The 112878-nt window shown below is 50.7% G+C and carries 116 protein-coding genes, 3 tRNA genes and 6 pseudogenes; 53 read left to right on the forward strand and 72 right to left on the reverse strand.

The window, feature by feature from the left end; translation table 11 throughout:
• The 15 genes from AAYN39_RS18805 to AAYN39_RS18875 all read right to left on the reverse strand — a co-directional run.
• A partial coding sequence (locus AAYN39_RS18805) for a baseplate J/gp47 family protein (RefSeq protein ID WP_346254055.1) occupies positions 1-588 on the reverse strand: 588 nt, incomplete at its 3' end.
• Complete coding sequence (locus AAYN39_RS18810) at positions 575-934, reverse strand: GPW/gp25 family protein (RefSeq protein ID WP_000177408.1); 360 nt, start codon at positions 932-934, stop codon at positions 575-577. The genes AAYN39_RS18805 and AAYN39_RS18810, both read right to left, overlap by 14 nt.
• Positions 931-1509: a phage baseplate assembly protein V gene (locus tag AAYN39_RS18815; RefSeq protein WP_000993749.1), complete on the reverse strand. Its 579-nt coding sequence runs from the start codon at positions 1507-1509 to the stop codon at positions 931-933. Before AAYN39_RS18815 ends, AAYN39_RS18810 begins: the two co-directional genes overlap by 4 nt.
• A 68-nt stretch (positions 1510-1577) precedes the next feature.
• Positions 1578-2024: a phage virion morphogenesis protein gene (locus AAYN39_RS18820; protein ID WP_000343944.1), complete on the reverse strand. Its 447-nt coding sequence runs from the start codon at positions 2022-2024 to the stop codon at positions 1578-1580.
• On the reverse strand, positions 2017-2448 hold the full coding sequence (locus AAYN39_RS18825) for a phage tail protein (protein WP_001039966.1): 432 nt from the start codon (positions 2446-2448) through the stop codon (positions 2017-2019). Before AAYN39_RS18825 ends, AAYN39_RS18820 begins: the two co-directional genes overlap by 8 nt.
• A complete protein-coding gene (gene lysC, locus AAYN39_RS18830; protein WP_223229656.1) occupies positions 2411-2659 on the reverse strand; it encodes an Rz1-like lysis system protein LysC in 249 nt (82 codons plus the stop codon). The genes AAYN39_RS18825 and lysC overlap by 38 nt, the downstream gene beginning before the upstream one ends.
• On the reverse strand, positions 2544-2972 hold the full coding sequence (gene lysB / locus AAYN39_RS18835) for an Rz-like lysis system protein LysB (protein ID WP_024131238.1): 429 nt from the start codon (positions 2970-2972) through the stop codon (positions 2544-2546). The genes lysC and lysB overlap by 116 nt, the downstream gene beginning before the upstream one ends.
• Positions 2969-3346 (reverse strand): DNZ54_00345 family protein, encoded by a 378-nt coding sequence (locus AAYN39_RS18840; protein WP_000731034.1) that lies wholly within the window; start codon positions 3344-3346, stop codon positions 2969-2971. Before AAYN39_RS18840 ends, lysB begins: the two co-directional genes overlap by 4 nt.
• Before the next feature lie 4 nt (positions 3347-3350).
• Positions 3351-3860 (reverse strand): lysozyme, encoded by a 510-nt coding sequence (locus tag AAYN39_RS18845; protein ID WP_001097942.1) that lies wholly within the window; start codon positions 3858-3860, stop codon positions 3351-3353.
• Positions 3841-4056 (reverse strand): HP1 family phage holin, encoded by a 216-nt coding sequence (locus AAYN39_RS18850; RefSeq protein ID WP_000171566.1) that lies wholly within the window; start codon positions 4054-4056, stop codon positions 3841-3843. Before AAYN39_RS18850 ends, AAYN39_RS18845 begins: the two co-directional genes overlap by 20 nt.
• 3 nt (positions 4057-4059) lie before the next feature.
• Positions 4060-4263 (reverse strand): tail protein X, encoded by a 204-nt coding sequence (locus AAYN39_RS18855; RefSeq protein ID WP_000868184.1) that lies wholly within the window; start codon positions 4261-4263, stop codon positions 4060-4062.
• Entirely contained in the window at positions 4263-4727 is a 465-nt protein-coding gene (locus AAYN39_RS18860; RefSeq protein WP_000673540.1) for a head completion/stabilization protein, read from the reverse strand. Before AAYN39_RS18860 ends, AAYN39_RS18855 begins: the two co-directional genes overlap by 1 nt.
• 93 nt (positions 4728-4820) lie before the next feature.
• Complete coding sequence (locus AAYN39_RS18865; RefSeq protein ID WP_000059175.1) at positions 4821-5471, reverse strand: terminase endonuclease subunit; 651 nt, start codon at positions 5469-5471, stop codon at positions 4821-4823.
• Positions 5472-5474: 3 nt separating this feature from the next.
• A complete protein-coding gene (locus tag AAYN39_RS18870) occupies positions 5475-6539 on the reverse strand; it encodes a phage major capsid protein, P2 family (RefSeq protein WP_000730751.1) in 1065 nt (354 codons plus the stop codon).
• Between the two features lie 16 nt (positions 6540-6555).
• Complete coding sequence (locus tag AAYN39_RS18875) at positions 6556-7389, reverse strand: GPO family capsid scaffolding protein (RefSeq protein ID WP_000216272.1); 834 nt, start codon at positions 7387-7389, stop codon at positions 6556-6558.
• A gap of 142 nt (positions 7390-7531) precedes the next feature.
• On the opposite strand from AAYN39_RS18875, the gene AAYN39_RS18880 reads away from it, so the two are divergent.
• Together AAYN39_RS18880 and AAYN39_RS18885 are read left to right on the forward strand one after the other, a co-directional pair.
• A complete protein-coding gene (locus AAYN39_RS18880; protein WP_001098453.1) occupies positions 7532-9298 on the forward strand; it encodes a terminase ATPase subunit family protein in 1767 nt (588 codons plus the stop codon).
• Entirely contained in the window at positions 9298-10341 is a 1044-nt protein-coding gene (locus AAYN39_RS18885; protein WP_001681813.1) for a phage portal protein, read from the forward strand. Before AAYN39_RS18880 ends, AAYN39_RS18885 begins: the two co-directional genes overlap by 1 nt.
• Positions 10342-10389: 48 nt before the next feature.
• Here AAYN39_RS18885 and AAYN39_RS18890 read toward each other — a convergent pair whose 3' ends face one another.
• From AAYN39_RS18890 to AAYN39_RS18960, 15 genes and pseudogenes are all read right to left on the reverse strand, one after another.
• Entirely contained in the window at positions 10390-11085 is a 696-nt protein-coding gene (locus AAYN39_RS18890) for a hypothetical protein (protein ID WP_000080839.1), read from the reverse strand.
• 19 nt (positions 11086-11104) lie between these two features.
• Positions 11105-12169 (reverse strand): hypothetical protein, encoded by a 1065-nt coding sequence (locus AAYN39_RS18895; RefSeq protein ID WP_000789323.1) that lies wholly within the window; start codon positions 12167-12169, stop codon positions 11105-11107.
• On the reverse strand, positions 12166-13230 hold the full coding sequence (locus AAYN39_RS18900; protein ID WP_000829584.1) for a hypothetical protein: 1065 nt from the start codon (positions 13228-13230) through the stop codon (positions 12166-12168). Before AAYN39_RS18900 ends, AAYN39_RS18895 begins: the two co-directional genes overlap by 4 nt.
• 9 nt (positions 13231-13239) lie before the next feature.
• Positions 13240-13458, reverse strand: a complete 219-nt coding sequence (locus AAYN39_RS18905; protein WP_000835188.1) for a hypothetical protein — start codon at positions 13456-13458, stop codon at positions 13240-13242.
• 95 nt (positions 13459-13553) lie between these two features.
• Positions 13554-13787, reverse strand: coding sequence for a DinI family protein (locus AAYN39_RS18910; RefSeq protein ID WP_001217561.1), 234 nt, complete (start codon positions 13785-13787; stop codon positions 13554-13556).
• An 11-nt stretch (positions 13788-13798) separates the two neighbouring features.
• Positions 13799-13987 (reverse strand): hypothetical protein, encoded by a 189-nt coding sequence (locus AAYN39_RS18915; protein ID WP_001154438.1) that lies wholly within the window; start codon positions 13985-13987, stop codon positions 13799-13801.
• A gap of 167 nt (positions 13988-14154) precedes the next feature.
• Positions 14155-16550: pseudogene (locus AAYN39_RS18920) on the reverse strand (replication endonuclease).
• Positions 16541-17401: a DNA adenine methylase gene (locus tag AAYN39_RS18925; protein ID WP_000104130.1), complete on the reverse strand. Its 861-nt coding sequence runs from the start codon at positions 17399-17401 to the stop codon at positions 16541-16543. Before AAYN39_RS18925 ends, AAYN39_RS18920 begins: the two are co-directional and overlap by 10 nt.
• Positions 17398-17982, reverse strand: coding sequence for an exonuclease domain-containing protein (locus AAYN39_RS18930; RefSeq protein WP_001090717.1), 585 nt, complete (start codon positions 17980-17982; stop codon positions 17398-17400). Before AAYN39_RS18930 ends, AAYN39_RS18925 begins: the two co-directional genes overlap by 4 nt.
• Entirely contained in the window at positions 17979-18206 is a 228-nt protein-coding gene (locus AAYN39_RS18935) for a TraR/DksA family transcriptional regulator (RefSeq protein WP_000785510.1), read from the reverse strand. The genes AAYN39_RS18930 and AAYN39_RS18935 overlap by 4 nt, the downstream gene beginning before the upstream one ends.
• The gene (locus tag AAYN39_RS18940; protein WP_001244240.1) at positions 18206-18439 is read right to left on the reverse strand and encodes a DUF2732 family protein; all 234 of its coding nucleotides are present in this window, start codon (positions 18437-18439) and stop codon (positions 18206-18208) included. Before AAYN39_RS18940 ends, AAYN39_RS18935 begins: the two co-directional genes overlap by 1 nt.
• Positions 18440-18506: 67 nt before the next feature.
• On the reverse strand, positions 18507-18848 hold the full coding sequence (locus AAYN39_RS18945) for a DUF5347 family protein (protein ID WP_000963479.1): 342 nt from the start codon (positions 18846-18848) through the stop codon (positions 18507-18509).
• On the reverse strand, positions 18812-19012 hold the full coding sequence (locus tag AAYN39_RS18950; protein ID WP_000956167.1) for a phage filamentation protein Fil family protein: 201 nt from the start codon (positions 19010-19012) through the stop codon (positions 18812-18814). Before AAYN39_RS18950 ends, AAYN39_RS18945 begins: the two co-directional genes overlap by 37 nt.
• A gap of 7 nt (positions 19013-19019) precedes the next feature.
• Positions 19020-19529: a phage regulatory CII family protein gene (locus tag AAYN39_RS18955; RefSeq protein ID WP_000460852.1), complete on the reverse strand. Its 510-nt coding sequence runs from the start codon at positions 19527-19529 to the stop codon at positions 19020-19022.
• A gap of 32 nt (positions 19530-19561) precedes the next feature.
• Entirely contained in the window at positions 19562-19804 is a 243-nt protein-coding gene (locus tag AAYN39_RS18960) for a Rha family transcriptional regulator (RefSeq protein ID WP_000102106.1), read from the reverse strand.
• A gap of 116 nt (positions 19805-19920) precedes the next feature.
• Here AAYN39_RS18960 and AAYN39_RS18965 point away from each other — a divergent pair, with 116 nt between their 5' ends.
• Together AAYN39_RS18965 and AAYN39_RS18970 are read left to right on the forward strand one after the other, a co-directional pair.
• Positions 19921-20553, forward strand: a complete 633-nt coding sequence (locus AAYN39_RS18965) for a helix-turn-helix domain-containing protein (protein WP_000052560.1) — start codon at positions 19921-19923, stop codon at positions 20551-20553.
• A gap of 3 nt (positions 20554-20556) precedes the next feature.
• Complete coding sequence (locus tag AAYN39_RS18970; RefSeq protein ID WP_000027757.1) at positions 20557-21582, forward strand: site-specific integrase; 1026 nt, start codon at positions 20557-20559, stop codon at positions 21580-21582.
• 115 nt (positions 21583-21697) lie between these two features.
• Here AAYN39_RS18970 and umuD read toward each other — a convergent pair.
• Positions 21698-22042 (reverse strand): annotated as a pseudogene (gene umuD / locus AAYN39_RS18975) (translesion error-prone DNA polymerase V autoproteolytic subunit); the annotation flags it as partial.
• Positions 22043-22276: 234 nt separating this feature from the next.
• Between umuD and AAYN39_RS18980 the strand changes: the two are divergent.
• The 4 genes and pseudogenes from AAYN39_RS18980 to AAYN39_RS18995 form a co-directional block, all read left to right on the forward strand.
• Positions 22277-22387 (forward strand): annotated as a pseudogene (locus tag AAYN39_RS18980) (autoinducer 2 ABC transporter substrate-binding protein); the annotation flags it as partial.
• A gap of 301 nt (positions 22388-22688) precedes the next feature.
• Positions 22689-22946 (forward strand): YjhX family toxin, encoded by a 258-nt coding sequence (locus tag AAYN39_RS18985; protein ID WP_001681810.1) that lies wholly within the window; start codon positions 22689-22691, stop codon positions 22944-22946.
• A 10-nt stretch (positions 22947-22956) separates the two neighbouring features.
• Positions 22957-23847, forward strand: coding sequence for a class I SAM-dependent methyltransferase (locus AAYN39_RS18990; protein ID WP_001681808.1), 891 nt, complete (start codon positions 22957-22959; stop codon positions 23845-23847).
• Positions 23847-24593 carry a class I SAM-dependent methyltransferase gene (locus tag AAYN39_RS18995; protein ID WP_000354257.1) on the forward strand — a complete coding sequence of 249 codons (747 nt, stop codon included), beginning with the start codon at positions 23847-23849 and terminating at the stop codon, positions 24591-24593. Before AAYN39_RS18990 ends, AAYN39_RS18995 begins: the two co-directional genes overlap by 1 nt.
• Positions 24594-24894: 301 nt before the next feature.
• On the opposite strand, the gene vexE is transcribed toward AAYN39_RS18995, so the two are convergent.
• From vexE to tviA, 10 genes are all read right to left on the reverse strand, one after another.
• On the reverse strand, positions 24895-26865 hold the full coding sequence (gene vexE / locus AAYN39_RS19000) for a Vi polysaccharide transport protein VexE (protein WP_000052242.1): 1971 nt from the start codon (positions 26863-26865) through the stop codon (positions 24895-24897).
• A gap of 19 nt (positions 26866-26884) precedes the next feature.
• Positions 26885-28189 carry a Vi polysaccharide ABC transporter inner membrane protein VexD gene (gene vexD, locus AAYN39_RS19005; protein ID WP_000431675.1) on the reverse strand — a complete coding sequence of 435 codons (1305 nt, stop codon included), beginning with the start codon at positions 28187-28189 and terminating at the stop codon, positions 26885-26887.
• Positions 28190-28211: 22 nt separating this feature from the next.
• The gene (gene vexC / locus AAYN39_RS19010) at positions 28212-28907 is read right to left on the reverse strand and encodes a Vi polysaccharide ABC transporter ATP-binding protein VexC (protein WP_000467404.1); all 696 of its coding nucleotides are present in this window, start codon (positions 28905-28907) and stop codon (positions 28212-28214) included.
• Positions 28908-28932: 25 nt separating this feature from the next.
• Entirely contained in the window at positions 28933-29727 is a 795-nt protein-coding gene (vexB, locus tag AAYN39_RS19015) for a Vi polysaccharide ABC transporter inner membrane protein VexB (RefSeq protein ID WP_001023498.1), read from the reverse strand.
• 9 nt (positions 29728-29736) lie between these two features.
• Entirely contained in the window at positions 29737-30804 is a 1068-nt protein-coding gene (gene vexA / locus AAYN39_RS19020; RefSeq protein ID WP_000720235.1) for a Vi polysaccharide ABC transporter protein VexA, read from the reverse strand.
• A gap of 44 nt (positions 30805-30848) precedes the next feature.
• The gene (tviE, locus tag AAYN39_RS19025; protein WP_000632616.1) at positions 30849-32585 is read right to left on the reverse strand and encodes a Vi polysaccharide biosynthesis glycosyltransferase TviE; all 1737 of its coding nucleotides are present in this window, start codon (positions 32583-32585) and stop codon (positions 30849-30851) included.
• Positions 32585-35080 (reverse strand): Vi polysaccharide biosynthesis protein TviD, encoded by a 2496-nt coding sequence (gene tviD / locus AAYN39_RS19030; protein WP_010989299.1) that lies wholly within the window; start codon positions 35078-35080, stop codon positions 32585-32587. Before tviD ends, tviE begins: the two co-directional genes overlap by 1 nt.
• A gap of 23 nt (positions 35081-35103) precedes the next feature.
• The gene (tviC, locus tag AAYN39_RS19035) at positions 35104-36150 is read right to left on the reverse strand and encodes a Vi polysaccharide biosynthesis UDP-N-acetylglucosaminuronic acid C-4 epimerase TviC (RefSeq protein ID WP_000127915.1); all 1047 of its coding nucleotides are present in this window, start codon (positions 36148-36150) and stop codon (positions 35104-35106) included.
• 2 nt (positions 36151-36152) lie between these two features.
• Entirely contained in the window at positions 36153-37430 is a 1278-nt protein-coding gene (gene tviB, locus AAYN39_RS19040) for a Vi polysaccharide biosynthesis UDP-N-acetylglucosamine C-6 dehydrogenase TviB (protein ID WP_000466893.1), read from the reverse strand.
• 244 nt (positions 37431-37674) lie between these two features.
• Complete coding sequence (tviA, locus tag AAYN39_RS19045) at positions 37675-38214, reverse strand: Vi polysaccharide biosynthesis regulator TviA (protein WP_001210944.1); 540 nt, start codon at positions 38212-38214, stop codon at positions 37675-37677.
• A gap of 853 nt (positions 38215-39067) precedes the next feature.
• Between tviA and AAYN39_RS19050 the strand changes: the two genes are divergently transcribed.
• The 5 genes from AAYN39_RS19050 (at position 39068) to AAYN39_RS19070 (ending at position 44534) form a co-directional block, all read left to right on the forward strand.
• Positions 39068-40579 (forward strand): UvrD-helicase domain-containing protein, encoded by a 1512-nt coding sequence (locus tag AAYN39_RS19050; RefSeq protein WP_001120833.1) that lies wholly within the window; start codon positions 39068-39070, stop codon positions 40577-40579.
• Complete coding sequence (locus tag AAYN39_RS19055) at positions 40563-42152, forward strand: TraI domain-containing protein (protein WP_000488995.1); 1590 nt, start codon at positions 40563-40565, stop codon at positions 42150-42152. Before AAYN39_RS19050 ends, AAYN39_RS19055 begins: the two co-directional genes overlap by 17 nt.
• A 163-nt stretch (positions 42153-42315) precedes the next feature.
• On the forward strand, positions 42316-43329 hold the full coding sequence (locus tag AAYN39_RS19060; protein WP_000449622.1) for a site-specific integrase: 1014 nt from the start codon (positions 42316-42318) through the stop codon (positions 43327-43329).
• A gap of 426 nt (positions 43330-43755) precedes the next feature.
• Positions 43756-44049, forward strand: coding sequence for a DUF1778 domain-containing protein (locus AAYN39_RS19065; RefSeq protein ID WP_001143724.1), 294 nt, complete (start codon positions 43756-43758; stop codon positions 44047-44049).
• The gene (locus AAYN39_RS19070; protein WP_000622308.1) at positions 44046-44534 is read left to right on the forward strand and encodes a GNAT family N-acetyltransferase; all 489 of its coding nucleotides are present in this window, start codon (positions 44046-44048) and stop codon (positions 44532-44534) included. The genes AAYN39_RS19065 and AAYN39_RS19070 overlap by 4 nt, the downstream gene beginning before the upstream one ends.
• 179 nt (positions 44535-44713) lie before the next feature.
• On the opposite strand, the gene AAYN39_RS19075 is transcribed toward AAYN39_RS19070, so the two are convergent.
• The 4 genes from AAYN39_RS19075 to AAYN39_RS19090 form a co-directional block, all read right to left on the reverse strand.
• On the reverse strand, positions 44714-45166 hold the full coding sequence (locus tag AAYN39_RS19075) for a hypothetical protein (protein ID WP_000434168.1): 453 nt from the start codon (positions 45164-45166) through the stop codon (positions 44714-44716).
• Positions 45167-45247: 81 nt separating this feature from the next.
• Positions 45248-45499 carry a hypothetical protein gene (locus tag AAYN39_RS19080; protein ID WP_024131240.1) on the reverse strand — a complete coding sequence of 84 codons (252 nt, stop codon included), beginning with the start codon at positions 45497-45499 and terminating at the stop codon, positions 45248-45250.
• A gap of 303 nt (positions 45500-45802) precedes the next feature.
• On the reverse strand, positions 45803-48088 hold the full coding sequence (locus AAYN39_RS19085; RefSeq protein ID WP_010989300.1) for a hypothetical protein: 2286 nt from the start codon (positions 48086-48088) through the stop codon (positions 45803-45805).
• Positions 48089-48168: 80 nt separating this feature from the next.
• Entirely contained in the window at positions 48169-49842 is a 1674-nt protein-coding gene (locus AAYN39_RS19090; RefSeq protein ID WP_010989301.1) for a hypothetical protein, read from the reverse strand.
• 546 nt (positions 49843-50388) lie between these two features.
• Between AAYN39_RS19090 and AAYN39_RS19095 the strand changes: the two genes are divergently transcribed.
• On the forward strand, positions 50389-50850 hold the full coding sequence (locus AAYN39_RS19095; RefSeq protein ID WP_000246267.1) for a hypothetical protein: 462 nt from the start codon (positions 50389-50391) through the stop codon (positions 50848-50850).
• Positions 50847-51068, forward strand: coding sequence for a helix-turn-helix transcriptional regulator (locus AAYN39_RS19100; protein WP_000193665.1), 222 nt, complete (start codon positions 50847-50849; stop codon positions 51066-51068). The genes AAYN39_RS19095 and AAYN39_RS19100 overlap by 4 nt, the downstream gene beginning before the upstream one ends.
• 392 nt (positions 51069-51460) lie before the next feature.
• Here AAYN39_RS19100 and AAYN39_RS19105 read toward each other — a convergent pair whose 3' ends face one another.
• Positions 51461-51655, reverse strand: a complete 195-nt coding sequence (locus AAYN39_RS19105) for a hypothetical protein (protein ID WP_162009227.1) — start codon at positions 51653-51655, stop codon at positions 51461-51463.
• 269 nt (positions 51656-51924) lie between these two features.
• Between AAYN39_RS19105 and AAYN39_RS19110 the strand changes: the two genes are divergently transcribed.
• On the forward strand, positions 51925-52707 hold the full coding sequence (locus tag AAYN39_RS19110; RefSeq protein ID WP_000511749.1) for an integrase domain-containing protein: 783 nt from the start codon (positions 51925-51927) through the stop codon (positions 52705-52707).
• 626 nt (positions 52708-53333) lie between these two features.
• Here AAYN39_RS19110 and AAYN39_RS19115 read toward each other — a convergent pair.
• The 9 genes and pseudogenes from AAYN39_RS19115 to aspA all read right to left on the reverse strand — a co-directional run.
• Positions 53334-53603: pseudogene (locus AAYN39_RS19115) on the reverse strand (integrase); the annotation flags it as partial.
• Positions 53604-53687: 84 nt separating this feature from the next.
• Positions 53688-54878 carry an SH3 domain-containing protein gene (locus tag AAYN39_RS19120; RefSeq protein WP_000975155.1) on the reverse strand — a complete coding sequence of 397 codons (1191 nt, stop codon included), beginning with the start codon at positions 54876-54878 and terminating at the stop codon, positions 53688-53690.
• 310 nt (positions 54879-55188) lie between these two features.
• Positions 55189-56448 (reverse strand): integrase arm-type DNA-binding domain-containing protein, encoded by a 1260-nt coding sequence (locus AAYN39_RS19125; protein WP_000954536.1) that lies wholly within the window; start codon positions 56446-56448, stop codon positions 55189-55191.
• 159 nt (positions 56449-56607) lie between these two features.
• Positions 56608-56683: transfer RNA gene (locus tag AAYN39_RS19130), tRNA-Phe, on the reverse strand.
• A gap of 115 nt (positions 56684-56798) precedes the next feature.
• On the reverse strand, positions 56799-57374 hold the full coding sequence (locus AAYN39_RS19135) for a transcriptional regulator (protein ID WP_001188506.1): 576 nt from the start codon (positions 57372-57374) through the stop codon (positions 56799-56801).
• Between the two features lie 36 nt (positions 57375-57410).
• Positions 57411-59114 (reverse strand): protein-disulfide reductase DsbD, encoded by a 1704-nt coding sequence (locus AAYN39_RS19140; protein WP_000068881.1) that lies wholly within the window; start codon positions 59112-59114, stop codon positions 57411-57413.
• Entirely contained in the window at positions 59090-59437 is a 348-nt protein-coding gene (gene cutA, locus AAYN39_RS19145) for a divalent cation tolerance protein CutA (RefSeq protein ID WP_000887832.1), read from the reverse strand. The genes AAYN39_RS19140 and cutA overlap by 25 nt, the downstream gene beginning before the upstream one ends.
• A 120-nt stretch (positions 59438-59557) precedes the next feature.
• Complete coding sequence (gene dcuA / locus AAYN39_RS19150; protein WP_000637594.1) at positions 59558-60859, reverse strand: anaerobic C4-dicarboxylate transporter DcuA; 1302 nt, start codon at positions 60857-60859, stop codon at positions 59558-59560.
• A 114-nt stretch (positions 60860-60973) separates the two neighbouring features.
• On the reverse strand, positions 60974-62410 hold the full coding sequence (gene aspA / locus AAYN39_RS19155) for an aspartate ammonia-lyase (protein ID WP_000069440.1): 1437 nt from the start codon (positions 62408-62410) through the stop codon (positions 60974-60976).
• A 340-nt stretch (positions 62411-62750) separates the two neighbouring features.
• Between aspA and AAYN39_RS19160 the strand changes: the two genes are divergently transcribed.
• The gene (locus AAYN39_RS19160; RefSeq protein WP_001267291.1) at positions 62751-63227 is read left to right on the forward strand and encodes an FxsA family protein; all 477 of its coding nucleotides are present in this window, start codon (positions 62751-62753) and stop codon (positions 63225-63227) included.
• Positions 63228-63285: 58 nt separating this feature from the next.
• Here the strand turns inward: AAYN39_RS19160 and AAYN39_RS19165 are convergent, their stop codons facing one another.
• A complete protein-coding gene (locus tag AAYN39_RS19165) occupies positions 63286-64527 on the reverse strand; it encodes an amino acid permease (RefSeq protein ID WP_010989305.1) in 1242 nt (413 codons plus the stop codon).
• A gap of 275 nt (positions 64528-64802) precedes the next feature.
• On the opposite strand from AAYN39_RS19165, the gene AAYN39_RS19170 reads away from it, so the two are divergent.
• The 3 genes from AAYN39_RS19170 to AAYN39_RS19180 all read left to right on the forward strand — a co-directional run bounded on the left by AAYN39_RS19170 (position 64803) and on the right by AAYN39_RS19180 (position 67383).
• A complete protein-coding gene (locus AAYN39_RS19170; RefSeq protein ID WP_000027827.1) occupies positions 64803-65096 on the forward strand; it encodes a co-chaperone GroES in 294 nt (97 codons plus the stop codon).
• 43 nt (positions 65097-65139) lie between these two features.
• Complete coding sequence (gene groL / locus AAYN39_RS19175; protein WP_000729126.1) at positions 65140-66786, forward strand: chaperonin GroEL; 1647 nt, start codon at positions 65140-65142, stop codon at positions 66784-66786.
• 243 nt (positions 66787-67029) lie between these two features.
• Entirely contained in the window at positions 67030-67383 is a 354-nt protein-coding gene (locus AAYN39_RS19180; protein ID WP_000558210.1) for a DUF4156 domain-containing protein, read from the forward strand.
• A gap of 47 nt (positions 67384-67430) precedes the next feature.
• On the opposite strand, the gene AAYN39_RS19185 is transcribed toward AAYN39_RS19180, so the two are convergent.
• Together AAYN39_RS19185 and epmB are read right to left on the reverse strand one after the other, a co-directional pair.
• On the reverse strand, positions 67431-68288 hold the full coding sequence (locus AAYN39_RS19185; RefSeq protein ID WP_001229237.1) for a YjeJ family protein: 858 nt from the start codon (positions 68286-68288) through the stop codon (positions 67431-67433).
• Positions 68289-68569: 281 nt separating this feature from the next.
• A complete protein-coding gene (gene epmB / locus AAYN39_RS19190) occupies positions 68570-69598 on the reverse strand; it encodes an EF-P beta-lysylation protein EpmB (protein WP_000940490.1) in 1029 nt (342 codons plus the stop codon).
• A gap of 40 nt (positions 69599-69638) precedes the next feature.
• Between epmB and efp the strand changes: the two genes are divergently transcribed.
• From efp to ecnB, 3 genes are all read left to right on the forward strand, one after another.
• Positions 69639-70205: an elongation factor P gene (efp, locus tag AAYN39_RS19195; RefSeq protein ID WP_000257282.1), complete on the forward strand. Its 567-nt coding sequence runs from the start codon at positions 69639-69641 to the stop codon at positions 70203-70205.
• Positions 70206-70265: 60 nt separating this feature from the next.
• Complete coding sequence (locus tag AAYN39_RS19200; protein ID WP_000977686.1) at positions 70266-70400, forward strand: entericidin A/B family lipoprotein; 135 nt, start codon at positions 70266-70268, stop codon at positions 70398-70400.
• Positions 70401-70507: 107 nt separating this feature from the next.
• Entirely contained in the window at positions 70508-70654 is a 147-nt protein-coding gene (gene ecnB / locus AAYN39_RS19205; protein ID WP_000239598.1) for a lipoprotein toxin entericidin B, read from the forward strand.
• Between the two features lie 30 nt (positions 70655-70684).
• Here the strand turns inward: ecnB and AAYN39_RS19210 are convergent, their stop codons facing one another.
• Positions 70685-71272 carry a LuxR C-terminal-related transcriptional regulator gene (locus AAYN39_RS19210; RefSeq protein ID WP_001763937.1) on the reverse strand — a complete coding sequence of 196 codons (588 nt, stop codon included), beginning with the start codon at positions 71270-71272 and terminating at the stop codon, positions 70685-70687.
• A 255-nt stretch (positions 71273-71527) separates the two neighbouring features.
• On the opposite strand from AAYN39_RS19210, the gene sugE reads away from it, so the two are divergent.
• Positions 71528-71845, forward strand: a complete 318-nt coding sequence (sugE, locus tag AAYN39_RS19215; protein ID WP_000118469.1) for a quaternary ammonium compound efflux SMR transporter SugE — start codon at positions 71528-71530, stop codon at positions 71843-71845.
• 16 nt (positions 71846-71861) lie between these two features.
• Here sugE and AAYN39_RS19220 read toward each other — a convergent pair whose 3' ends face one another.
• The 5 genes from AAYN39_RS19220 to frdA form a co-directional block, all read right to left on the reverse strand.
• A complete protein-coding gene (locus tag AAYN39_RS19220; protein ID WP_001238395.1) occupies positions 71862-72395 on the reverse strand; it encodes a lipocalin family protein in 534 nt (177 codons plus the stop codon).
• Between the two features lie 111 nt (positions 72396-72506).
• Entirely contained in the window at positions 72507-72866 is a 360-nt protein-coding gene (gene frdD / locus AAYN39_RS19225; RefSeq protein WP_000609650.1) for a fumarate reductase subunit FrdD, read from the reverse strand.
• 10 nt (positions 72867-72876) lie between these two features.
• Positions 72877-73272 carry a fumarate reductase subunit FrdC gene (gene frdC, locus AAYN39_RS19230; protein ID WP_000208749.1) on the reverse strand — a complete coding sequence of 132 codons (396 nt, stop codon included), beginning with the start codon at positions 73270-73272 and terminating at the stop codon, positions 72877-72879.
• Between the two features lie 10 nt (positions 73273-73282).
• A complete protein-coding gene (frdB, locus tag AAYN39_RS19235) occupies positions 73283-74017 on the reverse strand; it encodes a fumarate reductase iron-sulfur protein (protein WP_000829507.1) in 735 nt (244 codons plus the stop codon).
• The gene (gene frdA, locus AAYN39_RS19240; RefSeq protein ID WP_001192954.1) at positions 74010-75800 is read right to left on the reverse strand and encodes a fumarate reductase (quinol) flavoprotein subunit; all 1791 of its coding nucleotides are present in this window, start codon (positions 75798-75800) and stop codon (positions 74010-74012) included. Before frdA ends, frdB begins: the two co-directional genes overlap by 8 nt.
• A 322-nt stretch (positions 75801-76122) precedes the next feature.
• Between frdA and epmA the strand changes: the two genes are divergently transcribed.
• The 3 genes from epmA to AAYN39_RS19255 all read left to right on the forward strand — a co-directional run bounded on the left by epmA (position 76123) and on the right by AAYN39_RS19255 (position 79213).
• A complete protein-coding gene (epmA, locus tag AAYN39_RS19245; RefSeq protein WP_000004789.1) occupies positions 76123-77100 on the forward strand; it encodes an elongation factor P--(R)-beta-lysine ligase in 978 nt (325 codons plus the stop codon).
• A 225-nt stretch (positions 77101-77325) separates the two neighbouring features.
• Positions 77326-78828, forward strand: coding sequence for a glutamate/gamma-aminobutyrate family transporter YjeM (gene yjeM / locus AAYN39_RS19250; RefSeq protein ID WP_000149876.1), 1503 nt, complete (start codon positions 77326-77328; stop codon positions 78826-78828).
• A gap of 64 nt (positions 78829-78892) precedes the next feature.
• Positions 78893-79213, forward strand: coding sequence for a hypothetical protein (locus AAYN39_RS19255; protein ID WP_001682126.1), 321 nt, complete (start codon positions 78893-78895; stop codon positions 79211-79213).
• Between the two features lie 136 nt (positions 79214-79349).
• Here the strand turns inward: AAYN39_RS19255 and mscM are convergent, their stop codons facing one another.
• The 3 genes from mscM to rsgA form a co-directional block, all read right to left on the reverse strand.
• The gene (mscM, locus tag AAYN39_RS19260) at positions 79350-82676 is read right to left on the reverse strand and encodes a miniconductance mechanosensitive channel MscM (protein WP_001236760.1); all 3327 of its coding nucleotides are present in this window, start codon (positions 82674-82676) and stop codon (positions 79350-79352) included.
• Between the two features lie 18 nt (positions 82677-82694).
• Positions 82695-83663, reverse strand: coding sequence for an archaetidylserine decarboxylase (gene asd / locus AAYN39_RS19265; protein WP_000934955.1), 969 nt, complete (start codon positions 83661-83663; stop codon positions 82695-82697).
• Between the two features lie 91 nt (positions 83664-83754).
• Positions 83755-84807, reverse strand: a complete 1053-nt coding sequence (gene rsgA, locus AAYN39_RS19270) for a small ribosomal subunit biogenesis GTPase RsgA (RefSeq protein WP_000041948.1) — start codon at positions 84805-84807, stop codon at positions 83755-83757.
• 106 nt (positions 84808-84913) lie between these two features.
• On the opposite strand from rsgA, the gene orn reads away from it, so the two are divergent.
• Positions 84914-85459: an oligoribonuclease gene (gene orn / locus AAYN39_RS19275; RefSeq protein ID WP_001271546.1), complete on the forward strand. Its 546-nt coding sequence runs from the start codon at positions 84914-84916 to the stop codon at positions 85457-85459.
• A gap of 61 nt (positions 85460-85520) precedes the next feature.
• Here the strand turns inward: orn and AAYN39_RS19280 are convergent, their stop codons facing one another.
• Entirely contained in the window at positions 85521-86240 is a 720-nt protein-coding gene (locus tag AAYN39_RS19280) for an arginine ABC transporter substrate-binding protein (RefSeq protein ID WP_000922806.1), read from the reverse strand.
• A 295-nt stretch (positions 86241-86535) separates the two neighbouring features.
• On the opposite strand from AAYN39_RS19280, the gene AAYN39_RS19285 reads away from it, so the two are divergent.
• Positions 86536-86611, forward strand: a tRNA-Gly gene (locus AAYN39_RS19285).
• Between the two features lie 156 nt (positions 86612-86767).
• Positions 86768-86843: transfer RNA gene (locus AAYN39_RS19290), tRNA-Gly, on the forward strand.
• Between the two features lie 269 nt (positions 86844-87112).
• On the opposite strand, the gene queG is transcribed toward AAYN39_RS19290, so the two are convergent.
• Positions 87113-88252 (reverse strand): tRNA epoxyqueuosine(34) reductase QueG, encoded by a 1140-nt coding sequence (queG, locus tag AAYN39_RS19295; RefSeq protein ID WP_001682125.1) that lies wholly within the window; start codon positions 88250-88252, stop codon positions 87113-87115.
• On the opposite strand from queG, the gene nnr reads away from it, so the two are divergent.
• The 22 genes and pseudogenes from nnr to AAYN39_RS19405 all read left to right on the forward strand — a co-directional run bounded on the left by nnr (position 88251) and on the right by AAYN39_RS19405 (position 110313).
• Positions 88251-89798 (forward strand): bifunctional ADP-dependent NAD(P)H-hydrate dehydratase/NAD(P)H-hydrate epimerase, encoded by a 1548-nt coding sequence (gene nnr, locus AAYN39_RS19300; RefSeq protein ID WP_000968671.1) that lies wholly within the window; start codon positions 88251-88253, stop codon positions 89796-89798. The genes queG and nnr overlap by 2 nt on opposite strands.
• Positions 89770-90231 (forward strand): tRNA (adenosine(37)-N6)-threonylcarbamoyltransferase complex ATPase subunit type 1 TsaE, encoded by a 462-nt coding sequence (gene tsaE, locus AAYN39_RS19305; protein ID WP_000981984.1) that lies wholly within the window; start codon positions 89770-89772, stop codon positions 90229-90231. Before nnr ends, tsaE begins: the two co-directional genes overlap by 29 nt.
• A gap of 16 nt (positions 90232-90247) precedes the next feature.
• Positions 90248-91567, forward strand: coding sequence for an N-acetylmuramoyl-L-alanine amidase AmiB (gene amiB, locus AAYN39_RS19310; RefSeq protein ID WP_000640365.1), 1320 nt, complete (start codon positions 90248-90250; stop codon positions 91565-91567).
• Between the two features lie 9 nt (positions 91568-91576).
• On the forward strand, positions 91577-93433 hold the full coding sequence (gene mutL / locus AAYN39_RS19315; protein WP_001122547.1) for a DNA mismatch repair endonuclease MutL: 1857 nt from the start codon (positions 91577-91579) through the stop codon (positions 93431-93433).
• Positions 93426-94376: a tRNA (adenosine(37)-N6)-dimethylallyltransferase MiaA gene (gene miaA / locus AAYN39_RS19320; RefSeq protein WP_001000739.1), complete on the forward strand. Its 951-nt coding sequence runs from the start codon at positions 93426-93428 to the stop codon at positions 94374-94376. Before mutL ends, miaA begins: the two co-directional genes overlap by 8 nt.
• An 82-nt stretch (positions 94377-94458) precedes the next feature.
• Positions 94459-94767 (forward strand): RNA chaperone Hfq, encoded by a 309-nt coding sequence (gene hfq / locus AAYN39_RS19325; RefSeq protein WP_001051875.1) that lies wholly within the window; start codon positions 94459-94461, stop codon positions 94765-94767.
• A gap of 71 nt (positions 94768-94838) precedes the next feature.
• Entirely contained in the window at positions 94839-96119 is a 1281-nt protein-coding gene (gene hflX, locus AAYN39_RS19330) for a ribosome rescue GTPase HflX (protein WP_000460344.1), read from the forward strand.
• Positions 96120-96333: 214 nt separating this feature from the next.
• Positions 96334-97593 carry an FtsH protease activity modulator HflK gene (gene hflK, locus AAYN39_RS19335; protein ID WP_000312504.1) on the forward strand — a complete coding sequence of 420 codons (1260 nt, stop codon included), beginning with the start codon at positions 96334-96336 and terminating at the stop codon, positions 97591-97593.
• A gap of 2 nt (positions 97594-97595) precedes the next feature.
• Positions 97596-98600 (forward strand): protease modulator HflC, encoded by a 1005-nt coding sequence (gene hflC, locus AAYN39_RS19340; RefSeq protein WP_001232417.1) that lies wholly within the window; start codon positions 97596-97598, stop codon positions 98598-98600.
• A gap of 78 nt (positions 98601-98678) precedes the next feature.
• Positions 98679-98876: a DUF2065 family protein gene (locus tag AAYN39_RS19345; RefSeq protein ID WP_001089290.1), complete on the forward strand. Its 198-nt coding sequence runs from the start codon at positions 98679-98681 to the stop codon at positions 98874-98876.
• A 102-nt stretch (positions 98877-98978) separates the two neighbouring features.
• Entirely contained in the window at positions 98979-100277 is a 1299-nt protein-coding gene (gene purA / locus AAYN39_RS19350) for an adenylosuccinate synthase (RefSeq protein WP_000527972.1), read from the forward strand.
• Between the two features lie 219 nt (positions 100278-100496).
• A complete protein-coding gene (gene nsrR / locus AAYN39_RS19355) occupies positions 100497-100922 on the forward strand; it encodes a nitric oxide-sensing transcriptional repressor NsrR (RefSeq protein WP_001177630.1) in 426 nt (141 codons plus the stop codon).
• Positions 100923-100959: 37 nt separating this feature from the next.
• Positions 100960-103398, forward strand: coding sequence for a ribonuclease R (rnr, locus tag AAYN39_RS19360; RefSeq protein ID WP_000076357.1), 2439 nt, complete (start codon positions 100960-100962; stop codon positions 103396-103398).
• Positions 103399-103488: 90 nt separating this feature from the next.
• On the forward strand, positions 103489-104220 hold the full coding sequence (gene rlmB / locus AAYN39_RS19365) for a 23S rRNA (guanosine(2251)-2'-O)-methyltransferase RlmB (RefSeq protein ID WP_001293265.1): 732 nt from the start codon (positions 103489-103491) through the stop codon (positions 104218-104220).
• A 131-nt stretch (positions 104221-104351) separates the two neighbouring features.
• The gene (locus AAYN39_RS19370) at positions 104352-104756 is read left to right on the forward strand and encodes a DUF2170 family protein (protein ID WP_000312608.1); all 405 of its coding nucleotides are present in this window, start codon (positions 104352-104354) and stop codon (positions 104754-104756) included.
• 14 nt (positions 104757-104770) lie between these two features.
• Positions 104771-105469 (forward strand): annotated as a pseudogene (locus AAYN39_RS19375) (PspA/IM30 family protein).
• A pseudogene (locus AAYN39_RS19380) lies at positions 105469-105573 on the forward strand (hypothetical protein); the annotation flags it as partial. The pseudogenes AAYN39_RS19375 and AAYN39_RS19380, both read left to right, overlap by 1 nt.
• Before the next feature lie 119 nt (positions 105574-105692).
• A complete protein-coding gene (locus AAYN39_RS19385; protein ID WP_000090298.1) occupies positions 105693-106376 on the forward strand; it encodes a YjfK family protein in 684 nt (227 codons plus the stop codon).
• Positions 106377-106393: 17 nt separating this feature from the next.
• Positions 106394-106792 (forward strand): DUF350 domain-containing protein, encoded by a 399-nt coding sequence (locus AAYN39_RS19390; RefSeq protein ID WP_000547734.1) that lies wholly within the window; start codon positions 106394-106396, stop codon positions 106790-106792.
• A gap of 9 nt (positions 106793-106801) precedes the next feature.
• The gene (locus AAYN39_RS19395) at positions 106802-107440 is read left to right on the forward strand and encodes a DUF1190 domain-containing protein (protein WP_001085609.1); all 639 of its coding nucleotides are present in this window, start codon (positions 106802-106804) and stop codon (positions 107438-107440) included.
• Positions 107441-107442: 2 nt separating this feature from the next.
• Entirely contained in the window at positions 107443-108606 is a 1164-nt protein-coding gene (locus AAYN39_RS19400) for a glutathionylspermidine synthase family protein (protein ID WP_000943948.1), read from the forward strand.
• 84 nt (positions 108607-108690) lie between these two features.
• Entirely contained in the window at positions 108691-110313 is a 1623-nt protein-coding gene (locus AAYN39_RS19405) for an isovaleryl-CoA dehydrogenase (protein ID WP_000118984.1), read from the forward strand.
• A gap of 44 nt (positions 110314-110357) precedes the next feature.
• Here AAYN39_RS19405 and yjfN read toward each other — a convergent pair whose 3' ends face one another.
• Both yjfN and bsmA read right to left on the reverse strand, forming a co-directional pair.
• Complete coding sequence (gene yjfN / locus AAYN39_RS19410; RefSeq protein ID WP_001681845.1) at positions 110358-110633, reverse strand: DUF1471 family protease activator YjfN; 276 nt, start codon at positions 110631-110633, stop codon at positions 110358-110360.
• 130 nt (positions 110634-110763) lie between these two features.
• A complete protein-coding gene (gene bsmA, locus AAYN39_RS19415; RefSeq protein ID WP_000586831.1) occupies positions 110764-111093 on the reverse strand; it encodes a biofilm peroxide resistance protein BsmA in 330 nt (109 codons plus the stop codon).
• Between the two features lie 183 nt (positions 111094-111276).
• On the opposite strand from bsmA, the gene yjfP reads away from it, so the two are divergent.
• Complete coding sequence (gene yjfP / locus AAYN39_RS19420; protein ID WP_000560304.1) at positions 111277-112026, forward strand: esterase; 750 nt, start codon at positions 111277-111279, stop codon at positions 112024-112026.
• Here the strand turns inward: yjfP and ulaR are convergent.
• Complete coding sequence (gene ulaR, locus AAYN39_RS19425; protein WP_000133618.1) at positions 112023-112778, reverse strand: HTH-type transcriptional regulator UlaR; 756 nt, start codon at positions 112776-112778, stop codon at positions 112023-112025. The two genes, yjfP and ulaR, sit on opposite strands and share 4 nt — an antisense overlap.
• Positions 112779-112878: the final 100 nt, after the last annotated feature.

Below are 112878 nucleotides of genomic sequence, written 5' to 3' on the forward strand. Positions count from 1 at the left end.
CTCACTGTTCAGAGCTTTTTCCACCACGTCCAGCAGGTCTTTTTCTGCTGTTCCATCGCCTTCGCGGCTCAGGACAGTCAGCACCACCTCTGCAGGTGCCGGACTGGTTGCACTGGCATCTGCCACACGTCCGTCCGCACTTCTGGCGTGAAATTCATAGGCTCCCGTCGGGCCAGCAACCGACAACCCCTCAAACGCAGCAGGGATGCGCTGGCGTAGCGCCTCATCATCTTCCATCACTGCGGCGACCGGCGGTACTGCATCATTATCAGCAGGCACTACAGTCAGGCGTTTCACGTTGCAGTTGGCTGCCAGCTGCTCAAGATCATTTCCCATCGAATAGGCCACCATCACCGCCTGCGCAGCCTCGTTAATACGCTGGCGCAGCAGGATTTCGCGGTATGTGCTTTCCTGCAGCAGCTTGGTGACGGGTTCAGATTCCAGCGCCAGCGTGCGCCGCACCGCGTCCTGTTCATCCACAGGATAAAGAGCCACAAAAGCGGCCTTGCGCTCAGCCAGCAGCGTCTCAAAATCCGGCACGTCCACTATCTGCGGCGCGGGCAGCCGGGAAAGGTCAATCACTGCCATTGTCTGCTCCTGTAGTTACCGAAAGTGAAACCGGCGCGCCGTTGTTGCGCTGCCCGGTAAGCTCAACCACCATAGAGCCGTCAAAATTGCCGTTGATGGTGATGGAGTCCAGCGTAAGGCGCGGCTCCCAGCGGTTCAGCGCCACATAGACTGCAGACATAATCTGCAGGCGCAGTGCCGGGTTCTGCGGCTGGTCAATCAGGGCTGACAGTAGGGAGCCATATTCCCGGCGAGCAAGACGACTGCCCTGCGGCGTCAGCAGAATATCCCGCACCGACTGGCGCAGATGGTCGGTATCTGCAATGACCTGCCCGTCATTCCTGCTCATACCGATATACAACGTCATACCGGACCTCCCGATGTATCCCCGCCTGACTTAACGCCAGTGTGACCGTGTTTATCCATCACGACCCCGTTAGAACTCATTGCGCCGCCGCCCTGGGTGACGCCGCCGTTGATCACCACCTCGCTATTAATGCGTGTTGTGTCAGCCTCCACCACAAACTCACCGGTTTTTAGGGTGATATTGTCCGCCGCCTCGATCACCATGGATTTGATACCCCGGACATGCCACCTCCCGGTGGCGGGTTCGTACTCAAACCAGCCCCCGTCCGGGTACTCCGTCACGCAGCCGTCCACAGAATCCGACGGCGGCGCAAACTGATTGGAGTAGATGGCGGGCAGCACAAAAGCGGTTTCCAGATTGCCGCCCATGCTCAGCACCACCACCTGCTCATCCGGCGACGGGCACCACCATGTACGGGCACCACCGGCACGCAGCGTCAGCCAGTTAATCCAGTTAGTTTCAAGCTCGCCCACTTTCACCCGGCACAGCCAGTTTTCCCGGTCCACTTCGGTCACGGTGCCGGTGCGGATCAGGTTGGTGATAAGGCGCATGATTTCGGTCAGTTGTGCATTCATAACGAAAGGTTGCCATCAGAGGGAAAAGGGAGGCAGCGCGGGCGCTTGTGCCAGCAGTGGCACAAAGATCACCCCGCCAGCCAGCGCAGCAGAGTGTCACGGGTGATGGTTTCCACCTCATCATTCACGCCCAAAAGGCGGCGCTCTGCGTAGCGGACCTCCGGGCCTTTTCGGCTGACGCGATCACGCAGGCCGTAATGGTGAACACGGGCAATGCGCTGCACCTTGCCATCAAACTGCACGCTGGCGGAGTCCGCACTGGCGGCGGTTTTCAGGTATTTTGTGGTGCGAAGCTTTGCAAACATCTGGCGTTTGATACGTCCCTTCTTGCTGCGGGCTGTCACCCTGCGCGGCTCATAGCCGATGCCGTCAGGATTACGCTGCAGCCTGATGTTCTGCTGCTGCGTCCGGCGCAACTGTTGCGCCAGTTGCCGCATCATACGGTTGCGTGCGGCAGGCTCCAGATTCGCCAGCAGCGCCGTCAGCCAGTCATCAACCTTCTGCAGCTCATCCACGTTTCACCGTCCACATTTCTTCGGGTTCGTCCGGCTCCGGCACCGCTTCAACGCTTGACACGCTGCCGTCAGTGCTGACCAGCACACGCTCAGTCAGTTGCAGGTTCATGCTGATATCGCACACATCGTTTCGCAGAATATCCACTTCAAAGGTGAACAGTTTTTCGCGCAGATCCGGGTTGTTGATGGCGTCCGGCTGGCTGGTACTGAGCCACAGCAGGACTGGGGCCATCAGCAGATTCTGGTCGCCGCTGAAATCCTCGATCACCACGTTCAGGGTGTAGCGGTATTCCCATGACATGGAACTGGCTCCTGTTGCCACCAGTGATCCGTTATCAACGAAAAGGTGCAGCTTGTCCGGGTTGTCCCGGACATAGGCAACCACTTTATTCAGGGCGCTGCGTAAGGACTGCGGTTTGTTCACTGTCTCGCTCCTGACACGCAATAATTGTGTCCACTTTGTCAGCACAGACCGCCCAGGCGGCCTCGGTTTCATCCAGCACCGCATTCAGATCGCCGTTACTGCGCGGCGCTGACCTTTCCAGGCGGCACTGCGTCACTCTGGGACAGCCACTCACGGTAAGCTGCACCTCCGGCGAGGGCCGGGCGGTCCCGCAACCTGATAATGTCAGCAGGCAAAGGAGTGTCAGCCCAGCGGCGTAAATCCTCGTTTTCACTTTTTAGCTCCTCGATCCGGCGCTGGCGACTTCGCAACAGTGCGGTGGTCTGCTCCGCAGCCGCATAAAGCCGCGTCTGCTCCCGGCTGTTGGTTTCGGTCAGAATGGACAGGCCGATCAGCTGGCTGTTTTTCTTCGTCAGCTCCTGCGTTTTGCTTTTCAGCGCCGCGCCCTGCGTTTCGATGGTGTGGCTGGCATTGTTTAACCGCCACGACTGCCAGCCCAGCGCCGCAAGTGCCAGCGCCAGCACTACCGCCAGCGCACGCATCAGGCCGCCATCGGCTCATGAAGCTGCGAGCGGGCAATCTGATACAAAACCAGCGTCAGCAGGTAAAACACCAGGGTGATCACCCATCCCGAAAACGCCAGGCACAGAACAATAAGCAGCCTGATAGCCCATGTACGCACGGGTTTTACGGGGTGCGCCCTGAATTTGATTAATGCCGCCCTGACCTCATCGCGCGCCCGATCTCCGGCGAACCACCCGACAGCGCACAGCGCAGCAAGCAGCCAGGCGAGGAAGCATGACACCTGGACAGACGCACCAACCAGAACCGGCGCACCGCTGCGCGGATACAGCAGGCTGATTACCAACAGCGCAGCCCATGCCAGCTGGAAAAAAACGCTCATGACTTTCTTTTTCATTCCGTTAGGCTCCTTTTAAGCACCAGGCCATTTCCCGCGCGCGGCGGTTGTCCAGCCCCTGATTAAACACACCTTTGACATATACCCAGCGCGGCAGCTGATGGCAGGCATCCGCCCAGCGCCGCTGGTTCAGCAACTTAACCAGCGTGGAGCTGCAGGCGTTGCCGGTGCCCACGTTGAAAGCAAACGACACCACCGCGTCATAGACCTTTTGCGGCATCGGCTGCACCACACATTTTTCCAGCGCCCGCTCCACGCGCAGCACATTGGTGATAAGTCCCTGCGCCGCCTGCCGTTCCGTGATGGTTTTTCCAGGCACCACACCGGACGTATTGCCGATCCCGTCAGTCCAGACGCCCGCGCTACACTGATAAGGCTGCAGGCGGCATCCCTCGTAATCGGCGATCAGTTTCAGCCCCTCAACGGAGGTATGAAGCGACTGAAATCCGGGCAGCGTGGCTGCGATAGCCAGCACTGCCCCGACAAGGCAGCACTTAACGATTGAAGTATTCATATTCCCCCCGCGAAATCTTGCCGCCACGTAACAATTTGAAAGACTGGTGTTTGTAGTACCAGTTGATAGCCAGCATCAGCACACCAATCAGTACGCCGCCAACCGTTGACGCATCCTTGAGCGACAGATCGCCCAGCCATGCCAGCAGCACGGCAATGCAGTAAGTGATAAAGGCGCTGATTCGTTCAAGCGTCATAATTCAGTCCCATAGCTGGACGGTCTGCGCCGTGGTTGACGCCGTAATGTCCGGCAGCTCCACCTGCAGCCCGTGCGGTAAAAATGGGCCGTACTCAGCCAGCCCCGGATTTGCCTGCAGAACCTGCTCAGTGACACCCTGCGTGCGCCCGTAATGACGCCAGCAAAGCGCGTCCACCGTGTCATACTGATGCGCACGCACTTTCATCAGATAAGCTCCACCGTACAGTGCGGTGCATCCTGCACCCGGCTGATGGCCCAGCGGGCATCACGCCACAGATCGCCGCTGGCCTCCGCCAGCTCCTCCCCTCGCTTCACGCCTGACGCCGTGGCGTCATAGTCCTGATAACGCTCATTAAGCACAGCGCGCGCCCAGCAAAAAACAGCGTTGTGGTAGTGCCGGATACGCTCGCTTTTACCGTCCAGCATTTCTGCGGGAACCTCAGCAAGTGTCCGCCAGCCCAGCATCTGCTGACGGTTGCGGAAGTCGTACAGCTCAGCGTTAACCTCAGAGATCGCCGTCAGCACGACCTGCTTTAAACGCGGCTGCGTCACCGTGCCGTCAGTGCGCATCACACTGCGAAATTCCGACAGGTTCACATCAGGCCAGAACGGCGTATTTTTGATGACCTCCGCCTGTTCCGGTGCCTGTTCTGGCGCAACAAACTTCATGCGGCGTTCTCCTGAATAAGTGGGCGGTGGACGGAATTTTGATGTGGCAGTGCCTTTCGCCATCCCGTGCCGCCCGTGCGCGGGGCACGTTCGTTAGCGGCTGTCATTGCGCAGTCTGCGCTCCAGCTGCTGCTTTTCTTTTTTCACACCGCAGCGGGGATCAAGCTGCAGCGCATGGTTAAGGTGATTCAGGGCAGACGCCGGGTTGCTTTCGCTCAGTACAGCACCGATGGCTTTATGCAGGCGCGCCCGCGACTGGTCCGGCATATCCAGATCGGTGGTCAGGTCCAGCGTCTGCAGAAGCGGATCGGCATCAAAACCGGCAGCGGCAAGCAGAGCGCTTTGCGCCGCGTCTGCCATTTCTTCTGCCAGCACGGTCTGCACGTTACGGTTGCCCAGAGGCATCACCCAGCCATGGCGCAGCGCATGGCGCCCGATTTCGAGCGCACCGGCATAATCACCGGCGTCGATACGCCACAGCATCACGTACATCAGCACGTCATCCTGCTGCGCACCTCCGGCAGCCAGCACGCCCTCCGCCCAGGCGGAATATTTCGGCAGCAGTTCCACCTTGATTTCCGCCTTTTTCACCGTGGACTGGACGCCCTTGAGGCGGCGGCGGTCTTCTGCCAGCTGCAGCAGCATCAGGTCATAGCCCGACGCATGGCGAACACTGCCGCCCTCACGGGCGGCCTGTTCAGCCTGAATGCGCAGGCGGTGCTGCCGTGCGGGACTCAGGCTCATGCGTTATTCCCCACTTTCCGGTGCGGCAGGCGCGCTGAAATCACCGATTTCGATGTTTTCTACCAGCGCCGCGCAGCGGTAGTCCTCGACCACATACGCCTCGTTGACGGATTCAAAGTTTTCAATCCGGTCGCGTTTCGGGTTGTCGATAACTGAACGGCGGCGGGTGTCTTCCTGCCAGTAGATGGACAGGTTATCCAGACGGGTGATCAGCAGGGCATTTGCCGGGAAGAAAGGCGCGCGCACAGCCTGCAGGCCGCCCATGCGTTTCTGGCTGATGATCAGATCGGCGGCGATTTTCTCGCTGTTGTCCTGCTCTTTGTTGACCAGCGGGAAATACTTGTCAGACAGCAGTTCACGTCCGCAGACAACAACCAGCTCGTCATCATCCTGATACTCCACATCGATCAGCTCGTTGACGGTATCCATCACCACCGCGTCAAGATTTACATACTTACCACCCGGACCTACTTTTACTGGTTCTGCAGTAGTGGTGCCGTCTTCTGCGGTTTTGCTGCCCATGACGTGATCCGGCGCGTCTTCGCGGATTTTCTGCAGCCAGCCTTTATTGACGTCCTGCAGCAGCGGGTTTTCAGCACGGTTGGAGGTTTTGGCGCGCTTCACGCCGTTAAAGCCGATCATGATGCGGTCCAGCGCCTGACGCTTGACGATGGCGTTGCGGATACGCACCTGGAAGTCCTGGAATTTCGCCCACAGGTCCAGTTTTGCGTAGGTCAGCACCGTATCAAAGTTGGTCTGCTCGCATTTGTATTCCACGTCTTCCATCAGCGTCGGATCGGTAGGCTCGCGCTCTTTGGTGGTGGTATCGGTGGTTCCGGCAATGGTGCTGCCAACGCCCAGCCCCAGCAACTGACCGGACTGCTCAGTGACCGGCGTGATGTTAATCAGCGTCAGGAAAGCAGCAGACTGCTGGATGTGGTCTTCCAGAGTCTGCTGCACGGACGGCTCCACGGTGAACTTGCTGGAGAGTTCTTCAACATCCACACCATTCAGGCGCGCCAGCTGCTGCAGGTAAGCGTTAAAGGCAAAGCGGGTTTTCTTTTTCATCGGGTTTTATGCTCCATCAGCAATTGGTCAGGGTGCCTGCCGGTGCGTCACCGCCCGGCGCGCGCTGGCGGTAATCCTTGCGGCTGTCTTCGCGGCTCAGTTGCTGCTGTAGCTCGGCAAAGGCGGTCTGCTGTTCCTGCAGGGAGGACTCCAGCGCGGAAAGGCGCTCACCGTTTTCAGCCAGGGATTTATCAGTGCGCTCGCTCAGGTTCTGCTGCTCGGTGGCGACAAGTTCCACGGCTTTATGCACATCGGAGAAACGCGCATCGTCGGTCTGCTCTTTTTTGGTGAACAGCGCGGTGACGCTGGCAAAGAGGGACGGCTTTTCGTCCTGGGCTTCTTCCAGTTCGATCAGCGTTTCAACCGCTTCCGAAAACAGGTTTTCAGGGTTCTGCTTACGGTTTGCCAGCGGGTTATGTGCGGCGCTGGCGCTGAAAGCCAGCATTTCGGTGCCAAGGCTCGCAGGATCGTCCGTCGCACCCAGCCCCACAAGGTAGGCTTTGCCGGTGTCGGCAAACTTCGTGCTGACCTCCATGGAGGTGAAAAGCTTCTGGCCTTTTTTCACCAGTTCCACCAGGGCGTCAGTGGGTTCGATATCGGCATAAAGTGCCATCTTGCCCGCCAGCGGGCCGTCCTGGATTTCTTCTGCAACCAGCCCCGTCACCCTGCCATAGCGGTTAAAAGTGCTCTCCGGCAGATAAGACTTGATGTGCTCAAGGTTAATCAGCGCGGTATAGACCGTCGGGTTGTAGCTGGCAGCCATCTGTACCAGCCATTCACGCTGGATCTCGCGCCCGTCAGTGGTGGCACCTTCCACCCCGATGCGGAAACGCTTTGCTTTCACTGTCATGAGCCGTGCTCCGTTAGAAATAACTTACTGGAGTCTTATGTTTGCGGTGATGGGGGGAGTGAGACAACGCGCTGTATTTGTACGGTAAACCACACAAACCGCAGCCGGGGAAAGCCGCCATCCAAGGCCGTATGTTTGGGCCATGAACACGACACTGACCCCCGCAGACCTCGATCCCCGTCGGCAGGCCATGCTGCTGTACTTTCAGGGATACCGCGTAGCCCGCATTGCTGAAATGCTGGGCGAAAAAGTTGCAACCGTTCACAGCTGGAAAAAACGCGACAAGTGGGGCGACTATGGGCCGCTGGATCAGATGCAGCTCACCACCGCCGCACGTTACTGCCAGCTCATCATGAAGGAGCAGAAAGAAGGGAAAGACTTCAAGGAAATTGACCTGCTGGCGCGCCAGTCAGAGCGTCACGCCCGGATCGGAAAATTTAACGACGGCGGGAACGAAGCAGATTTAAACCCGAAAGTAGCCAACCGTAACAAAGGTCCGCGCAGGCAGCCGGAAAAGAACGTTTTCTCCGACGAACAGATCGAAAAGCTGGAAGAAGTCTTCCACGCCTCAATGTTCGACTATCAGCGTCACTGGTTTGAAGCAGGAAAAATAAACCGCATCCGTAATCTGCTCAAGTCGCGCCAGATTGGCGCCACGTTTTATTTTGCCCGTGAAGCATTGATTGACGCCCTGCTGACCGGACGCAACCAGATTTTCCTTTCTGCCAGTAAGGCACAGGCGCACGTCTTTAAGCAGTACATCATCGACTTTGCAAAAGAAGTTGAGGTGGAGCTGAAAGGCGATCCTATGGTGCTACCCAATGGCGCAGCATTGTACTTTCTCGGCACCAACGCCCGTACGGCGCAGAGCTACCACGGCAACCTGTACCTTGATGAATATTTCTGGATACCGAAATTCCAGGAGCTGCGCAAGGTTGCCTCCGGTATGGCCATTCACAAGAAATGGCGACAAACCTACTTTTCCACGCCGTCCAGCCTGACCCACAGTGCCTATCCGTTCTGGTCCGGCGCGCTGTTTAACCGGGGCCGAGCCAAAGCGGACAAGGTAGATATTGACCTGACCCACAGCAACCTTGCACGCGGCCTGCTCTGCCCTGACGGACAGTACCGCCAGATCGTCACCGTGGAGGATGCGGTGCGCGGCGGCTGTAACCTGTTCGACCTCGACCAGCTGCGCATGGAGTACAGCCCGGACGAATACCAGAACCTGCTGATGTGCGAATTTATTGACGATCTGGCGTCAGTATTCCCGCTCAGCGAACTGCAGGCGTGCATGGTGGACAGCTGGGAAGTCTGGACCGATTTTCAGGCGCTGGCGCTGCGCCCGTTTGGCTGGCGCGAAGTCTGGATCGGTTATGACCCGGCGAAAGGTACGCAGAACGGTGACAGCGCAGGTTGTGTGGTTATTGCTCCGCCCACTGTACCGGGCGGAAAGTTCCGCATTCTGGAGCGTCATCAGTGGCGTGGGATGGACTTCCGCGCCCAGGCTGACGCCATTAAAAAGCTGACACAGCAGTACAACGTGACCTATATCGGCATCGACTCGACCGGCGTCGGTCACGGTGTTTACCTGAACGTAAAAGACTTTTTTCCAGCAGTACGAGAGTTTGTCTACAACCCCAACGTCAAAAACGCCCTGGTGCTCAAGGCGTACGACATTATCAGCCACCGCCGTCTGGAGTTTGACGCCGGGCATACCGACATTGCGCAGTCCTTTATGGCTATCCGCCGGGCCACCACCGCCAGCGGCAACCGCCCAACCTATGAAGCCAGCCGCAGCGAAGAAGCCAGCCACGCAGATTTGGCCTGGGCAACGATGCACGCACTGTTTAACGAACCGCTGCAGGGCGAAGCCGCCAATACCAGCAATATTGTGGAGATTTTTTGATGAGTGAACACGACGCCCTGACCAGCACCGCGCCAGTGCAGGAGGCCGAACAGCAGAAGAATACAACTCACGCCGAAGCGTTCAGCTTTGGCGATCCGATCCCGGTACTGGACCGCCGCGAACTGCTGGACTATGTGGAATGCGTACAGATGGACAGATGGTATGAGCCGCCAGTAAGCTTTGACGGGCTGGCGCGAACCTACCGCGCCGCTGTGCATCACAGCTCACCGATAGCGGTTAAGCGTGACATTCTCAGCAGTACGTACATCCCGCACCGCCTGCTCAGCCAGCAGGCTTTTGCCCGTTTCGTCCAAGATTATCTGGTGTTCGGTAACGCCTATCTGGAAAAGCGCACCAACCGGCTCGGCGGCGTTCTCTCACTGGAGCCAGCACTGGCGAAGTACACACGCCGTGGCTTGGACCTCGACACCTACTGGTTTGTGCAGTACGACCTGACCACGCAGCCCTATGAATTTACACAGGGCAACATCTTTCACCTTATGGAGCCGGATATTAACCAAGAGATTTACGGGCTGCCCGGCTATCTCTCCGCCATTCCGTCAACCCTGCTCAACGAGTCCGCAACGCTGTTCCGCCGGAAGTATTACATCAACGGCAGCCATGCGGGGTTCATCATGTATATGACCGATGCAGCACAGAATCAGGAGGACGTGAACAATATCCGCCAGGCAATGAAAAGCGCCAAAGGGCCGGGCAACTTCCGCAACCTGTTTATGTACTCGCCCAATGGTAAAAAGGACGGCATCCAGATCATCCCGTTGTCGGAAGTTGCGGCAAAGGATGAGTTTCTTAACATCAAGAACGTTAGCCGCGATGACATGATGGCAGCGCACCGCGTGCCACCGCAGATGATGGGCATCATCCCCAACAATACCGGCGGCTTTGGTGATGTGGAAAAGGCCAGCCGCGTGTTTGTACGAAATGAATTAATACCCCTTCAAGAAAGGATTAAAGAACTCAATGAATGGTTAGGGGATGAAGTCATTAGATTTGCGAAATATACACTCGACGACATAAGCTAATTTTATTATAAAAGATGGTGCCATCATATAACGATGACACCATCGCCCCTAAAATTTATCAATTTCCATACATGAAATAGCATCATTGAAAATCGAAAAATGCTCATCAGGAACCACTGCAGAAGCCCCACTGGTTAATTCAAAACTAATCTTTGAATCAAGGTAAAACCCTCCTGCTTTTATTTTATCGAGCTTGAATTCACTATCCCCAACAAAAATCTTCAAATCATGCAAAGCATCGCCGCTAGAATTCAATTCCAAACATGCTCTTGTTTTTTCAGTAACAGGAAGATTTGACACCTTCACTTTGGAAATGCCAAACACCTTTACGCCGAAATTTTCTCGAATGACCCTCATGAAAGCTTTAAGATCTACGGTTAAATTCCCATAAGCAACATTTAACCCTTCGGCCTGAGACAAAAAATCGATAAAAGGTTTAACTGTTTTTGGAGGATTGTAAAAAGTTAACAAACATATCTTATTGCTGAGGGTTTGGATAGAAAAACTAATCTGATCAAATACAACCCTTTCGAATTCCAGCACCTCACCAAATGGATCGGCAATCGGCTCTAAAACAACAGATTTTTTATTGAAAGTTGCAGTCATACCATTATGAATGGTTTCATACTTAGTAAAACCAGCACCAATAGCATCAGAATAAGGCGTGTTTTTGATAAAATCAAAGACAGCTTCAGGGCTGGTCCTGATTTTCAATCTCATCCACTTCAATCTTAATTGTGACATAGCCACTCCTTATGATGTATTAGCTGATTTCCATTATAATAGAATAAGCTCTATTTTCAATTAATTTATTGAATCGCTCAGTTTCTCTACCAGAGAGTTTTTGCGGCTTACTGAAATATTGTCCGTTTGCCTTATATTTTCTGACTCCCTTAACTAAATATGAGAAATTAGTACAATTGAGAGGATCACCAAATTGGGCCTCAAGCTCAAATATATCTGGATCTGCCAAGTTCTCCTTGACCTTCCATTTTATTTTCCAGATATAGAATCCTCTATCATAAAGATCACTTAATTCATCAGATTTAAGTACCCCCTCACCCCTAAGTGATGCCCTAGACACATGCACTCCAGTTTCGGTGTTTCCATCTTCAGCCTCTATAGTTTCAGGCTTAGGGTGATATACATAAGCATCAGTAACATCCAGTAACTCATAGCCATCAAGTGTACGGATTAATTTATCGAAGAATAAAGTTCTAACATCAGCAGATGTATTGTGAGAGAGTGAAATTTCGTTTAATTTTAAATCAAGGTTACTATCATCCGCTTGCTCGTTCTGAATAGCGCTGATGTGCCCCAGTAAAAGCCCCTCGTAATCGTCAAGGTTTTCATTATCTGGACGACGGATACTGTAACCATCATCAAGAGGCTCAATTTCAATTAACGCCTCTTTATTAATAGCCTGTTTGAAATCACTTTTTCCATAATTAGTTGAAAGATATCTAATATTAATCAGAACTCGCGGCCCATCCACGATTATTTTACAATAATCATCCTGCCCGGTAATTTCTTTCTTAAGTTTTTCTGCCGCGTCTATAATACCTTTCTTATCTATACCAGTCTCAATTCTTACACATGTAATTTTTTCGGTCCTTGTCTGGCCACCTAGCAGGGTTGCAATTTTTTGATGCTCGTAATAATCATGAGTCATTCGAGAATAGTTTCTTGCCAATTCCTTTCGAGGAGTTTTTTTACATATAATCGTTCCTCTCTCTAAGAAAAGGTCTTGAATTTCATTTAGGGTAATTTGCTTTTGGTTTAAAGCATCATACAAAGCTTTATCAGTTACGCTGTGAATATTTTTCATTTCGGCTCCCAAGAAATAACTTCTGCAGAGAAGAATTCTTTTACTGTAGACACAACTTTAACGTCTAAATCTTCAAGCCTCTTTTTAGCTTCTTCATCTAACCCATACTCATGCGCATATTTTTCAACTCCCCGTTGAAAATGGGAGAGAATCCTCTCATCTTTTTCTCGATATGCCAGCCTTATCCTAATTTTATTTATACCATCAAGAATTTGATAATTTGACAAAATATCTAACAAATAAAAGAATTCATTGTCGCTGTTACCTTTTTTGTTGTAATACACAACAAACCCTTCTGGATAAACTTCCTCCTCAATACCTTTAGCTCTGTTAAATTTATAAACAGCACCATGTTTGATAACCATGAAAGGTGATGACAAGACTTCTATAGTAGCTGGAAGATATTTTTCAGTCACAGCAACCTTATGAAAAGTCAATTGAGGGTAATAGAATCCATATTCTTCATCAGGAAACTCTTTCTTGGCAATCAAATCATTCATATCATTCGTTATTGCCAACATATAATTAATCAGAAACGGATCGATTATATGAATTTGCTGACCTGCGGATAAAGGAATCTTTTCTAAGTTGACAGCCTTATCTCTTCTTCCTTTAGCGGGTTTGGGAGGATTAAAAAACTCATAAAAATCATGCTGCAACTGATTATCATGATTAAAAACAAACAGTAAACCGCGAACTTCACAGTCAATTTGAGAAAAATTATATTTTTCTGACCACTCAGGACTATAGCGAGCACATTCAATAGTTTTTGCTAATGACGCCAATGCAGATTCTATTTTTGACGCATTTATTGAACCTGCTTTATAACTTTTTAAATCAGTATTTAAATAAATAACTTTGTTTAAATATGGGTCTTTATAACTAAATACAACATCTACAGGATGCGTGTGCTTCTGCTTCTTACCTTCAGGCTTATGTTTAGCCTCATCATCACAAAGGAAATCTCGGTCGCAGGGGCCATGCTGCTGCCACTTAAATCGACTCAGTAGATCCTCCGATATGCGTTTCGCCAAATCTTCAATAGGGCCGTTCTCTGCCATTTGATTTCCTTACTTTTTTGCAGACAATTCTAATTGAAAGATAAAGGTAAGCTTTTTTGCTTGCAAGGACTTTGGACCTAACGTGAGACGCTGAGCGCGCGCTCGTATCCCCGCCACGCCTGCCCGCTTTGTGTAGTGGTTTTCATGCACCTGCATGACATAAGCAAAAGCCCGCCAGTTCTGGCGGGCCTGAGCAAAAACGATCCTCAAACGATCATGCGATTTCATGCGGCATAGACATGCACAACAGCGCTAACGCCTCACGTGGCTCGTTGTTCAACCTTGCGGACGGTAAAAACCAGTTTTATCGTCCGCAACGTTCGCTAATGTAACCAGCTGTCGTCCTCCCAGACCTGCTGCATTATTTCCATCACTCGCTTTTTGTCTTCATCCAGTTTTAACCCGCTCAGTTCAACACCATTGGCGCTGCCCTTGCGGATACGAATTGCTGTTTTGGGATACAGAGGGCGCAAATTACGGTAAAGCTCGGATTCAAGGGCGTCCAGTGTAGCCTGGCTAATCTTCTGCTCTTTATCGATCATTATTTCAATGCGCATACAGATTTCCCTTAACTGGTTACGTCCATTGACCGGCAGTATTCATGGCTGCGGATTTTCGCCATCAGCTCGTCGGTCAGTTCTGACACCCACTGGATAGCCAGCCGCTTTTCTTCGTCGCTGCACTCACTAGCCGCTACAAGCTTAATAAAAAAATCAATGCGCTGGAGCTTCAACGACTCCAAAATATAGTCCTGCATCTTCCCTCCTATCACGACCTCGGATACGCATTAACTGTATGTATATCCACTGTTTATATATACAGTGTACCCCTGATATCCAAAAGTAAAATATTTTTTATCCGTCAATGAGAACGTTCTTACGAAGGTCGTTAAGAGCATGAATTGTTAAAGCCTTGCCGTCAGTATCACTGACGCCATTTGTCATCTTCCTGCAGTCGATGGTTGCGGTAAAAAATCCGTAGCCCGGCACCTGACGGAATGCTGCCACCACGCAGAAGCAAATCAATCTCAGATGCACTACCTTCAAACCCTCTGGCTGTCAGTTCTGCCTCAAGCTGCAGGCGTTGCTGCTCCGAAATATTCTGTTTGTATACTGTTTTCCGCTTCGGTTTTACCAGTCTCAACCTGGCTGTAAGTTCCCGCCGTTCCTTCTGGCCCATATTGTGGAGATAATCCTGCAGTTCCTTCTCATTCATGGTTTTAATATCGGGTAAATCACCCCCTGATTTGTTCAGATTTTCAACAGGGGGACAGTTAGAGTCCAAGGGGCGCAAGCGCCCTGGTCGGCTGCCGCCTCCTGAACGTCAACGGCTTTACGAACCTTTTTCCACTTCACCGCGTGCGTGCAAATCTTGCCCTCCGCAATCGGGGACCAGATGCCATATATACGGATACCGTGATCGCCGTAGGCGCTCGGCTCATCGTTAAGCTCATATGCCGTGCGGACAAGGTGATGTTTGCGGGGAACCAGCACACCGCCCTGCTTCATGATATAGGTGGCAAAGCAGCCCGCATCAGCCGCCGCCAGTACCGCATCCAGACGCGGATTATCCAGTACCGGCGCACCCGCTTTGCGTTCGCCCTGCACTCTCGCCGCCTGACCAGCCAGCAAGCGCAGCTCGCGGTATGCCTGACGCCCCGGAATACCAAAGAAACGGAACTGCTGGACACGATGCAGTGACGCCCAGGCGCTGACATGCTCGGCGCTGTCACGCAGTGATCTGCCGGTTTCTTTGCTGATTTCTTTAGCCAGCCCGCGCCCGTCGATGTTCTTGCTGATGTATTTGGCGATGTAGCTTGTCGGCGTACCCTTGCGCGGGTTGATTAGCTCGGGCTTGAAGCGCGGCCCGGTATTGGCGCCCAGCTCCTCGCGGTCTTCACGGATGGCAAACTTACGCAACAGCGCGGTGATGGAACGGCGGTCTTTTTTGCGCATGAAGCACAGAAGATGCCAGTGCACGGTGCCGTCATGGTGCGGCTCTGCAACGCGGACGCCATACCAGCGCAGCCCGGCCTTGTGCATTGCCTTGCGGAAAGCGGCGAACGTATCAACCAGATAGTCACTGCTCTGCCGGACAGTGGCACTGGTCCACTTCGGATTAGGCCTGCCGTTGTTGAGGGTTGCGTGGAAGCGTGACGGGCAGGTGATGGTATAAAACACCGCGCAGTCTCCGCGCATTTCCGCGATCAGCTCCAGCCCCTTAACACAGGCCATCATTTCATTACGGCGGTGCGCCGGGTTGCTGTTGCTGGCGTTCACCACGTCTTCCATGTCCAGCGTGTCGCCGTCTTCGTTGATCAGCTCATGCGAGCGGAAGAACTCCAGCGATTTGCGGCGCTGCTCGCGTTTGTGGATCACGGCTTCGTAGCTGACATACGGTGAGGCTTTCTTGTTGACCAGGCAGACGGCGCGCAACTGCTCCTCCCGCCACTCGCAGCGCATCTGCCACAATTTGCGATACCACCAGTCCGCGCACAGCATACGGGCCAGCGACGGTGGGATCAGTTCATAAGGCACCGGCTTACGGCGGCGCTTTTTGCGGCGCAACTGCTCAAACGCAGGCGGGATGACCTCAAGGCGCATGGCCTCTGCAGCAACCCTTTCCCATGCCTGACGAATTTCTTCTGGTTTAACATCATCACTGACAAACAGATCACCGCAGGCTGCATCAAGACACATGCTCATATGTGCCGCAACCAGCGTGGATAGGCGTTTAACCTGATCCTGATTCATTTCAGGGAGTACCAGCAGCCCCTCCAGCCCGTCATGACTCGCCATGAACCGGAAAGAGGCAGATACCTGACTGTCGCGCACGCGCTCCAGCCGCTCAAGACACGGCCTGATTGTTTTTTGCAGGTAGCGGGAATAAGCTTTTGCTCTGCCCAGACTATGGAAATATTTAATCCGCTCCAGCAGAGGCTTGCTGATATGCGCCGGTTGGGCGCCCACGTTGGCAATAATGACCAGATCGGGATTAAAACGCTGCTGCTCGCGCGCCGTTTTGGCATGGTTAATCAGCCGATCCTGCTCCATTTCACGCTGGACAGGATCACGGGATTCATTGAAGAAATAGCGCTCCCAGACCTCATCGCTCAGCGTCTCACGGCGCAACTGCTCCTGCTCGTTATCCACAGCGTAAAGAGCGATCAGGTTTGAAAGCGCAGACTCCGGCGCAAATTCCGCCGGGTCCAGATACGGGTTAACCGCTTTTTTTGGGGTATTCCATGGAAAGGCTGCGGCGGCCTCATTCGAGCCGCCGGTGGTTTGTGCATAATGTAATGTGATTTTACTCACTGCCACGCCCGCACCTCAGTTTCCACCGAGACATCAGGACCAGACGCCAAATCAACACCGAACCAGCGCACTAACTTCGTAGCGATGATTTCTGTTGCAGATTTACCATCACCTGCAGCCACACCCATGCTGCGCTTTGCGATGATGCGGTGGCGGGTGAAATTACGATATAAGGAACGTGTCAGAGAGGTGTCGCTGTTGGACACAATAATCGGATGACCTTCTGATGACCGGCGTTCAAGAATAGACGCCAGATGGTACTGATCGTCCCCGGTAAAACTGGCAGTGTGATAACCGCTAAATGTGCCGTCATATGGCGGATCACAATAAACCACATCCCCCGCCCGCAGCATTGCCAGCGTCTCATCATAGCTGGCGCAGATAAACGTTGCGCGTTGTGCCTTTTTTGCAAAAGCACGTATTTCGTTTTCAGGGAAGTACGGATTTTTATAATTACCGTAAGGGACATTAAAATGACCGCTCAGGTTATAGCGGCACAGTCCACGATAACCATGACGATTGAGATAAAGGAAATATACTGCTTTCATGAAATCAGTAATTTCAGAGGAATGATTAAATTCATGCCTAATGTTGTAATAAGCAACTTCTCTATTCGCAATCGCAAAAATATTCTTTGCGCGTGATATGAAAGCTTCACAATCAAGGGCAATTTTTTTATAGAGATTGATAAGATCTGGATTAATATCCGCGACAAGATAATGAGGATAGTCTGTTGCCATCATCACAGCACAGGAACCGGCGAACGGCTCCACCAGTCGCTGACCTGCAGGCAGATGCTTAATCAGTTCCGGCATGATGGCGGTTTTATTTCCCGCCCATTTCAGGATGGTGCTCATTTAGCACCACCTTTAGCCAGAGCACGGACAAGCCCTAACGTCATTTTGCAATCAGCTAAAGCACGGTGCGCCTTACCTTCAACTACAACACCTTCATGCGCAGCAGCATCAACCAGCTTATGCCATTTATAGCCATTAAATCGTCCCGGCTCGCCTCGATACTCTGCATAAAGCTTCATCGCGCAAACAGAATGAGCAGCAAGCATCCATGGCGCACCTTCAGAAGGTCTTTCATTCAATGCGTAGGTCTGACGAATTAACCGGAGATCAAAATCGGCGTTATAGATAACAAACCCAAAGCGCCGAAATAGTTCCTCCACTGCCCCGCATATATCAGTCCAGGCAGGGGCAAAAGCAACCATTTCATTAGTAATTCCATGAATTGCTATTGCTTCATCAGGGATAGGCTTAGTGGGCTTAATAAGCGTATTAAGCATAATAAACCCATGACTATCAATAATGCATATTTCAACTATTTCCGCATCATCACCCAACCCGGTCGTTTCGGTATCAATAAATAAGTAGTCATTATCAAGCCATTGATTTGCACGTTGGCTAATTGTCATCTTATCGGTATTCATACAGCACCTCCATTGTAGTGTTTGCCTTTCAGCTCTGCGATTTCCTGACAGGTGACGCAGCACTGCACGCCCGGAATGGCGCGGCGGCGTGCTGGCGGGATCGGTGCATCGCAATCAATGCAGAGAACACGGGAAACGCCCGGCGTTTTATTGCGGGCGGTGTGAATGTGGCGCTGGCGTTCTTCTTCAACGCGCTGCTGTACGAGGTCCATTGAATCAGCCATCAGTGGATCTCCTGCGCTTCGTTCTGAATCTTCACCGCTTCCTGACGCAGCAGCTCAGCCGCTTCCGTGTGGTTAAGCTGACGTGACACGATACGGGCAGCCAAAGAGTCCAGACGTGCTGCCATCACATCAGCGCGTCCACGGCGTTCTTCCATGCGTGCATCAGTCAGCATCTGGTTAAGGCCAGCATCATCTGGTCCTGTTTTGGTGATTCGGGTTTCAATATTTCGCATTGTTGTTTCTCCTGAATTTGGGCAATAAGAAGCCCGGCGGGTTTACGCCTTTAATTTCGGTTGTTGGTTAATTCGGCATGGCTAGCCGATTTGGAAATAAACTCACCACTGTACGGAAATGGTTCATTGCTTTAATCAGCTCCCGCTTTTCGTCAGTCGTCAGTTCACTAACATTGACGCTATGACGTTCCGCCGGAATCTTTGCCATAAAGAATATTGCGGCTAGTGCGCGTTTATTCTGCTCATGGTTAATATCCCGTTGGTCCCGCATATCGCTAATAAAGCGATCCAGTTCTGAATCAATATTTAAGCCAAACACTTTCGCCCTTAATTCCGCGATGTGGTTTAACCCATTAAGACGGAGGCCAGCGCTTAGCGGAACAGTCGCAGCATCACCTTCAATAGCCATGGTTTCCCCTGCTTTTTAGCGGACAGCTCAGCCAGCAACGCATCCTGAGAGCGGCACGGATGCCAGCGCTTGCCATCCTTCCCCATAATCCAGCCATGACCGCAGTGCATTGCAGGACTTTGCTTAACGAGAAGTGATGCAAAAGATGGTTCTTTAGTCAGCATAGCCACCTCAGATCAGACCGAATGAAGCGCCGAGGCCCGTCACGGTATCCACCGCGCTTGCCATCGCCGGGTTAGCCTGCAAACGTGCCTGCATGGAAACGGCAGCCAGTGCCATTAGACGAGTAACTGAGTTGATGCTACTGATAACATCGCGGCGGCCTGCAGTAGTTTTCACATCACCCGATACAGCACCGGCAGCAACACGTCCGATTTCAGCAGTAGCGCTCATGACGTAATGCGGCAGCTTCTCTTTTGCCACTTCGTTCATCGGTATGCATGGCAGGCAGTGAATCTGTGCCAGGAAACCATCTACCAGCGTGGAGTCCTCAGTAATATCGGTAAGCAGCCAGATCTCCGACGGCGTGAGCTGATGCGGTTGTTCCGGGTTCAGCTTGTTACGCAGCGTCTGGACTTTCATTCCCGCGCGTTCTGCCAGCTTCGCCATGTTGTGACGCAGCGCGAAAGCCCGGCAGGCTTCGTCAAAGTGTGGATGTTTGGAAATCTTATAATCAAACATGCAAGCCCCTTAGAAAGTTCTCATAATCGAACTTACTGACCAACAATGACGCGGAAGTTGGAATGACCCAGAGACTCACGAACCTGGTCGGTTTTGTACATCAGGTACCGCAGGCTTACACGTCCTTTATTTTTTTCTTTCTTCACCATGTACTTAGCAAGCTGACCATGGTGAATTTTTTGATACACCGAGCCACGGGAGATACCTTCCCACTCCGCGAACTCAGCAGGCGTTGCCATCTCTTTTGGTACACGAATTGAAATATCAGTACTCATAGTGCAGTATCTCTTAGTTTGGGTTCGTTTTATCTTGTTTTATGTGGTTTGATTTTACTTTTCAAACCATGAGCGGATATTAAGATCACTTTTTATATACGTCAAGAGGTTTGATTATGAGTTTAATCAAGGCAGGGAATGATAGTGGTGGGCGCGATGCGATTAACAGGCTTATTAAGGCTTACAATTTCAGCTCACGACAGCAGCTCTGCGAACATCTGGAAGTATCAAAAAGCACTATGGCTAACAGATACTTAAGGGATAGTTTCCCTGCTGAATGGGTAATTCAATGCGCTCTTGAAACAGGAATTTCCCTTCTATGGCTGGCTACGGGCCAAGGAGATATGTATGCGTGTGAGAACGAAGAAAGAAATCTCAAAAACGAAACCTCCGTCACGGTAAGACCACTTTCTAAAATTGTTGCTCCTAGCATCAAACATGTTGAACTGAAGAACGGTGAACTGCAGCCAAGTGATGAAATTCTTCTTGATAGCAGACTGCTCGATGGTGACTCATCCAACTCTTTGTTTGTAAAAACAGCTACTGATAGCTTTGTTGTGGATACGTCTGTTAAACAAGTCAGTAATGGCTTCTGGTTAGTCGATATGGACGGAGTTAAAAGCATCGTCAAAATCGCTCGCGTTCCAGGCAACAAAATTGTAGTTCACCAAGATGAAACATCATTTGAATGCTCGGTCGACGACATTGAAGCTATCGGGCGTGCAGTCAAAGTAATCAAGAGCCTCTAACTTATGAGCATCAGAAAACAGCCTAACGGAAAATGGTTGTGTGAATGCTACCCGAACGGACGGGATGGCAAGCGTGTACGCAAGCAATTTGCGACTAAAGGCGAGGCCATAGCATTCGAAAACCACACCATGGATGAGGTGAACAAAAAACCGTGGCTGGGGGAGAAAGAAGATCGGCGGCATTTGTCAGAAGTGATTGAGCAGTGGCATTCACTTTATGGGCAGACGCTGGCAGACCCCAAACGCCTGTTGGCAAAACTCAGCATTATTTGTAATGGTTTGGGCGATCCCATTGCCTCAGAGTTAACCGCAGGCGATTTTACGAAATACCGGGAAGCACGGTTAAAAGGTGAAGTAAAAAATGAAGATGGCGTGCTTATGTCGCCAGTTAAGCCCCGTACGGTAAACCTTGAACAACGTAACCTATCATCTGTTTTTGGCACACTGAAAAAGCTGGGCCACTGGCCAGCACCCAACCCGCTCGCTGGGCTGCCAACATTCAAAATCGCAGAGGGCGAACTGGCGTTCCTGGCACCGGAAGAAATTAAACGTCTACTGGATGCCTGTGCTGATTCGCAGAGTCCCAGTTTGCTGATGATTGCAAAAATATGCCTGGCAACTGGCGCCCGATGGAGTGAAGCCGAAAACCTGCAGGGCCATCAGCTATCAAAATACCGCATCACTTATACCAAGACCAAAGGCAAGAAAAACCGAACCGTGCCAATATCTCAGGAACTGTATGATGAACTCCCTAAAAACAGGGGGAAGTTATTCACGCCATGCAGAAAATCCTTTGAGCGTGCAGTAAAGCGAGCTGGTATCGAACTGCCAGAAGGCCAGTGCACTCACGTACTGCGCCATACATTCGCCAGCCATTTTATGATGAACGGCGGAAACATACTGGTACTGCGCGATATTCTGGGCCATGCCGATATAAAAATGACGATGGTTTACGCTCACTTTGCCCCTGACCACCTCGAAGATGCCGTGACAAAAAACCCGCTTCACAACCTCAATTGGAAGCGCTAATTTATGGCGGCATTTTGGCGGCAGGGCATTAAAAACGCGTAAAACGGACAAATACTTAATAATACTAACTCGCTGTTTTTAAACATAAAACACTGTTTTAACTATACTAAAAATGGTATGCAGGATTCATGGGAAGCAGGGCGATGCGGGGCTTAAGTTGCAGACGTTTGACTGTAAACTCACCTTCTGTTTCTGCAATGACGATGTCACCCTGTAGCGGCTTTTCGGCTTTATCGACCACCATTAGATCACCGGAATGCAGCCCCATATCCCGCATCGAATCACCAATGGCCCGAACAAAGAAAGTTGAACTGGGGCGACGTATACAATACGCATTCAGATCCAGCTCTTCTTCTGTATAGTCAGTTGCTGGAGAAGGAAAACCGGCAGCACATCTCTCTGTAAACAAAGGGATTGTCAGTGCTTCAGGAATGGATGCTATGGGAATAAAGTGCAGCATGTTATACCTCAAAATAACTGTATGTATATACAGTATGCAGGTATAAGTTTCCACGTTCAAATCGATGACAGGATTTTTCTGATAAGTGGCTGAAGCAACGGGAATTAAAGTTTACTCCAAAGTAGTCTTTAATACTGAACAATGCAGAGCCCACAGTACTGATATAAGCGTACGCAGATAAGTTTTAGCGGGGGATAACCGGTCTGAGCTACCAGAACACCGACGTCTCCCACAAGCCCTGCACAGTTAGGCGGCATACTGGTCGATATGGCCGCAAATGAGGTCAAAAAAGAGAAAGCCAAAGTGGCCTTCTTCTTTTCCAGTCCGACCGCGACCGATCAGAACCTAATGCGGGCTGACAAGTTCACTTACTGGCAATAAAAGTCGCCAGCATTACCTTCTGAAATTTCCTCCCGCATCACATTTTTTCTCTCCTGTGTTTTCATTACAAAAAACAGTTGTTATTATTCATGCCGTAAATACCTTTCAACTCTCACCGAGGCTTTGATGCTGGAGAATGTAATCATCAGATAATCAGTTTTCTGTTCTGCTCAGAACGGACTGATTATCGCTGCGCTTAAACTTTACGCGAACATCTGCGGATGTTGGCTCGTTTTTGCTCATGTTGATTAACAGGTTTTCCAGTATGAATTTATCCCGTCAGGAACAGCGTACCTTACATGTGCTCGCAAAAGGTGGACGTATTGTGCACGTTCGCGATGCTTCTGGTCGCGTTACCTCTGTTGAATGCTACAGCCGCGAAGGGCTGTTGCTCGCCGACTGTACTCTCGCCGTTTTCAAAAAGCTCAAAACCAAAAAACTGATCAAGTCCGTCAACGGTCAGCCTTACCGCATCAACACCACCGGGCTGAACAACGTTCGCTCACAGCCCGATAACCGTTAAGGAGAGCATTATGGATATCAGTACTCTCATTTCTTCCTCCGGTCGGCTGCAGCTGTCTGCAGCTGAAAGTAAAATACCCTGGGAAGAGCTGGCGTTTAGCCAGCGCATGCTGGAAAACCATCTGTCGCAGGATCATGACTGGGCCAGCCGCAGACAGATCGTAATTGAACAGCAGGTTGGGTGGATTGCCCGTCAGCTACTGGTTGGTGCACGCATTCTGGATATCGGCTGCGGCCCGGGTTTATACACCCACTTGCTGGCGGAGCGTGGATATTGCTGTACGGGCGTTGATTTTTCACCGGCATCCATCGAGTGGGCTCGTCAGCAGGCGCAAACCGCCGGTCTGAGCATTGACTACATCCGGCAGGATATTCGCACCTACTGGCCGGAGACACAGTTCGAGTTCATCATGATGACGTTTGGAGAGCTAAATGTTTTCAGTGCCACTGACGCTCAGACCCTTATCAGCCGCTGTGCCCGGTGGCTGGTACCAGGCGGCAGGCTGTTTGTTGAAGTTCATACTTTTGATGAAGTTAAACGTCAGGGTATGGCGCCGGCGAGCTGGCAGCGTTGTCCGCACGGACTGTTCCTTGCGGCATCTCATCTGCTGCTGACGGAAAACGCCTGGGATGAAGAAACGCAGACCAGCTCAACGCAGTTCTGGGCGATAGATGAAAACGGTCGCATTAGCCGTTTTGGCAGTCAGATGACGGCCTGGCGCGATGACGAATATGCCAGTTTGCTCGGTAACGCGGGCTTCAAAATACTATCACACCCGGACAGTAGCGAGTGGCCGGTCAGCGAGACTTTTGAGGGCAAGCTCTTTGCTCTGCTGGCAGAAAAATCAAAATCCCCGGAAGGGCGTTCCCTGAATACACAGCTAAAAAAAGGAGTAAATTAATGGATATTCCACGTATTTTTACTATCAGCGAAAGCGAACACCGCATTCATAACCCGTTCACGCCGGAAAAATACGCCACGCTGGGCCGCGTGTTGCGCATGAAACCAGGCATGAGCGTTCTCGATTTGGGCAGCGGCTCGGGTGAGATGCTTTGCACCTGGGCACGCGATTACGGTATTACCGGTACAGGCATCGATATGAGCCCACTTTTTACTGCGCAGGCCAAGTTACGAGCAGAAGAGCTCGGTGTCAGTGAACGCGTTCATTTTGTGCATAATGACGCGGCGGGTTACGTCGCGGATGAACAATGTGATATCGCGGCCTGCGTTGGCGCAACTTGGATTGCAGGCGGCGTCGCAGGGACGATGAACCTTCTGGCCATGAGTCTGAAGCCAGGAGGAATTATGCTTATCGGTGAACCATACTGGCGTCAGGTACCTCCGACGGAAGAGATTGCTCAGGCTTGTGGCGTCTCATCCGTGGCAGACTTCCTCACCCTGCAGGGCCTTGTAGCCTCTTTTGACGAGCGGGGCTATGATCTGGTGGAAATGGTTCTGGCAGACCAGGAAGGCTGGGACAGATACGAGGCGGCGAAATGGCTAACCATGCGTCGCTGGCTGGAGGATAACCCTGATGATGATTTTGTACAGGAAGTCCGAAAGGAGCTGACTGTTGCGCCCAAACGCCATGTCAATTACACACGTGAATACTTAGGCTGGGGTGTCTTTGCGTTAATGGCACGCTAGCGAATAAGGATCCCCCTGGTAGATTAAAGCTGCCGGGGGGAATATGATTCAGGGAGGGGCAATGTTCAAAAACACGAATTGGGATAGGGCCCTAATATAAATGTCAGGAATGTTTTATGAGATGCAAGGCTGACAGAAGCTGAAAAATATATAACAGAGTCAAAGGCATGGCAGACAGCCTGTTTGAGGGGACTCGTTGTGCTACTGATGGTGACTTGCAACTTGCAGACTGATATCTGGGTTAATACCACATTTTCAGCTCTGAAGTACAAATTTTCATCTACCGCAATTAAATCGCTTATTAACTATCCCTACGTATAATGTTTCGCCAAATCCCACCGGAAAGACGCAGATTTTCCGGATCGCTTTGCAGGATCCGGGTAACACACTGCAGATAATTCTCCTTCCAACGTTCGGTAAATGAAAGCTGGCTTTCAAATTTCAGCGGATCGACCATCCTCTCAAGCACAAAATGGATATGCCTGTTTTTCCATATCGGAACACTGAAAACGGTAGGCAAATGCATTTTCCAGGCAAGACGAGAGCAAAATGTGGAGTAGGTGATTTGCTGACCGAAAAAGTCGATAGTCGGCGCACTCAAATTCAGCGCGCCGTCTATTGCCACCACAAGCGACTGTCCACTATGTAAGGTCTGCATACAGGCCCTGACCACGTCCGCTTCGCTTTTATCGCTAACCGAAATCAATCGCTCGCCGTAGCCCCCTTTGAGCACGCCAGGAGTGGAAGCCACCCATTTGCTGTTCATCTCCAGTAAGGACAGGATCATCGGCCCGGCATACATTGCGCCCAGATGAGCCGATACAATAATGCAGCCTCTCTGATCGAGTTGTAGCCGTTGGAAAAACTGTTCGACATGCGATATGTCGGCCAATCGGTACATAGGTTCATCAGCCTGCTCTCCCCGACATTCAAGCCAGTCGAGGAGAAAATTATCAGCAAGATAGCCCCACTTCGCCCGGCGTTCCCATTCGTCGCGCTCGATACCGGACTGTCTGCCGGCAACTTCCCATGCCCAGTCAAGGCGCTCAGGCGGTAGATTAACGGCAGATATTTGCCCATCAAGCGCCAGCAGCCCCTCTTCGAATGATTGAGGCAGATGACTTGCTCTGGCCTGAATATAGTGCTCAAAGACGCTTTCCGCTTCGCTTGTTTTCCCCGCCTGTAACAATGCCGCCGCGGCATAACGGTTCCATTTACTCGTCACCCCTTTTTCCCTTGCCAGTTGTACAAACTCATCGCTGGCAGCAGTGTATTGCCCAACCTGGCGCAGTGCTCGGGCATACATTGCTCTGACATAAGGAAGATCAGGATGAGTCGCGAGCGACTGCTGCAGTAACGGAATGGCTTTCTCATTCTGACCCGTTCTGATTAAGGCATCGGCATACAGGGTCACGATACGTACATTATCAGAGTTAAATTGCAGGGCATGACGCCAATGCTCAGCGGCCTGAAGCTTCGCTTCCCGACTGCGACCGGATTGATAGTAAGCAAGCCCCAGGCTACGACGCAGTGCTGCACCATCCAACCCACGGGCTAATGCGGATTCCCCTGTCTGAATGGCTTCCTGATATTTACCGACAGCGCACAGCGTATCAACCGCCAGCCCCGCCGACTCCTGCCTTTCTAACGCGAAGAAAGGGAGCAATGCGCGGGCCAGGTCATGATCTTCTGGTAGGCGGCTTTTATTTAAGAAACTGAGGCAGGTCGCAATCATATCTCCCCGTGGGGGAACTTCCTGCGCCTGTGTTCTGGCCAACGAGATTGCCTGTAACTCTTTATCCATCAGTACCAGTGTGCGCAAATGGAGGGCAAAAATTTGGCTATTTCCCGAAAAAGCGAGCCATGCCTGCTCGGCTAAGTCAGCAACAGTCGCATATTGTTTACTCTTAAGCAGCACGCTCGCGACCAGCAGGACATCCTCCGGCTGGCACACATTCACCGCCAGCAGTTTATTAACTACCTGTAGTACAGCGTCCGGTTGAGATGATGCCAGTGGCGAAATAACCCAGCGTCGTAATAAATCACGGCCATTCTTTGCCGTCAGCACACGGTCAGACAACAAAGTCAGCCCGACATCTGTTTCATCTTTACGCAAACACGCGATAGCGAAGAGAATAATGTTTTGCTCATTTCCAGCACTATCTCGCACTTTTTCGGGATGCTGACTGAAATAGAGGCATAGCCCCTCCCAATCCTCTTGTTTGAGTAGGGTGGTTGGCGATATTTTTTTAAATGTAGAGTGCAAGCTCATTATATTTCCTTACTCAGCCTTATTCACGCATCCGCCTGATGGTTATCAGGAGAGAAGTCACCAGGTACGTGATGCCCAGCAACACGAAGAACAGTAACCACTTTGTTCCATCGGCATAGCGAGTGGTGTCAGACTCAGCCATCGGTTGAGAAATGATCAGCAAATACTGTCTCTCACGTAGAGCTTGAAGCTTCCCTTGCTGTAAGGTCTGTAAGGCAGATTCCCAGCGTGCTTTGGCGATCTCGCTCTGCAGGCGAAGATCTTCAAATAAGGACAGGCTTTCTGAAGAGCCTTGCGACCCTAACTTATTTGACAAGCGGTTACGTTGTTCGCCGATCTGCTTTTCCAGTACCTTGATTTTGGCCGACAGGCGAGGAATAAGGGGGTTCTGATCCAAACCATTCACCATTAATTGCGCGTATTCCGCTTTCGCCTCCGCCAACTGCGTTTCAAAGCCAGCAATTAATTGATAAATAGCGGTTATGGTTTCCTTCGGGTCAATATCTTTTTGTATATGCTGTATTTTTAGCAATTCAAGTCGAGCTGCCCCCAGATTCTCTTGGGCCGATTTAACATCATTTTCCAGCCACAAAATCCGTTCCTTCTGCATCCGCGCTGAAACGGTATTAACGTGCTGTTCAGCAAAAGACAGAATGCGCTGGGCAAAAAACTCAGCCTGTTTCGCACTCCGTGCCTTCACGTTTAAACGCAGCATGCCCTGTTGAATATCGACAGCAACCGAGACTTTTGATAAATAGTAACGATAAGGATCATCATTAATACCCAGCGGCGCGTGGAAGCGGGAAAATAATGCGATATCGTCTTGCGCGAAATAAGATAAAAAACCGAGCTCTTTTTCCATCCGATCCATCATTTCTTTCGAAAGTATAAACTCGCGAACCTGAAAGCCCTCCGACATCTTATTGCCTGCACCAAAGAAAGATGTTCCAGAAAAATTATCCTGGCTGGCATCAGTTTGCACAATAAAGGTGGCATCCGCACTATAAAAATGCGATGTTAAAATCCACGACATAAGCATAATAACCAGCAGCGGCAAAGCAATATAAAGAAAGAGCCGACGTAGCGATTGCTTGGCTTGCTGAACACGTCGCTCTTTAATAACTAATGACGCTCTACGGACAGAATCAGCATCCGTCGCAGACCACCCGGCGTCTGGGTTATGATGACTTTTTGCATCGGCCGATTTTTCCGTCTGGCGAAGGGCGCGTTCATCCTCTTTTTGTTGTAGCCGCGAGGCTCGGCTTTCTTGTGCTACCTTCGCTCTTTCTTCTTTCCATTTTTTAATACGTTCTGAATTTTCCACACTCTATCCGTATATTTACTAATTATATATCAAAGGAATAATCTTCAGTTTGAATCGTCGCCTGATTTGACTGATATTGTTCAAAAAGCGCAGTTGCCTGCGCTAAATCTTCACACATTGTAATTTTTCCATGCAGCAGTACGCCAAACGCATGACAGTGTTCTTTAATAAGCCGAGGGTTGTGCGTTAGCACAATCAACCCTTTCTGTTGCAGCTGACAAGCTAGCGCCGCCTGCATACGCAACTGTGTGGCATTATCCCCGGTGTACAGCTTGCCATCAGCAATATAAAGGCGGCAGGGAAGCAGTAAATTAATGGCAAATGCCAGATGCGTTTTCATCGTGACAGAATATTCACTCACCCTGTCGGTATAGCACTGTTCAAGCTGGGTCAATTGATAACAGAAATGTGAAAACTCATCGCCATCCAGGCCATATAGACTTGCCATCATTCGCGCATTCTCCTCACCGGTTAACCCTGGCAGAATAAAAGAGTTTGCCCCCAGTGGGAGCGCATCACCCCGTAGCCCAATAAAATCCCCCTCATCAGGAGCATCCAGGCCACACAGCAACCTGGTTAGCGTCGTTTTGCCTGAACCAGGAGCCGCCAGAATACCGATATGCTCATGGTAGCCCATGACAAAATCTGTTTTATCAAGGACCACCCGCGGGCCCTTATCAGACTCAAAATAGCGTGTACAACCTAATAAACCGAACACGAATGCGTCTCTCCTGAAGCTAAAGTCAGTGATTTTCAGTGTCACAAATCAGGTGAAAAATGAGGCCCGCGAGGAATAACGTTGCGGAAAATGCCAGAGGGTAAAAAGGTTCAAGGTACAAGGAGTGATACCCCTCAAACATACCTTCTCTGACTATCTCATTAGCATGTAGTAGAGGGTTCCAGCTGAATATGCTTAATAATGAATAAGGCAATTCATTCGCCGTATAAAAGACAGCCGAAATCAAAAACATCGGTCTTAGCATCACAGGAACAGCTTTGTAGACCAGCGGAAACCGTTCAGACAGTGCGTCACAAAAGTAACCAAACGATAACCCCAGAAGCCATGCGATAACCATCCCTTCAAAAATCAGGAACGGTTTTTGGGCCTCCCAACGGGAGAATATAAGAAAGTTAATTAATGAAATAATAATATAAATGATAACTGCATTAACAAATTCGATTGCGGCAAGAGAAAAAATCACATGTCTTTTCTTAACCTGCGAGACAACCGCTAACGATGTAGAGAATGAATGGGTTCGCATGGTTGCGGTAATGGTATAACGAAATAACAGATACGGTAATATCCCTGCAATAACAAAACTGATATCGTCAGTGGATATTGGCACCGAGCGATTTAAATATTGAAAAGAAATAACGGTAATGGATATCCATACCAGTGGTACGGCCAGCACCATCATATAGTTTAGTAAATTACCGTTATAGCGTGTTTTGATATCGCGTGACATCAATAAAATAATTAACTCACAGACGGTAATGAGTTTCATAAAATAATAAGAATTATTTTTCAAAATATTCATATGGCGACATTAGAAAGAATTAGTGCCGCGGGTCAAAAAGCTATCGAATGCGGCTTTCACCTTAGCGAAATCAGTCAAAGAGGCGTTCGAGATATAGATAACATCGCCGTTGTCCACTCGTATGGCCTGCGCTAAAAACACCGAGTTAGGTTGGCTCATATCGACATGATAGATATTCAGCTTACGCATCTGCTGTTTCGCCTGTTCCGCTTCGTTATGCTTGTACAGAAAAATCGCTTGCGGATCGGCAAGATTGTCATTTAATCCTTTCGCGAGCGCCAAAGCATCCACGACGCTGGAATGACGCTGAACCAGAGCATGTTTCCCCTGAACACCTGCTGCGCCGAGCACATTAACATACTCGGTCACTTGACGCAGAGTGATACGGTCATCCGGCTGTAAGGCAATATCCAATCCGGGATACTGATAAATATCTGACAGTCGCGCAGTGAAATAATGCTGCTGGCGCGTCACGTGAACTTCCATCATATCTGTGCTGGTATTTTCTACTGCCACTGCCGTTGCCAAAAGATGACTCAGACGATTCATACTCTGTTCGAGAGGGTATCGACCCGTTTTCCCGCTGCCCTCGACCGTCACCATGGCTCCGGTGCGGGCGGTAAGTGTCACAATCACCTGAGGATTCAGGACAACGCGCGAAAGTCGCTTTTTGATCTCATCAGCCAGTTGCGTCACATCCAATCCAGAAACCGGGATTGTCCCGGCATAAGGCACCTGAACGGTATTACTGTCAGTCACAAGAATATTTTCAAAATCCGCACGGTCGCCGCTCGCGTTATTGGATAAATATCCAGCCCCGCCCGAGGATAAAATAGTGATATGCAGCACATCGCCTTTAGCCAAAGATGTCCAGTGCCAGTTATTTGCGGCAAAAACCGGATCGACAATAGTTTTCGGCACAGTATCGGGAGCGCTTAGTTTTAATGTCGGCGTGACTTCGACCAGATTATAACGAGGATCGTCCTGATTAATAAGGCTGGATTTAAATACCGCCCTGGGAATAGTGCATCCCGAAAGCAGGAAAAATGTCGTTAGTAATATGATGATTTTTTTCATAACTTATTTTATAAATGAAATAGCTGAAAAATGATGCCCATTAATTAACGAGGCTGAGAGGCAATGGTTTTTACAAACGTTCCCACCATATGTTCCACGGTGAAGCGTTCTTGTAAAAATGACTGCGTCTGTTGGCAAATACCGGTTCTGCTGCGCCATAAATTGACCAACTTTTCTGCATAGCGGCAAGCCTGGTCAAGATTGACCGTCTGTGCATCATCAAGAATGAAACCCGAAACACCCTCAATAAAGCATTCTGCCGATCCACCTGCAGGGGTTGAAATCACCGGCACCCCGACCATTTGTGCTTCAATAAGCACATTAGGTAGCCCTTCATAACGCGAAAACAAAATGAATACATTCATTTTTTGCAGCCAATACCCTACGTCACGCGAGGCGCCAACGAATAGTATTCTCTCCAGAATCCCTAACTGTTCGGCGCGTTTCTGCGCTTCAGCGCGTAAATCACCATCGCCTACCAGCACAAAGCGCGTGGCGGGGTGGTGTTGTAAATAGCGTGCTGCAAAATCAATCCATGCAAAAGGGTTCTTATCGCCTACAAAGCGGAAAACGCCACCAATAGTCGTGTCCGCATCCTGGGTTTTTTGCGTAAACTGCTGCCAGATTTTATGTGGCACCTCAGAAGAGGGTTCAGTAGATGGCGGTAAGACGCCGTTATATACAACCTGGAAGTGCTTCGCCTCCAACTTCAGCCAGTCGGCATAATGGCGAGTCACACAATGGTTGTTACTCATAAAATCAACGCCAGGCACGACCGCCAGCGCCTGGTAGAGAGGCTCATATTCCGGCTTGAACAGACGCTTTCTAACCACCGGCGGTAACCCACGTAATCCCAGTTGAATTCTGGGCACGCCAGCAATCAATGCTGCAAGCGCAATCATCAGACAAGCGCTATCCTGCCAAACGGAGAGATAATCCAGCTTGCGCTCGCATAAATGGGGGACCAGATGCTTGATGCCGTATTTACACACCGGCGGTAGATGCGATAGCAATAAGCGCAACTCTGGAGATTCTATTGTCGCATCGTCAAACAAGTTTCCGGTAATCTTCGCGATTTCAAGAACCTCGACCTGTTCTTCCAGCACTTCTTTCAGGAAAAAGTCTTGCCTGAGTTCCGGTGTCAGGGAGCGAATAATTAGTTCTACCGGTTCTTCTACTTTCAGGCCGCCAATTTTCCCCTTTTGCCGATATTTTCTGGCGATTTCGATAGCCAGCCTGGAAATCTGACGCTCTGCACCACCGCTACCTAGCGAGCCAGTACAGAGCGCAAGACGACCGAAAGACCCGACGGGAAGCTGCCTGGGTTGACGATTTCTATAGAACAAGATGGCATGCTTCATTGCAATAATACAGGTGTTGGTCCCCACAGGGATCGCTTTCCCTTCAAGGCGTTCAAGCAAATCACAGATCTTATTTATTTTGCCTAAATAATTGTTATATTTTTTCTGCACACCATTGCTAACCTTTTTAAGAATTAGCTGAGCATCTTTGGCTAGCCCCGTATTATATAAACGACGTGCATACTCATAACGTGCTTCATCATTGTTTTGTGCAATCAGCGTTTCGTAGAGCGCGTATGCACGCTCCGTTTCATTGACATCATGAAGAAACTCTGCTTTTTTTAGCATCGCTAATGAAGTTAAAGCCTCAGTCGGTAATTCACTGTCAATTAACGCAACAGCTTGCGCAAGCTTCTTCTCTTGTTTTAATGTTAAACACGTTTTTCCTAGTGCAGCTAACTTTTCTTCCTGCGTAATCATTACGACTTCCCTGATGTATTTTTTTGTAATGCGGTTATGCAGGTCGAGATCTGCCTTGTCACCGGCTCCGTTGGTCCATTCACTTTCTCCAGTCGCTGCCAATACTGCAAAGCCTGCGTGTAGTCGCGTAAATGCATTGCATTTAATGCGGCATATTTCAAGGCATAGGCATTTTCGCTATCAAAAACGAGTAATTTTTTCGCATAGTCTAGATGTTCATAAGACGTGATAGTGCTACCGCCATCCTTCCGTGACTCATTAAATAATCTGATAATTTGCTTATATTCACGCATCAGACGAGAAACATCAGGCTCAATTCGTTTCAGGCTAATCAATACAGACAATGCTTCATCCAGACGCCCTTCAGTTTTCTTCTGGCGTACATATTTAAGGGCTCTGGTTGCAACATTGCGACACTCTTTCTCAAACAACTTGTTCATTGAGGCATTCTGGAATGATAGAGTAATGCTCATGACGTTAGCAATCAAATCAATGAGGAACGGAATGTTGTTAATATGACGTATGCTGCGTAACATAATCGACTGCAGGCTGGTAATGTTCGAGTTACGAATCAAGGTCATGTGGGCCAACGTGCACGCGTCTTTCCAGGCACCAAGATTCACCAGCGTTCTTGCACAATATACGGTGCCAACGGGATCAAACTTCAGAAGTGGCCACACTATTTTCGCCCCTGCCAGGATATTTTCATAATCCTCACGCTCATACATTTCTCTTAATTTATCGCGCCATGCCATTTTAACTTCATTATTAAAGCGAGAAATACGTGAATGGGGATAAACCATAAATGCAGAGTAGCTATAGGCTAGCGAAGTACTCAGTGAGACAAAATCATCAACCGAATGTAGCGACAGCGCGGTATTGTTCCATGCCTCAAAAACGTCGTGGATTTTATCTTTATACGAGGTGCGAAGCGCTTGATGATAGCTCATATTCTTGATGCAGAAAGCTGTGCGGATAACGAGACCGGTATCATGAATCGTCGACAATACCGTCAGCGCAAATTCTGACTCATGGCGGAGTAGCTGCTCGAGCGCATGCATGAAAATCAATTCATCACTGAATTTGATTGCCAAAGATAACGCCGTTTCCATAAACGTATCATTTAGGCGCTGCGATTGAATGCCGGCATGGAAAGCTTCAGAGAATGCGTTGCCATCATTGAAATATTGCGTGCTGCTCAGGAAATTAACCCATCCGCTTTGAGTTTCAGGATTCAATAATAGTACACGTTTCCAATAATGATATGACTTATCAAACAGCTGTAAAGCATCGGCTGAGCCGGCGGCAACGGTAAGGACTTCTTCATCTTCAATTTCATTGGAAAGCATCATCTCTGCCGTCGATAAGGCTTCCCGCCAACGCGCTAATCCATGTAGAGACCTCAGCCGACAACGTAATGTACTGTCAGTCGTACCGATAATTTTCTCAACATCACTAATATCCTGATAAGCCTGTTCATAATAACCTAAATGGCTGAAGATTACGGACCGAAGTTGGATTAGAACGGGATCTTGCTGCTGATTTCTTAATGCGGCAAAAAGTTGTTGTGATGCAGCAATAATGTCGCCATCTGCAAGCTGCTTAGTGATCGATAAGGTAATCTCACGTATTTGGTCCTGTTTCTCTTGTCGCCCCTCATCAAGATGATGATTAGTATTATTGATCACTCCCTTAAAAATAGCCGCAACGATCGCGTCACCAAACATATCGGTATAATGAGTAAGATCGTCGCCATTTTTTTCCAGGGCTCGTTTCTGCCCCCACTTTTCCATCAAATTTGTCGGGTTAACGCAGGGAATATCCATCCTGGCGGCGATGGTGTCGACATTTTTAATCAACCGACTACGGGATAGAATGACGGTTCCAGCACGAGTCACGGCATCAACATGTGTCATAAACATAACGCGATCGCGACCAAGAAGCTGAACGATTTCCATCATATCCTGTTCGATAGCATGCTCATCCATCTGCTCGACATTGATATTGCTTAATAAGGCACGATCGTCTTCCGACATTCCGGCAAAACAGGGATCGTCTTTGAGATAGGCCAGCAGTTTGTGTCGATTTCCTTGCGTGGCCAACGACCAGTACATGCACGCCCGCTCTGTTTGGCTAAAAAATTCATAGAAATGACGAGTTAAATAATTTATTTGTAAGCAGAACCCATAGGCCATAATCTTCTTCTGACTTGAAATCTCAATGATATAGAAATCAGAACGACTATGTACGTCGGTGTTTGAATAGTTTACATTAGGTCTAAAAATAAATGGTCGGACCTTTTCAGGAATGTCTATCAAGCCCAAAATAAACCGAATCTGCTGTAATGCCTCGCTGCTCGTATGCGTAAAACCATATATTCTCTTAAAGTTTGCCTGAAAATTAAAATAAGGCTGAGCTCGTTTTACCGGACTCACAATACGGCAACTGCCAATGGCTGTAAGCGTAAACATCCCTGACGATTTCATTAAATTCATCCACGTGAAAGGAAAGTGAGTAGTTATACCGAGGAATACAAAGTAGAATGTTTATCGATATACCATTTTAGAGTCTGCTTAAGTCCTTCTTTGATATCAAATTCAGGCTCATATGAAAGAAATGTTTTTATTTTGGTAATATCTGCCTGGCTATGCTTAACGTCACCGTCACGAAAATCTTTATAAATTGGTTCAGCTCTACTTTGTTCGTTCCGCCATAAATTAAGCCCATCGCGAATTAGATAATAAAGCTCATTTAACGAAGTTCTATCTCCAACTGCCACATTATAGACCTTATTTTTAGAGGCTAAATCATTAGTTGTTGCTGATAATAGATTGGCCTGAATCACATTCTCTATATAGCAAAAATCCCTGCTTGTTGAGCCATCGCCATTGATATAAATTGGTTCATCTTTAAGAAGCGATAGTATCCAGCGAGGAATAACTGCCGAGTACGCTCCGTTAGGATTTTGGCGGCGACCAAAGACATTAAAGTAGCGTAGGCCAATAGCGTTAAATTCATAGCTACGTGCAAACACATCAGCGTACAATTCATTGACGTATTTTGTTACCGCATACGGGCTGAGTGGTCGACCGATCCGTTCCTCAATTTTAGGTAAATCGGGATGGTCTCCATAGGTGCTACTGCTTGCGGCGTAGGTGAAACTAGAGACATGAGCATCTCTCGCCGCCGTCAACATATTTAAAAAACCATCAATATTGGCGCTATTAGTCGCGATGGGATCCTTTAGGGAACGTGGCACGCTTCCTAGCGCGGCTTGGTGGAGAACATAGTCAACGTTCTTACACGCTTTCTGACAGTCAGTAAATTTCCTGATGTCACCCTGAATAAAAATAAATCGCGACCATTGCTCCTCACTGACGGACGTGCGAACGTCGTCTAGATTATGCTGATAACCGGTGGAAAAGTTATCCAGTCCAATGACAGTCTGGTTGAGAAAGAGTAATTCTTCTAATAAGCCGGAGCCAATAAAGCCTGCTACGCCAGTGATCAGCCAGCGCTTTGGTGCCAGAACCAGTTTGGTCCGTAGTTCTTCGTAAGCCGTCATGATTACAATCTCACATCTGACTGCTCAGCCGGAAGAACATACTTCAAATCATAAAGTACATGTTTATCTTTTCCGAAGCCGCGAATATCCTCACTTCCCATCTGTTTAAATTGCTGATGTCCTACTGCAACAATGATCGCATCGTAGTGGCTTGATTTGACTTCCGATACCGGGATAATGCCATACTCTCGTCTTACCTCTTCGGCATCCACCCATGGATCAAAAATATCCACTTTACAACTATATTTACCGAGTTCCTTTACCACATCAATAATGCGTGTATTTCTGATGTCCGGACAGTTTTCTTTAAAGGTAAAGCCGAGAATCAGCACGCTGGAACCCTCAACGTTAATTCCTTTTTTGATCATTGCTTTGATCAACTGCTCGGAGACATAGTTGCCCATGTTGTCGTTCAGGCGGCGTCCTGCAAGTATGATTTCTGGATAATAGCCAATGCCCTGAGATTTATGTGTCAGATAATAGGGATCTACGCCAATACAGTGACCACCGACCAGTCCCGGACGGAATGGCAGGAAATTCCATTTGCTGCCAGCGGCACGTAGCACGGCTTCAGTATCGATATTTAAACGATTAAAAATAATCGCCAGCTCATTGACCAAGGCAATATTCAGATCGCGTTGCGTATTTTCAATCACCTTCGCTGCCTCAGCAACTTTGATGCTCTCTGCTTTATATGTACCTGCGCTGATGATCTGCTGATATACTTCATCGATAAGTTCGGCGATCTGTGCGGTTGAACCGGAGGTGATTTTCTTGATGTTGGTTAAACGGTGCTTTTTATCACCGGGATTGATCCTTTCCGGGCTATAACCGACATAGAAATCCTGGTTGAAAGTCATTCCGGACATACGAGCAAGGATCGGCACGCATTCTTCTTCGGTACATCCCGGATATACCGTAGATTCATATACCACAATATCTCCCCGATTCAGCACTGTACCAACGGTTTCACTCGCCTTGATTAGTGGGGTGAGGTCTGGTTGCTTGTAGGTATTTATCGGCGTCGGGACGGTGATGATGTAAAAATTACATTCTTTGATCTTCTCAATCTCGGAAGTAAATTTCAGATAACGAGCCTCACGTAATTCTTCTTCAGTGGTTTCCAGATTGACATCCACCCCATTCTTTAATTCAAGAATACGCTTTTTATTAACGTCGAAGCCAACAACCTGACGAGATTTGCCAAATTCAACTGCCAGAGGAAGCCCAACATATCCCAGCCCAATAATCGCGATTTTTACCTCGTCTATACCGAACACTCTTATTAATCCTTTACTAAAATTTTATATTTACAAAGTTAATTCTAGGTGTTTATTCAGATACGCTACCGCCCCTGGCCGTAGCAGCCAGTATGGTTAATGAAAACGTATAACCGTACCCCTTTCTTACTTGAATAGAACAGAAGTCGCTGAGAATATATGTATTAACGCCAATGAGTAACGAAAATAATTTTGTGCTGAAACGAAATACTTGTCCGTGTTTTACTCAATAAAAATTACCGCATTACAGTAAAGTAACTGAATCCGGCAATAACAGATAGCGCGGCTCACGTACTCCAAATTTTACTGCCAATTCTTTTCTCCAGCGATACATAGTCGATGATGAGTTCATAAATCTATCCTGAAGCTCTTCCATACCACTTTCCGAAAGGAAATATTTCATCTTTACTATATCCTTACGGTTAATTCTGAAACGATAATCTCTCTGCTCCGTCAAGATCTTTTCACCACTTTGGTGTTGACTGACATTTCTGATAATATCCTGGACTGATGTTGCCGCATCGAAAACAGCAATAACATTTTTGCACTCTGTCAACCAAAAACGTGCAAGGGGCATTAGTCGCGAACTTGAAATGATAACGATTATTTTATTAATATCACTCATTCGCGTGAAAAAATTCAGGGCATTTAACAGGCTGTAGCGATTTAGGTTCACAAACAAATAATTTCTGTCATTTGTTATCAGTGACACTTCTTCAATAATGCCAGCAGCTCCAACCCCGAAATAGATATCATTCGGAGGCCAGAAATGATGAAACCTCATGAAGTCTCCTTATGCTGAAATAACCTAATTTCATCCATAGAAAAGGTACAAGCAATATCTAATTCTTTGCTCCTGTTAACAATTAACTAACAATAAAATTATTACCCTAATTTTAATAGTACTAACGGCCTAAACGGGATTTTTACACAACAGAGAATTGATGTCAAACCTGCACAATTCATTGTTTGTACCTATCAAAAAATCTTATTTAGTCTAGAAAATCGAATGATAAATTATGCTAAATTGTTTGGATAGGGCGTATTTTTTAATCCTGGCGACCATAAAAAATGCTAAGCCATTCCTCAAAATAAGAATATTCCTAATCGTATTTGAAATAATCTGTTACAAATTTAATTGTTTGCACCTTTGGGGTTAAACCTTAACTGTACAGAATCACAGGCTGTATTTTAATTACTCTTTGCCCTGTTTCCATTTCAAATTAAAGATATGGATAATGACTATTGTTAGTTAACTTTTCCGTTGACGATGTCTACAAAATATTTTCTCGCTAGATGTTTGCATTAGAGTCACCCATTAATAATGACCGGAAAACCGTCAGAACGTCATACTGGTTTTATAATTTCCGGTGAAATGATGGTGCGTGACTGCTTCGGAAATGAATACCTTATTCATGCCGGCGAAGCATTTGAGGTTTCTGAGAATCATGATGCCTGGGTAGTGGGTGATACTCCGTGTGTTGCGCTGGATTTCACGCATTTCCTCCGCTGAGGATATGAACTTGATGGTACAGGGCTGGTTTGCAGAATTCTTTTTTTTGGATTTATAAATTGCACTGGATAACAGTCTGGCGGGTTCTCAGGATGAGCAAAATGCTTTTATCCGGAGCCCGATTATGCCCCACACTGATACTCCTGAACAGGCTGCTGTCATCGCATGGAAGGGCGAACGTCTGGTTGTCTGTGCTTTTGCCGGGAGTGGCAAAACCACCACACTTCGTCGTTATGCTGAGGAAAATCCAACGGAACGAATGCTCTATATTGCTTATAACCGTGCCATTCGGGATGAGGCGGAGCAGAAATTCCCCTTCAACGTTACCTGCAAAACATCGCATCAACTGGCCTGGCCGACGGTCGGGAAACATTACAGTCATCGTCTGATTAATTCACTACGACTGACCTATGTCGCCCGGGCGCTAAACTCCCGCAACTGGTTGCTGGCCAGACTGACGCTTGATGTTCTGAATCGCTTTATATGCAGCGCGGCCACCGATATTACGCCTGAACACATGCCTGATCCTGACGACTGTAAGGGGCTACAACCAGGTCAAATCCTGTTTTCAGCAAAGAAAATCTGGGCAATGATGTCGGCCCGTCAGGGGGATTTTCCGGTCACCCATGATACTTATCTAAAGCTTTACCAGTTGAGCAAACCGAATCTTTCTTCCCGCTATACCACGTTATTGTTTGATGAAGCTCAGGATGCCAATCCTGTCATCAGCGCCATTGTGCTCAACCAGACCTGCCGGGTAGTTCTGGTTGGAGATACTCATCAGCAAATCTACCGCTTTCGTGGGGCGGATAATGCCATGCAGGCTCCGCAACTGGAGAACTCAGACCGTCTTTGGCTAACCCACAGCTTTCGCTTCGGTCCGGAGGTAGCCGGGGTGGCCAACAGGCTGCTGGCCCTGAAGGGCGAAACGCATCAGATAACTGGAAAGGGGGGCGCAGGCCGTGTTCTGCTCACAATGCCGCGGAATTTTGGCCATCATGCTGTTCTTCACCGATCTGTCTGTGGTGTCATCCGGACGGCACTGCACTGGTCGCTGGCTGGCAGGAAAGTATTCTGGGTTGGTGGTATGGAAAGCTACAGAATTGAGGATTTACTGGATCTGTACTGGTTCTCAATTGATATGTCGGAGCGTATGCGACACGACAGGCTGACCCGTGAATACCGGGACTATGATGAATATCTGCAGATAGCCGAAGATACCGGTGATGTGGAGATGAAGCAGGGGATATTTATTCTTGAACAGTTTTTTCCGTTACCGGACAGACTGAATACGTTACGTGAGCAACGCGTCATCAGTGAATCTGAAGCTGATGTGACGGTATGTACAGCACACAGGAGTAAGGGGCTCGAATGGGACAGGGTGAAGTTACATGATGACTTTCTCGATATTCTGGATCCTGACATGCCGGAAAGTCAGCGGCAGGATGAAATTAACCTCATGTATGTGGCAGCCACCCGGGCGCGTAAAGTGCTTATAACCGATCCGATATTGCACGAGCTTCTGATCCAGCCCCGGGCTGAAGATATAGCCGGAACTTCTGCGGATAAATCGGGTGAGTCAGAAGTGAGTACAGAAAACGATAAAAAAGGGACTGAATATGTTCCGGAAAGTTAAGTCATGGATGGAGAAGAAAAACTTCAGACAGATAGAAGAAAATAAATCGGGAAATGCGAAGAAGAGACTTATTCCCTGTACGGATGGATATTTTAACCCTGCGGCCATTTCAGATTTGTTACAGCATGAACGACGGCAGCAATGGTTAAGGATTTTGTGGGAGAACAGCGCGCTACCTAAAGAGCGTTTTGAACGTTATTTTTTACTCCCTTTACACGGCGTTGTGGGTTTATGTCAGAGACTCCCGGCTTCGGCTCAGGGAAAATTTGCCTATACAGACGGCATGGTGGATTACGTCATACAGACGACGGTCTTTGCCGTACGTTTATCAAAAGGATATATGCTGCCCCGAGGTGCATCTGCAGAGGAACAATCCGCGCAGTCAGTCAGCTGGAGTGCTGTCGTTTATTACGCTGCATTATTCCACTCGTTGGGGCGCTTATGGAATATTGAAGGCGAGCTCCGTAGTGGTGCTGTATGGCGCCCGGGATTAAGTGTTCCGGAAGAACCTTATCGTTTTCGTTTTAAAGCAGAACCCGATATAGCAGGTGCTCAGGTTTATGGTGAATTGATCGCTCTCAGATTTTTGCCAGAACCGGTTCTTCAGTGGCTGGGTAAAAACCCTGATATTCTGAGAACATTGCTGGCTTTCATAAGCGGACGTTACAGTGATGCAATGGATATTACGGATATCGTTAATGAGGCCATTGTGCATGCCGGAGGGATACCTCTTGGTTTTCCCATTGCACAGGAAGAGCAGACTTCTGAATTAGCAGAGATACTAAACCCTGCCGCGACAGTAGCTCCCGTGTTGAGGAAAGGTTCTTCTACAACTCCTCCTGATGTCCCTGTCATGGTTGATGGAGGGCAGGAGACTACTGTCCTTTTATCTTCCCTTGATTCTGATGCTAAGCCTGAACGTGGGGAAGGGCAGCCTACTGCTGAAACAGATCCAGATGTTCTTCAGGTCATGTCGATTCTGGGAGGGCTGACGAACACTGACACACAGTCGCCTGAAAAGGAAGGCGTGAACACAGAGACCGATATGGTGGCAGGAGAATCGTTTCCGGAAGTCGCGGTTGCACTTGAGACTTCAGCAGCAGAAGAGGTTATCAATGACACCGTTACCACTGAATGCACTGGATCATCCTCGGGTGGCATATCATCGCTTTCCTCAACGGAGCTGGGAGATTTGTTCTGGTCCTGGCTAAGGGATGGGCTTCGTGAGGGGGATATACCAGTAAATACTGCTGATGCCTGTGTTCATCTGACTTGTGGCTTCGTATTTATCAGCGTCCCGGGTGTTTTTTTTCTGTTTTTGAAATCACATTCGCGTTCCTGTTCTTCTGGTCTGAAAGAAAGCGGGAGGAAGGAGCAGGTGCAGGCGGCATTTGAGAAGATGCGAAAGCATCGGGTCAGTGATTCCCGGCGATTCTGGCAGTGCTGTCTTTATGAAGAGCCAGGGGGCAGGGGGAGATACAAAAAGTTAACAGGGTATCTGATAAAAATGTCAGAGATTTATGCTAATGGTAACTTTCCCGACGACAGTTTATTTCTAAAGGTCATCAATTGAAATAAAATGTAACAAAATAAATATAAGAAAAGTCTTAAAAAACCATCAGTTCCTGTAACAAATTGAAATATTTTTCCGTTGTCATGTGCATGAAATTACGGGAATTTAAATCCACACAAGCTGTGTGTGTATTAATAATAAAAGCTCAATAGCGGTGATAAAAATGGAAACAAATATTACCTGGCAACAATTGATAGATGAATATTTCTTCGCAAAACCTCTGCGCTCAGCATCTGAATGGAGTTACACCAAAGTCTTCAAATCATTTGTACATTATATGGGGCCGTTAAGCTGCCCTAATGATGTGACATATCACAAAGTGCTTGCCTGGCGCCGTTTTCTTTTAAAAGAGAAAAAGCTGTCCGGACGTACCTGGAATAACAAGGTGGCGCATATGCGGGCCATCTTTAACTACGGAATACAGCGAGGGTTACTGCACTATGACGAAAATCCGTTTAACAATTCGGTAGTTAAACCGGACAAGAAGAGAAAGAAAACGCTCACTCAGGCACAGATTGAGTATGCCTATCAGATCATGGAGCAGTATGAAAATCAGGAGAATACAGGGCTGGGACTGAAATATTCCCGCTGCGCCTTATTTCCTGCATGGTTCTGGCTCACTGTCCTGGATACGCTCTATTACACAGGGATACGTCAGAACCAGTTATTACATATTCGGCTGAATGATGTTGATTTGAGAGAAGGGCAGATTCGGCTGATTACGGAGGGGTGTAAAAATCACAAAGAACACTATGTGCCGGTGATCAGTTTTCTGCGTCCACGGCTGACCTGTTTAATGGAGAAAGCGCAGAGCGAAGGATTGAAAGGTAATGACCGCCTGTTCAATATTGCACTTTTTACCGGCAAAGATCCCGCCATTGGCGATGACATGGATTCTCCTCAGGTAAGAGCATTCTTCCGTCGTCTGTCCAAGGAGTGTCAGTTTGCGATCAGTCCTCATCGTTTCAGACACACGCTGGCCACGGAGATGATGAAAATGCCGGAACAGAATCTGCATATGGCGCAAAGTGTGCTGGGTCATTCAAACATGAAATCCACGCTGGAGTATGTGGAGAATGATATTGCAGTGATGGGGAGGGCTCTGGAAGCGCAGTTTATGCAGATTAAGGCAGCACATGCCCGAAGCATTTACAGTGGGTTGACAAAGAATAGATAAGCTGTAACGATATCGGGTGATCGAGAAAAGGGAACTTGCGCCAACAAGTTCCCTTACTTGAGAAACCCAAAAATCCATCTCGATGTGTAGACTGACCTGCTACATCGATTGTCCTTTCGGGTTCCACGTAACGTCCGTTAAGGTTCTCAAGCCCTAACCAACGTACTTTGATAAGAGTGGTGCCCGGACTCGGGAGCATTCAGCTATCTATTAAATTGAATTCCGTCATAAATCCGTTTTTGACGAATTGTCAAGACCCTGAGCGTGACCCGTATTTTTACTTGTAAATCAAAATAGTGGCTTTTGAGGTATAAAAACTTGTTCGGTTCGATGCACTGGTTCGATTCCCTTTAAATCTATCGTAATGACATCTGCGTTACGCGTGTTGTATACTTAATATCCACAGAAACACAAGAGGACAACACCATGCCAGTCGCAAACAGTATGGCGATGAAACGCGAAACCCTGAACCTGCGCATCAAGCCCGCCGAGCGCGATCTTATCGATCGGGCTGCAAAAGCCAGAGGGAAAAACTGCACAGACTTTGTGCTAGAAGCTGCCCGCGCCGCCGCCGAGGAAGCGCTGATCGAGCAACGCATCATTATGGCCGATCCAGAGGCTTATCAGGCATTTCTGATCCGTCTGGATCAGGCTCCTGCGCCAAACGATGCGTTGCGTAAAACCATGCAGACTCCTGCACCGTGGGAGCAGGAAAAATGATCTCCGCCCCTGAACCGCTTCATGCCGGGCATATTCTTACCCCCTTCTGCTGCGGTGTGGATTCAATGGATAACTGGCTAAAACAGCGGGCGATGAAAAATCAGGTAACTGGCGCATCCCGTACCTTTGTGTGTTGCGGCAGCGATTCTGACGTACTGGCGTATTATTCGCTGGCGTCCAGCGCGGTAACGACAAACACCGCCCCCGGTCGCTTTCGTCGCAATATGCCCGATCCGATCCCGGTTGTGGTGCTGGGCCGTCTGGCGGTGGATCGGTCGCTACATGGGCAGGGCGTAGGTCGGGCGCTGGTGAGGGATGCCGGGCTGCGGGTGATTCAGGTGGCGGAAACTATCGGTATTCGCGGGATGCTGGTCCATGCCCTGTCGGATGAAGCGCGGGAGTTTTACCTGCGGGTGGGGTTTGAGCCGTCGCCGATGGATCCGATGATGTTGATGGTGACGTTGGGGGATTTGGTTCATGCCTGATTGGTATTATTTGGTGCCAATAAGATGGTTGTTTTATGAATCAAATTATCAATGATATATTGTTGCTCGGCATGTCCGCTGTCTGAAGTCATCAGGTATCTTCAGTGTTTAATGTGAAGTAAAATAAGATCTGCGCACAACCTCAAACATTATTTTAATGCTTGAGGTTTGATTACAATTCAAAAGTTAAAAATTAACTTCATCCGGGGAAAAAGATTAGAAAAAAAGACCAAGAAACTAATAGAATAGAAAATATAACACACAATAAATATTGGTGAGGTTTTTAAAACTGGCTTAATTGCTTTTCTATATTTTTCAACTAATCCCAGATCATATAGCCTGGCTTTCCTGGAGTCTCCTATTAAGTTACTATCAATATCCTTTGCTATGTCTTCTTCTATTTTATGAAACGCTCTTTTTTCTGTCATGTCCTGTTTGGAATTAAATATAAATATGCAGAATAACAAGATTGCCGCGATAACTTGAATTAGTGGTATATTTACGCTCCAACATCCAAGAGTTGAAATAAATAACCAAATCCCTTGTGAGTTTGCCTGAGATCTAAATTCATCAATATGTTTACTATAATTCTTGATATGTTCTAATATAGCGTCATTTTTACATTGTTCCATACAATTATTTCCATTGTAGACATTTAAAATCATCAGAAGAAAAGCAGCTACATGTAGCTGCCTATAGATATAAAGACGCTGTCATTTCCGCCCTTTATTGGCTTGGGAAAGAACTGAAGCAGCAAGCGTCTTTGTTTGGTCATTATATTTAGGGCTATTTAAAACTTTTGAGGCTGTAGTCTCCATTTCCCCACCCGTTTGGTTTGAAGTCCCAGATTGGGATAAAGCAGATCCGGCTAAACTTTTCTGAATAGCTGAAGCATTAGGATCTTTCAGCACTTGAGCTGCTTGTGATGCAATCGTTGAGGAGGTTTTCTTAGTATTATTTGGCATATGTATTAGCACCTATGTAGAGTTACAGTTTTGAGCATGTAGTATCATTTTTTAATAAAACATGCCATATGTTGTATATACTGTATTCATATACAGTTATGAGATCAAGCCAAATAATTTGATATATATCAAATCATGGTTATATTATGTTTAAAACATAAGAGCTACAAAGCAAACAAAATAAAGGAATCCAGTTTTCCAGATGGCCAATGGTATTCACTTGGTGGCATGGTAATACTTACGGTGTTTTGTTGGCTCTCGCTAATTAACCCGATCTCTGGTTAATTAGCGAGAGCTATATTGCTAACGTTGGTGGCCACCGTTCCGTGAAACATCTAAAACGAAAACATCAATTAAATCACGGAGATCAGCCGGTAGTACTGCTTCAATACTAATTTTTAGCTCCTGAGCGGTTTTAATTCCGTGGGTTTTGCGGCCAGCAACGGTTTCGCTTTCTCCAAACCATATGACAAGAAAGATACCTTGCTGTTCGGCATCAGGGTGAATGGAATAACGGTCATAGAGTTGGGCTGAAGCAGCAGAATATAACTCTCTGTGCCACTGGCCTTTGACTTCCGTAACCAGCAGCCGTCTTCTTCCTCCAATCAATTTAGATGCTGTGAAATCACTCCTGTTTTGCCCTTTCAACTGATGCTCTGGAGTTATAGCGATACCCTGAGGCTGAAGTCTTAAACTCAGGCGCTCCGCAATAATCTCTGTGGACTTTACCTCATCGAGGCGTTCATTTTTCTCATAGAAGCGATCAGCCGAGTTAAATTCCCCGCCATCAATCGCTTTCTGAAAATCATGAAGCTCCTGAAGAACTAACTGACGCAGGCCTTCAACGGTAACGACTGAATCACAATCAAGGCGTTGAACTATCTCATCTGGCGTCGGTGGTTCAAAATCTCTGAGTGCTTTTTTTCTGATCTGATCAGCGTATATGCTTTGCAACTCTTTATGTAGATTGGTGAAACGTGGATCGTTAAGAAGACGGTCCAGCACTGGTATTGCATCATCGGAAGTGTCCGAGTTTATTGACCAAATCAAATCAGTCAAAAAGCGGTAGGCTTTCTCTTCTTTAGGGCTATCACTACCCCAGCTATCAGGTAGATCAACTCGCGGCCAGTGTTCAATGAAAGCGTCTAAAATGGCTTCAACTTTAATTGAGGCGAGTTCCGGCCAGGCACGGTGCTCGCTTCGATTCATACGTCCAGAACGTTCATAAAAATGCAGTAAATTATTTTTATCAGATTTTAACCATGCCCAATAAGTATCCGCAATGTTCTCCATAAAGTAGAATTCACGTACCAGCCAGAATATTCGTTTGCGTTCAATATCCTCATTTTCTTTCGGATTGGGCCAGCCTGACATCATCTCTGAGCAACGCTCTGCAATAATCTCTTTTAAATTCTCACGATCGCCGTATTGAGCGGCAATTTCAAAAAGTGTATCGACTGAATTAAGGGATACATCGGGAAAACGACGAAGCCATTCAATGGAAAGTTTAGCGCGTGAATGACGAAAGACCTCTTGTCTACTTAATACCCCGATTTCAGGGTGAGGGCATGGCTGAGTGAGTTGGGGTTCAACGTACTGTCGGAGATATTTTTCAGCACTTTCACTATAAGGAAAAATGAGGCGGTCGATTTCAGTCTGTAGCGCATCACGTTCTTCTTTCGAAACTGAGTGGTATCCCCTGTGAATGTTCGTTCTTAAGGCTGTAAGCAACTCGATATTGACGCATTCAAGATTGCCTTCTGCACGTAGAATCTCCAGACAGGCGGCATATAAAACCGTCTCAGAATGCCTGTATTTAGATTCGCATTGCAGTGCTGCTAGTTCGGGTAGAGTGGGAACCTCGGGAGTAATAAAATCCAGACAATTTCGCAACGCTGTCCGAACCAGTTTCTCGTCACCAAATTCTAATTCAATTCTTTCCGGATGCATGAGCACAAGTTCTGCAAAACGCAGCAGGCACCGCCAGTGACGACCTCGCTCTACAATATCTCTGTTCTCATTAACAAATTTTATGTTTCTGGCGTGGATCTCTCGTTGCTTTCTGTCACGGCGTTTCATTTTTCGGCTATGTCTGAATCTCCGGAGTTGGCTTTTCTGCCCGGATAATTTCATTGCATTGTTGTATCGGGCCCATTCACGCATAAATGCGGGCTTGGAGAGGGCATGCCGACGCATTTGTGCCCGCAAATCATCAGGGCCTTGCTCTTCCTTGTTTCTGTAACGTTGGTGGTTGACAAGGAAACTCGCCCACAGGTCAACGTTATCTGCTTCAAAAGCCAGATTGAGGATAAATTTATAGTCATTCCTCCATAAATGAAGGCCTGAATGTGAGTGCAGATGCCCGTCGAACTTTTCTACTCTTGTGTTGAATATTTCATTACGATCCGTTAAAGGCCCAAATACATAGGCAATGATCCCCTGACGAAGTGTGTCATTTTCCCGAAGCACTTGTACCGATTTGCTTTGATCGGCCTGACATTGGTGATGAAAATTGAGATTACCTATCCATTGCCAGATCCTCACAGGATCAAATGGTGCTTGAGCCAGTTCAAAATAGCGATCGACCATTGAACCGACAATCTTGCTTATTCCATTACGACAATCACATTCATAGGATTCTTTCCCACAATGGCAATAAAGGTTACAGGTTAATTCGTCCAGAAGAAGTTCGAGAGTATGCAGTGAAAAACAGGAAATGAGCTTTTTAATAAAATAACGAGGCCGACCACTCTTTCGAATTGTTCTTCGTGACCGGGATAGAGATTCGCACAGACGCGGAAGAATCCAGAGAGATATCGGTGGTCGAATTTTTCGGGCCCTGTGACTTCGATGACGTTGGCTGCAATATTGAGTGAAATATTACTGGCCTCAAAAATCAAAACAGCTAAAGCGCCAATGCAATCGTATTCTTTGATATTGAGTAAGCATCTGCTTGCTAGGGTTCGAATATGTTCAGACTCATTGGGATTTAACGTAAGCTGGCTCAATTCAGGCACCAACTGACTGTTTACTGGAGAGTCTGCCAGAAGTTCTAAAATTAAATCACGTAAATGACCATCATTGCCCATCGTTAAAAGAGGCTTTATTTCCTCAACAACGTCTTGCGTGAAAAAACCAGCCGCGCTGAACCGGCGCCAGAAATCACTCCGACGAAAGTAAGGATCTGCGGCTTCAATCTCTTTGAGTTGATAGAGAAGCTGTCGTTTTGATGAGCGTTCAAGCTGCGATGGATCGCCGTTTGCGAGTACCGCATAGGCGTCAAGCTCAATAATGGATCCCTGTACCGACCTGTTGCCTAATGCTGCCATCCATCCGAGCAGACCTCTCAACTCATCTCTGGCAATACCGTTCGGTGCAATAACAGGCAAGCACTTTGGTAAAGTGAGGACATCCACAGGATCGGCTATTCGTTTAATGAGATAATCCGCTGCGCAGTATTCAGCGACAATCTTGTGGACCGGGCGGTGCTGGTCTTCCTTATCGCCGGGCTTGAAAAGCTGAGTTGACAATATGTCGTAACAGGCCGCACTGCTGCTAAACAACGCTGGCAGCATGGGATACATCCGGTTTGCCGTCACGTCGATGGTGCTGACTCCCTCTGCGCCCGACAACAGAAGTTTGGCATAAACCTCGGCAGAAAATGAAATCTTCTGTGCAACTGAAAGAGATACAGGGGCTTTCGGGATATCTGGATTGACTTCCTTAGCCAGTCGTTCGACTGCTAAAGCAAAGATTGAACGTTTGTCAGCAAATCGCCTGCCACTTTCTAAATAGGCATCGGTGAACATTTTCAGAAACTGAGGGTTTGGTAACAACATGTCTAAACTAAACCGTGTTACTTCGGTCTGGAATGCAAAGAAGTCTTCTTCTGGCGCATGGTGCTTAAAGATAGCGTGTTGCTCGTCTTGATCGAATTCTTTCAGCCTCACAACCATCGGGGAGAAACCAAGAAATTTTTCAAAAATGCTGGTACAAGCCTGTCCCCATTCGCTTGATCTACTTGACATGATTACGCGAGTCGGCTTTGATGTTCTGGCGAGAGCAAGGAGTTTATGAATACCTGATTGATCAATTCTGGCGACTTCATCAACGGCATCAATTACCAGTGCGCTATTTTCTTTATCTGCTCCTGCGTAAGCAAATACGCTGGCATTTAAGACAGTAGTGTTCAGTTTCCGAGCGAGGCTTTTCATCAGTTCCGTTTTCCCGCCGCCGGGTTCTGCTAACACAACAACGTGCGTTGATGCCGCCAGCAACTCTGTCTCTGTGTAGGTTCTGTCACCGTGCGTAAAATGACGTTCAAGATAGAAGATTGAATTCATCGTTACAAAATTTTTCGTATTGAATAGCCCAAATATTCCAGCAGAAAGGAAAGCTGCGCCTGAGTTTTCTTGCTTATATCAGAGATAGTACGGCATTTATTCTTTGTTGGTGGGATGTTTTATCAACTGTTGTACACATTATACAACTTATTGACATTAATCACATTTCGCCACAGCGATGTGCGGGCTAACAGATAATAAACCTTTCCTGTTATGGCGGTCTTGTCTGTGGAATTTTTATTTTCTGCGATCTGCTTCCAGAACCCCTCACTTGCTGCTATTGGCTAATTGCGGTATCTTTTACACGCACCTGCAAATTCAGGTGCCGGGATTAGCCTCCTGATTGACTTCATCGACGACACAAAGGCGCGTCTGCGCTTTTTTTGTGTCGTGCGTTCTGCTACATCTCAATGGTGGGCCGGGCGGGGGCGCTGCAAAGCGCGCCGGTGTCGATGAGGCCGGTAAGGCTAACCCCGTCCGGTTCCACCACCATGAGATTAGCCTCTCCGGTGGTGGTGATAAACACTGCTCATCGGAGGATGCCTTATGGCTACGACCCTCACCCAGACACACCCGCTACTCTCCGTTCCCTTCAATGCCGCCACGGATTTCACCGTACTGGCAGAACACTGCAAACAGTTCGCCGAAATCCTGATCGAACACGACGATCCCACGCTGAAAATGGCACTTTGCGGCAGGCTTAATGCCTGTCTGCAACTTCTTCAGCCCTCACTGCTTGATCCGATCCCGGAGCACATGATGGACAGCCTGATCGTTGATACGCTCCCCACCCGCTCACCGCGTTTCGATCCCGAATGTACTGAACTTTGTAACTACTGCCTTGCCCTGACGCAGGTGCTGACGGGACAGGGGCTATTACCGGAAACCAGAAATTACCTTGGCTGCCTGCTGTACGACCTGATCCATTATTTTTCTGATGAAATCACGGCCCCGCGCTGGCTGCGTACCGCTGACGGCGTGAAGTTTATTGACGAGGTGACAGCATGACGCAACAGGACTGGCATCCCGCCGACATTATCGCGGGGTTGAGAAAACGGGGCACCTCGCTGGCGGCGCTGTCCCGTCAGTCGGGGCTGGCGTCCTCAACGCTGGCAAATGCGCTGATAAGGCACTGGCCCAAAGGCGAAAGGCTGATTGCCGAAGCGTTGGGTATTGCGCCAGAGCAAATCTGGCCTTCCCACTACCGCAAGCCTGAAAATTACTAAATCGTCTCTCCCGATCTTCTGATGGCTTTGCTGTCAGAAGATCGGGAGAAGGCAAGCGAAGCGCGGCAGTTCAGGCTCGCAAATAATCTTTTTGACGTACAAACAGTTTTTCCTTTCTGCGCCAGCGGCACTGGCGTAGTCTCCCTCCTGCTCCATGCTGTCGTCGACAGCGCCCAACGCTTCACAACCTGAAAGAAGCGCCTGTTATCAGGACGGTTGATCCGTTTACCGGTGCAGACCTCTGCAAACACCGGGTCGCAGAACATCGCGACGGAGGCCCGAGTTTTAACACTATATGTCCTTTACTGCGCCAGCCTGCTGGTCTGAATCTGCTCCGCGCCGAAATTTTCCCGGCTAACCTGTATCTGCTGACACCCTCTGCGCCTTTTACCTTACGGACTGCGGCCTGCAAAGACAGCAGGCTTTGCTGCTGCGTGGTCGTAAAACTGCACCAACGATAAATTTTCAGACACTGCACCAGTCCAGTGCGTCACTTTAACCGCGTAAAGCGGGAAAGTGACGCACGCAGCCTTTTCGACCTGCACCAGACAACTCAACTGCGCCAGCTCATGGCTGGATTCTGACACTGCCTTTTCAGGCCATTTTACCCATAAGGAGAACATGAGCCGATACCGAGGCGGATCCGGACGATCCGGGGGATAACCCGCACAAGCGGGCGGCTGCTCTGAGAGCACAACCGAAGCCCCACCACACCTCAACGGCTGCCGCCCCGGCGCTCAGGTATCGTTCGCAGCCCCGACAAAAAAACAGGGGCTATCGGCCTGTGCGCCGGGGAAAGCGGTATCAGTGTTGGTTTTTTGGGATGAGTTTGCGGCAATCATGAAAGGGGGAAAATATGGGGATTCTGGCGCAGGAAATGAAGCGGCTTGCACAACAGGCGGGCGGCAGCCATAAGACCGTTCACGATCGCATTAAGCTGGCGCAGGGCATCACGAAGCGTTCCCTGCAAAACGAGATGGCGGCGGTACGTTGCATTCTGAAACAGGCCGGGCGTGACAGGCTGGCGCAGAGTGAGCGGCTGAACAACCGTTCTCTTGGTCTGTCTGGCGCATCCCGCAACGGTACAAAGCTGGCTATCACGCCGGAGCACTATCGTGACGTGCTGGAGACAGCCCGTGTAAAAGATCCGGGGATGGCGGCAGCGCTGGAACTCTCAAAGCTGATGGGATTACGCTCGCAGGAGGCGGTGCAGAGCGTACAGTCGCTGAAAACGTGGCGGCAGGCGCTGGATCGTGGTGACACCCGCTTAACCGTAGTGTTTGGCACCAAAGGCGGGCGACCCCGCGAGACGATTATTCTTGATGCGGTAGCAGTCAGAAAAGCGCTGGATAATGCGCTGGCTGTGGCAGAAGATCGTCACGACAGGCTGATAGATAAGCCGGATCTGAAAACCGCGATGAAATACTGGCACAGTCAGGCGTCACGTCTCGGCTTAACGGGCGCATATTCCCCGCACTCGTTGCGCTATGCGTGGGCGCAGGATGCGATCCGTCATTATCTGGCGCAGGGATTTAGTGAGAAGGAAGCGCTGGCAATGACGGCGATGGATTTGGGGCACGGCGACGGACGCGGACGGTATGTGGCGCAGGTTTACGGGAGAAAGGATGGTGGTGATTGATAGCTTCAGACTTGCAATATGAGGTTATCCATCGGTTTTCGTACAAAAAATTTTGGGGGCAAAATTTTTTGTACGGTTTCCTTTTAATAACGATGTTTCTAAATGGTCTAGCCTATTAACAGGCTTCTGGTGCAGCATTCCGTTATTTTTTTCTGGTGATTGTGCCAGCAAAAGGGAAAAGGCCAGATAAAGGTAAAGGGCGGCTAAGGGTAACAGCGCCAGACCGGAAAAGGCCAAAGGGCTTAAAAGGATAAAGCTGGCGCAGATCGGTATTTATCCGGTGGTATCTGGCGCAATCCTGACATAGACAGGCGACGGCAGACTGGTGCAGATAAACGATGACACTGAACTGGTGCAGTTATGGCGTATCGGCAAATCAGTTTCTGGTGCAGATTGTCTGGCTGCTATCGCCTGAAATTATTCTCCTCAAATAATTTTCTATATTTACCTATTGATTCGCGAAATATTGATAGATTTTCGTACAAAATTATTCTACGTAGAATAATTTTGTACGCTTTCCTATTAACAACCAAAAAATGCAAGGTAATTCCTTTCAATACAAAAAGCAGATTCGGATTCAATCAGGATCTGCTTTTTCATTATCAACAAATTATATTGCCGCTGGCTCAGGCCGCCTTATGCCGCTGCGCATAAATATAGGGCGCAACGTACCCCTCGCGGCTCATGTCGAGATAATCCGACCACCACTGCATCATCTCCATACGCGCTTCCAGATGCTCCGCTTTATGTACATATGCCGCACGCACGCCGTTGCGCTCCTTGTGGCTCATCTGGCGCTCGATGGCGTCCTTAGACCACAGCGCAGACTCGTTCAGGGCGCTACAGGCCATTGTGCGGAAGCCATGACCACAGACTTCGGTTTTGGTGTCGTAACCACCCGATCTGCACTTAGAAGTCGGGTGGCTAAAAGTATTTTATACTTATTCATTAGGAATGAGAATTCATTCAAATTTTATGACTTAATGATTTATTGCTTTTGTATAGGAACGATTGACCCAACCATAGATCTTTTGTTCTCCGAATGACAGTTGTACATATAACCATTTCCTGTCACTTTTATCGATAACGATCACGGGAGTATATTTTTCCAACTTAACCAATACATCGCCTTGCATTGATGGTGTGTTCCGTAATCGGACATTTTCTCCAGTAATTATTCTTATGTGTTTTAATGTGCTAATGTCAACTTCGCGGGGTAACTGTTTTGTTAATTCTTTAAAATGAGTTCTTGGTGATATAGATTTACTAACATATTGTTGCGCTTGTTCCATTAAATTCATTGCTAATTCTTTGTTTTTATCCACAACGACTGAATACATGGTGGTTACAAGATAAATGATGATGAGTTGTACTAATAATGGTAATTTTCTAAAGTTTGAAGTTATAGGGCTTTTTTCGATATAATTTTTTAATTTTGTTAATGCGTCAGGCTCTTTTACTTCTACTGCATGGATATTTGTTGCAATAATTGCTGCACCTTGAGGTGAGCGTGAAAATAGAATGGCCGCTTCCTGTAATGTTTGAATTTCGGTTGCATCTAATTTTTCTAATTGTTTAGCAATGCTTGTAGCGAAATAATTTTCGTTGAATATCCCCCCCTGCTTTTTGAAAAGAGCGGTAATGCCCGAGTCCTGCACCAGCTTCTGAGCTGCGAATGCGCTGCTGACAGCGGTACTGGCAAAAAGTGATTCATGGCTTTTCAGGAAAGCGGCAACGCTGGAGCCCTGTGCCAGCTTCTGAGTTGCGAATGCGCTGCTGACAGCGGTACCGGCAAGAAGTGATTCATGGTTTTTCAGGAAAGCGGCAGCGCTGGAGCCCTGTGCCAGCTTCTGAGTTGCGAATGCGCTGCTGACAGCGGTACCGGCAAGAAGTGATTCATGGTTTTTCAGGAAAGCAGCAGCGCTGGAGCCCTGTGCCGGCTTCTGAGTTGCGAATGCGCTGCTGACAGCGGTACCGGCAAGAAGTGATTCATGGTTTTTCAGGAAAGCGGCAGCGCTGGAGCCCTGTACCAGCTTGTGAGCTGGGGATGCACTGCCAATAGCGGAAAACACTGTGTTCTGGAGTTTATTTTCACTCATAATTGAGGGCTTGGATGGTAAGCCAGTTCCATTCTCATTATTGTTGAGCAGTGTTTTTTTCTCTTTCATCATTTCACATCCTGAATGACGGATTTTTATTGATAATATAAGGTTTTTTCAATTTATCGTATAGGACATAACACTGTGTGGGCAATCATTCGTTTGGAGATACATTAGTACTAAGCACTGCAAAAGATGTTCATCTGAATGAGCCATTTTGTATTAATAGGTTTTCGTACAAAAATATTCTACGTAGAATATTTTTGTAGGCTTTCCTATTAACAATCAAAAAATTGAAGTTAAATCCTTTCAATACAAAAAGCAGATCCGGATTCAATCAGGATCTGCTTTTTCATTATCAACAAATTATATTGCCGCTGGGTCAGGCAGCCTTATGCCGCCGCGCATAAATATACGGCGCGACGTACCCCTCGCGGCTCATGTCGAGATAATCCGACCACCACTGCATCATCTCCATACGCGCTTCCAGATGCTCCGCCTTATGCACATACGCCGCCCGCACGCCGTTGCGCTCCTTGTGGCTCATCTGGCGCTCGATGGCGTCCTTAGACCACAGTGCGGATTCGTTCAGGGCGCTACAGGCCATCGTTCTGAATCCGTGACCGCAGACTTCGGTTTTGGTGTCGTAACCAATCACGCGCAGCGCCTTGTTGATGGTGTTTTCACTCATCGGCTTGTTCATTGAGTGAGCACCCGCAAAAACAAATACCGACTCTCCGGTAATTTCCTTTATCTGCTCCAGCAGGGCGACAGCCTGCGCAGATAGCGGCACCAGATGCTCATCCTTCATCTTTGCGCCACGCTCTGAGAAACGCACGTTCTTCACCGCTTCCCGCTTTGCTGGCACCGTCCAGATACGAGCTTTCAGGTTGAACTCATCCCAGCGGGCGAGGCGTAACTCACTGGAGCGCAGGAAAACGTGCAGATTCAACTCCAGCGCCAGACGGGTCAGTTCCCGCCCTTTGTAGCCATTAATCTTGTCCAGCAGCTCCGGCAGGCGTTTCAGGGGCAGGGCGGGGTGATGTTGGGTCACAACAGGGGTCACGACGCCATCCAGATCGTAAGCCGGATTATATTTAATCGTTCCCTGCTGTACGGCATGACGCATGATTTTGGTCAGATGCTGGCGCACCCGCCCGGCAACGTCATGCACGCCCTTATCGTCGATGGATTTAACAAGCTGCGCCAGATGGCGGGTTTCAACCTCTGCAATGTCCATTGCGCCAATATCGGGGAAGACGTAGCGCTTCAGGCAGGTCAGGATCTTGTCCGCGTGGTCTTCTGACCACAGCTTAAGACAACTGGAGTGCCACGCCGTGGCGATGTACTGAAAGGTGCGCGTACCGTCAACGGCGGCTTTTTCCGCCTTGCGGGGCAGAGAAGGGCAAACGCCGGATACCAGCAGCTTACGCGCCGCATCGCGCTTTTCGCGGGCTTCCGCCAGCGTAACCTGCGGATAGGGGCCGAAGGCCAGACGATTTTCCTTACCTTCAAAACGGTAGCGGAAATACCATAGCTTTGAACCACTGGTGGATACCGTCAGGTACAGACCTTGTGCATCAGTGAGTTTATAGGATTTTGCGAGGGGTTTCGCGGCGCGGATCTTGCTGTCAGTCAACATGAGGGCCTCTCCGTTCATCGAACTGAATGAACCCTCAACCTGACCCCTAATTTTCCGGATACGTAGGGATAAATCAAAACGCATCTGGAAAGATTTTTACGCTAACTTATTGAATTACATACATATTGGAATTCATAGGGAAGCATAAAAAAGGAAAGGTGGTGCCCGGACTCGGAATCGAACCAAGGACACGGGGATTTTCAATCCCCTGCTCTACCGACTGAGCTATCCGGGCAACGGGGCGCATTAAACCGTAAAGGGGCGCGGTCGTCAACGGCTTTACACGAAAAAAGTGATAAAAGCGCGCTGACTGCCTGCTTTTCAGGCAAAATGCATAAAATCAGTACCCGTCAGGTGAGCGCTCCACCCTGACGGCACTGTGCAAAACGCAGAATATCTTCCGCCAACCGCTGAGCGGTATCTACATCAGCCTGACTGCGGTTGACCAGCATTCGGCTGAGACAACCTTCCAGCACCAGTTCCATCTGCCTTGCAACCATCGCCGGATCGTCAATTTCCAGCGTGGTCAGTAGCCCATGGGTAAAATCATGTGCCGCGCGTTTTTGTTGATTAGCCAGTTGGTGAATAGGATGGGTTGGGTCGGGATAAAACGTACAGGCGGCAATGAACAAGCAACCAGGATAACGGTTATTACTGACACATTCCGAAAGCGCGCTGTAGCGTGCCAGTAGCTTTTGTTCAGCAGAAAACGTCTCATCAAGAAGAAGCTGGCGTCGCCAGATATCTACCTGCTGACTCAGATAACGTAGCGCGTCATATAAAATGGCTTCTTTATCTGGCCAGAAACGCTGTAATGTGTCGAGTGGGCGATTTACGCGCTCCGCCACCATTTCCAGCGTAGTATCGGCTATCCCTTGCGTCTCCAGTAATTTCAGGGCTTCTCCCAGAATATCTTCACGTTGCACGGTATTCTCCTCCGTCTTTGCTTTTGCAAGTGTCGCTCATGGTTGGCGATCGTGCAAATGCGCGCTAAAGGTGGCGGCGTCCATAAAGCCGGTGACTCGCGCTTGCGGCTGTTCCTGGCCTTGGGCATCAAAGAACAGAATGGTGGGCAGCCCGAGAACTTGCAGATGCTTTAACAGCGCGACGTCCTGCGCATTGTTAGCGGTGACGTTAGCCTGCAAGAGCACCGTGTCGCCGAGCACCTGCTGGACCCTCGGATCGCTGAAGGTATACTTTTCAAACTCTTTACAGGCCACGCACCAGTCGGCGTAGAAATCCAGCATAACGGGTTTGCCTTTGGCCTGCGCCAGCGCCTGATTGAGTTCATCCACGGTAGAAATAGCCGTGAAATTGAGGTGCGCTGGAGCTTGCGCGGATGGCGATCCGAATGCCCAATCTTGTAGAGGCCGCACGCTAATGAGCGCTGCCGCCAGCAGGATAATCTGTACGATACGCATCCACGCTCGTCTGGCCTGAAGGCTGGTGATAAAGGCCCAACCAAAGAAAGCGACGCCCAGCAGCGACCACAGACGTAAACCCCAAGCCTCGCCAATAATCCGCTCCAGTAAAAAGACCGGTAACGCGAGGATCACGAAACCAAAAGCGGTTTTAACATGCGCCATCCACGGGCCGCTTTTCGGTAGCAGACGGTTGCCAAACACGGTGACCAGCATTAGCGGCAGACCCATACCTAATGCATACAAATACAGCGTACCGCCGCCCAGCCACATGTTGCCGCTCTGAGCGATATAAAGCAGGATCGCGCTTAATGGCGCTGTGGTACAGGGCGAGCAAATTAATCCTGCAATCGCCCCCATAACAAAAACACCGCCGGGCGAGCCGCCTTGCTGACGATTACTCATTAATGTCAGCCGGGTTTGCAGTGAGGAGGGGAGCTGTAGTGTGAACAGGCCAAACATCGACAACGCAAGCAGGGTGAACACGATGGCAAGGCCGATTAACACATAAGGGTGCTGCAGCGCCGCCTGAAACTGTAATCCCGCCGCGGCGACGACCAGACCCAGTGCGGTATAGGTCAGCGCCATCCCTTGTACATAGATAAAGGCCAGCAGCAGTGCGCGCCCCGTCGACAAACGTTGCCTTCCCCCCAGGACAATACCGGAAATCAGCGGATACATAGGTAAAACGCAGGGCGTAAAGGCGATGCCTATGCCGATCAGTAGCGCCCAGAGCGCAGAAAAAGGTAGCTGGGCGGCGGGTTTTGACGTCTCACCCGTCTGGGTGACAGCAGGCGTCGGCGTGGCGTCTATTGCCGCGGCGACTTCACTTAGCGGCACCGTTTTCGTTTCCGGCGGATAACAGAATCCCGCATCGGCGCACCCCTGGTACGTTATCGTTAATGTCGCGCCAGCCGCCGCCTGGTTAACCGTTACCGGAACGTTTAGCCGCTTACGGTAGATTTCGCTTTTTCCGTAGAATTCATCTTCATGCCAGACGCCTGCCGGGAGTTGGACTGCGGCGATATCCGCTTTCGTCGGCGTGATACTGATTTGTTTACGGTAAAGGTAGTAACCCTCTTTTACCTGCCAGGAGAGGGTAAGATCGTGTTGATTTTGCTGAAAATCAAAAACAAACGCCCGGTCGGCAGGGACGAACTGCGAGCGACCCGGCGCGTCGAATAATCCGGCGAAGGCGGATGTGCTGCACAGCAGCAGGATCAGCGTAAAGATGCGTTGAGCCATGAGAGGTAATCAGTATCTCCGTGAGTAACAGGTAAAACCAGAAGTTCAGGCGTTTGATACGGGTGATGAGACTTCAGGCAGTCGATAAGCGCTTGCTGATGTGAAACGGTGGTTTTTAAGATCATTTGAACTTCATACTCCTGCTCCAGTTTGCCTTCCCAGTAGTACAGCGATGTCGCGCCGGGGAGGAGGGTGGCGCAGGCGGCCAGTTTTTCCGCCAGCACTTTGGCGGCCAGATCCTGGGCGGTAGCTTCATCCGGGGCGGTACAAAGCACCACAACAGCCTCGGGGATGGAAATATCCTGACTCTTAACATCAAGCATAAACACCTCGAAAGAACAAAAAGACCCGCAAGTGAACGGTCACTATACAACGGACGAGGGCAGGATGTTAGTCAAAGGGCGGGAGAATGCGGGGCGTGATACGCCCCGCGGGTGAAACACTTACAGCATAAAGCTGCCCAGCAGGAAGCCGGAGCAGATAGCCAGAACGACGCCCAGGGTGCCTGGGATGAAGAACGGGTGGTTAAAGACGAATTTACCGATACGGGTTGTACCGGTGTCATCCATCTGTACCGCCGCAACCAGAGTCGGGTAGGTCGGCAAAATGAACAGGCCGGAAACGGCGGCGAAGGAAGCGACTGCCGTCAGCGGAGAGACGTTCAGCGCCAGCGCCATCGGCATCAGCGCTTTCGCCGTTGCCGCCTGAGAGTAGAGCAGCGCGGAAGCAAAGAAGAAGATGACGGCCAGCAGCCACGGATGCCCCTGGATGACGCTACCCGCAGTGTCTTTGATCCAGTCGATGTTAGCGGATACGAAGGTATCGCCCAGCCACGCCACGCCCAGAATACAAATACAGGCGCTCATCCCTGCTTTAAAGGTACTGGAGTTGAGGATGGCGTCAGTTTCCACTTTACACAGGATGGTGGTCAGCGTTGCGACGCTCAACATGATGATCAAAATAGCGTTGGTGGTGTTCATCAGCGGTTTCTCAACCAGGCCGAGGCTCGGACTGTTGACAATCGCATAAACAACCACGCAGATAACGCCCAGCAGGAACAGCCAGACGGAATTTTTTGCCATCGGTTTGATTTCAATCTGCTTTTCACCACGCAGTTCAATCAGCCCTTCTTCCAGACGCTTGCGGTAAATCGGGTCGTCCGACAGTTTGGAGTTGAACAGCATCGTGACCAGGAAGGACATCACCAGCACCGCCAGCAGCGTAGAGGGGATAACCACGGACAGCAGGTGAATGTAGCTAATGCCATGACCTTCCATAACAGAAGACATATACACCACAGCCGCAGAAATCGGCGAGGCGGTAATCGCAATCTGCGCGGATACCACGGCGGTTGAGAGCGGACGGCAAGGTTTGATTCCCTGCTCCTTCGCGACTTCAGCAATAACCGGCAGCGTTGCCAGGGAAATGTTCCCGGTACCAGCAAAAATAGTCAGGAAATAGGTCACAATCGGTGCGAGGATAGTGATGTATTTCGGGTTCTTACGCAGCAGTTTTTCTGTCTGGTTTACCAAATAATCCAGACCGCCCGCGACCTGCATAGCAGAGATCGCGGCGATAACCGCCATGATGATGGAAATGACATCGAATGGAATTGTCCCTGGCTTCACGCCGATGGCGGCAAGTACCAGAACACCCAGCCCACCTGCGAATCCAATACCGATGCCCCCAAGTCTGGCGCCCAAAAAGATTGCCAGCAAAACAATGATAAGTTCGACAACTATCATATTAGCCTTCCTTGTTGTTTAACAAGTTGATATTAAATTGTTGTTATTTGGTAACTTCTTGTAAGAAAAAAGGCACGTCATCGTGACGTGCCTCTTTGGTACTACCCTGTACGATTACTGTTCGCTTTCATCAGTATAACGTTTAGCTTTATAAGCCGGGTGCATCAAGTTCTGTACGGAGAAAATATCGTCCAGCTCGGCTTCCGTTAACAGGCCGCGCTCTAGCACAACTTCACGTACGCTCTTACCGGTTTCAGCACAGATTTTACCGACGATGTCGCCGTTGTGGTGGCCGATGAACGGGTTGAGGTAAGTGACGATACCGATGGAGTTATAAACGTACCCTTCGCACACTTCTTTATTCGCGGTAATGCCGTTAACGCATTTTTCCAGCAGGTTGTAGCACGCGTTGCTCAGAATGTGGATGGATTCGAACATCGCCTGACCGATAACCGGCTCCATAACGTTCAACTGCAACTGACCGGCTTCCGCCGCCATCGTAACGGTGGTGTCGTTACCGATGACTTTAAAGCATACCTGGTTTACGACTTCCGGTACTACCGGGTTCACTTTGGCTGGCATGATGGAAGAGCCCGCCTGCAGTTCCGGCAGGTTGATCTCGTTCAGGCCGGCACGAGGACCAGAAGAGAGCAAGCGCAGGTCGTTACAGATTTTGGACATCTTCACTGCCAGACGTTTCAGCGCGCTGTGAACCATAACATACGCGCCACAGTCAGATGTCGCCTCAATCAGATCTTCAGCCGGAACACAGGCGAAACCAGTGACTTCAGCCAGTTTTTTCACCGCCAGCGGAGAGTATTCTTTCGGCGTGTTCAGACCAGTACCGATTGCCGTTGCGCCAAGGTTGACTTCCAGCAGCAGCTCAGCAGTACGCTCGATGCTTTTCACTTCTTCTTTCAGCAGAATGCTGAACGCACGGAATTCTTGACCAAGCGTCATCGGTACGGCGTCCTGCAACTGGGTACGACCCATTTTCAGGATGTCCTGGAATTCAACCGCTTTACGTTCGAAACCTTCACGCAACTGGTTGATGGCATCGATCAGTTTGACGATAGAGGCGTAAACCGCTACACGGAAGCCTGTCGGATAGGCGTCGTTAGTGGATTGACATTTATTCACGTGGTCGTTCGGGTTCAGGTACTGATATTCACCTTTCTGATGACCCATCAGTTCCAGCCCGATGTTGGCCAGCACTTCGTTGGTATTCATGTTGACGGAAGTGCCCGCGCCGCCCTGGTAGACATCTACCGGGAACTGGTCCATGCACTTACCGTTGTTAAGGACTTCATCACATGCGGCAATGATGGCATTCGCCACACTCTTAGGAATGGTTTGCAGCTCTTTGTTGGCCAGCGCCGCCGCTTTTTTTACCATAACCATGCCACGCACAAATTCAGGGATGTCGCTGATTTTGTTATTGCTAATGTAGAAGTTTTCAATCGCTCTCAGAGTGTGAACACCATAGTAGGCTTCAGCTGGAACTTCCCTGGTACCCAACAGATCTTCTTCGATACGAATGTTGTTTGACATGTGAACCTTCTTTTTCAAGCTGCCAATGATTTTTACTTTAAAACACACAGGATATATGTGATTTCGAATGTTTTCTGACCGACGATTATCCCCTCCATCGGCCTGATAAACGAGATCATATGCTGGTTCAGAATTCCTACCGTAATCTGGATCACTTAAAGTGTGGGAATTTACCCCTTATTTATTATTTTGTGAAATAGGTCACCGCTTTAGTATTACTACCTAAAATAGGTGTACAAACCACTTGAAATTTTGCTACGCACCACCATATCGAATCGATGCGAATCGCAACCCCATTTAAATGGTCGTCGCAGACGGCCATGACTTACAGGAGAGTCCTTTGCGCTGGATACCCTTTTTAGCTGTCTTTCTCTATGTTTACATTGAGATTTCTATCTTTATCCAGGTCGCCCATGTGCTTGGCGTCCTGATGACGCTAATCCTGGTGATTTTTACGTCTGTTATCGGTATGTCGCTGGTACGTAACCAGGGTTTTAAAAACTTTTTGCTGATGCAACAAAAAATGGCGGCCGGTGAGAGCCCGGCGGCAGAAATGATTAAGAGTGTATCGCTGATCATCGCTGGCTTACTGCTCCTGTTGCCGGGATTTTTCACCGATTTTCTCGGCCTTCTCCTTTTGTTACCGCCAGTGCAAAAACATTTGACGCTGAAGTTGCTGCCGCATTTACGTTTTTCCCGGATGCCGGGCGGCGGGTTTAGCGCGGGTACTGGCGGTGGCGAAACATTTGACGGCGAGTATCAGCGTAAAGATGACGATCGCGATCGTATTGAACATAAAGACGATCGTCGGGATTAAAGGTAGAGATGCTGGTCGGATAAGTCGCGTGAGGCGTTATCCGGCCAACAGATACGTCTTACGCCATGCGTTTTCGCTTCGGTAAAAACAGCCATAATGCTGCCAGCATAATAATGGCATATAAGCTTTTCCACCCCAGCATTACTAGCAATAACAGGCACAGTAGACAACCCGTCACCGCCAGTGCATAGCAGCGCCCTTTCAACAGTCGACAGCCCGCCAGCATACAAAGTAGATAGAGCATAATAAAAATACCGTTAGCATAGACGATCAGCGCATTGAGGTTAATCTTCAGGGCGTAGACGACCAGGGAACTCACGCAACAACAGGCCAGAATAACGTTTAACGCGTGCAAGGGAAGGCGCCCGGGAGAGAGTTGAGCCAGATAGTGATCGGGCTGATATTGCATTTGCGTCCATATCAGACGCGCAAAACTCTGAGCATACATATTCAGGCTGGCAAAGCAGGTGAGATAACCAATAATGCAGGCTATCCACAACGCCTGGATACCGAAGAGATGAACAATAATAAGCGGTAGCGATGCTGTTGCCGCTATCTTGTCGCTATAGACGCCAAAATGCAGCACCACGGCGGTACAGGTCCAATAAATGGCGCCGGCCAGCATCAGGCCAATGATCAATGCGCGCGGAAAATCACGTTCAGGATTTTTAAATTCAGACGACAAATGCGTAAAAGCCTCAATTCCCACAAATCCCCAGAACATGATCGCCAGGGCGGTACACAGCCGGGAAAAGATGATTTCGTTTGCGGCTGGGAAGGTGATATCTGCAGGTTTAATCGCGCCTTTCCACAGAATGGCGGCAATAAGCGCGATAATTAATCCAGCGATAATGGCTTGCAGGTTGGCGCTGGAGCTGGCGCCGCGCGATCCCATAAACCATAGCAAACCTAGAGTACCCAGCTCCCCAAATAAGAGCTGTTCGCTTTGCCAGCCAAACAGCGCCTGGCCGAAACCCACCGCAATATGCAAGGCTGCGGGAAAACTAACAGGAATGACTGATAAAAACAGCCAACTGATCACCCGTTGCAGACGCGGGCCAAATGCCATCCCGACAAAATGCGCTACGCCGCCAGCGTGTGGAAAATGACGCCCCAGCACAGCAAAGACAATCGCAATAGGGAAAATCAAAATAATGAGCAGCGGCCATGCCCAAAGGCTGATGTCGCCTGCCGCCAGCGCAGCCAGCTCCGGAAGCGCAAAAACGCCAGTCCCTAATAATGATGTGGTTAACAAGATAACGCCCTGAACCAACCCAAGCTCTTTTTTTAGTTCATTCATCAGCTCATTATCCGGCGGCATTGTAACGTCAGGTGACGACAGACATTTTTAAGCGTATCACACACGCCTTTTCTTATAGCAGGATGTTCTAAACCTTGGGTAAACGTGAGATAAGTAGCGTTTTTACCGCTTTTTTCGCTCAGAAGAATTTTTTTTCATCTCCCCCCTTGAAGGGGCAAAACCCCATCCCCATCTCTCTGGTCACCAGCCGGGAAACCGTTTACGGGCCGGCGTCACCCATAACTGATAATGACTTTCTCAAAGGAGAGCTATCAATGAGTATTCGTCCGTTACATGATCGTGTGATCGTCAAACGTAAAGAAGTTGAGTCCAAATCTGCTGGCGGCATCGTACTGACCGGTTCCGCAGCGGGTAAATCAACTCGTGGCGAAATCATCGCTGTCGGTAAGGGTCGCATCCTGGACAACGGTACTGTACAGCCGCTGGACGTGAAAGTTGGCGACATCGTTATTTTTAACGATGGCTACGGTGTGAAATCTGAAAAGATCGACAATGAAGAAGTGTTGATCATGTCTGAAAGCGACATTCTGGCAATTGTTGAAGCGTAATCCGCGAACGACACTGAACATACGAATTTAAGGGAAAGAGAAAATGGCAGCTAAAGACGTAAAATTCGGTAACGACGCTCGTGTGAAAATGCTGCGCGGCGTAAACGTACTGGCAGATGCAGTGAAAGTAACCCTCGGTCCGAAAGGCCGTAACGTGGTTCTGGATAAATCTTTCGGTGCGCCGACTATCACTAAAGATGGTGTTTCCGTAGCGCGTGAAATCGAGCTGGAAGACAAGTTTGAAAACATGGGCGCGCAGATGGTGAAAGAAGTTGCCTCTAAAGCGAACGACGCTGCAGGCGACGGCACCACCACCGCGACCGTACTGGCGCAGTCCATCATTACCGAAGGCCTGAAAGCCGTTGCTGCGGGCATGAACCCGATGGACCTGAAACGTGGTATCGACAAAGCGGTTGCTGCTGCGGTTGAAGAGCTGAAGGCGCTGTCCGTACCGTGCTCCGACTCTAAAGCGATTGCTCAGGTAGGTACTATTTCCGCTAACTCCGACGAAACCGTAGGTAAACTGATCGCGGAAGCGATGGATAAAGTCGGTAAAGAAGGCGTCATCACTGTTGAAGACGGTACCGGTCTGCAGGACGAACTGGACGTGGTTGAAGGTATGCAGTTTGACCGCGGCTACCTGTCTCCTTACTTCATCAACAAGCCGGAAACTGGCGCAGTAGAACTGGAAAGCCCGTTCATCCTGCTGGCTGATAAGAAAATCTCCAACATCCGCGAAATGCTGCCGGTTCTGGAAGCCGTTGCAAAAGCAGGCAAACCGCTGCTGATCATCGCTGAAGATGTTGAAGGCGAAGCGCTGGCTACCCTGGTAGTGAACACCATGCGTGGCATCGTGAAAGTGGCTGCGGTTAAAGCACCGGGCTTCGGCGATCGTCGTAAGGCGATGCTGCAGGATATCGCTACCCTGACCGGCGGTACCGTAATCTCTGAAGAGATCGGTATGGAGCTGGAAAAAGCAACCCTGGAAGACCTGGGTCAGGCGAAACGTGTTGTGATCAACAAAGACACCACCACCATCATTGATGGCGTGGGTGAAGAAGCTGCCATCCAGGGCCGTGTTGCTCAGATCCGTCAGCAGATTGAAGAAGCGACCTCCGACTACGATCGTGAAAAACTGCAGGAGCGCGTAGCGAAACTGGCAGGCGGCGTTGCGGTAATCAAAGTTGGCGCTGCGACCGAAGTTGAAATGAAAGAGAAGAAAGCCCGCGTTGAAGATGCCCTGCACGCGACCCGTGCTGCGGTAGAAGAAGGCGTGGTTGCTGGTGGTGGCGTTGCGCTGATCCGCGTTGCTTCTAAAATTGCTGACCTGAAAGGCCAGAACGAAGACCAGAACGTGGGTATCAAAGTTGCGCTGCGCGCAATGGAAGCTCCGCTGCGTCAGATCGTGCTGAACTGCGGCGAAGAGCCGTCTGTTGTCGCTAACACCGTTAAAGGCGGCGACGGTAACTACGGTTACAACGCAGCAACTGAAGAATACGGCAACATGATCGATATGGGTATCTTGGACCCAACCAAAGTTACCCGTTCTGCGCTGCAATACGCGGCTTCTGTGGCTGGTCTGATGATCACTACCGAGTGCATGGTGACCGACCTGCCGAAAAGCGATGCTCCTGATTTAGGCGCTGCTGGCGGCATGGGTGGTATGGGTGGTATGGGCGGCATGATGTAATTGCCCACCCCCTGCATCCTTCAGGCTGCAGATGCGTTGGCTAACCCCAGTCACTTACTTGAGTAAGTGACTGGGGATTAACAAACTGGCCGCCTTCCTGCAACCAGAATGATTTGGGTGCTTATCTCCCAGAATTGAGAAACCCCCGGGCAGAAATGACCGGGGGTTTTTCTTTTAGTCATCTTTTTAGTATAAGATTCAGATACGGACAAAACGTCCAGCTCATTGATTATGGGGAATAACATGCACGTGAAATATTTAGCAGGGATCGTTGGCGCCGCGCTGCTGATGGCGGGTTGTAGCTCCAGCAACGAACTCACCGCTGCCGGCCAAAATGTACGCTTTGTCGAAGATAAGCCGGGCGCGGAATGCCAGCTTATTGGTACGGCAACTGGTAAACAGAGTAACTGGTTTTCAGGCCAGCACGGCGAAGAGGGTGGCTCAATGCGTGGCGCAGCGAACGATCTGCGTAATCAGGCGGCCGCGATGGGTGGAAACGTGCTGTATGGCGTAAGTAGTCCGTCGCAGGGCATGTTGTCCAGTTTTGTCCCGACGGCCAGCGAGATGAACGGCCAGGTTTATAAATGTCCGAATTGACATGTCTGAATCGTAACGCCCTCTGAAAGATTCAGAGGGCGATATGGTTAGCGTTTTTCCTGCGATGACGCCATGCGTAGATTATGCAACGCGCGCATACATTGATCTTGCGTCAGACGCGCTGCTTTACCGGTTCCAAGCGTTCTGACAAAAACCTTACACGGTTTTCCTTCCAGCTTTTTAAGACGCGGGCTGAAATTCAGCAAGCGGCGTGATATCGCTTCAGCTTCTTTAGAGCCTGACTGACTGCGGGTCTTAATGATGGTGCCGCAATCATGCGATTGTCCTGCCTCATCCGTATAACGATAAACGAGCGCTAAATAATGGTTATACAGATTATGTTTCCAGTCAGGCTGGTTATAGGTATCGAATTCGATATTACCGTTATCCAGGCAGTCAGCATCGTATAATGGTAAAAAGTCCAGCATTGAAGAAATACGCAATGCGAGCTCACGCATTTCGGCATTATTAATGGCGTGAATAATAGCCATCACCAGAACTTCAACCTGCCACTCACCGACCTGTAAATCAAGATGGCTACCATTGTGCAGCTTTAACGTAAAGGTTAATACTTTTTCTGTATTATCGCTCAACGCTAAAGATTCAACACGCTGATTAACATCGGCGTTTTCCAGCTCTTCACGGAGTATTGCCGGAATATTCTCATGCATTTTAAGCACATGACTGCTTTTGGCTTTCTGGCGTTTTTCCTGCTCTTGTTCCGGAAGCGAGTATTGTAAATAAAGCCGGTGTTCAAGGCCGATCAACAAGTCTCGCAGCGCGAGCACAGGAAAGAAAAGCAGTGTTTCTTTATTTCTCAGTGACTTCACCTTAAGCGCCAGCGCGATAAACTTATCATTGTGACGAATAACGCCGGTATTTAGTCCCTTAATCGTTAAGGCCATGTCAATTCTCCACAAATATAAAATAATTAAATGTTTTACTGCAATGTATTTGATATATAAATTGTTTATGCCGTCCTATAAAAAGGAGAACCAGTATAATTCGAAAATGCAGTACACGCTAAGCGAGTCCTAAAACGGACTTTATTGAAAAGAGAGTATCGGAAAGGTGTATTTAACGAAGGTTAGTTTATCCTCGCCAGAGGGTGAGGAGAATCGCGGGGGAATCTCCTCGTGATATTGCGCGGTAATATTTTTCGTCGTCCCTGACGCGCCCGCGAGGATTAGCACTGCCGAAGCTGTAAATCCAGCGGTGTTTTGCTCGGTTCGCCGCCGATTTCACGCGCCAGTCTTGGCACCATATAGCCGGATACCAGCGTGAGCAGTTCGCGCATGATTTGCCGGGCTTCGTCATCGGTGACCATAAAATGCGCGGCGCCCTGCACTTTATCCAGCACATGCAGGTAATAGGGCATCACGCCGGCGTCAAATAGCGCGTTGCTCAGATTCGCCAGCGTTTGCGCGTTATCATTCACGCCACGCAGCAGGACGCTCTGGTTGAGAAGCGTGACGCCCACGTGGCGCAGTTTCTTCATCGCCAGGCAGAACGCCTCGTCCACTTCATTGGCGTGGTTGATATGGTTCACCAACAAAATTTGCAGACATGACTGGTCAAAGCGGGCGACCAGTTCGTCAGTAATGCGTGCCGGGATAACGATAGGCAACCGACTGTGGATGCGTAGCCGCTTGACGTGCTTAATGGCTTCCAGTTGCGTGAGCAGCCAGTCCAGCTCATGATCTTTCGCCATCAGCGGATCGCCGCCGGAAAAGATGATCTCATCCAGTTCCGGGTGTGCGGCGATATACTCCAGCGCGACTGTCCAGTTGCGCTTATTGCCTTGATTCTCCGCATACGGGAAGTGACGACGGAAACAGTAGCGGCAATTTACCGCACATCCGCCTTTTACCAGCAATAGCGCCCGGTTTTGGTATTTATGCAATAATCCTGGCACCACGCTGTGTTGCTCTTCCAGCGGGTCGGTGGAGAAACCGGGGGCGACAATAAATTCATCCCGGGACGTCAGCACTTGACGTAAAAGAGGATCGTCAGGGTTGCCCTTCTCCATGCGCGCAATAAAAGCGCGCGGCACGCGGAGGGCAAACAAGCGCCTGGCGTCCTGTCTTGCCCGGAGGTTTTCATCAGCTTCAATCTGTAAAAGATGCAGCAGTTCGTCGGGATTGGTCACAACATCGGCAAGTTGCGCTAACCAATCTTCTCGCAATGGGGTATTTAGGGTTACAATATGCGCCATTTTGTGGCTTAGCTACCAGTTAACAATTTCAGAGGGCCTTATGGCGACTTACTATAGCAACGATTTTCGTTCCGGTCTTAAAATCATGTTGGATGGCGAACCTTATGCGGTTGAATCCAGTGAATTCGTGAAACCGGGTAAAGGCCAGGCGTTTGCCCGCGTTAAGCTGCGCCGTCTGCTGACCGGCACGCGCGTTGAGAAAACCTTCAAATCGACCGATTCCGCTGAAGGCGCGGATGTAGTCGATATGAACCTGACTTACCTGTACAACGATGGTGAGTTCTGGCATTTCATGAACAACGAAACCTTCGAACAGCTGTCTGCAGATGCCAAGGCTATTGGCGACAACGCAAAATGGCTGTTGGATCAGGCGGAATGCATCGTAACCCTGTGGAACGGTCAGCCTATCTCTGTCACTCCGCCGAACTTTGTTGAACTGGAAATTGTTGATACCGACCCAGGTCTGAAGGGCGATACCGCAGGTACTGGCGGCAAACCAGCCACGCTGTCTACTGGCGCAGTGGTTAAAGTTCCGCTGTTCGTGCAGATTGGCGAAGTGATCAAAGTCGATACCCGTTCCGGCGAATACGTATCCCGCGTAAAATAATTTACGTTATCGGGAAAAATGGTGCAGCGTATGCTGCGCCATCCTATTTTTCGCGCCTCAATGATGAAACGCTTTATCGGCCTTGTCGCGCTGGTTCTTCTTACCGGCACATTATTAACGGCATGTAATACCGCCCGCGGCTTCGGCGAAGATATTCAGCATCTTGGCCACGCCATCTCCCGCGCAGCCAGCTAATCGCTTCTCGTCTTCCTAAAATTAGTCGATCGCCCGTCATTTTCTGGGATGTTGTCTATTATTAAGTTGCTATACACAAACAACATTGGCTAGAAAAGGAAGACATTATGGTTAAAAAGACAATTGCAGCGATCTTTTCTGTTTTGGTACTTTCCACTGTATTAACTGCTTGTAATACCACGCGCGGCGTGGGCGAGGACATCTCGGACGGTGGTAGTGCGATCTCTGGCGCTGCAACCAGAGCTCAGCAGTAATCATCAACGGTACGGCATGGCGTCGTACCGTTAATCGATTTTCTCCGGAAGCATAAGAAAGGGAGAATACCGGTTATCCATATGAAGTTTCATACGGATATTACGCTTATAGGTGTAAACCGTTTTTCCGTGAATGCCAAGCGCATACGCAATCTCTTTATTGCTGGTGCCTTCCGTCCACATCGCGAGCACTTTTTCCTCCTGCGGAGAGAGCAATGGCGTGGCGCTTTCCGGCGCTTCCTGCAGTGGATGAGTATATAGCGCTCCTTTAATTCGTTGTGCAAGCTCATGTAAAGGCGTGTGTTTAGATAACACCGCATGGCTGGCATATTGCGATCTGTACGGCATATTCCCTGACTGTAATAATACTAACGGCGTCATCCTGCAGGCGGCAAAAAATGCATTGATAGGCTGCTCGGGTAAGGCATCGTTGAGAAAACCATATAAATCAGCGATAACCAGATGGGGCTTCCATTGCAGAATATGTTCTTTCGCCAGTATAAGGTTATTCATCCCGGATACCAGCAGTGAAGAACTGAGCACATCAGTGTGATTAAGCCAGGCCTCCATGCCCGTACGGGTAAAGTGGCATCGGTCTATCACTAAAATTTTCAACATAGTTTTTTGTACCCGGAAGTAGTAAAGCACTTTCTTTCCCAGAAGGCGTTCCATCATAGAGAACTCCTGTGGGCGCTAAATGCGAAAACTACGCGGCTTAAAAGGGCCAATTCCCGCCTTTAGACGGAAAAAAATAAAAAGGTTGAAATTCATTTTCTCTCAGGCAAGAATGGCTTTTCATCCGTATACGTTACAGGACGACCTGTAAACGCTATTCTCACCGGGGACGGCCCCATTAATTATCTGGAGCCTGCTATGTCCTGGATCATTTTATTAATCGCTGGTTTACTTGAAGTGGTATGGGCTGTCGGCCTGAAGTATACCCACGGTTTTTCTCGTCTGACCCCCAGTATTATCACCATTACGGCCATGGTTATCAGTATGGCGTTACTTTCCTGGGCAATGAAAACGCTGCCTGTTGGAACGGCGTACGCCATCTGGACCGGCATCGGCGCCGTTGGGGCGGCAATCACCGGTATCCTTCTGCTGGGCGAGTCTGCCTCACCGGCGCGTTTGCTCAGTCTTGGCTTGATCGTCGCGGGTATCATTGGGCTAAAACTCAGTGCGCATTAATTCGTCGCTGACATTGCTACGAACCTGATTGTTTTACCCAAATTAATTTATTGACGTCAAACCCCTCCCGGGTCGCGACGGCCAGCATTTGCTGTTTTATTTCCTCAGAAAGCGTTGGCGTGCGAGAGAGTATCCACAGATAGTCGCGATTCGGGCCGCACACCAGCGCATGACGGTATTCCCGGTCAAGCGCAATCACGTTATAGCCGCCGTAGAACGGGCCGAAAAAAGAGACCTTGAGCGCGGCGCGGTTTGGACTACCGGTAAAATACGCTTTGCCTTCTGTTTTTTGCCACATTTCCCGAGCCGGGTTATAGCCTTTATTGATGACATTAATCCCGCCATCGTCACGCAGACTATAGGTGGCCGTGACTTGTTCCAGTCCACGTTCAAATCGATGATCGAGGCGTGCGATCTCATACCAGGTGCCGAGGTAACGTTTGGCATCAAAGTTATTTACCACGGTAACGCCTTTAGGCGGGGTAGGCGAACTACAGGCGACAACCAAAAATGCCGCAGTAACCGCAGCAACGACGGGCAGCAAGCGCATAGCGTTTTTCCTTCCAGTGTTTTTTCTAAGTGTAGAACCTGGCGGGAAAATGAGAGGCAGGAAAAGAAAAAATGCCCTCTTATCGGGTAGATAAGAGGGCGTCGTGGCAACTTAGAGAGTGATAACGCCAATCGCCGTCACAACGGTCAGGATTGCCGCCAGACCGTAGAAGACCCATTTGCCCGCAGGCACGTGGATTTTCAGGTCATGCATCGCGTGGTGCATACGGTGTAGGCCACACCATAGCGGTAGCACGATCATCAGGAACAGAAAAACGCGACCAATAAAGCTTTGGGCGAACGTCAGTACGCGCTCAAAACTCAGGGCATCGCCCGGAAATAGCCCCAGCGGCAGCATGATGCCAACCAGTAGCACGATCACCGGCGCGATGATCGCGCCCCACATACCGCCTGCGCCAAACAGTCCCCAGAATACGGGTTCATCAGAACGTTTTGGGTTTGGATTAATCATCCGGGACTCCTTACCAGAACAGGGCAACATACAGAATGACTACGGTGACTACCGCAGTGACCACCCAAAGCCCTTTGATGATTGGCTCTGGCCCCATTTTTTCGTCTTTTACAATGATATTGGCCGCCTTCGGCGCCAGTTCAAACCAGGTTTTGGTGTGCAGCAGCGCGGCCGCCAGGGTGATCAGGTTTAAGATCACTACCACCGGGTTTTGTAAAAAGCCGACGAATCCCATCCAGGATTCCGCGCCGTGTTTGAGCGCAAACAGACCGAAAATCAGTTCAATACTGAACCAGACTGCCGGCACCGCTGTGCCTTCGCGCAGCATATAAAAGCGATAAAACGGCAGTTTTTTCCACCAGGTGGACGTCATCGGCCGCACATAGGGTTTGCGTTTAGTCGTCATGTTGCACTCCTTAGCGTGGTTTCAGGGTGGCGATAAGAAAGTCTTTCGAGCTTTCCACTTTACCCTGCTGAATGGCCGCAGCCGGATCGACATGTTTTGGACAGACTTCGGAGCAGTAGCCCACGAAAGTACAGGTCCATACGCCGTTCGGACTGTTCAACTGCGCCATACGCTCCTTCTTACCGTGATCGCGGCTATCTTCGTTATAGCGATGCGCCAGCGTAATCGCAGCCGGTCCGATAAACTCAGGATTCAGACCGAACTGCGGGCACGCGGCATAGCACAGACCACAGTTGATGCAACCGGAGAACTGGTGATACTTCGCCATTTGCGCCGGGGTCTGGACATTCGGCCCCTGATCTGGCGTGCGAGAGTTGCCAATAATGTACGGTTTGATCGCTTCCAGGCTTTCGATAAAGTGCGTCATATCGATAACCAGATCGCGCTCAATCGGGAAGTTCGCCAGCGCTTCCACCTTCATACCGTTGGTGTAATCGCGCAGGAAGGTTTTACACGCCAGTTTAGGAACGTTGTTGACCATCATGCCGCAGGAGCCGCAGATCGCCATACGGCAGGACCAGCGGTAGCTCAGGTCTGGCGACAGGTTATCTTTGATGTAGCCCAACGCGTCCAGTAGCGATGTTGTTTCATCATAAGGAACTTCATAGAAAGCACTGTGCGGCGCGGTATCGGTTTCCGGGTTATAGCGCACCACCTCAACTTTCAGGTTTTTCATCTCAGCCATTCGCCTTCTCCTTCTTATCGGCTGCTTCCGCTTCACCGCCGTAAACACGTTTGGCTGGCGGCAGGGTGGTGATTTTCACGTCGCTGTATTCCAGGCGGGTCGTGCCATCAGCATCGCGGAAGGCGAGGGTGTGCTTGAGGAAGTTCACATCGTCGCGCTCGGTACAGCCTTCATCCAGACGCTGATGCGCGCCGCGGGACTCTTTACGCGCCAGCGCAGAGTGCGCCATACATTCCGCCACGTTCAGACCATGACCCAGTTCGATGGTATACAGCAGGTCAGTGTTGAACACGCTGGAAGTATCGGAGATACGTACGCGCTTGAAACGTTCCTGAAGCTCGGCCAGTTTATCAACGGTTTTCTGCATCAGTTCCGGGGTACGGTAAATACCGCAACCTTCTTCCATAGACAGACCCATCTCATCGCGGATCTTCGACCAGTTTTCGTTGCCTTCCTGGTTCACCAGATTTTTCAGACGCTGTTCAATATCGGCAACCTGGGCGTCGAGCGCGGCGCTATTTGCGGCGCCTGCCGTAGCAGCGCGTTCCATTGCTTGTTCGCCAGCCAGACGACCAAACACCACCAGTTCCGCCAGTGAGTTGGAACCGAGGCGGTTCGCGCCATGCAGGCCAACAGAGGAGCATTCGCCAACGGCAAACAGCCCTTTGACACGGCTTTCACAGTTCTGGTCGGTTTCAATGCCGCCCATGGTGTAGTGCGCGGTCGGACGTACTGGAATCGGTTCTTTAACCGGATCGACGCCGACATAGGCTTTCGCCAGTTCGCAAATGAACGGCAGACGTTCATGCAGTTTCTTCTCGCCGAGATGACGCAGGTCGAGGTGAACCACATCGCCGCGCGGCGTGGAGATGGTGTTGCCTTTACGCCATTCGTGCCAGAAAGCCTGGGATACTTTGTCGCGCGGCCCCAGTTCCATATATTTGTTTTTCGGCTCGCCCAGCGGCGTTTCGGGGCCCATGCCGTAGTCTTGCAGGTAACGGTAGCCATTTTTATTGACCAGAATACCGCCTTCGCCGCGGCAACCTTCAGTCATCAGGATACCGGAACCTGGCAGGCCGGTCGGGTGATACTGAACGAATTCCATATCACGCAGCGGAACGCCGTGGCTCAGCGCCATGCCCATCCCGTCGCCGGTGACGATGCCGCCGTTGGTGTTATAGCGGTATACGCGGCCTGCGCCGCCTGTCGCCATGACCACGGCGTTGGCGCGGATTTGTACCAGCGTGCCTTCCATCATGTTCATTGCCACCAGGCCGCGCGCATGGTTGTCATCAACCAGAATATCCAGCACAAAATGTTCGTCAAAGCGCTGGATTTGCGGGAACTGTAGGGAAGTCTGGAACAGGGTATGCAGCATATGGAAGCCGGTTTTATCCGCGGCGAACCAGGTACGCTCGATTTTCATACCACCGAAGCGACGCACGTTAACGCTACCGTCCGGACGGCGGCTCCACGGGCAGCCCCATTGCTCCAGCTGCGTCATCTCAGTGGGACAATGGTGGACAAAGTAATCCACGACATCCTGCTCACACAGCCAGTCTCCGCCTGCTACCGTATCGTGAAAATGGTAGTCAAAGCTGTCATGATCCTGGGCGACAGCGGCTGAACCCCCTTCGGCAGCGACGGTGTGGCTGCGCATCGGGTACACTTTTGAGATCAGTGCGATTTTAGCATTGGGATTCGCCTGTGCGGCAGCAATTGCAGCACGTAATCCCGCGCCACCAGCGCCTATAATGGCAAGATCGGCTTGAAAGGTTTGCACGACATTCCTCCAGATTATTGTAATTTCACCCTCGCGCAGCCAGATAAAGCCTCTGGGTTCTGCGAAGTATGAATGCGTTTCCACTGCTCCTTTATGGGTACAACAGTATAGTCTCAGGGATGTGAGGGAAATTTGACGTGTTCGATTTTTTTAGCGTATCAGAGGGATGAATTATCATTGATTTTGATTAATTTAATTACTAAACCATCTGAAATCACTTTTTTTACCCTCCAGAAGGCACCCGATACGCCTGCGCAAAATTTGTTTCGCCCGCGCGTTGCGAGTAGACTTCGTGACCTTGTCTTAAACTGGAGAAAGAATCATGAGCGAAACGGCAACCTGGCAGCCGAGCGCGTCCATCCCCAATTTATTAAAACGTGCGGCGATTATGGCGGAAATCCGTCGTTTCTTTGCCGATCGTGGAGTGCTTGAGGTTGAGACGCCCTGCATGAGTCAGGCGACGGTCACAGACATTCATCTGTTCCCGTTCGAAACGCGTTTCGTCGGACCTGGCCATTCCCAGGGGATCAACCTCTATTTAATGACCAGTCCGGAATACCATATGAAACGCCTGCTGGCGGCAGGGTGCGGTCCGGTTTTCCAGCTATGCCGCAGTTTCCGTAATGAAGAGATGGGACGACATCATAATCCGGAATTCACCATGCTGGAGTGGTATCGCCCGCATTACGATATGTACCGCCTGATGAATGAAGTGGATGATTTGCTTCAGCAAGTGCTGGATTGTCAACCTGCGGAAAGTCTCTCCTATCAACAGGCGTTTCTGCGCCATCTGGAGATTGACCCGTTATCAGCAGATAAAACGCAGCTGCGTGAGGCGGCGGCAAAGCTTGATTTAAGCAATATCGCCGATACGGAAGAAGACCGTGATACGTTGCTGCAACTGCTGTTCACGATGGGGGTTGAGCCGCATATAGGTAAAGAAAAGCCGACCTTTATTTATCACTTTCCGGCCAGTCAGGCATCGCTGGCACAAATCAGTACCGAGGATCATCGCGTCGCCGAGCGCTTTGAGGTGTACTACAAAGGTATTGAGCTGGCGAATGGTTTCCACGAACTGACGGACGCACGTGAGCAACAACAGCGCTTTGAACAGGACAATCGTAAGCGCGCCGCGCGCGGTCTGCCGCAGCAGCCGATTGACCAAAATCTACTGGATGCGCTGGCCGCCGGTCTACCGGATTGTTCCGGCGTGGCGCTGGGTGTTGATCGTCTGGTGATGCTGGCGCTGGGAGCAGAAAGCCTGGCGGACGTGATTGCTTTTACGGTCGATCGGGCGTAAATCTGAAATTCACTCTTTCGCGAGATAAAATGGCGAAATAAGCGCCATTTTGTAGCATATTTTTTCAATTATCCTCTGTTTGCCACAACATAAGGCTGGAACTTTGATGCCATTTAGGTATCAATCCTGTGTTGATTTTTTTATCGCTGACCTTCGTAAAAAAGAAGGCGGCGTCAATCGGTGAGCGGCGTCTGGCAAACGCGCTCGAGCGTAAGGGATGGTTGAATGACCCACACGATAAAAAAGATGAGCCTTATTGGGCTTATCCTGATGATTTTTACTTCTGTTTTTGGTTTTGCGAATAGCCCGTCGGCGTTTTATTTAATGGGGTATAGCGCAATCCCGTGGTATATATTTTCTGCCTTGCTGTTTTTTATTCCATTCGCCTTAATGATGGCTGAAATGGGTTCCGCTTATCGCAAAGAAGAGGGCGGGATCTATTCGTGGATGAATAATAGCGTGGGGCCACGTTACGCGTTTATTGGCACGTTTATGTGGTTTTCATCGTATGTCATATGGATGGTAAGTACGGCGGCAAAAATTTGGGTACCGTTTTCTACTTTTGTTTTTGGCGCCGATATGACGCAGCACTGGCGTATTGCAGGGCTTGAGCCTACGCAGGTTGTCGGGCTGCTCGCCGTCGGCTGGATGATTCTGGTGACGTGTGTCGCCGCCAGAGGGATCAATAAAATTGCGCGAATTACGGCGGTCGGAGGTATTGCCGTAATGTGTCTTAATTTAGTTTTATTGTTAGTGAGTGTCGCTATTTTGTTATTAAATGGTGGGCATTTTGCACAAGAGATTAATTTTACCTCGTCACCGAATCCGGGTTATCACTCCGGCCTGGCAATGTTGTCATTTGTGGTATTTGCTATTTTTGCTTACGGCGGTATTGAGGCTGTCGGCGGACTGGTGGATAAAACCGAGAAACCGGAAAAGAATTTTGCGAAAGGTATTGTTTTCGCGGCCATTGTGATTTCAATTGGTTATTCTTTGGCGATCTTTTTATGGGGCGTCAGTACTAACTGGCAACAGATATTAAGTAATAGCGCCGTTAACTTAGGGAATATCACCTACATTCTGATGTCGAGTTTAGGCACGACATTAGGTAACGCGTTAAACCTTTCTCCGGAAGCTGCGATGACGGTGGGCGTCTGGTTTGCGCGTATCACCGGCCTTTCTATGTTTCTGGCTTATACCGGCGCGTTTTTTACGTTGAGCTATTCACCGCTGAAAGCCATTATTCAGGGGACGCCAAAAGCGTTGTGGCCCGCGCCGATGACGACACTGAACGCTAACGGTATGCCGGCGACCGCTATGTGGCTACAGTGCGTGCTGGTGAGTCTGTTTATTTTGCTGGTCTCTTTTGGCGGTGACACCGCATCGGCGTTTTATAACAAACTCACGCTGATGGCGAACGTCTCAATGACCTTGCCATACCTGTTCCTTGCGCTGGCATTTCCCTTCTTTAAAGCGCGTCAGGATCTGGAGCGGCCATTTGTTCTCTTTAAAACCAAAGCCTCTACCCTGGTCGCGACGGGTGTTGTGGTGCTGGTGGTGACGTTTGCCAACGTCTTTACCATCATCCAGCCAGTGATTGAAGCTGGGGACTGGGACAGCGCCTTGTGGATGATCGGCGGCCCGATCTTCTTCTCGCTGCTGGCGATGGCGATTTATCAGAATTACAGCAGCCGCATGAGCGCTGATCCGGAGTGGGCGGCGGAGTAAAGGCCGTATGCCGGATAAGGCCCCACGGGTCGCATCCGGCGTTTATTGCCCTATGGAGAACGTGATGAATGATAGTTCGAGAGACCCGATTATCACGGAAGATGAGATTAGGGCACTCAATTTTACTCCGGAAGATATCCTTGAAATAGAAAAGGTTATTCTTTCTTCCGTTCATGTTGCACGTCGAAAGGTTGCGATGGTAGTAGGAATGACTATTGGCACGTTAAGGGATCGCGATGAGGATAAGTGGAAACATGTGTCGGATATTTATTGCGCGTATGTTGTAAGATGCCTCGTATTTCGCGGAGAACTGGTGGGTTACGGCGATTTATTCCGAATGCGCTATAGCGAAATTAACCTGCCTGTTGCCGATCTGGACGCATAATAAGTCCGAAAATGTCTGTGAGTTGCGATGAAATGCCCGATGGCGCAAGCTTATCGGGCCTACAGATTAATTGTCGGCCCGTAGGCCGGATAAGACCCGACGGGGCGCATCCGGCATTTCTTGCCGGGATCATGCGCTACAAACTCCCCGCCGGGCGGCTGGTTTTACCCGCTGACGTTAACGTTCTCCCCGTTTGTTTACCGCCGAGACTCTCCAGACGCATCTGGAACGGCGGGAACGGCATATCAATACCGTGCTCGCGGAAGCCAGCCAGAATCAATTGGTGGATCTCATGGCGTAATGGCATACGGTGTCCCATTTCCGCGGCATAGATACGCAGTTCAAAAATTTGAATACCCTGCTGGAGATCCACCAGAAAGATTTCAGGCGGCGGGTTATCAAGCACCAAAGAACAGCGCTGCGCCGCCGTCAGCAGAATTTGCGTCACCTCTTCGCTATTGGCATCCGCCGGCGCCGGGATGGTTAACACCACGCGCGTAACGGAGTCAGACAGCGACCAGTTGATAAACTGTTCGGTGATAAAGGCTTTATTCGGCACGATAATCTCTTTACGATCCCAGTCGCTGATGGTGGTGGCGCGGGTATTGATTTTGGTCACGCTGCCGGTGAGATCGCGAATGGTCACCGTATCGCCGATACGAATCGGCTTTTCAAACAAAATAATCAGGCCGGAGATAAAGTTAGCGAAAATTTCTTGCAGGCCAAAACCAAGCCCAACGCCGAGCGCGGCAACCAGCCATTGTAGCTTCGACCACTCAATGCCGATCATCGAGAAACCGACCAGCCCGCCAATCAGCATTAACAGATATTTGGTGATGGTCGTGATGGCGTAACCGGTACCTGGCGTTAAATCGAGATGCTGTAATAACGCCAGCTCCAGCAGCGCAGGCAGATTACGCACCAACTGCGTGGTGATGATAAAGACCAGAATCGCAATGAGCACCGCCCCCAGGGTAATCGGCTCCAGACTTTCCACGCCTTGCACCGTAGAGGTGACATCCCACAGCGAAATATTCTCCAGGAAGCCGAATGCCGAGTGGATTTCCGACCACAGTACAATTACCGATAGCAGGGCGATAAGCATCAGAATTGAGCGAACCAGACGCAGCGACTGAGCGCTAATAGCGTCAAGATCGATTTCACTTTCATCGATGTCGACCGCGCCTTCCAGGCTGGAGGAGTGCGCCGGTTCTTCTTCGCCGCGCGCGCGCTGCGCCAGCATTTCCGCCCGACGATGTTTGGCGCGGTCAAAAGCCAGTCGGCGTCGTTGGATCAGCATCCAGCGGCGAATGACGTGATAAATGACCAGCAACAGGAACCAGATGGCGACCGAGGTTTCCAGTCTCGCCAGTAGCGCCTGCGCCGTGGCCAGATAACCCACCGCCGCCGCCAGAATCGCGATAAGCGGCGCGCCCATCAACATATTCCACAACAGGCTGTTGACCATGTTGTCGCCGTTGCCTTCTTTATCAAGATAGAGCGGGATGCCCGCTTTTTTCAGACTCAGCGTGACCAGCGCCAGCGCGCCGCATATCAGGATGAAGCAAAGGCGGCCCAACGAGCCGGAAAACTCCCGATCGTTAAGATTATCAAACATGATCACTGCCATAATGAGCGGCACGATCAGCCCAATGCTCATCAGGTAGTAGCGCATCGCTTTCGCTACCCGGTTTCGCGGCCAGCCGAAATGCGCCACAAACAGACCATTAGGGCGGGCAAAAGCGGCGCAAATCATGACTACCCACAACAGCGGTACTGTCGCCGTCACGCCATCGCCGATGGCGACGGCCAGCGGATACGGCCAGGCTTCCTGTAGACCATAGCCGAGCGTCGCCCACAAGACGGGCAGCGGCGAGGCGACCAGAATCGACCAGAACACCGTTCGCAGCGTCAGCGAGAAGTGATCCTGGGTGACTTTCCCGACGCGCGAGGCCGAGCGCTCAAGGAACCGGTTGAAGTGTTGGCGTGAATAGAGGCTAAACCCGACCAGCGCCAGCGCGCCGAATAACGGCAGTAGCGTCTCTTTGCTGGTCAGCATCATGATGCTGGCTTTACCTAACTGATTAAACGTATCTAATGAGATAAGCCGACGTAAATCCTGAACCAAATCAACAGGCCAGGAGAGCGATAGCGGGCTAACGTCAGCGGTCCAGAACAGATAACGGTGGGTCGCTTCATTAACCTCTTTAAGCGCATCCTCCAGTTGGCTGTTGGAGACTTTCAGTTTGGTCAACTCCAGGATCAGCGTGTCGCCGCCCTGTAACAAAGAGTTGAGCAGCTCGCGCTGAGTGCGAAGCTGGGCGTCAAGAATCTGGTTTTGCTCGGCGGTCAGTGGTTGTCCATTGGCCTGACGTATTTGCCGTAGCTGCGGTTGCTTATTGAGTAATTCTTCATAGCGCATACGGTGAACGCGTAGCTGCGCCATTTCCGTATCAAGCTGCTGCGGCTTAGGCATCTCTGGCAGACGGGCGACCTGCGCGCGCAGCGCTTCGCCAAGCATGTTGGACACGCCAAGCCATTGCGACTGCTCCCGCAGCGTATTGAGCGCCTGACGCACCTGTAACGTTTGGCTGGTGGCCTGTCGCTGCTGCGAGGCGACCAGATCCATCCGCTGCGCTTGTTGATTGAGCGCCTGTGACAGCCCGCGGTTGACTTTAAATTGTTCGACGATGCCTTCCGGCAAACCGGCGCTGTTTTCCGCCAGCAGCTCAGTGCTTTCCAGCGCGCGTTCCGCTTCACGTTGACGCAGGCTGTTGAGCTGATTGCGCAGCGCCTGAAGATACGCATCCAATTGCTGACTCTGTTTTTCCGCCAGCTCGGAACGCAGACGAGCCAGTTCCTGCCGGTTGTTGGCGGACAGTTGCGCCAACTCCAGTTCGTCGACTAACGCTTTTAGTTTGGCGGACTCCGCCTGCATACTGAGACTTTGCGCCTGGCTAAGCGCGGCACTTCCGCCTGCGGCGCCGAGTCGTCGCTCAATCTCATTAAGCTGGCGGCGGGCGTCGTTTTGCTGTTGGGGAAGCTGGCTGAGCGAGTCGGCGATCTCCCTGACGCGCTCCTGCTCCTGTTGCGCCTCGCGGGTTTTATCCAGTAGCTGGCTGCTAACCTGCAAGATCTCCTGATTTAACGCTTCGGTGGACATCTCTGGCGGTACGCTGCGAGGTTCATCGCGCAGATTATTCAACTGGGCGCGCAAGGTGGCGGATAGCTTAGGGAAATTATCAATAACGTGTTGATATTGTTTCGCGCGCTCAAGCGAGCCTTTTCGCTCTTCAAGCGCGTTTAACGCAGTCTGGAGCGCCTCAACGGCTTCCGGCTGAGCGGGTTTCGCCGCTTTTGCCTGCTCCAGTTCCTGCGTGATTTGTTTGGCGTCGGGGGCCGTTGCGGCGAACGCCCCCGTGCTGAGGCACCAGGCCATCAGAAAAGCGATAATCAGGCGCACGTCAGCATTCTCTCTTGATTAGGTGTCGTCTTTTTTATTGTCAACCAGCGGGCTGGCGTCGTGTTCAGCTTTAATTTCTTCTGCCGGCAGCGGAGCAGGTTCCACCTCCGGCGCGACGAATGTTTCGGTCGACGTCGCCAGCGGTTGGCCAATTTTGGTAACGGACAGGCTTGCCAGCGACGCGATCAGATTCACTTTCCCCGGCGCAAATAAGTTGATGACCGTGGAACCCAGTTTAAAGCGCCCCATCTCCTGGCCTTTCAACAAGGCGACAGACCCTTCATGTTCGCCTTCTGGCCAGGTCCAGCGCTTGATGATGCCTTCGCGCGGCGGGGTAATGGTCCCCGCCCAGACGGTTTCGATACTGCCGACAATAGTTGCGCCGACCAGAATCTGCGCCATAGGCCCGAACTCGGTATCAAACAGACAGATAACGCGCTCGTTGCGGGCAAACAGGTTGGGGACGTTTTGCGCGGTCAGATAGTTAACGGAGAACAGATCGCCCGGCACGTAGATCATTTCGCGCAGGATGCCGTTGCATGGCATATGCACGCGATGGTAGTCGCGAGGGGAGAGGTAAGTGGTCACAAACGTGCCGTTGCGGAACTTATCCGCCATCAGGTAGTTACCCGCCAGCAACGCTTCAAGGCTGTAATTATGGCCTTTGGCCTGCAAAATTTTATCTTCTTCGATACGACCCAACTGGCTTATCACGCCGTCGGCAGGCATCACCAGGATGTTAGGATCGGTATTGAGCGGACGCACGTCATCACGCAGCGGACGAACAAAGAAATCATTGAACGTACGATAGCTGGCGGTATCCGGTTTTTGCGCCTCGGTCATATCGACTTTGTAATACTTTACGAAGAGATCGATAACCAGTTTTGTCAGCCATCCTGCTCGTTTGCTTGCGCCCCAGCCCGCCAGGCGAGTGAGCCATAGTTTCGGCAGAATGTATTGTAGCGAAAGTTTAAATGAGTTTAACAAGGTAGCCTCCAGGCCATTGTTGTTCCTGAACCGGCAGTTATACCGGTATCCTGAAAAAAGGGGACGATTCTAACGACGCCTAGCGTATCTGTCAGTCGTCCGTATCAGAAAAGTTTTTACGCGTTTTTACCTGCGCCATACTTTCAAGAATTCGGTGATAATTTTCGAAACGGGTTTCCGCAATAGCGCCGTTCTCTACCGCCTCGCGAATGGCGCAGCCTGGATCGGCGTCATGCTTGCAGTCCCGGTATTTACAATGTCCCAAATAGTCATGAAATTCGACAAAGCCCTGGGTGATTTGTTCCGGCTCCAGATGCCATAAGCCGAACTCGCGCACGCCGGGGGAATCAATGACATCGCCGCCATGCGGGAAATGATACAGACGAGCAGCGGTAGTGGTATGTTGACCCAGACCGGAGACATTCGACACATCGTTCGTCAGAATCTCGTTCTGTAAGCCGAGCAGAGCGTTTAGCAGACTGGATTTTCCGACGCCGGACTGCCCGGCAAAAATACTGATGCGACCGGTTAACGCTTCTTCCAGCGGTTTCAGACCATCCTGCGTATGGCTGGAGACCATCAGCACGCGATAGCCGATATTGCGGTAGATATTCATCTGCTCATTAACGAAGTCCATACCTTCGTCGTCCAGCAGATCAATTTTATTGAGTACGATAAGCGGCTCAACCTGTAGGGTTTCACAGCCGACCAGATAGCGATCGATGATATTCAGCGACAGCTCCGGCAAAATCGCGGAGACAATAACGATTTGGTCAATGTTGGCGGCAATAGGCTTCACGCCGTCGTAGAAGTCCGGGCGCGTCAATACCGAGGTGCGCTCATGCACCGCTTCAACGATGCCTTTTACGTTGACGCCCTCTGCGGCGGCTTTGCCCGGACGCCAGACGACGCGATCGCCCGTCACCAGCGAACGGATAGTGCGGCGGATATTGCAGCGGTGAACCTCGCCGTCAGCAGACTCCACATCGGCATGCATACCAAAACGGCTAATGACGATACCTTCTGCAGGCTCGCCAAACAGGTTGTCATCGTAGTCGGCTTTCTCCGCGGACGTTTTTAAACGACGCTGGTGATTGGCGTTCACACGGCGCTGCTGGCCTTTGGAGAGTTTATTTTTGCTCAATCGTACTGGCTCCTGGTCGCCCATAGTGGGCAAAACATCTATGATACACGCAATTGTAGATGAATATAGTCACAGTGAATGTGACCTCTGAAGGGTGGAAAATAGCATGAGTGCCGATGAAAACAACCTGATTTGGATCGATCTGGAGATGACAGGTCTGGACCCCGAACGCGATCGCATTATTGAGATAGCCACGCTAGTGACGGATGCCAGCCTGAACATTCTGGCGGAAGGGCCGACGATTGCGGTACATCAATCCGATGCGCAACTGGCGTTAATGGATGACTGGAACGTGCGCACCCATACCGGTAGCGGCCTGGTAGATCGCGTTAAAGCAAGTACGATGGGCGAACGAGACGCTGAACTGGCGACGATTGAATTTCTGAAAACGTGGGTGCCTGCGGGTAAGTCGCCGATTTGCGGTAACAGCATCGGTCAGGATCGTCGTTTTCTGTTTAAATATATGCCGGAACTGGAGGCTTACTTCCACTATCGCTATCTGGATGTCAGTACGCTCAAGGAACTGGCGCGCCGCTGGAAGCCGGAGATTCTGGCCGGCTTTACCAAGCAGGGCACGCACCAGGCGATGGATGATATTCGCGAGTCGGTGGCGGAGCTGGCTTACTACCGCGAGCATTTCATTAAGCTGTGAGGCGTAACATGCCGGATGGCAACGCCAGAGCGTCTCATCCGGCAGCTCTCCCGCCACTGAATTACTGCGTAAACCATTTCTCCTGCATTTGCGCATATTCCGGCGACGCTTTCACCTTGTCGAGCGCGGCATTAATTTCTTGCAATAGCGCGTCGTTGCCTTTGCGTACCGCAATGCCTAACCCTTTTCCGTAGTAGTCAGGATCGCTGGCGCGTTCATCCATGATGGCGTAATCCGGATTGTTTTTTAGCCACTTACCAATCGCGGCGACATCGCCAAACACGCCCTCAAGACGGTTATTTTTCAGATCGGTAAAAGCGTTTAGATAGCTGTCATAGGCGACAGGCGTGATAGCTTGTTGTTTATCCTGCAAATAGCGCTGATGCGTTGTACCGTTTTCCAGTCCGACTTTTTTGCCTTTCAGATCGGCAAAAGTGTGATAAGCCCCTTTACGCGTGACGACTACCGCCGATAAACCTTCGTAATAGGGTTGGCTAAAGGAGACCTGCTGCTCACGTTTGGGCGTCATATCCATACCGGCGATCACCGCATCAAACTTTTTGAAACGTAGGCCGGGGATCAGACTATCAAAGCTCTGGTTAGTGAATGAGCACTCCGCTTGCATCTCTTTGCAGACCGCGTTGGCGACATCAATATCGAAACCAACAATTTTATTATCGGCATCGACAAACTCATAGGGCGCATAGGTGGCGGAGGTGCCAAAATGTAATGTTCTGGCGGAAACGGAAGCAGCGTGAACGGAGAGGCTGGCTAACAGCATGACAATAAGTTTTTTTTCATCTTGATCCCTGATATCAATTGGATGTTGTGGTCACCGTGCTATTCTTTTTTTGGCGCAGGGTGCTATTCTGATTCTGTGCCTTTAGGCGTGGCGTGAAAAGTTTTTTGTTGCATAGCGCACGCTTTGCTCGTTTTTTGTCTTGTTTGGTGATTTAATCAGCATTCAAACAAAAATCGCGAAAAAATGCGTTCAGGGGCTTGCAGCTAAATGGATTTCTCGTATAATGCGCCTCCCGTAACGACGCAGAAATGCGAATTACGACAGCAACAAATTTGCGGGAATAGCTCAGTTGGTAGAGCACGACCTTGCCAAGGTCGGGGTCGCGAGTTCGAGTCTCGTTTCCCGCTCCAAAATTTGAAAGTACTTGTTAAGTACAAACCACCAATCGCAGGATTTCGAATTGCGACAAGGCGGCAACTGAATGAGTCCTCAGGAGCTTACTGAAGTAAGTGACTCAGGCGAGTGAAGGCAGCCAAGGCAGTAGCGGTTCGAAAGACGAAGATTATGCGGGAATAGCTCAGTTGGTAGAGCACGACCTTGCCAAGGTCGGGGTCGCGAGTTCGAGTCTCGTTTCCCGCTCCAATTCTTATCTACAGTAAAATTATCCACAACGAATATCGCGTTGGGGCACGTTTTGTTCCGCTTTCGTCAGATCCTTGTAAACAGACTTATCCACAGGACGGCCCATTACTCCTGGAATGCAAAAAATTATACCTGACGCGTAGAATTTCTATAATTTACTGAAAAATATAGAAAAAATAAGATTTCAAAACGTTAGCGTTATTGTCTGTTCCTTTTTTCCCTCTTGAATCGCAATGTGTTTTTATTTTTATACACAGCCTGTGAATAATTCAGGCATCGCGCACCAGCCCTTTTTCAATCACCCTGACCAGACGCTGTTTTTTCGGTAGCTGCACTTCAATGATGCAGGCGTTCCGCTTTTCAATTTGTTGCGCAATCGCCCATTCGATATTCTCATCAAGAAGTGGATGCTCACCCTTGCGGCTTTCCAACGCCGTAATGACGGCATTACTCCACGGCGCATTCCCCAGCGCAACGGCAACATTGCGCAGCCAGCGTAAATGGCCAATGCGCCGAATCGCAGAACCTTCAGTGACTTTCAGAAACTGCGCTTCGCTCCAGCTAAACAACTCAAGCAAATCTGGGTTATGCAGCGCCTTGCGTGGGCTAAAATCTGCTTCGTCGGTCAACTGAGAGTAACGATTCCACGGACAGATAAGCTGGCAGTCATCGCAGCCGTAAATACGGTTACCTATCAGTGGGCGAAATGCTTCCGGAATAGCGCCTTCCAGCTCAATGGTGAGATAAGAAATACAGCGCCGCGCGTCCACCGTATACGGTTCGACAATCGCCCCGGTCGGGCAAATGGTCATACAGGCGACGCATTTGCCGCAACCTTCCTCGACCGGCTGGTCGACCGGCAGCGGTAAATCAATCAGCAATTCCCCCAGGAAAAAGAATGAGCCCGCCTCCCGATTAAGGATAAGTGAGTGCTTACCCGTCCAGCCAAGTCCGGCTTTTTCCGCTAATGGGCGTTCAAGAATAGGCGCAGAGTCGACAAACGGTCTAAAATTCAGCGAACCGCAGTACTGCTGGATCTGCTCGCCCAGTTTTTTAAGACGGCTGCGTAACAGCTTGTGATAATCACGCCCCAGCGCATATCGGCTAACGTAGCCCAGCGTGGGATCCTTCAACGTACTGGCAAACGCGGCGTTGGCGGGCAGATAGTTCATGCGCACGCTGATGACACGTAGCGTACCGGGTAAGAGTTCATGAGGCCGGGCGCGCATCATACCGTGGCGCGCCATCCATGCCATCTCGCCGTGGTATTGTTTGTCCAGCCACGCCTGCAGCGCAGGTTCGGATGCGCGCAGATCGGTATCAGTAATACCGACCTGCTGAAAGCCCAGCTCCAGCCCCCACTGCTTAATATTTTGCGCTAACTGATTGAGATCGAGGGGCTTTGACATGATGGACCATAACATGAAGAAAAACCCTGTAAGTATACCACACTCCATTTGGCCCGCCGATGACATCAAACGGCTGGAACGCGATGCGGCGGATGCCTTCGGACTCACACTCTATGAATTGATGCTGCGCGCTGGCGACGCGGCATTTCGGGTAGCCCGTGACAGTTACCCTGACGCCCGACACTGGCTGGTGTTGTGTGGTCATGGCAACAACGGCGGCGATGGTTACGTCGTGGCGCGACTAGCGCAAGCGGCGGGCATTAGCGTAACGTTGCTGGCGCAGGAGAGCGACAAACCGTTACCTGAAGAAGCGGCGCAGGCGCGCGATGCCTGGCTGAATGCCGGCGGCATTATCCATGCTGCCGATATTATCTGGCCGGAAGCGACGGATCTGATTATCGACGCGCTGCTTGGCACCGGCATAGCCCAGGAGCCGCGCGATCCGGTAGCCGGTCTGATTGAACAGGCGAACGCCCATCCTGCGCCGGTTGTCGCCGTCGATATCCCGTCAGGCCTGCTGGCGCAAACGGGCACCACGCCTGGCGCGGTGATAAGCGCCGCGCATACGGTCACGTTTATCGCCCTGAAACCAGGCCTGCTGACCGGCAAAGCGCGTGACGTTACCGGCATATTGCATTATGACGCGTTGGGGCTGGAAGGCTGGCTGGCGAGCCAGACGCCGCCGCTCCGGCGTTTTGACGCGACGCAGTTGGGGCAATGGTTAACGCCGCGTCGACCGACCTCGTATAAGGGCGATCATGGTCGTCTGGCGATTATCGGCGGCGATCAGGGAACAGCGGGTGCAATTCGGATGGCTGGCGAGGCGGCGCTGCGTACGGGGGCTGGGTTGGTCAGAGTACTGACTCGCGGTGAAAACATCGCGTCGTTGCTGACGGCCCGCCCGGAACTGATGGTACATGAACTCACGCCTCAGTCGCTGGAAGAGAGCCTGACCTGGGCTGACGTTGTGGTGATCGGCCCGGGGCTTGGACAGCAGGAATGGGGCAAAAAAGCCTTACAGAAAGTAGAAAACGTCCGTAAACCTATGCTGTGGGATGCGGATGCGTTGAACCTACTGGCAATCAATCCTGATAAACGTCACAATCGCGTGATTACGCCGCATCCGGGAGAGGCGGCCCGCCTGTTAGGATGTTCTGTGGCAGAAATTGAAAGTGATCGCTTACTTTCAGCACAGCGTCTGGTAAAACGGTATGGAGGCGTGGTCGTGTTAAAAGGCGCAGGAACGATTATTGCCGCTGAACACCACCCTCTGGCTATCATTGACGCTGGTAATGCGGGGATGGCGAGCGGCGGGATGGGCGATGTCCTGTCCGGCATCATCGGCGCATTGCTCGGACAGAAGTTTACCCCGTATGATGCGGCATGTGTGGGATGTGTGGCTCACGGCGCGGCGGCGGACTTACTGGCAGCGCGTTATGGCGCTCGCGGCATGTTGGCGACCGATCTTTTTACTACGCTGCGGCGTATTGTTAACCCTGATGTGATTGACGTAAACCATGATGAATCGAGTAATTCCGCTACCTGACGAACAGGCGACGCTAGACCTGGGGCAACGGGTAGCCAACGCCTGTGATGGCGCGACCGTTATTTATCTGTATGGCGATTTAGGTGCCGGTAAAACGACGTTTAGCCGGGGATTTTTACAGGCGTTAGGCCATAACGGTAATGTAAAAAGCCCCACCTATACGCTGGTAGAGCCTTATGCGCTTGATAACATGATGGTATATCACTTCGACTTATACCGTCTTGCGGACCCGGAGGAGCTGGAGTTTATGGGCATTCGCGATTATTTCGCCAACGACGCCATTTGTCTGGTGGAGTGGCCGCAACAAGGTAAAGGCGTTCTCCCCGACCCGGACGTCGAAATCCATATTGATTACCAGGCGCAGGGGCGTGAGGCTCGCGTAAGCGCGGTATCCTCATCGGGTCATTCGTTACTGGCGCGTTTAGCCGATTAGCTATAAAGGTGGCGGGATGATTTATCGCATCAAAAATGCCGTAATAGCAGCCTTAATCCTGCTGTGCGCGCAGGCGGGCGCCGCCAGTCTCTCTGATATTCAGGTGTCCAACGGCGAGCAGCAGGCGCGCATTACGCTGAGTTTTATCGGCGAGCCGGAATATGCTTACTCACAGGACGGTAAACGGACCGTGGCGCTGGATATCAGGCAGACCGGCGTGATTCAGGGGCTGCCGCTTCAGTTTAGCGGTAACAATCTGGTAAAAACGATCCGTGCCGGAACGCCGAAAGATGCGCAATCTTTACGGCTGCTTGTCGATCTGACGGAAAATGGTAAAACCGAGGCGGTGAAGCGGCAAAACGGCGGCAACTATACGGTCATTTTCACCATTAATGCCGATGTTCCGCCGCCGCCACCGCCTGTCGTCGCGAAACGGGTTGAAAGCGCGCCCCGCCCGACGGAGCCTGCCCGTAATCCGTTTAAATCTTCTGATGATCGCCTGACCGGCGTAACCAGCAGCAACACCGTTACGCGGCCTGCGGCGCGCGCGTCGGCAGGCGCTGGCGATAAAGTGGTGATTGCTATTGATGCCGGACATGGAGGCCAGGACCCCGGTGCGATAGGCCCGGGCGGTACGCGCGAGAAAAATGTCACCATCGCCATCGCGCGTAAGTTACGCACATTGCTGAATAACGATCCGATGTTTAAAGGCGTGCTGACGCGTGACGGCGACTATTTTATTTCGGTGATGGGGCGGTCTGATGTGGCGCGTAAGCAAAACGCCAACTTCCTTGTCTCTATTCATGCGGATGCCGCGCCAAATCGCGACGCCACCGGCGCCTCCGTCTGGGTATTGTCCAATCGTCGCGCGAATAGCGAAATGGCAAACTGGCTTGAGCAGCATGAGAAGCAATCCGAACTGTTAGGCGGCGCTGGCGATGTGCTGACGAACAGTCAGTCAGACCCTTACCTGAGCCAGGCGGTACTGGATTTGCAATTCGGTCATTCGCAGCGGGTAGGGTATGATGTGGCGACGAACGTACTAAGCCAACTCGACGGCGTGGGGTCGCTGCATAAACGTCGCCCGGAACACGCGAGCCTGGGCGTGCTGCGTTCGCCGGATATCCCGTCCATTTTGGTGGAGACGGGTTTTATCAGTAATCACGGCGAAGAACGATTGCTGGCGAGCGACCGCTATCAGCAGCAGATTGCTGACGCTATATACCGGGGGTTGCGTAAGTACTTTGCAGCGCATCCGATCCAGTCTGCGCCGCAGGGCAGCCCAGGCCAGACGGCCAGTACCAACCAGCCTGGCGCTATAACCGCCGCGAATTAAGGAGATTTCATGCCGATTCAGGTTCTGCCGCCGCAGCTTGCGAACCAAATCGCCGCTGGCGAAGTGGTGGAACGCCCTGCGTCGGTTGTTAAAGAGCTGGTAGAGAATAGTCTGGATGCAGGCGCCACCCGCGTTGATATCGACATCGAGCGTGGCGGCGCGAAGCTTATTCGTATTCGCGACAATGGCTGCGGCATTAAAAAAGAGGAGCTGGCGCTGGCGCTGGCCCGTCATGCCACCAGTAAAATCGCCTCGCTTGACGATCTGGAAGCGATTATCAGTCTGGGATTTCGCGGCGAAGCGCTGGCGAGTATCAGTTCGGTCTCGCGTTTGACGCTAACGTCGCGCACGGCGGAGCAGGCGGAAGCCTGGCAGGCGTATGCGGAAGGGCGCGACATGGACGTGACGGTAAAACCCGCCGCGCACCCGGTCGGCACCACCCTGGAAGTTCTGGATCTCTTTTATAATACGCCCGCCCGGCGCAAATTCATGCGTACCGAAAAAACGGAATTTAATCACATCGATGAGATCATCCGTCGTATTGCATTGGCCCGTTTTGACGTCACGCTTAACCTGTCGCACAACGGCAAATTGGTACGGCAGTATCGCGCTGTCGCAAAGGACGGGCAAAAAGAGCGCCGGTTAGGCGCCATCTGCGGCACGCCGTTTCTCGAACAGGCACTGGCGATCGAGTGGCAGCATGGCGATCTGACCCTGCGCGGCTGGGTCGCCGATCCGAATCACACCACCACGGCGTTAACGGAGATCCAGTACTGCTATGTGAATGGCCGCATGATGCGCGACCGCTTGATCAACCATGCCATTCGCCAGGCCTGTGAAGATAAACTGGGCGCGGACCAACAGCCTGCGTTTGTGTTGTATCTGGAGATTGACCCGCATCAGGTGGATGTCAATGTTCATCCCGCCAAGCACGAAGTGCGTTTTCATCAATCGCGGCTGGTGCACGACTTCATCTATCAAGGGGTGCTGAGCGTTCTACAACAGCAGACGGAAACGACGCTGCCGCTGGAGGAGATTGCGCCAGCGCCGCGGCATGTCCCGGAAAACCGTATCGCCGCCGGGCGCAACCATTTTGCTGTACCCGCCGAGCCAACTGCGGCGCGCGAGCCCGCGACACCGCGTTATTCCGACGGCGCATCGGGCGGTAACGGCGGGCGTCAGTCCGCAGGTGGTTGGCCGCACGCGCAGCCAGGCTATCAGAAGCAGCAGGGCGAGGTTTATCGCACGCTTTTACAGACGCCGACGACGAGCCCCGCGCCGGAGCCGGTTGCGCCTGCGCTTGACGGACATAGCCAGAGTTTTGGTCGCGTACTGACGATAGTCGGCGGTGACTGCGCGTTGCTGGAACACGCGGGGACTATCCAGCTCTTGTCGCTGCCGGTTGCGGAGCGTTGGCTGCGTCAGGCGCAGCTTACACCGGGTCAAAGTCCGGTTTGCGCGCAGCCGTTGCTGATTCCGCTGCGTTTAAAAGTGAGCGCCGATGAAAAAGCCGCGCTGCAAAAAGCCCAATCTTTGTTGGGAGAATTGGGTATTGAATTTCAGTCAGATGCGCAGCATGTGACCATTCGGGCGGTGCCTTTACCCTTACGACAACAAAATTTACAAATCTTGATTCCTGAACTGATAGGCTACCTGGCGCAACAGACCACATTTGCAACGGTCAATATTGCACAATGGATAGCGCGTAATGTGCAGAGCGAACATCCGCAGTGGTCGATGGCGCAGGCCATATCGCTGCTGGCGGATGTTGAGCGGCTATGTCCGCAGCTGGTAAAAGCGCCGCCGGGTGGCCTGTTACAACCTGTTGATTTACATTCGGCGATGAACGCCCTGAAGCATGAATGATGTAAGCAAGGTGAGCCTGCCTAAGGCGATATTTTTGATGGGGCCGACGGCCTCCGGCAAAACGGCGCTGGCGATAGAACTGCGTAAAGTTTTGCCAGTAGAGTTGATAAGCGTTGATTCCGCCCTCATTTATCGGGGAATGGATATTGGCACGGCTAAGCCGAATGCCGATGAGCTGAAAGCGGCGCCGCATCGACTGCTGGATATACGCGACCCGTCGCAGGCGTATTCGGCGGCGGATTTTCGCCGCGACGCGTTAGCGCAAATGGCGGAGATCACCGCTGCGGGGCGTATCCCGCTGTTAGTGGGCGGTACCATGCTGTATTTTAAGGCATTGCTGGAAGGGTTATCGCCGCTGCCTTCAGCAGATCCGGAAGTCAGATCCCGGATAGAGCAGCAAGCAGCGGAGCTTGGATGGGAGGCGTTGCATCAGCAACTTCAGGAGATAGATCCGGTTGCCGCCGCGCGAATTCATCCAAATGATCCGCAAAGACTTTCCCGGGCACTGGAAGTTTTTTTCATTTCGGGTAAAACTTTAACGGAGCTAACGCAAACGTCAGGAGACGCGCTACCGTACCAGGTGCATCAGTTCGCTATCGCCCCAGCGAGCCGTGAACTGCTCCATCAGCGCATTGAACTGCGTTTTCATCAGATGTTGGCTTCAGGTTTTGAAGCAGAAGTCCGGGCGCTTTTTGCCCGAGGAGATTTGCATACGGACTTGCCTTCCATCCGTTGTGTGGGATACCGCCAGATGTGGTCATACATTGAGGGCGAAATCTCATATGATGAAATGGTTTATAGAGGTGTTTGCTCCACGAGACAGTTGGCGAAGCGCCAGATGACCTGGTTGCGCGGTTGGGAAGGGGTGCGCTGGCTTGACAGTGAGAATCCCGATCGGGCGCGAAAAGAAGTATTACAGGTTGTTGGTGCTATCGCAGACTGAATGTGTACAATTGAGACGTATCGTGCGCAATTTTTCAGAATCGAAAGGTTCAAAGTACAAATAAGCATATAAGGAAAAGAGAATGGCTAAGGGGCAATCTTTACAAGATCCGTTCCTGAACGCATTGCGTCGGGAACGTGTTCCAGTTTCTATTTATTTGGTGAATGGTATTAAGCTGCAAGGTCAAATCGAGTCCTTTGATCAGTTCGTGATCCTGTTGAAAAACACGGTCAGCCAGATGGTTTATAAGCACGCGATTTCTACTGTTGTCCCGTCTCGCCCGGTTTCCCATCACAGCAACAATGCCGGTGGCGGCGCCAGCAATAACTACCATCACGGTAGCAACGCGCAGGGTTCTACTGCGCAACAGGACAGCGAAGAGACTGAATAAGTTCACGCGCTGTTTATCCATGTCGGGGGCGTCGGATAATCGCCCCCGCTGGTTATTAAGAGGGTTTACGCTTGTTTGACCGTTATGATGCCGGTGAGCAGGCGGTACTGGTACACATCTATTTTTCGCAAGACAAAGATATGGAAGACCTCCAGGAGTTTGAATCTCTGGTCTCTTCCGCCGGTGTCGAAGCAATGCAGGTGATTACCGGTAGCCGTAAAGCACCGCACCCGAAGTACTTTGTAGGTGAAGGTAAGGCAGTTGAAATTGCGGAAGCCGTGAAAGCGACTGGCGCAGCGGTCGTATTGTTTGATCATGCATTGAGTCCAGCCCAGGAGCGAAACCTGGAGCGTTTGTGCGAGTGCCGGGTTATCGATCGCACCGGTCTTATCTTAGATATTTTTGCCCAACGTGCGCGTACCCATGAAGGTAAGTTGCAGGTTGAGCTGGCGCAGCTACGCCATCTGGCTACGCGTCTGGTGCGTGGCTGGACCCACCTTGAACGTCAGAAAGGCGGGATTGGTTTGCGCGGTCCGGGTGAAACCCAGCTCGAAACCGACCGTCGTTTACTGCGTAATCGCATTGTGCAGATTCAGTCGCGCCTGGAGAAAGTTGAGAAGCAACGTGAGCAGGGGCGGCAGTCGCGCATCAAGGCCGACGTTCCGACGGTATCGCTGGTGGGCTATACCAACGCCGGAAAATCCACCCTTTTTAATCAGATCACTGAAGCGCGGGTCTATGCGGCAGATCAGCTATTTGCGACGCTGGACCCCACGTTACGTCGTATTGATGTAGCGGATGTCGGTGAAACCGTTCTGGCGGATACGGTAGGCTTTATCCGCCATTTACCGTACGATCTGGTGGCTGCCTTTAAAGCTACCCTGCAGGAGACGCGTCAGGCGACGCTGCTGCTGCATGTGGTCGATGCGGCGGATGTTCGTGTGCAGGAAAACATCGAGGCGGTAAACACCGTTCTTGAAGAGATTGACGCTCACGAAATCCCCACCTTAATGGTGATGAACAAAATCGATATGCTGGACGACTTTGAACCGCGTATCGACAGAGATGAAGAGAATAAACCCATCCGCGTTTGGCTTTCAGCGCAAAGCGGCGTGGGAATACCACAGCTTTTTCAGGCTTTGACGGAGCGTCTTTCCGGCGAGGTGGCGCAGCATACGCTGCGTTTGCTGCCGCAGGAAGGGCGTCTGAGAAGCCGGTTTTATCAGCTTCAGGCAATAGAAAAAGAGTGGATGGAGGAAGACGGTAGCGTCAGTCTGCAGGTACGAATGCCGATTGTCGACTGGCGTCGCCTCTGTAAACAAGAACCAGCGTTGATCGAATACGTGATCTAGACGCGAAGTCATTCAGGTCGTATTGAAGCGGTAGCTGAGAGAATTTCAGGAGCTCACAACGAAGTGACCTGGGGTAAAAAAGCCGCCACTCAAGGCGTAGCCTGAAAGATGATGTCTGTAACGGCGGTTCGTCTGAAGCATGGAGTAATTTCGCCTTATCCTCTGAGGTCGAAAGACAACGGGGATCACCGCATAACAAATATGGAGCACAAACATGGCGTGGAATCAGCCCGGTAATAACGGACAGGACCGCGACCCGTGGGGAAGCAGCAAACCTGGCAGCAACTCTGGGGGAAATGGAAACAAAGGTGGCCGCGATCAGGGACCTCCCGATCTGGATGATATCTTCCGTAAGCTGAGTAAAAAACTCGGTGGTTTTGGGGGCGGTAAAGGCACCGGTTCCGGCGGCGGTAGCTCATCGCAAGGCCCGCGTCCGCAACTGGGAGGCCGTATTGTCGCCATCGCCGCGGCGGCAGTAGTCATTATCTGGGCGGCCAGCGGTTTTTATACCATTAAAGAAGCCGAGCGCGGCGTTGTGACGCGTTTTGGTAAATTCAGCCATCTGGTAGAGCCAGGTCTGAACTGGAAGCCGACATTTATTGACGACGTCACGCCGGTGAACGTCGAAGCGGTGCGCGAACTGGCGGCGTCAGGCGTGATGCTGACGTCTGATGAAAACGTCGTGCGCGTTGAAATGAACGTGCAATACCGCGTCACCGATCCGCAGAAATATCTGTTTAGCGTGACCAGCCCGGACGATAGCCTGCGTCAGGCCACCGACAGCGCGTTGCGTGGCGTCATTGGTAAATACACGATGGATCGCATTCTGACCGAAGGTCGTACCGTTATTCGTAGCGATACCCAACGCGAGCTGGAAGAGACTATCAAACCGTACAACATGGGGATTACCCTGCTGGACGTGAACTTCCAGGCTGCGCGTCCGCCGGAAGAGATGAAAGCCGCCTTTGACGACGCGATTGCCGCACGTGAAAACGAGCAGCAGTACATTCGTGAAGCGGAAGCGTATACCAACGAAGTTCAGCCGCGCGCCAACGGTCAGGCGCAGCGTATTCTGGAAGAGGCACGTGCCTATAAAACCCAGACTATCCTGGAAGCGCAGGGTGAAGTCGCCCGGTTTGCGAAGATTTTGCCAGAATATAAAGCCGCGCCGCAGATTACGCGCGAGCGTCTGTATATTGAAACGATGGAAAAAGTGCTGAGCCATACCCGTAAAGTACTGGTTAACGACAAGAGCGGTAATTTAATGGTGCTGCCGTTAGATCAGATGCTGAAAGGCGGGAATGCGCCGGCGGCAAAGAGCGACAATAGCGCCAGCAACCTGCTGCGCCTGCCGCCGTCCACAAAGTCTAACGCCAGCGGAGCAAGCAACACGTCGTCCTCAAATCAGGGCGATATTATGGACCAACGCCGCGCGAATGCGCAGCGTAACGACTACCAGCGTCAGGGGGAATAACGATGCGTAAGTCAGTTATTGCGATTATCATCATCGTGCTGGTAGTGCTCTACATGTCCGTCTTTGTGGTCAAAGAGGGCGAGCGCGGCATTACGCTGCGTTTTGGTAAAGTTCTGCGTGACGATGAGAACAAACCGCTGGTTTACGCGCCGGGTCTGCACTTTAAGATCCCGTTTATTGAATCAGTGAAAATGCTTGATGCGCGTATCCAGACGATGGATAACCAGGCCGATCGCTTTGTGACTAAAGAGAAGAAAGACCTGATTGTCGACTCCTACATCAAATGGCGTATCAGCGACTTTAGCCGTTACTATCTGGCGACCGGCGGCGGCGATATTTCGCAAGCCGAAGTGCTGTTAAAACGTAAGTTCTCGGACCGTTTGCGTTCTGAGATTGGTCGCCTGGACGTAAAAGACATCGTGACCGATTCTCGTGGTCGTCTGACTCTGGAAGTGCGCGACGCGCTGAACTCCGGTTCAGCCGGCACTGATGATGAAGTGGCGACCCCGGCGGCGGATGACGCGATTGCCGAAGCGGCGGAACGCGTCACGGCGGAAACCAAAGGTAAAGTACCGGTCATCAACCCGAACAGTATGGCGGCGTTGGGTATCGAAGTGGTCGATGTGCGTATTAAGCAGATCAACCTGCCGACCGAGGTTTCTGAGGCGATTTACAACCGTATGCGCGCCGAGCGTGAAGCGGTCGCGCGTCGTCATCGCTCACAAGGTCAGGAAGAAGCGGAAAAACTGCGTGCGGCTGCTGACTATGAGGTGACGAAAACTCTGGCGGAAGCCGAGCGTCAGGGGCGTATCATGCGTGGTGAAGGTGATGCTGAAGCCGCGAAGCTGTTTGCCGACGCGTTCAGCCAGGACCCTGATTTCTACGCGTTCATTCGTAGTCTGCGCGCTTACGAGAAGAGCTTCGAAGGTAATCAGGACGTGATGGTACTGAGCCCGGACAGCGATTTCTTCCGCTACATGAAGACACCGAGTTCGACGACACGCTAAAATAGCGTCAGCGGTTTTAGACCAGCAAAACCACCGCATCCAAAGGATGCCGGTGGTTTTCTTTTATAAGGGCGATAAATGAATTCAACAATCTGGTTGGCGCTTGCTCTGGTATTAGTCCTCGAAGGGCTGGGACCGATGCTGTATCCCGGCGCATGGAAAAAAATGGTTTCGGCACTGGCGCAACTGCCGGAAAATGTTTTACGTCGTTTTGGCGGCGGACTTGTGGTCGCGGGAGTTGTGGTCTACTACATGTTGAGGAAAACGATTGGCTGAGCAAAAAGTGGTCGGATTTGCCGCAGATTGAGTGCAAAAAGTGCTGTATATCTGAAAAAGCGATGGTAGAATCCATTTTTAAGCAAACGGTGATTTTGAAAAATGGGTAACAACGTCGTCGTACTGGGCACCCAATGGGGTGACGAAGGTAAAGGAAAGATCGTCGATCTTCTGACTGAACGGGCTAAATATGTTGTACGCTACCAGGGCGGTCACAACGCAGGCCATACTCTCGTAATCAACGGTGAAAAAACCGTTCTCCATCTTATTCCATCAGGTATTCTTCGCGAGAATGTAACCAGCATCATCGGTAACGGTGTTGTGCTGTCTCCGAGCGCGCTGATGAAAGAGATGAAAGAACTGGAAGACCGTGGCATCCCCGTTCGTGAGCGTCTGCTGCTGTCTGAAGCCTGTCCGCTGATCCTTGATTATCACGTTGCGCTGGATAACGCGCGTGAGAAAGCGCGTGGCGCGAAAGCGATCGGCACCACCGGTCGTGGAATCGGGCCTGCTTATGAAGATAAAGTGGCACGTCGCGGTCTGCGTGTTGGTGACCTTTTCGACAAAGAAACCTTTGCTGAAAAACTGAAAGAAGTGATGGAATATCACAACTTCCAGTTGGTTAACTACTACAAAGCTGAAGCGGTTGATTACCAGAAAGTTCTGGATGATACGATGGCTGTTGCCGACATCCTGACTTCTATGGTTGTTGACGTTTCAGACCTGCTCGACCAGGCGCGTCAGCGTGGCGATTTCGTCATGTTTGAAGGTGCGCAGGGTACCCTGCTGGATATCGACCACGGTACTTATCCGTACGTAACTTCTTCTAACACCACTGCGGGTGGCGTGGCGACCGGTTCCGGCCTGGGCCCGCGTTATGTTGATTACGTTCTGGGTATCCTCAAAGCTTACTCCACTCGTGTAGGTGCAGGTCCGTTCCCGACCGAACTGTTTGATGAAACCGGCGAGTTCCTCTGCAAGCAGGGTAACGAATACGGCGCCACTACCGGCCGTCGTCGTCGTACCGGCTGGCTGGACACCGTTGCCGTTCGTCGTGCGGTACAGCTGAACTCCCTGTCTGGCTTCTGCCTGACCAAACTGGACGTGCTGGATGGCCTGAAAGAGGTGAAACTCTGCGTGGCTTACCGTATGCCGGATGGTCGCGAAGTGACTACCACTCCGCTGGCAGCTGACGACTGGAAAGGTGTAGAGCCGATTTACGAAACCATGCCGGGCTGGTCTGAATCCACCTTCGGCGTGAAAGATCGTAGCGGCCTGCCGCAGGCGGCGCTGAACTACATCAAACGTATCGAAGAACTGACCGGCGTGCCGATTGATATTATTTCTACCGGCCCCGATCGTACTGAGACGATGATTCTGCGCGATCCGTTCGACGCGTAATTGATGGATGATGCCCGGTAACGCTACGCTTACCGGGTCTATGATGAGTACGCATTTGTTGGCCGGATAAGATGCTTTGCATCATCCTTCGGCTCAAATGCGTCATTGTTCCCCGCTTTTTTCCTTCCTGAACCGAAATAAATTAGCAGCCTGACAGGTGGCTGGTTTATCATCAATACAGATAAGTTATATCCCGTTTTCCCTTTTCCTGAGGTTGATGTGCAGTTAACGAGTTTCACCGATTACGGCTTACGTGCGCTAATCTATATGGCGTCGTTACCAGATGGACGAATGACCAGCATTTCTGAGGTGACAGAAGTCTACGACGTGTCCCGTAATCATATGGTCAAAATTATCAATCAGCTTAGCCGGGCGGGCTTTGTCACCGCCGTTCGGGGAAAAAATGGCGGTATCCGCCTGGGTAAACCGGCTAATACTATTTGTATTGGCGATGTGGTGCGTGAGCTGGAACCCTTATCACTGGTCAACTGTAGCAGCGAATTTTGCCACATCACCCCTGCCTGTCGTCTGAAACAGGCGCTTTCTAAGGCCGTGCAGAGTTTTCTCAAGGAGCTGGATAACTACACGCTTGCCGATTTGGTTGAAGAGAATCAACCGCTTTATAAATTATTACTGGTGGAGTGAAGTAAACTTCATTAGAGATGACAATGGAGGAACCTCAATGTCACAAGATCCTTTCCAGGAACGCGAAGCAGAAAAATACGCGAATCCTATCCCGAGCCGGGAATTTATCCTCGAACATTTAACGAAACGTGAAAAACCGGCCAGTCGCGAAGAACTGGCCGTAGAACTGAATATTGAAGGCGAAGAGCAGCTTGAAGCCTTGCGTCGCCGCCTGCGCGCGATGGAGCGCGATGGACAACTGGTCTTTACCCGCCGCCAGTGCTATGCGCTGCCGGAACGCCTCGACCTGCTGAAAGGCACCGTGATCGGTCATCGTGATGGTTACGGTTTCTTACGTGTCGAAGGCCGCAAAGACGATCTGTATCTTTCCAGCGAGCAGATGAAAACCTGTATTCATGGCGATCAGGTGCTGGCGCAGCCGCTGGGCGCCGATCGTAAAGGTCGCCGCGAAGCGCGTATCGTCCGTGTACTGGTACCGAAAACCAGTCAGATAGTCGGGCGTTATTTCACCGATGCGGGCGTCGGCTTTGTGGTGCCGGACGACAGCCGTCTCAGCTTCGACATTCTTATCCCGCCAGAAGACGTCATGGGCGCGCGGATGGGGTTCGTGGTCGTGGTTGAACTGACCCAACGTCCAACTCGCCGTACTAAAGCGGTAGGGAAAATCGTCGAAGTGCTGGGCGACAATATGGGTACCGGTATGGCGGTTGATATGGCGCTGCGTACCCATGAAATACCCTACATCTGGCCGCAGGCGGTAGAGCAGCAGGTCGCCGGGCTGAAAGAAGAGGTGCCGGAAGAGGCGAAAGTCGGTCGTGTCGATCTGCGCGATTTGCCGCTGGTCACGATTGATGGCGAAGATGCCCGTGACTTTGACGACGCGGTTTACTGTGAGAAAAAACGCGGCGGCGGCTGGCGTTTGTGGGTCGCTATTGCTGACGTGAGCTATTATGTACGGCCGCCAACGCCGTTGGATCGCGAGGCGCGCAATCGCGGCACGTCGGTTTACTTCCCGTCACAGGTTGTCCCAATGTTGCCGGAGGTGCTCTCCAACGGCCTGTGTTCGCTAAACCCGCAGGTTGACAGGCTGTGTATGGTCTGTGAAATGACCATCTCGGCGAAAGGTCGGCTGACCGGCTACAAATTCTATGAAGCGGTGATGAGCTCCCATGCGCGTCTGACCTATACCAAAGTCTGGCATATGCTGCAGGGCGATCAGGATCTGCGTGAACAATATGCGCCGCTGGTGAAGCATATTGAAGAGCTGCACAACCTCTACAAAGTGCTGGATAAAGCGCGTGAAGAACGCGGGGGGATCTCGTTTGAGAGCGAAGAGGCGAAGTTTATCTTTAACGCCGAGCGTCGCATTGAGCGTATCGAACAGACCCAGCGTAATGACGCGCATAAGCTTATCGAAGAGTGCATGATCATGGCGAATATCTCGGCGGCGCGCTTTGTCGAAAAAGCTAAAGAGCCGGCGTTATTCCGTATTCATGATAAGCCCACCACCGAAGCGATCACCTCATTCCGCTCCGTACTGGCGGAGCTGGGGTTGGAGCTGCCGGGCGGAAATAAACCGGAACCGCGCGATTATGCCGAACTGCTTGAATCGATTGCCGACAGGCCGGACGCCGAAATGCTGCAAACTATGCTGCTGCGTTCAATGAAGCAGGCGATTTACGATCCGGAAAACCGCGGGCACTTTGGCCTGGCGTTGCAGTCTTATGCGCACTTTACCTCGCCGATTCGCCGCTATCCGGATCTTTCTTTGCACCGCGCCATTAAGTACCTGCTGGCTAAAGAGCAAGGGAACAAGGGCAACACCACAGAAACGGGCGGTTATCACTACTCGATGGAAGAGATGTTGCAGCTCGGCCAGCACTGTTCGATGGCGGAACGCCGCGCTGATGAAGCGACGCGTGATGTCTCCGACTGGCTGAAATGTGACTTTATGCTGGATCAGGTAGGCAACGTCTTTAAGGGCGTGATTGCCAGCGTCACCGGTTTCGGCTTCTTTGTCCGTCTTGATGAACTGTTTATCGATGGGCTGGTACACGTTTCCTCACTGGATAACGATTACTATCGCTTCGATCAGGTAGGGCAACGTCTGATTGGCGAATCCGGCGGGCAGACATATCGCCTGGGCGACCGGGTCGAGGTACGCGTCGAAGCGGTGAATATGGACGAACGGAAAATTGACTTTAGCTTGATTTCCAGCGAGCGCGCACCGCGTAACGTCGGCAAAACGGCGCGTGAAAAAGCGAAAAAAGGTGAAAGTAAAAACGCCGGTAAACGTCGTCAGGTAGGTAAAAAGGTTAACTTCGAGCCTGATAGCGCCTTCCGCGGCGAGAAAAAAGCGAAGCCGAAAGCAGCGAAGAAAGACGCGAGAAAAGCAAAAAAGCCATCGGCTAAAACGCAGAAAATAGCCGCAGCGACCAAAGCGAAGCGTGCGGCGAAGAAAAAAGCGGCAGAGTGAGCAATACCCTCTTCAAACAGAAGAGGGTCAATTATCTGTAGGCCGGGCAAGCGTAGCGCCCCCGGCAAAACGTAAACAACGAGTACATTAATGAGCGAAATGATTTACGGCATCCACGCAGTGCAGGCCCTGCTGGAGCGCGCCCCTGAACGTTTTCAGGAAGCCTTTATTTTAAAAGGCCGTGAAGATAAACGTCTGTTGCCGCTGATTCACGCCCTTGAGTCCCAGGGCGTGGTTATCCAGCTGGCAAACCGCCAATATCTCGACGAGAAAAGCGACGGTGCCGTGCATCAGGGCATTATCGCTCGTGTGAAACCAGGCCGGCAGTATCAGGAAAACGATCTACCGGATCTGATCGCATTACACGATCGCCCCTTTTTGTTGATCCTCGATGGCGTCACCGATCCGCATAATCTTGGCGCCTGTCTGCGCAGCGCCGATGCTGCAGGCGTACATGCGGTAATCGTGCCGAAAGACCGCTCCGCGCAACTTAACGCGACGGCGAAGAAAGTCGCCTGCGGCGCAGCGGAAAGCGTGCCGTTGATCCGCGTCACCAACCTGGCGCGCACGATGCGCATGTTGCAGGAAGAGAATATCTGGATTGTCGGAACGGCGGGCGAGGCTGACCATACGCTGTATCAGAGCAAAATGCCTGGCCGCATGGCGCTGGTCATGGGCGCAGAAGGTGAAGGTATGCGTCGTCTGACCCGTGAGCACTGCGATGAGCTGATCAGCATTCCTATGGCCGGTAGCGTGTCATCGCTGAATGTCTCTGTGGCGACCGGGATTTGTCTGTTTGAAGCCGTTCGCCAGCGTACCTGACGCTAATAGTATTTTTTAAGAAAAAACCATCCATAATCGGATGGTTTTTTTTTATCTTTGGCTGGTAATATAAAAAGCAAAACCTACCCTGTAACTCCCTTTATTTATAAAAAAGAGATAGAGATAATAATATGGCATGGACTCCACGGACGCTGGCGGATGCGTTAAACAACATCGCCGAATTAGATATTGATATAGAAAATAATGAATCTTCATTAATAATAAAAATGAATGATTATGGCGATTTACCACTGACGGTTTTATTTACCTCGCAACAAATAGTTATCGAGACTTATATCTGTCCGGTAAATACGATTAGAGATACCGCGGAATTTAATCTTTTCTTGCTGAGAAATCAGAAGGTTTTACCGCTGTCTTCGGTCGGTATTGCCCTGGTAAAACAGGAGGAATATTATGTCGCTTTTGGCGCGTTGTCGTTAAATTCGTCGCTTGCCGACGTGACGCTGGAAATCACCACGCTTGTAGAAAATGCGTTGGATATCGCTGAAATAACACAAGTCTATTCACAGGAATAATACAGGCGGCTTACATGGGAATTTTAAAAAGTTTGTTCACGTTAGGTAAATCATTCGTTGCTCAGGCAGAAGAAGCCATTGATGAAGCACAGGGTGTACGTATGCTGGAGCAGCATATTCGCGACGCAAAAGCCGAGCTGGATAAAGCGGGTAAATCCAGAGTGGATTTATTGGCGCGGGTGAAGCTAAGCCATGACAAGCTGAATGATTTACGTGCGCGTAAAGTCAGCCTTGAAACGCGGGCGTTGGCGGCAATGAGTAAGAATGTCGACGCCGCTTTACTCAACGAAGTGGCGGAAGAAATAGCCCGTCTGGAAAATGCCATTCTTGCCGAAGAACAGGTGCTGACTAATCTGGAAGCCTCTCGTGATGCGGTGGAGAAGGCCGTAACGGCGACAGGCCAGCGGATTGCGCAGTTTGAGCAGCAACTTGAAGTGGTTAAGGCGACAGAAGCCATGCAGCGCGCGCAGCAGGCGGTGACGACTTCGACCGTCGGAGCCGCGTCGAATGTGTCTACGGCGGCGGAGCCGCTTAAACGTTTACAAACGCGTCAGGCTGAACGCTAGGCACGGCTGGATGCCGCCGCGCAGCTGGAAAAAGTCGCCGATGGACGCGACCTGGACGAAAAACTGGCGCAGGCGGGTATTGGCGCAACCAATAAAAGCAATGCTCAGGATGTGTTGGCGCGTTTACAGCGTCAACAAGGCGAATAATGCTCTTTACGTGGATGGTCAAAACCTGCCAGCGTCATTTGTCCAGACTGACCTGGCCCGCTTTGCTGGGCCTGTTTATCGGGCAGTATCTGCTTTGCTATCTGTAGCGCGAAAGCGCGCTACCGTGCTGAGCTTCGTCGCTTTCATACGAGACGGCACATGAATGCGCGATCTCAAATGACATTATGCCCAACGACAATCGCATTCTGTCTGAAGAGGTCGCATGGCAAGAGATAGAGGTTCCCCTATGATGCAATTTTTTCAGCGTTTGCTCGGTAAAACAAGCACGCCAGCGCCGATTCGCGGACCATTAGGATTACATCTTAACGCCGGTTTCACGCTGGATACGCTGGCATTCCGGCTACTAGAGTCGTCGTTGCTGGTGGCGCTACCAGGTGAAAAATACACTGTCGCGGCAGCGAGTCGCATAGATTTAGGCGGCGGCAGTCAGATTTTTCGCTACTACACCTCTGGCGATGAGTTTCTACAAATTAACACCACTGGCGGCACGGATGTTGACGACATTGATGACATCAAACTTTTTGTATATGAGGAAAGTTTCGGTATTAACGAGGAACGTCACTGGCGTTCAGCCATTGCGCCAGCGGCAATAGGGCCGATGACGCTCAACTGGCAAGAACGGCGCTGGCAGCGCTTTTTTAACCATGAAGAGCCGGGCAATATTGAACCTGTCTACATGCTGGAAAAGGTTGAAAATCAGCAGGCAGAGAAATGGGACGTTCACAATTTTACGATGGGTTTCCAGCGCCAGGTGACGGACGACGCCTGGGAGTATCTTCTATTGAACGGGGAAGAATCATTTAACGAGCGCGGTGAGCCTGAATGGGTGTTTTCACGCGCCCTCGGCGTGGATATCCCTCTCACTTCACTAACGGTTATTGGTTAAGCACATACAGGGAAATTATGCATATACTGGACGCATTACTGGCTTTCTGCGCCTATTTTTTTATTGGCGCGGCAATGATCATTGTATTTCTTTTTATTTACTCAAAGATAACGCCGCATAATGAATGGCAGTTGATAAAAAATAACAATACTGCGGCATCGCTGGCCTTTAGTGGTACGTTGCTGGGCTATGTCATCCCCTTATCCAGCGCGGCGATAAACTCAGTCAGCATCCCGGACTATTTTGCCTGGGGCGGCATTGCGCTGGTGATTCAGCTGCTGATTTATGGTTGCGTAAGGTTATACATGCCTACGCTGAGCGAAAAAATTATTCATCACAACGTGGCGGCGGGGCTATTTATGGGAACCGCAGCGCTGGCTGGCGGTATTTTTAACGCTGCCTGTATGACATGGTAACGGAAGATCATGGCAAAAAAACGAAAATCCAGAAGCACATCCGGCGTAGGCCATTCGGCAATAAGACGGATAGCCGAACCGGTCAATCCCTTTGAGCGGCAACGAAATCGCTACACGCCAAAATACCTGACGCTGGCGATTATGGGTGGAGCGGCCTTTTTTCTCCTGAAAGGGTACGGTGACGGCAGCAATAGTGACAACGACGGCGATGGGACGTTTTACGCCACGGTGAACGACTGTATTGACGATGGCAATAGCGCCAGCGTTTGCGCTGACGGCTGGAATAATGCGAAAACAGAATTTTACGCTAATGTGCCTAAGCAATTGACGCAGGAGAGCTGTCAGTCGCAGTTTGGCGATTGCTACTTTGATATCACCGAGCGGAGCTGGGTTCCGGTATTAAGCGGCTTTTTACTCAGCCGCGCGATTCGTCAGAACCGTGATGAACAATACATCTATAGCAGCGGCGGTTCATCTTACGTCTCCCGTCCCGTCTGGCGCACCACATCCGGCGATTATGCGTGGCGCAGCGGCACAGGGAAAAGCGATACCGTGACCAGCCCTGGTTATATCATACGGAAAGCGTCCACCGTCTCCCGCGGCGGCTATGGCCGTTCTTCCAGCGCCCGCGGGCACTGGGGAGGCTAACCATGCTACGACATAACGTACCGGTACGCCGGGATCTGGATAAGATCGCATGCGATCACGGTTTTGACTTTCATGTTATCGATAACGAAATTTACTGGGATGAAAGCCGGGCCTACCGTTTTACATTACGGCAAATTGAAGAACAGATCGAAAAACCGACCGCAGAGCTTCATCAGATGTGTCTGGAGGTTGTCGAGCGGGCCGTCCGGGATGAGCAGATCATGCAGCAGCTGGCGATCCCGCCATTGTACTGGGATGTCATCGCCGAAAGTTGGCGCAGCCGCGATCCTTCGCTTTACGGGCGGATGGATTTCGTCTGGTGCGGCAAAGATCCGGTTAAATTGCTGGAATACAACGCGGATACGCCGACATCGCTCTATGAGTCCTCCTACTTTCAATGGCTATGGCTGGAGGATGCTCGTCGTAGCGGCGCCATCCCGCGTGATGCCGATCAATACAACGCGATACAGGAGCGGCTGATCGCCCGCTTCAGCGAGCTGTACAGTCGGGAACCGCTCTACTTTTGCTGTTGTGAAGATACCGACGAAGATCGTACGACGGTGCTGTACCTTCAGGATTGCGCGCAGCAGGCGGGCCAGGAAACGCGATTTATCTATATTGAAGAACTGGGGCTTGGCGTAGGCGGCGTGCTGACCGATCTGGACGATAACGTGATTCGCCGCGCCTTTAAGCTCTACCCGCTGGAATGGATGATGCGCGATGACAACGGCCCGCTATTGCGAAAACGTCGTGAGCAATGGATTGAGCCATTGTGGAAAAGTATTCTGAGTAACAAAGGGCTGTTGCCGTTATTGTGGCGCTTTTTCCCTGGCCATCCGAATCTTCTGCCGGCCTGGTTTGAGGGCGAAAAATCGCTCGCAGCGCCAGGTGAAAGTAGCGTACGGAAGCCGATTTATTCACGTGAAGGCGGCAACGTCACGATTTTTGACGAGCGGCAAAATGTTATCGATCATGCCGATGGCGACTACGCTGACGAGCCGATGATTTACCAGGCGTTTCAGCCTTTGCCGCGCTTTGGCGATAGCTATACGCTGATTGGCAGTTGGATCATTGACGATGAAGCCTCCGGAATGGGGATTCGCGAGGACAATACGCTAATTACCAAAGACACTTCCCGTTTCGTCCCACATTATATTGCCGGTTAATCATACTTTTGTGATCTTGCTCCGGCGTCAATGGCGCAGTCATGACCATACTTGACTTCAGCGCCATTGAAGGAGGGAGACACCATGTCCTGGCAAACACATACCGTCTTTAATCAACCTGCTCCGCTCAATAACAGTAACTTATTCCTGTCTGATGGCGCGCTGTGTGAAGCGGTTTCCCGGGAAGGCGCGGGATGGGATAGCGATCTTCTCGCCAGCATTGGCCAACAACTGGGAACGGCGGAATCACTGGAACTGGGGCGTCTGGCGAACGCGCATCCTCCTGAGTTGCTGCGTTACGATCCCCAGGGACAGCGCCTGGATGACGTTCGCTTTCATCCCGCCTGGCACCTGTTGATGCAGGGGCTTTGCGCTAATAGGGTACATTACCTGGCCTGGGAGGAAGAGGCAAGGGCGGGAAGTTTTGTCGCCCGGGCGGCGCGTTTTGTATTACATGCTCAGGTAGAAGCGGGAACACTCTGTCCTGTCACGATGACCTTTGCCGCGACGCCGTTGCTATTGCAGATGCTTCCCGCCACTTTCCATGACTGGCTGGCGCCGCTGCGCAGCGATCGCTACGATTCGCATTTGCTGCCGGGCGGGCAAAAACGGGGCCTGCTCATCGGCATGGGAATGACGGAAAAGCAGGGCGGATCTGACGTACTCAGTAATACGACCCACGCGGAGCGGCTGGCGGATGATTCATATCGGCTGGTGGGACATAAATGGTTTTTCTCTGTGCCGCAAAGTGATGCGCACCTCGTGCTGGCGCAGGCAAAAGGAGGACTATCCTGTTTCTTTGTGCCGCGTTTCCTGCCAGACGGGCAACGGAACTCTGTTCGTCTTGAGCGCCTGAAAGATAAACTCGGTAATCGATCTAATGCCAGCGCCGAGGTCGAGTTTCAGGATACCGTCGGCTGGCGGCTGGGAGAAGAGGGCGAAGGGATTCGGCATATCTTAAAGATGGGCGGTATGACGCGTCTTGATTGCGCGCTCGGGAGTCATGGCTTAATGCGGCGCGCATTTTCAGTCGCCATTTACCATGCTCATCAGCGTCAGGCTTTTGGTAAGCCGCTGATCGAACAACCGTTGATGCGACAAACCTTAAGTCGTATGGCGCTATGCCTGGAGGGGCAGACGGCGCTTTTGTTTCGGCTGGCGCGCGCCTGGGAGCAACGTCGCGAGGCGAAAGAGGCATTATGGGCGCGATTATTCACGCCAGCGGCGAAATTCGCCATCTGTAAGCAGGGAATCCCTTTTGTGGCTGAGGCGATGGAGGTTCTCGGCGGGATGGGGTATTGCGAAGAGAGCGAACTCCCGCGCCTGTACCGTGAAATGCCGGTGAACAGTATCTGGGAAGGTTCCGGCAATATCATGTGTCTGGATGTACTTCGGGTGCTGACAAAACAACACGGCGTCTATGACGTATTGAGTGAAGCTTTTGCGGAAGTCAAAGGTCAGGATCGCCATTACGACCGCGCGGTACGCCAGCTACAGCAACGTTTACGCAAACCGGACGAAGCAATGGGCAGAGAGATTACGCAGCAGCTTTTCTTGCTGGGGTGCGGAGCGGAAATGCTGCGTCATGCCTCGCCGCCGCTGGCGCAAGCGTGGTGTCAGATGATGCTGGATACACGCGGCGAAATGCCGCTGCCTGCCCAGGTGCAAAATGATTTACTGTTAAGGGCGACCGGGGGACTGCGGTAACGTTTGGCCTGTAGTACATGCCATCCGGCGCGAGCCACGCGGCATCAGGCATAGAGTATCGCCTGTACGCGCCAGTTATTCGACTGTTGTTCTTCATACATTTGAATAATTCTGTACCAGGACGCACCCTGTTCATCGGCTTTGAGGGCGATAATCCGCTCCACATCCTGTGGGTTTCCTGCAACATTACTGACCGAGATCAGGCCGATTTCATTCAGACCCGTTACGCAGTCAGCACTGGCGAATTCGGCAGACTGTGCCGTCGTACTCACCAGTCCGGCAGAAAGCAGCAGTGAGGATAAGGCAAGTTCTTGTTTCATCGTCAGCTCCTTATTACATACCCCGCATTTAACAGGACGCTCCATCACGGTAAACCTGTTTGTTTATTGTGCACAGGTAAACGCATAGGGGCGCAAAGCAATGTAAAACTGACTAAAAATCAATCTACTGTTATTGACGATATAAAATGGCTTGTGAATACCACTGTCCGGTTACAACCGTTTCATCAACCATTAAGATAACGTAATAATCGGCTTTCGCAGCGGCGGCTTTCGCTCTGATTTCATCTATTGCATCATCCGGGGAACCCCGAACCAGCGCGCTTACGGTCCCCATCCGCTGTAGTCCTTGCGTTTGATCGCGACGGATTTCCTGCGGGTGATCGGCGACAGGCGGCGCAGGTTGCGGCGTACCCTGCAGCATGCTACACGCGCTTAATAACAGCGCTGCTATCAATGGAGCAAACCGACGCATAACTCTATCTCGTTTCCTGATAATCATAGTGTAATGCCTTATTGATTTCCCTTTAGGGGGAATGTTCCCGAAGTGTTACCTGTCACGCGATTTTCGAATGAAAACGTTGCGAAAGCGTAACCCAGTTCTCAAACATTATGAATTATTGCGCTATCCATAAACTTGCGTTAAGTATTTCTCCGTGGCATACCGGATAAAAAGGAGAGAATAATGATAGCGATTGAAACACGACAATTAGCCGGAGGCGTCGTACTACATGCCTTCCCGGAAGGGAAACGCGCCGTGCCGCTTCCCTGTGTGGTGTTCTATCATGGCTTCACCTCCTCCAGCCTGGTTTATAGTTATTTTGCCGTTGCCCTGGCACAGGCAGGATTCCGGGTAGTCATGCCGGATGCGCCGGAGCATGGCGCTCGCTTCGGCGGCGACTCACAGGGACGGATACACCGATTCTGGCAGATTCTGCACCAAAACATGCAGGAATTTACGACGTTACGTGCGGCGATTCAGGCGGAAAACTGGCTACTTGACGGGCGGTTGGCGGTGGGCGGCGCATCCATGGGCGGTATGACGGCGCTGGGCATTATGACGCGTCACCGTGAGGTAAAATGCGGGGCCAGTTTAATGGGGTCGGGCTATTTTACCGGGCTTGCCCGGACGCTTTTCCCGCCGTTATCCCCGCAGAACCCGGCACAGCAGGCGGAATTCGACAATATCATCGCGCCGCTACGTGAATGGGAAGTCACACATCAGTTAGAGCGACTGGCCGACAGGCCGCTTCTGTTGTGGCATGGTCAGGAGGATGACGTGGTGCCTGCTATCGAAACCTTCCGGCTCCAGCAGGCACTCGCCGGGGCGAAGCTGGATAAGCATGTGACCTGTTTATGGGCCGCAGGCGTGCGGCATCGCATTACGCCAGAAGCGTTGTCGGCGACGGTAGCGTTTTTCCGACAGCATCTTTAAACGCGGAGTATGCTTACACCCTGGGCTTCAAGCTGTTGCAAAACCTGCGGATTGGCATTTTTGCCGGTAATCAGCATAGCGATCTGATCGGCTCGGCTGAACAGCATTCCCGCGCGCTCGCCAATTTTACTGCTATCGACCAGCGCGACCAGTTTCCCGACGACGCTGAGCATTTTTTGTTCCGCCATGGCGGTTAGCATATCGGTCTTGTACAGGCCATCCGCAGTTAAGCCCTTTCCGCTGGTAAACATCCAGTGGCCAGCATAGAGACTGTTTTCACTTCCCTGCGGGCTCAGGGTAATCGACTGGCTTTTGTTGTACTGACCCCCCATGATAATCACGCTGTCATGCTCTTGATCGATCAGATAATTCGCCAGCGGCAGATAGTTGGTAATGATCTGTACCGGCTTCCCGCACATTTCGCGCCCCAGCAGGAAAGCGGTGGAGCCGCAGTTAATCACTACGCTCTCACCCGGGTTTACCAGCTGCGACGCCGCTTTCGCGATGCGTACTTTTTCATCGTGGTTTTGCGCCTGGTGCAGATTCATCGGCGTCCAGCGGGGCCGCTGTTGGGTAATGGCCTCTGCGCCGTTGCGCACTTTTTTAAGTTTTCCGCTTTCGTCGAGCTTGTTGATGTCGCGGCGCGCCGTCGCCGGGGAGATTCCCAGACGCTCAATCACGTTTTCGACGGTAACAAAGCCCAACTGTGCCAGCATATCCAGCAGTATTTGATGTCTTTGTGCTTCAGTCATGAGCTATTCCGATACAAATTGATTTGAAAAGATGATATTTGAAATAGCCTGGAAATACTAAAGTAAATGGAAAAAATGCCGGGTAATCCCGGCATGATAT

It is taken from the genome of Salmonella sp. K21076 (genome assembly GCF_039650795.1).
Classification (GTDB): Bacteria; Pseudomonadota; Gammaproteobacteria; order Enterobacterales; family Enterobacteriaceae; genus Salmonella; species Salmonella enterica.

What these genes read in the sequence shown, in the direction of transcription:
- AAYN39_RS18995 (WP_000354257.1), top strand. Translation starts at nt 23,847, where the DNA reads ATGGATATTCCACGTATTTTTACTATCAGCGAAAGCGAACACCGCATT.
- AAYN39_RS19395 (WP_001085609.1), top strand. Translation starts at nt 106,802, where the DNA reads ATGGCAAAAAAACGAAAATCCAGAAGCACATCCGGCGTAGGCCATTCG.
- AAYN39_RS18810 (WP_000177408.1), bottom strand. Translation starts at nt 934, where the DNA reads ATGACGTTGTATATCGGTATGAGCAGGAATGACGGGCAGGTCATTGCA.
- AAYN39_RS18960 (WP_000102106.1), bottom strand. Translation starts at nt 19,804, where the DNA reads ATGAGTACTGATATTTCAATTCGTGTACCAAAAGAGATGGCAACGCCT.
- AAYN39_RS19280 (WP_000922806.1), bottom strand. Translation starts at nt 86,240, where the DNA reads ATGCTGTTAGCCAGCCTCTCCGTTCACGCTGCTTCCGTTTCCGCCAGA.
- AAYN39_RS18865 (WP_000059175.1), bottom strand. Translation starts at nt 5,471, where the DNA reads ATGAGCCTGAGTCCCGCACGGCAGCACCGCCTGCGCATTCAGGCTGAA.
- AAYN39_RS19370 (WP_000312608.1), top strand. Translation starts at nt 104,352, where the DNA reads ATGGCATGGACTCCACGGACGCTGGCGGATGCGTTAAACAACATCGCC.
- AAYN39_RS19140 (WP_000068881.1), bottom strand. Translation starts at nt 59,114, where the DNA reads ATGGCTCAACGCATCTTTACGCTGATCCTGCTGCTGTGCAGCACATCC.
- AAYN39_RS19405 (WP_000118984.1), top strand. Translation starts at nt 108,691, where the DNA reads ATGTCCTGGCAAACACATACCGTCTTTAATCAACCTGCTCCGCTCAAT.
- AAYN39_RS19070 (WP_000622308.1), top strand. Translation starts at nt 44,046, where the DNA reads ATGATCTCCGCCCCTGAACCGCTTCATGCCGGGCATATTCTTACCCCC.
- AAYN39_RS18815 (WP_000993749.1), bottom strand. Translation starts at nt 1,509, where the DNA reads ATGAATGCACAACTGACCGAAATCATGCGCCTTATCACCAACCTGATC.
- AAYN39_RS18850 (WP_000171566.1), bottom strand. Translation starts at nt 4,056, where the DNA reads ATGACGCTTGAACGAATCAGCGCCTTTATCACTTACTGCATTGCCGTG.
- AAYN39_RS18880 (WP_001098453.1), top strand. Translation starts at nt 7,532, where the DNA reads ATGAACACGACACTGACCCCCGCAGACCTCGATCCCCGTCGGCAGGCC.
- AAYN39_RS19060 (WP_000449622.1), top strand. Translation starts at nt 42,316, where the DNA reads ATGGAAACAAATATTACCTGGCAACAATTGATAGATGAATATTTCTTC.
- groL (WP_000729126.1), top strand. Translation starts at nt 65,140, where the DNA reads ATGGCAGCTAAAGACGTAAAATTCGGTAACGACGCTCGTGTGAAAATG.
- mutL (WP_001122547.1), top strand. Translation starts at nt 91,577, where the DNA reads ATGCCGATTCAGGTTCTGCCGCCGCAGCTTGCGAACCAAATCGCCGCT.
- yjfP (WP_000560304.1), top strand. Translation starts at nt 111,277, where the DNA reads ATGATAGCGATTGAAACACGACAATTAGCCGGAGGCGTCGTACTACAT.
- AAYN39_RS18945 (WP_000963479.1), bottom strand. Translation starts at nt 18,848, where the DNA reads ATGGCTATTGAAGGTGATGCTGCGACTGTTCCGCTAAGCGCTGGCCTC.
- bsmA (WP_000586831.1), bottom strand. Translation starts at nt 111,093, where the DNA reads ATGATTATCAGGAAACGAGATAGAGTTATGCGTCGGTTTGCTCCATTG.
- AAYN39_RS18925 (WP_000104130.1), bottom strand. Translation starts at nt 17,401, where the DNA reads ATGAGCACCATCCTGAAATGGGCGGGAAATAAAACCGCCATCATGCCG.
- AAYN39_RS18840 (WP_000731034.1), bottom strand. Translation starts at nt 3,346, where the DNA reads ATGAAAAAGAAAGTCATGAGCGTTTTTTTCCAGCTGGCATGGGCTGCG.
- AAYN39_RS19075 (WP_000434168.1), bottom strand. Translation starts at nt 45,166, where the DNA reads ATGGAACAATGTAAAAATGACGCTATATTAGAACATATCAAGAATTAT.
- frdD (WP_000609650.1), bottom strand. Translation starts at nt 72,866, where the DNA reads ATGATTAATCCAAACCCAAAACGTTCTGATGAACCCGTATTCTGGGGA.
- AAYN39_RS19125 (WP_000954536.1), bottom strand. Translation starts at nt 56,448, where the DNA reads ATGTTGACTGACAGCAAGATCCGCGCCGCGAAACCCCTCGCAAAATCC.
- AAYN39_RS18915 (WP_001154438.1), bottom strand. Translation starts at nt 13,987, where the DNA reads ATGCAGGACTATATTTTGGAGTCGTTGAAGCTCCAGCGCATTGATTTT.
- rlmB (WP_001293265.1), top strand. Translation starts at nt 103,489, where the DNA reads ATGAGCGAAATGATTTACGGCATCCACGCAGTGCAGGCCCTGCTGGAG.
- tviD (WP_010989299.1), bottom strand. Translation starts at nt 35,080, where the DNA reads ATGAATTTAATGAAATCGTCAGGGATGTTTACGCTTACAGCCATTGGC.
- AAYN39_RS18930 (WP_001090717.1), bottom strand. Translation starts at nt 17,982, where the DNA reads ATGAATACCGATAAGATGACAATTAGCCAACGTGCAAATCAATGGCTT.
- AAYN39_RS18900 (WP_000829584.1), bottom strand. Translation starts at nt 13,230, where the DNA reads ATGGCAGAGAACGGCCCTATTGAAGATTTGGCGAAACGCATATCGGAG.
- AAYN39_RS18965 (WP_000052560.1), top strand. Translation starts at nt 19,921, where the DNA reads ATGAGTTTAATCAAGGCAGGGAATGATAGTGGTGGGCGCGATGCGATT.
- tsaE (WP_000981984.1), top strand. Translation starts at nt 89,770, where the DNA reads ATGATGAATCGAGTAATTCCGCTACCTGACGAACAGGCGACGCTAGAC.
- AAYN39_RS18885 (WP_001681813.1), top strand. Translation starts at nt 9,298, where the DNA reads ATGAGTGAACACGACGCCCTGACCAGCACCGCGCCAGTGCAGGAGGCC.
- AAYN39_RS19120 (WP_000975155.1), bottom strand. Translation starts at nt 54,878, where the DNA reads ATGATGAAAGAGAAAAAAACACTGCTCAACAATAATGAGAATGGAACT.
- amiB (WP_000640365.1), top strand. Translation starts at nt 90,248, where the DNA reads ATGATTTATCGCATCAAAAATGCCGTAATAGCAGCCTTAATCCTGCTG.
- AAYN39_RS18950 (WP_000956167.1), bottom strand. Translation starts at nt 19,012, where the DNA reads ATGCTGACTAAAGAACCATCTTTTGCATCACTTCTCGTTAAGCAAAGT.
- ecnB (WP_000239598.1), top strand. Translation starts at nt 70,508, where the DNA reads ATGGTTAAAAAGACAATTGCAGCGATCTTTTCTGTTTTGGTACTTTCC.
- AAYN39_RS18935 (WP_000785510.1), bottom strand. Translation starts at nt 18,206, where the DNA reads ATGGCTGATTCAATGGACCTCGTACAGCAGCGCGTTGAAGAAGAACGC.
- AAYN39_RS19100 (WP_000193665.1), top strand. Translation starts at nt 50,847, where the DNA reads ATGACGCAACAGGACTGGCATCCCGCCGACATTATCGCGGGGTTGAGA.
- AAYN39_RS18890 (WP_000080839.1), bottom strand. Translation starts at nt 11,085, where the DNA reads ATGTCACAATTAAGATTGAAGTGGATGAGATTGAAAATCAGGACCAGC.
- hflK (WP_000312504.1), top strand. Translation starts at nt 96,334, where the DNA reads ATGGCGTGGAATCAGCCCGGTAATAACGGACAGGACCGCGACCCGTGG.
- AAYN39_RS19255 (WP_001682126.1), top strand. Translation starts at nt 78,893, where the DNA reads ATGAATGATAGTTCGAGAGACCCGATTATCACGGAAGATGAGATTAGG.
- vexB (WP_001023498.1), bottom strand. Translation starts at nt 29,727, where the DNA reads ATGAATATTTTGAAAAATAATTCTTATTATTTTATGAAACTCATTACC.
- AAYN39_RS19085 (WP_010989300.1), bottom strand. Translation starts at nt 48,088, where the DNA reads ATGGTCGATCGCTATTTTGAACTGGCTCAAGCACCATTTGATCCTGTG.
- AAYN39_RS19095 (WP_000246267.1), top strand. Translation starts at nt 50,389, where the DNA reads ATGGCTACGACCCTCACCCAGACACACCCGCTACTCTCCGTTCCCTTC.
- hfq (WP_001051875.1), top strand. Translation starts at nt 94,459, where the DNA reads ATGGCTAAGGGGCAATCTTTACAAGATCCGTTCCTGAACGCATTGCGT.
- ulaR (WP_000133618.1), bottom strand. Translation starts at nt 112,778, where the DNA reads ATGACTGAAGCACAAAGACATCAAATACTGCTGGATATGCTGGCACAG.
- AAYN39_RS18895 (WP_000789323.1), bottom strand. Translation starts at nt 12,169, where the DNA reads ATGAAAAATATTCACAGCGTAACTGATAAAGCTTTGTATGATGCTTTA.
- cutA (WP_000887832.1), bottom strand. Translation starts at nt 59,437, where the DNA reads ATGCTTGATGTTAAGAGTCAGGATATTTCCATCCCCGAGGCTGTTGTG.
- tviE (WP_000632616.1), bottom strand. Translation starts at nt 32,585, where the DNA reads ATGATTACGCAGGAAGAAAAGTTAGCTGCACTAGGAAAAACGTGTTTA.
- orn (WP_001271546.1), top strand. Translation starts at nt 84,914, where the DNA reads ATGAGTGCCGATGAAAACAACCTGATTTGGATCGATCTGGAGATGACA.
- AAYN39_RS18955 (WP_000460852.1), bottom strand. Translation starts at nt 19,529, where the DNA reads ATGTTTGATTATAAGATTTCCAAACATCCACACTTTGACGAAGCCTGC.
- AAYN39_RS18905 (WP_000835188.1), bottom strand. Translation starts at nt 13,458, where the DNA reads ATGAAATCGCATGATCGTTTGAGGATCGTTTTTGCTCAGGCCCGCCAG.
- AAYN39_RS18985 (WP_001681810.1), top strand. Translation starts at nt 22,689, where the DNA reads ATGAATTTATCCCGTCAGGAACAGCGTACCTTACATGTGCTCGCAAAA.
- queG (WP_001682125.1), bottom strand. Translation starts at nt 88,252, where the DNA reads ATGTCAAAGCCCCTCGATCTCAATCAGTTAGCGCAAAATATTAAGCAG.
- AAYN39_RS18870 (WP_000730751.1), bottom strand. Translation starts at nt 6,539, where the DNA reads ATGAAAAAGAAAACCCGCTTTGCCTTTAACGCTTACCTGCAGCAGCTG.
- tviA (WP_001210944.1), bottom strand. Translation starts at nt 38,214, where the DNA reads ATGAGGTTTCATCATTTCTGGCCTCCGAATGATATCTATTTCGGGGTT.
- miaA (WP_001000739.1), top strand. Translation starts at nt 93,426, where the DNA reads ATGAATGATGTAAGCAAGGTGAGCCTGCCTAAGGCGATATTTTTGATG.
- AAYN39_RS19050 (WP_001120833.1), top strand. Translation starts at nt 39,068, where the DNA reads ATGCCCCACACTGATACTCCTGAACAGGCTGCTGTCATCGCATGGAAG.
- sugE (WP_000118469.1), top strand. Translation starts at nt 71,528, where the DNA reads ATGTCCTGGATCATTTTATTAATCGCTGGTTTACTTGAAGTGGTATGG.
- AAYN39_RS18855 (WP_000868184.1), bottom strand. Translation starts at nt 4,263, where the DNA reads ATGAAAGTGCGTGCGCATCAGTATGACACGGTGGACGCGCTTTGCTGG.
- frdB (WP_000829507.1), bottom strand. Translation starts at nt 74,017, where the DNA reads ATGGCTGAGATGAAAAACCTGAAAGTTGAGGTGGTGCGCTATAACCCG.
- AAYN39_RS19180 (WP_000558210.1), top strand. Translation starts at nt 67,030, where the DNA reads ATGCACGTGAAATATTTAGCAGGGATCGTTGGCGCCGCGCTGCTGATG.
- AAYN39_RS19170 (WP_000027827.1), top strand. Translation starts at nt 64,803, where the DNA reads ATGAGTATTCGTCCGTTACATGATCGTGTGATCGTCAAACGTAAAGAA.
- AAYN39_RS18845 (WP_001097942.1), bottom strand. Translation starts at nt 3,860, where the DNA reads ATGAATACTTCAATCGTTAAGTGCTGCCTTGTCGGGGCAGTGCTGGCT.
- AAYN39_RS18990 (WP_001681808.1), top strand. Translation starts at nt 22,957, where the DNA reads ATGGATATCAGTACTCTCATTTCTTCCTCCGGTCGGCTGCAGCTGTCT.
- AAYN39_RS19165 (WP_010989305.1), bottom strand. Translation starts at nt 64,527, where the DNA reads ATGAATGAACTAAAAAAAGAGCTTGGGTTGGTTCAGGGCGTTATCTTG.
- yjeM (WP_000149876.1), top strand. Translation starts at nt 77,326, where the DNA reads ATGACCCACACGATAAAAAAGATGAGCCTTATTGGGCTTATCCTGATG.
- yjfN (WP_001681845.1), bottom strand. Translation starts at nt 110,633, where the DNA reads ATGAAACAAGAACTTGCCTTATCCTCACTGCTGCTTTCTGCCGGACTG.
- epmB (WP_000940490.1), bottom strand. Translation starts at nt 69,598, where the DNA reads ATGGCGCATATTGTAACCCTAAATACCCCATTGCGAGAAGATTGGTTA.
- nnr (WP_000968671.1), top strand. Translation starts at nt 88,251, where the DNA reads ATGATGGACCATAACATGAAGAAAAACCCTGTAAGTATACCACACTCC.
- AAYN39_RS19185 (WP_001229237.1), bottom strand. Translation starts at nt 68,288, where the DNA reads ATGGCCTTAACGATTAAGGGACTAAATACCGGCGTTATTCGTCACAAT.
- AAYN39_RS19345 (WP_001089290.1), top strand. Translation starts at nt 98,679, where the DNA reads ATGAATTCAACAATCTGGTTGGCGCTTGCTCTGGTATTAGTCCTCGAA.
- aspA (WP_000069440.1), bottom strand. Translation starts at nt 62,410, where the DNA reads ATGTCAAACAACATTCGTATCGAAGAAGATCTGTTGGGTACCAGGGAA.
- AAYN39_RS19210 (WP_001763937.1), bottom strand. Translation starts at nt 71,272, where the DNA reads ATGTTGAAAATTTTAGTGATAGACCGATGCCACTTTACCCGTACGGGC.
- AAYN39_RS18910 (WP_001217561.1), bottom strand. Translation starts at nt 13,787, where the DNA reads ATGCGCATTGAAATAATGATCGATAAAGAGCAGAAGATTAGCCAGGCT.
- AAYN39_RS18940 (WP_001244240.1), bottom strand. Translation starts at nt 18,439, where the DNA reads ATGCGAAATATTGAAACCCGAATCACCAAAACAGGACCAGATGATGCT.
- vexA (WP_000720235.1), bottom strand. Translation starts at nt 30,804, where the DNA reads ATGAAAAAAATCATCATATTACTAACGACATTTTTCCTGCTTTCGGGA.
- AAYN39_RS19080 (WP_024131240.1), bottom strand. Translation starts at nt 45,499, where the DNA reads ATGCCAAATAATACTAAGAAAACCTCCTCAACGATTGCATCACAAGCA.
- rnr (WP_000076357.1), top strand. Translation starts at nt 100,960, where the DNA reads ATGTCACAAGATCCTTTCCAGGAACGCGAAGCAGAAAAATACGCGAAT.
- tviC (WP_000127915.1), bottom strand. Translation starts at nt 36,150, where the DNA reads ATGACGGCTTACGAAGAACTACGGACCAAACTGGTTCTGGCACCAAAG.
- AAYN39_RS19390 (WP_000547734.1), top strand. Translation starts at nt 106,394, where the DNA reads ATGCATATACTGGACGCATTACTGGCTTTCTGCGCCTATTTTTTTATT.
- AAYN39_RS18875 (WP_000216272.1), bottom strand. Translation starts at nt 7,389, where the DNA reads ATGACAGTGAAAGCAAAGCGTTTCCGCATCGGGGTGGAAGGTGCCACC.
- AAYN39_RS19065 (WP_001143724.1), top strand. Translation starts at nt 43,756, where the DNA reads ATGCCAGTCGCAAACAGTATGGCGATGAAACGCGAAACCCTGAACCTG.
- AAYN39_RS18860 (WP_000673540.1), bottom strand. Translation starts at nt 4,727, where the DNA reads ATGAAGTTTGTTGCGCCAGAACAGGCACCGGAACAGGCGGAGGTCATC.
- AAYN39_RS19110 (WP_000511749.1), top strand. Translation starts at nt 51,925, where the DNA reads ATGGGGATTCTGGCGCAGGAAATGAAGCGGCTTGCACAACAGGCGGGC.
- AAYN39_RS19400 (WP_000943948.1), top strand. Translation starts at nt 107,443, where the DNA reads ATGCTACGACATAACGTACCGGTACGCCGGGATCTGGATAAGATCGCA.
- dcuA (WP_000637594.1), bottom strand. Translation starts at nt 60,859, where the DNA reads ATGATAGTTGTCGAACTTATCATTGTTTTGCTGGCAATCTTTTTGGGC.
- efp (WP_000257282.1), top strand. Translation starts at nt 69,639, where the DNA reads ATGGCGACTTACTATAGCAACGATTTTCGTTCCGGTCTTAAAATCATG.
- AAYN39_RS19220 (WP_001238395.1), bottom strand. Translation starts at nt 72,395, where the DNA reads ATGCGCTTGCTGCCCGTCGTTGCTGCGGTTACTGCGGCATTTTTGGTT.
- epmA (WP_000004789.1), top strand. Translation starts at nt 76,123, where the DNA reads ATGAGCGAAACGGCAACCTGGCAGCCGAGCGCGTCCATCCCCAATTTA.
- AAYN39_RS18970 (WP_000027757.1), top strand. Translation starts at nt 20,557, where the DNA reads ATGAGCATCAGAAAACAGCCTAACGGAAAATGGTTGTGTGAATGCTAC.
- purA (WP_000527972.1), top strand. Translation starts at nt 98,979, where the DNA reads ATGGGTAACAACGTCGTCGTACTGGGCACCCAATGGGGTGACGAAGGT.
- frdC (WP_000208749.1), bottom strand. Translation starts at nt 73,272, where the DNA reads ATGACGACTAAACGCAAACCCTATGTGCGGCCGATGACGTCCACCTGG.
- AAYN39_RS19200 (WP_000977686.1), top strand. Translation starts at nt 70,266, where the DNA reads ATGATGAAACGCTTTATCGGCCTTGTCGCGCTGGTTCTTCTTACCGGC.
- AAYN39_RS19385 (WP_000090298.1), top strand. Translation starts at nt 105,693, where the DNA reads ATGGCAAGAGATAGAGGTTCCCCTATGATGCAATTTTTTCAGCGTTTG.
- AAYN39_RS19090 (WP_010989301.1), bottom strand. Translation starts at nt 49,842, where the DNA reads ATGAATTCAATCTTCTATCTTGAACGTCATTTTACGCACGGTGACAGA.
- AAYN39_RS19055 (WP_000488995.1), top strand. Translation starts at nt 40,563, where the DNA reads ATGTTCCGGAAAGTTAAGTCATGGATGGAGAAGAAAAACTTCAGACAG.
- vexE (WP_000052242.1), bottom strand. Translation starts at nt 26,865, where the DNA reads ATGAGCTTGCACTCTACATTTAAAAAAATATCGCCAACCACCCTACTC.
- hflC (WP_001232417.1), top strand. Translation starts at nt 97,596, where the DNA reads ATGCGTAAGTCAGTTATTGCGATTATCATCATCGTGCTGGTAGTGCTC.